The 82,391-nt window shown below is 48.6% G+C and carries 64 protein-coding genes and 2 pseudogenes (1 of these 66 only partly in view); 36 read left to right on the plus strand and 30 right to left on the minus strand.

The features are described from left to right. The 3 genes from DW096_RS14030 to DW096_RS14040 all read right to left on the minus strand — a co-directional run. Window positions 1-125, minus strand: partial view of a potassium channel family protein gene (locus DW096_RS14030; protein ID WP_005832258.1) — the 5' end (the start) only. The gene continues 619 nt to the left of window position 1, outside the view; the window shows 125 of its 744 coding nt (coding positions 1-125); it begins with the start codon at window positions 123-125; its stop codon lies beyond the left edge, outside the window. 109 nt (window positions 126-234) lie between these two features. Continuing rightward, the gene (gene glsA, locus DW096_RS14035) at window positions 235-1,200 is read right to left on the minus strand and encodes a glutaminase A (RefSeq protein ID WP_005831199.1); all 966 of its coding nucleotides are present in this window, start codon (window positions 1,198-1,200) and stop codon (window positions 235-237) included. Between the two features lie 122 nt (window positions 1,201-1,322). Beyond that, window positions 1,323-2,759 carry a glutamate decarboxylase gene (locus DW096_RS14040; RefSeq protein ID WP_005831197.1) on the minus strand — a complete coding sequence of 479 codons (1,437 nt, stop codon included), beginning with the start codon at window positions 2,757-2,759 and terminating at the stop codon, window positions 1,323-1,325. Window positions 2,760-2,961: 202 nt separating this feature from the next. On the opposite strand from DW096_RS14040, the gene DW096_RS14045 reads away from it, so the two are divergent. Next, window positions 2,962-4,179: an MFS transporter gene (locus DW096_RS14045; protein ID WP_117963152.1), complete on the plus strand. Its 1,218-nt coding sequence runs from the start codon at window positions 2,962-2,964 to the stop codon at window positions 4,177-4,179. A gap of 29 nt (window positions 4,180-4,208) precedes the next feature. On the opposite strand, the gene ald is transcribed toward DW096_RS14045, so the two are convergent. The 7 genes from ald to DW096_RS14075 form a co-directional block, all read right to left on the minus strand. Continuing rightward, on the minus strand, window positions 4,209-5,315 hold the full coding sequence (gene ald / locus DW096_RS14050) for an alanine dehydrogenase (RefSeq protein WP_117963150.1): 1,107 nt from the start codon (window positions 5,313-5,315) through the stop codon (window positions 4,209-4,211). A 132-nt stretch (window positions 5,316-5,447) separates the two neighbouring features. Then, complete coding sequence (locus DW096_RS14055) at window positions 5,448-6,449, minus strand: fimbrillin family protein (RefSeq protein WP_057089516.1); 1,002 nt, start codon at window positions 6,447-6,449, stop codon at window positions 5,448-5,450. A gap of 32 nt (window positions 6,450-6,481) precedes the next feature. After that, the gene (locus DW096_RS14060) at window positions 6,482-8,761 is read right to left on the minus strand and encodes a leucine-rich repeat domain-containing protein (protein WP_057282086.1); all 2,280 of its coding nucleotides are present in this window, start codon (window positions 8,759-8,761) and stop codon (window positions 6,482-6,484) included. A gap of 87 nt (window positions 8,762-8,848) precedes the next feature. Next, window positions 8,849-9,025, minus strand: coding sequence for a hypothetical protein (locus DW096_RS19300; RefSeq protein WP_153880862.1), 177 nt, complete (start codon window positions 9,023-9,025; stop codon window positions 8,849-8,851). A 60-nt stretch (window positions 9,026-9,085) separates the two neighbouring features. After that, on the minus strand, window positions 9,086-11,146 hold the full coding sequence (locus DW096_RS14065) for a leucine-rich repeat protein (protein WP_158589301.1): 2,061 nt from the start codon (window positions 11,144-11,146) through the stop codon (window positions 9,086-9,088). A gap of 225 nt (window positions 11,147-11,371) precedes the next feature. Further along, window positions 11,372-12,934 (minus strand): ATP-binding protein, encoded by a 1,563-nt coding sequence (locus DW096_RS14070; protein WP_118931191.1) that lies wholly within the window; start codon window positions 12,932-12,934, stop codon window positions 11,372-11,374. 119 nt (window positions 12,935-13,053) lie between these two features. Beyond that, the gene (locus DW096_RS14075) at window positions 13,054-14,850 is read right to left on the minus strand and encodes an AraC family transcriptional regulator (protein ID WP_022400816.1); all 1,797 of its coding nucleotides are present in this window, start codon (window positions 14,848-14,850) and stop codon (window positions 13,054-13,056) included. Between the two features lie 78 nt (window positions 14,851-14,928). Between DW096_RS14075 and DW096_RS14080 the strand changes: the two genes are divergently transcribed. The 3 genes from DW096_RS14080 (at window position 14,929) to DW096_RS14090 (ending at window position 20,282) form a co-directional block, all read left to right on the plus strand. Next, complete coding sequence (locus tag DW096_RS14080; protein ID WP_118931190.1) at window positions 14,929-16,647, plus strand: M23 family metallopeptidase; 1,719 nt, start codon at window positions 14,929-14,931, stop codon at window positions 16,645-16,647. A 167-nt stretch (window positions 16,648-16,814) separates the two neighbouring features. Continuing rightward, complete coding sequence (locus DW096_RS14085) at window positions 16,815-18,458, plus strand: C69 family dipeptidase (RefSeq protein ID WP_120028777.1); 1,644 nt, start codon at window positions 16,815-16,817, stop codon at window positions 18,456-18,458. Window positions 18,459-18,539: 81 nt separating this feature from the next. Beyond that, a complete protein-coding gene (locus tag DW096_RS14090; RefSeq protein ID WP_119993693.1) occupies window positions 18,540-20,282 on the plus strand; it encodes a phospho-sugar mutase in 1,743 nt (580 codons plus the stop codon). A gap of 290 nt (window positions 20,283-20,572) precedes the next feature. Here the strand turns inward: DW096_RS14090 and nudC are convergent, their stop codons facing one another. Together nudC and DW096_RS14100 are read right to left on the minus strand one after the other, a co-directional pair. Further along, window positions 20,573-21,379, minus strand: coding sequence for an NAD(+) diphosphatase (gene nudC / locus DW096_RS14095; protein ID WP_009038266.1), 807 nt, complete (start codon window positions 21,377-21,379; stop codon window positions 20,573-20,575). A gap of 97 nt (window positions 21,380-21,476) precedes the next feature. Then, the gene (locus DW096_RS14100) at window positions 21,477-22,115 is read right to left on the minus strand and encodes an HU family DNA-binding protein (RefSeq protein WP_005832241.1); all 639 of its coding nucleotides are present in this window, start codon (window positions 22,113-22,115) and stop codon (window positions 21,477-21,479) included. A 528-nt stretch (window positions 22,116-22,643) separates the two neighbouring features. On the opposite strand from DW096_RS14100, the gene DW096_RS14105 reads away from it, so the two are divergent. After that, window positions 22,644-24,197 carry an AAA family ATPase gene (locus DW096_RS14105; protein WP_118931189.1) on the plus strand — a complete coding sequence of 518 codons (1,554 nt, stop codon included), beginning with the start codon at window positions 22,644-22,646 and terminating at the stop codon, window positions 24,195-24,197. Between the two features lie 22 nt (window positions 24,198-24,219). Then, window positions 24,220-25,671, plus strand: coding sequence for a hypothetical protein (locus DW096_RS14110; protein WP_118931196.1), 1,452 nt, complete (start codon window positions 24,220-24,222; stop codon window positions 25,669-25,671). On the opposite strand, the gene DW096_RS14115 is transcribed toward DW096_RS14110, so the two are convergent. The 6 genes from DW096_RS14115 to cdd all read right to left on the minus strand — a co-directional run bounded on the left by DW096_RS14115 (window position 25,668) and on the right by cdd (window position 33,797). Further along, a complete protein-coding gene (locus DW096_RS14115; RefSeq protein ID WP_369904489.1) occupies window positions 25,668-27,539 on the minus strand; it encodes a TonB-dependent receptor in 1,872 nt (623 codons plus the stop codon). The two genes, DW096_RS14110 and DW096_RS14115, sit on opposite strands and share 4 nt — an antisense overlap. Window positions 27,540-27,692: 153 nt before the next feature. Beyond that, entirely contained in the window at window positions 27,693-29,096 is a 1,404-nt protein-coding gene (locus DW096_RS14120; RefSeq protein WP_009038271.1) for an aldo/keto reductase, read from the minus strand. Between the two features lie 48 nt (window positions 29,097-29,144). Further along, the gene (locus DW096_RS14125; protein ID WP_118264409.1) at window positions 29,145-30,641 is read right to left on the minus strand and encodes a 4Fe-4S binding protein; all 1,497 of its coding nucleotides are present in this window, start codon (window positions 30,639-30,641) and stop codon (window positions 29,145-29,147) included. Between the two features lie 32 nt (window positions 30,642-30,673). Then, the gene (locus tag DW096_RS14130) at window positions 30,674-31,213 is read right to left on the minus strand and encodes a flavodoxin family protein (RefSeq protein ID WP_022400806.1); all 540 of its coding nucleotides are present in this window, start codon (window positions 31,211-31,213) and stop codon (window positions 30,674-30,676) included. Window positions 31,214-31,318: 105 nt separating this feature from the next. Beyond that, entirely contained in the window at window positions 31,319-32,956 is a 1,638-nt protein-coding gene (locus tag DW096_RS14135; protein ID WP_118931187.1) for an ABC-F family ATP-binding cassette domain-containing protein, read from the minus strand. Window positions 32,957-33,314: 358 nt separating this feature from the next. Beyond that, window positions 33,315-33,797 carry a cytidine deaminase gene (gene cdd, locus DW096_RS14140; protein ID WP_005831168.1) on the minus strand — a complete coding sequence of 161 codons (483 nt, stop codon included), beginning with the start codon at window positions 33,795-33,797 and terminating at the stop codon, window positions 33,315-33,317. Window positions 33,798-33,898: 101 nt separating this feature from the next. Here cdd and DW096_RS14145 point away from each other — a divergent pair, with 101 nt between their 5' ends. From DW096_RS14145 to DW096_RS14205, 13 genes are all read left to right on the plus strand, one after another. Continuing rightward, complete coding sequence (locus DW096_RS14145) at window positions 33,899-34,822, plus strand: glucosaminidase domain-containing protein (RefSeq protein WP_035448747.1); 924 nt, start codon at window positions 33,899-33,901, stop codon at window positions 34,820-34,822. Window positions 34,823-34,965: 143 nt separating this feature from the next. After that, window positions 34,966-36,213 (plus strand): efflux RND transporter periplasmic adaptor subunit, encoded by a 1,248-nt coding sequence (locus tag DW096_RS14150; protein WP_016274396.1) that lies wholly within the window; start codon window positions 34,966-34,968, stop codon window positions 36,211-36,213. After that, complete coding sequence (locus DW096_RS14155) at window positions 36,210-37,529, plus strand: ABC transporter permease (protein WP_118264407.1); 1,320 nt, start codon at window positions 36,210-36,212, stop codon at window positions 37,527-37,529. The genes DW096_RS14150 and DW096_RS14155 overlap by 4 nt, the downstream gene beginning before the upstream one ends. Before the next feature lie 16 nt (window positions 37,530-37,545). Then, window positions 37,546-38,841, plus strand: a complete 1,296-nt coding sequence (locus DW096_RS14160; protein ID WP_118931195.1) for an ABC transporter permease — start codon at window positions 37,546-37,548, stop codon at window positions 38,839-38,841. A gap of 159 nt (window positions 38,842-39,000) precedes the next feature. Further along, complete coding sequence (locus tag DW096_RS14165; RefSeq protein ID WP_005831162.1) at window positions 39,001-39,666, plus strand: ABC transporter ATP-binding protein; 666 nt, start codon at window positions 39,001-39,003, stop codon at window positions 39,664-39,666. 51 nt (window positions 39,667-39,717) lie between these two features. Further along, window positions 39,718-40,992: an ABC transporter permease gene (locus DW096_RS14170; RefSeq protein ID WP_009038276.1), complete on the plus strand. Its 1,275-nt coding sequence runs from the start codon at window positions 39,718-39,720 to the stop codon at window positions 40,990-40,992. 15 nt (window positions 40,993-41,007) lie between these two features. Continuing rightward, the gene (locus DW096_RS14175; RefSeq protein WP_005831158.1) at window positions 41,008-42,267 is read left to right on the plus strand and encodes an FtsX-like permease family protein; all 1,260 of its coding nucleotides are present in this window, start codon (window positions 41,008-41,010) and stop codon (window positions 42,265-42,267) included. Window positions 42,268-42,308: 41 nt separating this feature from the next. Further along, window positions 42,309-42,932 carry a GIN domain-containing protein gene (locus DW096_RS14180; RefSeq protein WP_005837414.1) on the plus strand — a complete coding sequence of 208 codons (624 nt, stop codon included), beginning with the start codon at window positions 42,309-42,311 and terminating at the stop codon, window positions 42,930-42,932. A 52-nt stretch (window positions 42,933-42,984) separates the two neighbouring features. Then, the gene (locus DW096_RS14185) at window positions 42,985-44,283 is read left to right on the plus strand and encodes an ABC transporter permease (protein ID WP_005831154.1); all 1,299 of its coding nucleotides are present in this window, start codon (window positions 42,985-42,987) and stop codon (window positions 44,281-44,283) included. A 31-nt stretch (window positions 44,284-44,314) separates the two neighbouring features. Next, a complete protein-coding gene (locus tag DW096_RS14190; protein ID WP_005831152.1) occupies window positions 44,315-45,553 on the plus strand; it encodes an ABC transporter permease in 1,239 nt (412 codons plus the stop codon). 6 nt (window positions 45,554-45,559) lie between these two features. Further along, window positions 45,560-46,792, plus strand: a complete 1,233-nt coding sequence (locus tag DW096_RS14195) for an ABC transporter permease (RefSeq protein ID WP_118931186.1) — start codon at window positions 45,560-45,562, stop codon at window positions 46,790-46,792. A 36-nt stretch (window positions 46,793-46,828) separates the two neighbouring features. Then, window positions 46,829-48,076 (plus strand): ABC transporter permease, encoded by a 1,248-nt coding sequence (locus DW096_RS14200; protein WP_117681026.1) that lies wholly within the window; start codon window positions 46,829-46,831, stop codon window positions 48,074-48,076. Window positions 48,077-48,169: 93 nt separating this feature from the next. After that, window positions 48,170-50,773: a PAS domain-containing sensor histidine kinase gene (locus DW096_RS14205; RefSeq protein WP_117963137.1), complete on the plus strand. Its 2,604-nt coding sequence runs from the start codon at window positions 48,170-48,172 to the stop codon at window positions 50,771-50,773. Here DW096_RS14205 and DW096_RS14210 read toward each other — a convergent pair whose 3' ends face one another. Continuing rightward, a complete protein-coding gene (locus tag DW096_RS14210) occupies window positions 50,774-52,009 on the minus strand; it encodes a fucose isomerase (protein ID WP_005831144.1) in 1,236 nt (411 codons plus the stop codon). Between the two features lie 262 nt (window positions 52,010-52,271). On the opposite strand from DW096_RS14210, the gene DW096_RS14220 reads away from it, so the two are divergent. Together DW096_RS14220 and DW096_RS14225 are read left to right on the plus strand one after the other, a co-directional pair. Beyond that, a complete protein-coding gene (locus tag DW096_RS14220; RefSeq protein WP_008664735.1) occupies window positions 52,272-53,471 on the plus strand; it encodes a pyridoxal phosphate-dependent aminotransferase in 1,200 nt (399 codons plus the stop codon). A 108-nt stretch (window positions 53,472-53,579) separates the two neighbouring features. After that, window positions 53,580-54,824, plus strand: a complete 1,245-nt coding sequence (locus DW096_RS14225) for an ABC transporter permease (RefSeq protein ID WP_016274407.1) — start codon at window positions 53,580-53,582, stop codon at window positions 54,822-54,824. A gap of 5 nt (window positions 54,825-54,829) precedes the next feature. Here DW096_RS14225 and DW096_RS14230 read toward each other — a convergent pair whose 3' ends face one another. From DW096_RS14230 to DW096_RS14270, 8 genes are all read right to left on the minus strand, one after another. After that, entirely contained in the window at window positions 54,830-56,002 is a 1,173-nt protein-coding gene (locus tag DW096_RS14230) for a glycosyltransferase (protein WP_022400571.1), read from the minus strand. Window positions 56,003-56,031: 29 nt separating this feature from the next. Beyond that, entirely contained in the window at window positions 56,032-56,679 is a 648-nt protein-coding gene (bioD, locus tag DW096_RS14235) for a dethiobiotin synthase (protein ID WP_117963135.1), read from the minus strand. Beyond that, window positions 56,679-57,497: a malonyl-ACP O-methyltransferase BioC gene (gene bioC, locus DW096_RS14240; RefSeq protein ID WP_016274410.1), complete on the minus strand. Its 819-nt coding sequence runs from the start codon at window positions 57,495-57,497 to the stop codon at window positions 56,679-56,681. Before bioC ends, bioD begins: the two co-directional genes overlap by 1 nt. A 17-nt stretch (window positions 57,498-57,514) precedes the next feature. Then, window positions 57,515-58,300, minus strand: a complete 786-nt coding sequence (locus DW096_RS14245; RefSeq protein ID WP_016274411.1) for a pimeloyl-ACP methyl esterase BioG family protein — start codon at window positions 58,298-58,300, stop codon at window positions 57,515-57,517. A 28-nt stretch (window positions 58,301-58,328) separates the two neighbouring features. Further along, window positions 58,329-59,480 (minus strand): 8-amino-7-oxononanoate synthase, encoded by a 1,152-nt coding sequence (locus tag DW096_RS14250; protein WP_118931185.1) that lies wholly within the window; start codon window positions 59,478-59,480, stop codon window positions 58,329-58,331. 34 nt (window positions 59,481-59,514) lie between these two features. Continuing rightward, on the minus strand, window positions 59,515-61,749 hold the full coding sequence (bioA, locus tag DW096_RS14255; RefSeq protein ID WP_117963133.1) for an adenosylmethionine--8-amino-7-oxononanoate transaminase: 2,235 nt from the start codon (window positions 61,747-61,749) through the stop codon (window positions 59,515-59,517). Then, entirely contained in the window at window positions 61,746-62,225 is a 480-nt protein-coding gene (locus DW096_RS14260) for a hypothetical protein (protein WP_117963131.1), read from the minus strand. Before DW096_RS14260 ends, bioA begins: the two co-directional genes overlap by 4 nt. 146 nt (window positions 62,226-62,371) lie before the next feature. Further along, window positions 62,372-64,393 (minus strand): LruC domain-containing protein, encoded by a 2,022-nt coding sequence (locus tag DW096_RS14270; RefSeq protein ID WP_118931194.1) that lies wholly within the window; start codon window positions 64,391-64,393, stop codon window positions 62,372-62,374. A gap of 535 nt (window positions 64,394-64,928) precedes the next feature. Between DW096_RS14270 and DW096_RS14275 the strand changes: the two genes are divergently transcribed. The 7 genes and pseudogenes from DW096_RS14275 to DW096_RS14305 all read left to right on the plus strand — a co-directional run. After that, window positions 64,929-65,366 carry a hypothetical protein gene (locus tag DW096_RS14275; RefSeq protein WP_044469128.1) on the plus strand — a complete coding sequence of 146 codons (438 nt, stop codon included), beginning with the start codon at window positions 64,929-64,931 and terminating at the stop codon, window positions 65,364-65,366. A 320-nt stretch (window positions 65,367-65,686) separates the two neighbouring features. Continuing rightward, window positions 65,687-65,989, plus strand: coding sequence for a DUF4248 domain-containing protein (locus tag DW096_RS14285; RefSeq protein ID WP_005831107.1), 303 nt, complete (start codon window positions 65,687-65,689; stop codon window positions 65,987-65,989). A gap of 187 nt (window positions 65,990-66,176) precedes the next feature. After that, window positions 66,177-66,833 carry a hypothetical protein gene (locus tag DW096_RS14290; protein ID WP_118931184.1) on the plus strand — a complete coding sequence of 219 codons (657 nt, stop codon included), beginning with the start codon at window positions 66,177-66,179 and terminating at the stop codon, window positions 66,831-66,833. Next, window positions 66,823-68,202, plus strand: coding sequence for a replicative DNA helicase (gene dnaB, locus DW096_RS14295; protein WP_057256449.1), 1,380 nt, complete (start codon window positions 66,823-66,825; stop codon window positions 68,200-68,202). The genes DW096_RS14290 and dnaB overlap by 11 nt, the downstream gene beginning before the upstream one ends. A gap of 252 nt (window positions 68,203-68,454) precedes the next feature. Continuing rightward, entirely contained in the window at window positions 68,455-68,967 is a 513-nt protein-coding gene (locus tag DW096_RS14300) for an HU family DNA-binding protein (RefSeq protein ID WP_005837397.1), read from the plus strand. Between the two features lie 156 nt (window positions 68,968-69,123). Further along, complete coding sequence (locus tag DW096_RS19305; protein ID WP_005837396.1) at window positions 69,124-69,225, plus strand: smalltalk protein; 102 nt, start codon at window positions 69,124-69,126, stop codon at window positions 69,223-69,225. Window positions 69,226-69,271: 46 nt separating this feature from the next. Continuing rightward, a pseudogene (locus tag DW096_RS14305) lies at window positions 69,272-69,466 on the plus strand (N-acetylmuramoyl-L-alanine amidase); the annotation flags it as partial. Between the two features lie 101 nt (window positions 69,467-69,567). Here DW096_RS14305 and DW096_RS14310 read toward each other — a convergent pair. Next, on the minus strand, window positions 69,568-70,149 hold the full coding sequence (locus tag DW096_RS14310) for a hypothetical protein (protein ID WP_117963125.1): 582 nt from the start codon (window positions 70,147-70,149) through the stop codon (window positions 69,568-69,570). Between the two features lie 47 nt (window positions 70,150-70,196). After that, window positions 70,197-70,496: a hypothetical protein gene (locus DW096_RS14315; RefSeq protein WP_117963123.1), complete on the minus strand. Its 300-nt coding sequence runs from the start codon at window positions 70,494-70,496 to the stop codon at window positions 70,197-70,199. A gap of 735 nt (window positions 70,497-71,231) precedes the next feature. On the opposite strand from DW096_RS14315, the gene DW096_RS14320 reads away from it, so the two are divergent. From DW096_RS14320 to DW096_RS14360, 7 genes are all read left to right on the plus strand, one after another. Continuing rightward, window positions 71,232-71,414: a hypothetical protein gene (locus DW096_RS14320; protein ID WP_117963121.1), complete on the plus strand. Its 183-nt coding sequence runs from the start codon at window positions 71,232-71,234 to the stop codon at window positions 71,412-71,414. Between the two features lie 541 nt (window positions 71,415-71,955). Further along, window positions 71,956-72,765 carry a winged helix-turn-helix transcriptional regulator gene (locus tag DW096_RS14330; RefSeq protein WP_117963197.1) on the plus strand — a complete coding sequence of 270 codons (810 nt, stop codon included), beginning with the start codon at window positions 71,956-71,958 and terminating at the stop codon, window positions 72,763-72,765. Between the two features lie 201 nt (window positions 72,766-72,966). Beyond that, a complete protein-coding gene (locus DW096_RS14335; RefSeq protein ID WP_117963119.1) occupies window positions 72,967-73,980 on the plus strand; it encodes a DUF3871 family protein in 1,014 nt (337 codons plus the stop codon). 315 nt (window positions 73,981-74,295) lie between these two features. Beyond that, the gene (locus DW096_RS14340; protein WP_117963117.1) at window positions 74,296-74,883 is read left to right on the plus strand and encodes a tyrosine-type recombinase/integrase; all 588 of its coding nucleotides are present in this window, start codon (window positions 74,296-74,298) and stop codon (window positions 74,881-74,883) included. A gap of 859 nt (window positions 74,884-75,742) precedes the next feature. Continuing rightward, window positions 75,743-76,378, plus strand: coding sequence for a hypothetical protein (locus DW096_RS14350; RefSeq protein ID WP_117963115.1), 636 nt, complete (start codon window positions 75,743-75,745; stop codon window positions 76,376-76,378). A gap of 88 nt (window positions 76,379-76,466) precedes the next feature. After that, a complete protein-coding gene (locus tag DW096_RS14355; protein WP_117963113.1) occupies window positions 76,467-77,411 on the plus strand; it encodes a DUF4595 domain-containing protein in 945 nt (314 codons plus the stop codon). Between the two features lie 37 nt (window positions 77,412-77,448). Continuing rightward, the gene (locus DW096_RS14360) at window positions 77,449-79,440 is read left to right on the plus strand and encodes a PL29 family lyase N-terminal domain-containing protein (protein WP_220392992.1); all 1,992 of its coding nucleotides are present in this window, start codon (window positions 77,449-77,451) and stop codon (window positions 79,438-79,440) included. Window positions 79,441-79,929: 489 nt separating this feature from the next. Here the strand turns inward: DW096_RS14360 and DW096_RS14365 are convergent, their stop codons facing one another. Beyond that, a complete protein-coding gene (locus DW096_RS14365; protein ID WP_117963111.1) occupies window positions 79,930-81,588 on the minus strand; it encodes a recombinase family protein in 1,659 nt (552 codons plus the stop codon). Between the two features lie 72 nt (window positions 81,589-81,660). On the opposite strand from DW096_RS14365, the pseudogene DW096_RS14370 reads away from it, so the two are divergent. Further along, a pseudogene (locus tag DW096_RS14370) lies at window positions 81,661-81,939 on the plus strand (N-acetylmuramoyl-L-alanine amidase); the annotation flags it as partial. Window positions 81,940-82,391 lie beyond the last annotated feature (452 nt).

Consider the following 82,391-nt stretch of genomic DNA (forward strand, 5'->3'; position numbering starts at 1 on the left):
ATCCCCTTGAACGTGTCGACAGAGATGCTGATAACTAAAAATAGCGACAGTATCAATATAATGACATGCAGTATGCCATAGATACCTTTTTCCCGCAATACAAATTCTGATAGAGCCATTTTCATGATGAAGTCCATTATAAAGTCATAAGTTATGAGTTATAAGTCATTTGCTGATTACGGTGCCTACCAACAAATAACTCATAACCTATAACTCATAACTAAAAAGAGAAACTTATTCTGTAATCGTTACGTTATCACCGTTGAATACACCCAGGCCGAGCTTGTTCATGATGAACTTGATTGCCGATTGGGCCTTTACGGAGTTTCCCGCTTCGTCTAGGGGAGGAGCGAAGGCCGATACTCCCATGACACCGGGCAATACGGCCATTACACCACCGCCTACACCGCTTTTGGCCGGTATGCCGGCGGTGTACATCCAGTCGCCCGAATGCTCGTAGAAGCCTACGGTAGAAATCATCGACGTGATTTTCGGTGCCAGGCTGGCTTCGAACACCGTTTGTTTGGTGACGGGGTTCACACCGTTATTGGCGATGGTTCCTGCGGCAATGCCCAGTTGCTGGGCCGTGATGCCGAGAGAACACTGGCGAGTATAGAGGTCGAGAGCCATGTCCGGATCATCGTAGATGCGGTTGTAGTTTTTCAGCAGCCAGGCAATGGAGCGGTTGTTGAAGTTGGTAGCCGTTTCCGATTTGTACAGTTCGTCGATGAGTTGTGGGGCGGAGCCGCACAGCTCAGTGACATTCTGTACAATGGCATCCCATTTCTTGTCGGAGTTTCCCACTGGCTGTACCATGGAACAGGCGGAAATGGCACCGGCATTTACCAATGGAGTGGAAGGGTGGTCGTTTTCCAGCAAGATGGCGATGATGGAGTTGAACGGTAGTCCCGTGGCATCGGCACCTATCATGTCCAGCACTTTCTGCGCACCGTATTGGCGCAGGATAAGGATGGCTGTGTGTACCTTCGAGACGGACTCTATACCGAAACGATAGTCTGTGTCACCTATATTGATGGTCTGCCCGTTCATCAGGCAGATGCTGAGTCCGAATAGTTTGGAGTCTATGTTGGCAAGGTAGGGAATATAATCCGCATTCTTGCCTCCTGTGCTGCCCTTCACCTCATTGTAGGCTTCTTGGGCAACCTCCTTTATTTGTGAAATTGATATTTTCTTTTCCATAAACACGTTGTGATGTACGATTAGACGATGTACGATTTACGATTGAAATTACTCCTTTAAACGTAGTCCGTATCAAGAGAAACTCTAATCGTACATCGTAAATCGTTTAATCGTAAATTAATTTATTTTTTATGAGTACGGCATCCGTGGTTGAATATTTTGGTTTCCACCGGCAGGTTCTTTTCCTGTGCCATACGGGTAGGCGTCGGATAGTCCAGTTTCTCCAGTTCGGTGATGGCATTCTTGATGTCACCCAACAGCATGTCTGCCATGTCGCGGCTGAATCCCTGGCGGACAACGACACGCATAACGACGTAGTCTTCCAGTTTTGAAGGCAGTGTATAGGCGGGTACCATCCAGCCGTGCTGTGACAACTTGTCCTGCAGGTCATACAGAGTCCATTTGGCAGCTCTTGCATATTCCGGTTTCAAGTACCAGATGAACAGCGGGTTCACAACTTCGTCGGAATAGTTTACGAACGGAGCCATCTTGCCGATTTCGTCATGGATATACTTGGCGATGGTCAGAGAGTTGTACTGTACTTCCTTGTAACCCTGGAATCCCAAACGGATGAACTGGTAATATTGACCCAGAATCTGTGCGGCAGGACGGGAGAAGTTCAGGCCTACCTGAGTAATGTTGGCACCGAGGTAGTTTACGCTGAATGACATTTCTTCGGGCAGATATTCCTTGCCTTTCCAGCAAACCCAGCCCAGACCCGGATAAACCAGACCGAATTTGTGTCCGCTGACGCTGATGGAGAGTACCCACTTCAGACGGAAGTCCCATTTCTTTTCAGGATAGAGGAACGGGAGGATGAAACCGCCGCTGGCGGCATCTACGTGGATAGGAATGTCGTAGCCGGTCTTCGCATTGTAGGCATCGAGGGCTTTGTCGAGGGCTTCGACGTCATCGTTCAGTCCTGTCCATGTAACGCCTTGGATAGGCACGATACAGATGGTGTTCTCATCACACATCTTCAAGGCTTCTTCGGGGTCGAGCGTGGTCTTGTCCAGTGTCAAAGGCACTTCACGCATTTCAATCTGCCACAATTGGGCGAATTTTTCCCATACCACCTGGAAACCGGTTGAAATAACGAAGTTGGGTTTGTCGAACGGTTTGCCTTGTGCCTGACGTTTCTTGCGCCAGCGCAACCAGGCTGCCACACCACCCAGCATACATGCCTCCGAGGAACCGATGGCAAGTGCGCCGGTTTTCCAGGTTTCTTTTTCAGGAGAGTTCCAGAGGTTGGCCACGATGTTGATACATTTACCGTTCATTACGGCGATGCGCGGATATTCGGTCTCGTCAATGTAGTTGATGTTGATGGCTTCGTTCATCAGCTTGGTTGCATATTCGTCCATATAGGTAGTGACGAATGTAGCCAGATTCAAGCGAGGCTGCGTTTGGGCGAAGGTCTCGTCTTTCACCATCTGATAGGCGATTTCCGGGGTAGTAGGTCCGTCGGGAATCTTTTCTACGGGTGAGGGTTGTAACATACGGTTTGAACCGAATACTTCAGTTTTTGCATCTCCTTTTCTGAAATTCAAATCTTCCATATTAATAAGTTTTTTAAAGGTTTAGGCGGCGGGGCTTTTCCCCGTCGAATTTCCCACAACAACGGGGTTTGCGGATGAAAGTTCCGGGGTTTTGCATTATTTGGCGTTTATTAAAGGGCAGCGTAGTAAAATCTTAAAAAACGAACATTCTGAAGGTAGGTTTGTTGTTCCCACATTATTCATTTAATTAATATACTACTATATGAAAATCAATACCGGAAGGGGTACAATCCCCCTTATCACGCTTGTCGGCATTTGGTCAGTCTCTGCATTGACTTCCTTGCCGGGATTGGCCGTATCACCTATTTTGGGACAACTTACTACCATTTTTCCACATGCCACAGAACTGGATATACAGATGCTTACCTCCCTGCCTTCGCTGCTGATAATTCCTTTTGTGCTGTTGGCGGGCAAGCTGGCCGAGAAACGTGACTTTGTGCGTCTGCTGAAAGCGGGGCTTTGGATGTTTGCCACCAGTGGGGTACTTTATCTTTTTTCGGATAAAATGTGGCAGTTGATGGTGGTCAGCGCTTTGCTTGGCATCGGTTCGGGGGTGATTATTCCGTTGTCCACCGGTCTGGTTTCACGCTATTTCACGGGGGAATATCGGGTGAAGCAGTTTGGTTACAGTTCTGCCATTACCAATGTGACGCTGGTTGTGGCAACGGCGGTGACTGGGTATCTGGCAGAGGTAAACTGGCACTTGCCTTTCGTGGTATACCTGCTTCCGTTGGTTTCTCTGCTGCTTGTCGGATATTTGAAGGGGGATACCGGTCAGCCGCAGATAGCAGAAGATACAGCTGCCGTTGTTCCGGAGGAATCCAAGCGTGCGATTTCCGGTAAATACGGCATCCATGTCCGCCATCTGCTACAGTTGATGCTGTTTTATGGCGTCACTACGTATGTAGTGCTGGCGGTTACTTTTGACTTGCCTTTTTTGATGGAGGCACATCACTTCTCCAGCGGAAATTCCGGATTGATGATTTCCTTATTCTTCCTGGCCATTATGGCTCCGGGCTTCTTCCTGGGGCATATCGTGAAGTGGATGGGAAAAAATACGAAATTTTACAGTCTTTTGTCCATTGCAGCGGGTTTGCTCTTGATATGGATTTCGCCTAAAGAATGGCTGATAATACCGGGATGTATGTTGGTTGGTTTGGGATATGGTGTCATTCAACCGCTGATTTATGACGAGACAGTAGATACGGCCATACCGGAAAAAACAACCTTGGCACTGGCCTTTGTAATGGTGATGAATTATCTGGCGATTCTATTGTCCCCGTTCATTACAGACTTCTTTCAGACCTTGTTCCACACTAGTTCCAAGGAATTCCCGTTTATTTTCAATCTCTGCATCACACTGCTCGCCATGTGGTGGGAGTATGCGAGGAGGAAGGATTCTTTGTTGGGGAAGTTATGAGTTATAACTTATAACTCATAACTCATAACTTATAACTCAATCGCCTCATATTTCAGCCCGAAGACGTCGGCTACAGCTTTGTATGTTACCTTGCCTTCCACTACGTTCAATCCTAGCGCCAGAGCCGGATCGTCCTTGCAGGCTTGTCTCCAGCCTTTGCATGCCAGGGCTACGGTGTAGGGCAGGGTGGCATTTGTCAGTGCCATGGTGGAGGTGAAGGGTACGGCGCCGGGGATATTGGCAACGGCGTAGTGTACAATTCCGTCCACAATGTAGGTAGGGTCGCTGTGCGTGGTGGGGTGGGAGGTTTCGAAACATCCGCCTTGGTCGATGGCAACGTCTACGAGTACGGTGCCGGGCTTCATCATTTTCAGCATTTCTTTGGTGATGAGATGAGGCGCTTTGTCACCGGGGATAAGGACAGACCCTATTACGAGGTCTATTGTAGGTAATTCCATTTTGATATTGTGAAGGGAAGAATAGAGTGTTTTTACATTCTTGGGCATCACTTCACTGAGGTAGCGCAGGCGGGGAAGGTTGATGTCGGCAATCAGTACCTCGGCACCCATTCCGGCAGCTATTTGTGCGGCATTGGTGCCCACAATGCCGCCGCCCAGGATAAGTACGCGTGCGGGGCGTACACCCGTCACGCCACCCATCAGTTTCCCTTTGCCGCCTTGGGGTTTTTCGAGGAAGCGTGCTCCTACCTGGGTGGCCATGCGTCCCGCCACTTCGCTCATGGGGGTAAGCAGCGGAAGTGAGCGGTCTTCTTTCTCTACCGTTTCGTAGGCGATGCAGACGGCGCCGCTTGCTATCATGGCTTCGGTCAGCAATTTATCGGCAGCGAAGTGGAAATAGGTGAATACCACTTGTCCCTTTTTTATCAGTTTGTACTCCGGTGCGATGGGCTCCTTTACCTTGACAATCATGTCGGCTATGGCATACGTGTCTTCAATGGTTGGCAACATTTGTGCACCTACGGCGATGTAATCATCGTCAGAGAAACCGCTGTTTGCGCCTGCAGAGGCTTGTACATACACCGTATGACCGCGTTTCACCAACTCGGCTACTCCGGCAGGGGTCATTCCTACACGGTTCTCGTTGTTCTTGATTTCTTTAGGTACTCCGATAATCATAACCTTAAAGTTTTTATTGAGGGGTTAAACATGGCGCAAGATACAAAAATGGAGGGTACAGTGTCTCCGTACCCTCCATGTTTAAGAACAGTTTTCGTTCTCGGTTATTCATTCTTCATCGTTCATTGTCCATCAGTTTCCAATGTCCATGCCTGCATCCCCTTCTATTTCATCTGTGTCCCATGCGGCGATGGTAATCCCTTTCAGCGTCAGCCCGGCCTTGTTCAGGCTGAGGTCGAAGTTGTAGGTTTTGTTGGCCTCGGTAGTGAGGTTTTCGCTGGAACTCATAGCCAGATAGTAGGTGTAGGTGTTGCTGCCGGAGGTGACTTTTACGAATTGGGAGCTATTGGTGAATGCCTGACCCGGCAGCACGATGGCGCGGTAGGTGGTGGCACCTGCAACGCTGTGGGCGTAGGTGGTGATGGAGGTGGTAGATGCAGCTGCAGCGTCGGTGGCAGCGGCATCATTAGCCTTTGTTACTTTGCCGTCTGCCAGATTCCACGTGCCGCTGAGGGCGAAGCCTGCGGAGCAGAGCAGTTCTACCTTGTCGATGGCGGGCAGGGAGGAGTAGCCGTTTCCTGCGGAGAGGGTGACGGTGATTTGGCTCATGCAGTGCTTCATGCTGATGCTTGCGTTGTTCGTTGCCACGGTGGTGCATTTGCCCCACAGCAGGTCGGAGGCTTCGTAGTCGGCGGCGGCGGTGCTGCTGTTGTTCTGGTCGGGCTTGATGCTGACGTTGGGCACGGTGTAGGTGTCGGTGGCGGTGTTGGTATAGGGATAGTAGGCGTAGAGGGTGTGCTGGTCGGTGACGTTCTGCCAGTAGAGGGGTTCGTCGGTGAAGCTGCCGTTTACCCATTTGGTGTTCTTGGGGTCGAGGGAGGCGCTGATGGGGGATTCATCGTTGGCACCCGTTTTGTGGGCGATGTAGAGGCCCAGTGCGTCGTCATCATCGAACTCGGTGGCGCCGATGGCGGCGCGGCTGATGGGGATATTGGTGCCGGTGGTGGTGAGCGAGAGCTTCACGTTGATGGGCTTGGTGATGTCCACTGTCTGGTCTGAATCGTTGTTACAGGCGGTGACCAGCAGGCCGAGGGTGGCTGCGAGGAGCAGCGTTTGGATACTTCTTGTTTTCATATTTGGTCTATTTATTTGTTGTTAATAATAAGTTACTTATCGGTTACTTTTGTGTAATTCTCGGGGTTTGTCAGCTCCGTAATGGTGGCTTCGGCAAGTGAAGGGCTTCCCTTGTAGTTATAGTATATGTTCGCCCAAGTCATCTTTCCCCAGGTGCGGCACTGGGTGATTTGATCGTCCTCGAGTGCGGTAACTCCGGTGAGGAAGAGGTTCTCGGGGGAGAAATTATAATTTCCGAGACCGTTTTGGGTGTCGTAGGTGGGGAGAGCGAAGCTGTTTTCGGTACCGGTGCCGCTAAGGACGATGCTCTTCAGGCCGGTGCAACCAAAGAAAGCATCTTCTCTGATGTCGGTGACTTGTGGCAGGTAGATGCTTGCCAGTTTCCCGCATCCGACGAAAGCTCCGATTCCTATATTGGTGACTTTTGGCAGGTCAATGCTTGCCAGGGCGGTGCAATCCTGGAAGGCTCTTTCTCCGATTCCGATGGCTTGTGGCAGGTCGATACTTGTCAGGCCGGTGCAACTCCAAAAAGCACTGACTCCGATGTCGGTGACTTGTGGCAGGTCGATACTTGTCAGGGCGGTGCAATTCCAGAAAGCATTTTCTCCGATGTCGGTGGCTTGTGACAGGTCAATATTTGTCAGGCTGGTACAATTCACAAAAGTACCATTTCCTATTTTGGTGACTTGTGACAGGTCGATGCTTGTCAGGCCGGTACAACCCTGAAGAGTATTATATCCTATTTTGGTGACTTGTGGCAGGTTGATGCTTGTCAGGCCGGTGCATTTATTGAAAGCATTATATCCTATTTTGGTGGCTTGTGGCAGGTTGATGCTTTGCAGAGTACTATTGCCGTTGGTGAAGAGATACCAATTCGTAGGCACTTCCTTCACCGGCTCCATATAGAGGTTTTGTACGTAATTATGGCTGCTGCCCAGCAATCCTAACAGCTCGCTCTGGTCCATGCCTTCCGGTACAGAACCGCTGATGAAGAGTTTGGAGACGAGGGTAGGGGGAGAAGAGCTTCCGGCGGCATTTATCGCTTCCAGCCTGCTCTTTACGGCATTGTAGGACGCTTCCGTCCCATCCAGCAGGAGGATGTTTTCCGGTGCTGTGCCTTTTATGTCGGTACTTCCGTCCGACACTTGCAGGTACTTGCCGGGGAGATAGAATCGGTTGCCGGTGGTGCCGCCGGTGACGCTGCCGGTCTCGCTGCTGCTGCCGATTGAGCCTCCGGCGCTATATACCTTGTCCGTAAGAAAAGAGAGGGTACCGTTTCCTCCGGCTTCGCTGCAAGTAGGTCCATTAGGGGGGAGGTAGTCTGGGCTGTATTGGTGGTAAGTGGGTATCATCAACGCCCGATGCACCGCCGCACCGTCCCGGCTCAAGGTGGTGACGGAACGGGTGTCGGTGAGCTTGTCAACAAACAGATAGGAGTGTATCCCGTCAGTAGAATTGCTCACAATGGGTGCCTCTCTCAGCGCCGTCACTCCGCCTGTGTAGGCGCAGAATACGGCTTTGGCAGGTGCTTTCAGCAGGACGGCGGCGGATGCGGTGGAGAAGATGTCCACTTTCACCAGGGCGCGTTGCATCTGTAGGGGGATGGGGTCGGCGGTGGGCTGGGGTATGCGGACGGCGAGGCCGGAGGTGCGCAGCTGTTCCCAGTAGGCGTAGTTCTCGGGGGTGAAGGCTTGGGGCAGCTGGAAGGTGAAGGCTTCGCCCGTCTGCAGGGCGTAGCTGCCTCCGCTGTTGCCGTCGCTGCCGGTATATGTCAATGCCTCCAGTGGCTGCATCTCTATGGCGGGGGAGATGGCGGCGAAGTAGTAGGCGGCGGCGTCTTTCTCCCAGCGGAGGAGGTTGGCAGGGTCGGTGGGCTGCCAAGTGGCGGAGGTGACGGCTTGCGTGCCGCCGTCGGTGCTGACGGAGGTGCAGGTGTAGTTGGCGTGGCTGTAGCGGACTTCGGCAGACGAGCCGTCTGCTGCCGACGACGACCTTACGGGCACGGTCATGAATACGGTGATGGTGGTTCCTACTTTGGGGAAGCCGGTTTCCGTGGCGGGTGTGCCGGTGGTTCCGTCGGCGCGTGTCTGCCCTCCTCCTTCTCCGGCCATGGGCGACTGCTGTTCCACGCTTGTGGCGATGCAGCCTATCTGTATGGGTTGGCCTATGAGGGAGGCTGTGGCTTCACTGTCGGCACCGGGCAGGGGGGCGGTGTCGGGGCAGATGTCGTCTGTGCAGGCGCAGGGCGGCAGCAGGGCAAGCAGCAGGGTGGGGAGCAGTAGCGTCCGGCGGAGGTGGTTCCTTGTTTTCATTCGTTGGGTGTCTTTTTTAGGGTTTCGTATAAGTAGGGCCGTTCGGGGTGGGGGTGCGCACCCTTATGGGGGTAGGGCCGTGGGGTGTTATCCCAACGGGTTTTCGCCGTACTTGCCCAGTTGCCGGGCTGTTTCGCGGGCTATCTCGGTGATGTCCAGTGTGCGGGGTTGTGTCTTGGCACGGAGGTAGAAGTCGTCCGTGCGCTCGGTCAGGGCGTTGTCGTAGGCCACGAGACTGATGAGCTTTTCAAAGGTTGTTGCCATGGGGTTTTGAATTATGAGTTATGAATTTTGAGTTATGGGTTATGGGTTATGGGGTTGGGGTTATTGGGGGGAGTCCTTGAGCCAGTGGCCGCTATAGTTGGCGGTGTCTGTCAGGCTGGCAGGATTATCCGCAGTCAGGTTGTAGTGGATGGCTTTCCAGGTGACACTACCCCAGGATTGGCATGTGGCGGCATTTCCTTCTGCCTTGAACATCTCTTCGGTGACATCGGTGAGGAAGAGGAGGGTGGCGGAGGTGCCTGCGAATGCACCATCACCAACGGTGGGCAGGAAGAAGCCAAATTGGTCGTTGGTGCCGCTGAGGACGACTTCTTCGAGGGCGGAGCAGTCGTAGAATGCGCAGACTCCTATGCTTGTCACTGCTTTGGGTATGCTGATTTCTGTCAAGCTGCTACAATACTGGAATGCGTAGCTTCCTATGCTTGTCGCTGCTTTCGGTATGTTGATTTCCTTCAGACTTCCACAGTAGTTGAATGCGCTTTGGCCTATCTCTGTCACTGTCTCCGGCAGTTGGATGCTCGTCAGATTCGCGCAGCTTTGGAATGTCCTCTCTCCTATCTTCGTTACTCCCGTGGGGATGCTGATTTCTGTCAGGCTGCTACAGTCGACGAATGCGTATTCTCCTATTTCTGTCACTCCGTCCGGCAGTTGGATGTTTGTTAGCTGGCGGCAATTAATGAATGCGTACTTTCCTATCTTTGTCACTTTCTTTGGCAGTTGAATGCTCTTTAGTGTCGTGCAGCTTTGGAATGCGCGCTCTCCTATACTTGTTATCCCTTCGGGGAGTATCACCTCTTGAAGTGCGGTATTTGTGTTATCCCCCGTTTTGCAAAATCCCTCCGGTATGGTTGTCGCCCCGCTTGCGGTGATGTAGAGGTGGCTGACCTTGAAGTATTTATTACCATTACTACCACCGATCATCTGCTCTTTCAAATTCGCCAAGTCCTGGTCGCTAATCTCCCCCGTAATCATTACCTTGATGGGGCTGTCTTGGCCGGCGCTTGCCAGTGCAGTCTTCAGTGCAGACCCATCTGCCAGCAGGCTTCCCGCTGTTTCGTTCTCCACTGTTACGAAGCTTTCTGCTTCCGTCGCCTCCACCAGTGTCGGGCTTTGCCATCCGGTGGACGTTACGCTCAATGCGCTCACCCCTGCTTTGTTTACTTTCAGTTTCAGCTCGTGGCAGGTATTGGCTTGGGTGGTGATGTCGTTGGTGGGGAGGTACTTATAGATGTCGTTTCCGATGTGGATGCTTATCATCAGTCGGTCTGCGGCAAAGGTCTGCCCCGGCAGCATCAGGGCGTAGTATGCCGACGAGGTATTGCCGTTCTTCAGCAGGCGGACATCGGTAGGGGTGGAGGCTTCGCCGTCGTGATTATGGATGACGGGCTCTCCGTCGGTATTCATGGTGAAGTAGGCTTTCGCTTGCTTGAGGTGTACGGTGGCCTTCTGCAGCTGTTCGGCGGTGATGCCGTCGCCCGGCAGCAGGTTGACGCATAGCTGCGCCATGCTGTGCTTCAGCAGCAGATTGATGGAAGAGGATGTGGCGGAATGTGTACCGCTGTAGTGCAGCAGGTCGGTGATGTGCCATTTATCGGCGGCAGCGGTATATTGCTTGCCGTCCCAGGCATTCAGGGTGCTCCCTGCGGCGGTGTTGGTTTCGTAGTCGGAGGGCATGTCGTAAACGGCAGGGGAGGAGGAAGAATAAGCGGGTCCCCACCAGGCGGTGAGGGTGTGGTTGCCGCTCCCTTGCCAGTAGGCGCGCTCGGTCTTGGTGGAACTCCAGCTGCTGTTGTTGCCGTCGTATAGGTAGGTGCCGGCAGATTGGGCGCTTCCGGCGGTGAGGGCTACGTGCAGCTTTTCGTCGTCTCTGAAGCTATGGCCGGATGCCACGCCGGGCACGGCATTGGCGGCACGGGTGTTTCCTCCTTCTATGCTTACTGTTCCCAGCGTCAGCGCTTGTCCGTTTCCCCGGTTTTCGTCCTGCCCGGTCAGTTCGTTGGTGCATCCTGCCAGTATCAGCAGGCATATCATGGCACCTATGGCTGCCGTGATGGCGGTCAGTGTGCGCAGCGTTTCCCATCCCTGTGAGGTCAGTCGTTTCATGATGCAGTTCTCCATTTGGGTTGTTATAGGTTTTATTAATGTTCCTTTGCAAATGTGTCTGCAAAGTTGTTAATAATGGTATAAACTGCCTAATTTTACCCCTCGGTGCTTGTCCTGCATTGTCGCCTTGTTGTCCTGAATTGTCGCACCCCCTCTCAGAAGTGCTTCCGGAGGGGGTGCGAAGGGAAGTGCGGAGGATGAAAATCCGTCCTTATGGGGAGGAAGTCATGCTTTTATCAGCCACCTTTCTATGTTGCGCGTCCGGGCGCTGAAGTTCACGCCTATCCTGAACAGTGGGCGACCGTCGGCTTCGAAGGGTTGCGCGTAGTGCTTTTCGTCAATCTGCCGCAGCGCTTCTTCGGCAGTGCCTTCGAACTTGAACTCCATGATGTAGATGTAGCGGTCTGTCTTCAGCACGAGGTCCACACGTCCCTCGGAGGTGTGATATTCCACTTGGGTATAGAATCCCACCAGCTTGAAGACAATGAAAAGCACGTTCTGGTAGTGCAGTTCGCGGTCGCCGACAAGTTCGTAGGGGGTGTCGGCAAAGAAACTTTGCAGGCGGCGGAAGAAGGCATCGGGCTGTCCGGATTCTATCTCACGTACAAACTTCTGTATCTCGAACGGTGCCTCTATCTTGTTGAAGCGGGTGTAGAACGGCATCAGGAACTTGACGAACCCTTCTTCCACTTCCCGGTTGGGGAAGCCGAGGCGGTAGAGTCCGAACCTTGGGTCGTACTCCTTAATCGTGAGGTATCCGCTTTGGAAGATGACGGGCAGTGGGTCTTCGTCGCCATAGATGCTGTTCAGCACGTCGGCGTAGGTTTCTGCATGGGCCATCTCCTCCAGGTTGTAGTGGTTGCGTTTCAGCAGTTCCACCAGATAGGTGGGGGTGCCCGTCTCGAACCAATAGCTGCCGAACTCCTGCTTGTCGAAGGTGTTGAGCAGGCTGAAAGGGTTGTAGATTCCGATGGAGTTGTGTGTGAAGTGGTAACCGTCGTAATCTTTCTGCAAGCGTTGGCAGGTTTCCTCGTAGGTCATGTTTTGCGCCTGCGCCAGCAGCCGGATGCTTGGGGCGAATTCTTGGCGCAGCTCTTCGTCGGTGACACCGCAAAGGGCAAGGTATCGCCGGTCCATGGAGATGTCGTTCAGGTTGTTGAGGTCGCTGAACACGCTGACCTTGCCGAACTTGGTGCCCCCCGTCAGCAGGGCAAACTGGATGCATCCGTCCATGGTTTTCAGTACGCCGTAGAAGGGTTTCAAGGTGTTGCGGAACTCGTTCTGCAGCGCTTTGTTGCCGATGGCTTGCAGCATGGGCTTGTCGTATTCGTCGATGAGGATGGCCACACGTTGCCCCGTCTGCTCGCAGGCACGCCTGACCACTCCGGCGAAGCGAAGGGCAAGCGTGCTTTCCGCCATTCCCGTGCCATAAAGCTGTTCCCATTCTGTCACAGCTTTTTCCAGCTGTTTGTCCAAGCTGTCCGGGGTGTCATACTTCCCTATATTCAGGTCGATGTGCAGCACGGGGCGTTTTATCCAGTCTTTCTCCAGCTTCTCCATCGCCAGCCCTTCAAAGAGTTCCTTCTTTCCCTGGAAGTAGGCTTCGAGGGTGGAGATGAGCAGGCTCTTGCCGAAGCGCCGGGGGCGGCTTAGGAAGTAGTAGCTGCCCGTCTTTACCAGCCGGTAGACAAGGGCGGTCTTGTCGACGTAGAAATAGCCGCCTTTGCGCATCTTCTCGAAGTTCTGTATGCCGATGGGGTAGATTTTGTTGCTCTGTATGGGTTCCATATTTCCGGTTCTCCTTTCTTATATATCACTTTTCTTATATATTACCTGTAACTTTCTTATATATTACTTGCAACGCACAAATATACGAATAGTTCTTGTAACTGACGGCCTGCAATCTGTTAAACTATAGGCTCTGTGCATGGTTCTGCGGACTTGTCCGGCAAAGTCTCCCGGTACTGCACGGGTGTCATGCCAAGCAGTTTGTTGAACGCCACATAGTAGGTGTTGCGGCTCTTGAAGCCCGAAGCGGTGGCTATGGCATCTATGGAATACATTCTGTTGTCTTTCAGCATCGATATGGAGTGCTCCACGCGCAGGCGGTTGATGTAGTCGCTGAAGCCGTCGGCACCGGCATATTCGCGCAAGAACGGGTTGAGGCGGTTCTTGCTCAAGGCCGTTATCTTCATCAGGTCTTCGCGGTTGAAGTCGGGGTTTAGGAAGGGCAGGTCGGTGAGCAGGGCATCTTCCATCTGCATGAACCGGCGGCGGTTGTCTTCATCGTCGGCAGCGGAGGGGGAAGTGTTGGCTTGAGCGGCAGGCGGCTCTTCGTTAGGGGCATCTTCCGGGTGAAGCGGCTGCCGGCGGTATGCCTTGCGCAGTTCTTCTTTCTGTGCCAGAAGCTCTTCTATCTGGCGGGCGGCTATCTGGTTGCGTTCGCGGGTGCGGCGCAGGTGGAGGTGCTTTTCCCATAGCAGGATGGCGAGCAGGATGGCGATGAAGCTGGTGGTGATGAACAGTACGCGTTGCCGTGCCAGCTTGTGTTGGGCTTCGCGTATCTGCGCATCCTTTTCCTGGGTTTGGTAGATGATGGCGAATTCGTGTGCCTGGCCGGCCTTTTCGCGGGCATAGATGCTGTCGGTCAGCATGGTGATGCGCTGTTGGTAGCTGTCGGCCAGTTCCGGACGTTTCAGTCCGCGGTAGGTGCGGGCATAGCGGTCCAGCAGAATCAGGTGGCCGTAGTTGAAGGTATCGGCCGGTTCGGCCAGGGCGGAAGAGGCGTCAAGAAGTTGCAGCACTTTATGGTACTGACGCGTACCCAGCAGGTAGGGGACGATTTCTGTTTGTCCTGCCTGCGATTGTGCAAAGCCGGTGCTTTGGTATTTCCGGGCGGTTTCGGCGGCTTTTTCGCTTTGTCCGTTTTGCAGGTAGTACCAGGCAAGTTTGGAGTAGAGGTAACCGTATTGCTGGTCTATGTATCCGGGCGGCGGTCCGGGCAGCAGGCTCATGCGGCTGATAACGTCGAGACGCTTCTCGCAGAGGGCAATGGCTTCGTCCAAACGCTCGTTTTCGGCCAGATAGGCGGACAAGTCGCCGTAGGAGGTGGATAGTTGGGCCAGTTCGCGCACATTGTCCGTGCCTTGCAGCAGTTCGATGGAACGGTACATGTACCGGAACGCTTTGTCGTCGAGCTTCATGCCTTGATACATGCGGCCCAAAGTGAACAGCAGTTCGCTTTCTTTGGCCTTCTGTCCTTGCTCCTGTGCCAGCTCGATGGCTTCGGTACAGATGCGGATGCCTTCTTCGTATTTGTTCAGGCGGTCGAGGGCGGTGGCGAGCTGCGTGAGGACTTGCAGTTTCCGGAGAGGAGTGTGCTGCACGGAGTCGCTTTGCAGGGCGCGGCGGATGTACCGCTCCTTGAGGTGGTACATACCTTGACGTTCGTAGACTGTGCCGCGTAGCATGTCGATGCGGAATTGCGGCAGGTGGGGAAGACGGCGGGCTTCGGCTTCGTCCAGCAGTGACAGAGCGCTGTCGGGCAGGGTGTAATAGATGCTGCGGATATGCTGTTCGGTCAGCAGGCTGTCGGGCAGGGAAGCGGAGGTTTTGTATCGGTTAGGGGTGCTTGCGGTGGAAAATAGGCTTATGGTGAGTGCCAGAGCAAGATAGAGGGGACGGAAGTAATGTATTTTCTCCATTGTTTATTTTCTCTTTTGTATGGCAAAGATAGGGATTATTTTTATCTTTGCCTGCGTTTATCATAAGAAGTTACTGCAATGAATATATACATAAAATCTGTCATTTTGTCTTTTTTCTTTATATCTGTCGGGGCTCGGGCACAAGAGGCTTCCTTCACTCCGCCTTTTGATTTTCCCATCATTTTCTCCGGTAACTTTGGCGAGATACGTGCCAACCATTTTCATGGCGGACTGGATTTCAAGACCGGTGGCGCCATAGGCAAACCGGTACGTGCGCTGGCGGACGGATATATTTCGCGTATCCGTGTCACCCACGGCTCGGGCTATGTGCTCGATGTGGTGTATGATAACGGCTATACCGCCATCTACCGTCATCTTAGCGTCTTTGTGGGTGAAGTGGCAAAGCGAGTGAAGGCTCTTCAGTACGAAAAGGAAAGCTGGGAAGTAGAGATAATTCCCGAGCCTGCTCCCGTGTCAGATGAGGGAGACGATAGAGATAGAGGCAGTAATAATCTCGGGGTGCATATCTTGGGCGAATATCCCGTGAAAGCCGGTCAGATAATAGCTTTAAGCGGAAACACCGGATACTCTTTCGGTCCGCACCTGCATCTGGATATGATAGAGACGGCTACGGACGAATATATAGACCCACTGCCTTTCTTCATGGACAAAGTGAAGGACAAGACTGCCCCGCGTGCCGAAGGTATCATGTTGTTTCCTCAGCCGGGCAAAGGAGTGGTGGAAGGTAAGCAGACGCGACGGGCTTTTCCGGCACATCCTACGAAACCCATTACCGCCTGGGGATTGATTGGTGCAGGCATCCGTGCTTATGATTATATGGACGGAGTGCAGAATAAATATGGCGTGAAGACGGTGATTCTCGAAGTGGACGGCGAGGAAGTCTTCCGCAGTACGGTAGACCGCTTTGCGTACGAAGAAAACCGCTATATCAATTCGTGGACACACGGCCAGTATATGAAGTCTTTCATCGAGCCGGGAAACCACTTACGCATGCTGCATGCATCCAACGGTAACCGTGGACTGGTGGACATCAACGAAGAACGCCCTTACCGGTTTGTCTATACGCTGAGCGATGCGCTGGGAAATACCTCCAAGGTCTGCTTCACGGTGCAGGGGCAGAAGACGACAATTGCTCCGGTGGAACATCGTGAGAAATACGCCCTCAAGTGGGACAAGGTGAACTATCTGCAGGAACCGGGGTTAGAATTGGTCATTCCGAAAGGAATGCTCTACGATAACGTCCTGTTGAACTATTCCGTGCGGGCTGATAGCGGTGATATAGCTTTCACCTATCAGTTGAACGATACCCGCATTCCGATGCACGATGCCTGCGATTTGCGTATCGGCTTGCGCCGGCGTCCGGTAGAGGATATGACCAAATATTATGTGGCGGGCGTAACGGCGCGCGGTGGAAAATACCGCATCGGCGGTAAGTATGAGGATGGTGTCATGAAAGTGCGTATACGGGATTTGGGGACTTATACCGTGGCAGTGGATACGGTTCCGCCGGTGATAACTCCCGTGAACCAAGCTCAGTGGGGACGTACGGGAAAAATCATCTTCAAGGCCAAGGACAAGGAAACCGGCATCAACACCTATCGGGGTACGATTGACGGAAAATATGCCTTGTTTGGAAAGCCCAACTCCATCAGTGGTAACCTGGTGTGCGAGCTCGACCCGAAACATGTGGAGAAAGGCGGCAAGCATGTGGTGGAGATGACGGTGACGGATGGCTGTGGCAACTGTACCACCGAACAGTTTGAATTTGTATGGTAAAGCCTCTCCCCCGACCCCTCCCCCGTAGGGAGGGGAGGTCGGAAGTTACTTTTGCTATATATAGTGTAATAAATAAGTGTAATAAAAATATGTGTAACAAGCTATCATTTTCTTCTCCCCTCTCTTTCGGAGAGGGGACGGGGGTGAGGCCTTAATTTATTAGAAGTATGAAAAGTAAAAGACTGACTCTTTCCGTCTTGTTTGTTGTGGCAGCCGTGGCGAATGCACTGGCCTGCACCAATCTTATCGTGGGCAAGAACGCCTCCGCGGACGGTTCTACCATCGTTTCTTATTCTGCCGATTCCTATGGCTTGTTCGGCGAGCTATATCATTATCCTGCCGGCATGCATAAGAAAGGCACGCTGATTGACATACACGAGTGGGATACCGGCAAATACCTCGGGCAGATAGCGCAGGCCCGTCAGACGTACAATGTCATCGGCAATATGAACGAATTCCAGCTCACTATCGGTGAAACGACATTCGGCGGACGCCCCGAACTGGTAGACACTACCGGTATTATCGACTACGGTAGCTTGATTTATCTCGGACTGCAACGTTCACGTACTGCTCGCGAGGCTATCAAGGTGATGACGGAATTGGTGCAGGAATACGGCTATTACAGCGGTGGCGAGTCCTTTACCATTGCCGACCCCAACGAGATATGGATTATGGAGATGATTGGCAAGGGACCCGGTGTGCGCGGTGCCGTATGGGTGGCTGTCCGCGTGCCCGATGATTGTATCTCCGCTCATGCCAACCAGAGCCGCATTCATCAGTTCAACATGAACGACAAGGAGAACTGTATGTACTCCCCCGATGTCATCTCCTTTGCACGCGAGAAGGGCTATTTTGACGGTGTGAACAAGGATTTCAGCTTTGCCAATGCCTATGCTCCGCTCGATTTCGGTGCCCGTCGCTATTGCGAGGCACGCGTATGGAGCTATTTCAATATGTTTACCGACCGCGGCAACGAGTTCTTACCTTATATATTAGGTGAGACGAACACTCCGATGCCTCTGTTTGTGAAGCCCAACCGCAAGGTTTCCGTGCAGGATGTGAAGAACGCCATGCGCGACCATTATGAAGGTACTCCTCTCGACATCAGCAAAGATTTCGGCGCAGGCCCGTATCATACCCCGTACCGCCTTTCTCCACTCTCTTTCAAAGTGGGCGACCGGGAATATTTCAATGAGCGTCCCATCTCCACCCAGCAGAGTGGTTTCGTATTCGTGGCACAGATGCGTTCCGAGTTGTCCGACCCTATCGGTGGAGTACTGTGGTTTGGCACGGATGATGCCAACATGACGGTATTTACGCCCGTATATTGCTGTACGGACAAGGTTCCCGTATGCTATACCCGCGTGGATGGCGCCGATTACATCACTTTCTCCTGGAACTCCGCTTTCTGGATTTTCAATTGGGTGGCCAATATGGTATATCCCCGCTATGACTTGATGATAGACGACGTGCGTGCCACTCAGACAGAGTTGGAGACAACTTTCAATGAAGCGCAGGAGGGCGTTGAGGCTGCTGCTGCCAAACTTTTGGAAAAAGACCCTGCTAAAGCGAAGGCATTCCTAACCAACTATACGAACATGACCGCCCAAAGCACTTTCGATACCTGGAAACGTCTTGGCGAGTTTCTTGTCGTAAAGTACAATGACGGCGTTGTCAAGCGTATGAAAAACGGTCAGTTCGAACGTAATTCCATTGGCCAGCCGGCAGGCGTAATCCGCCCGGGATACCCGAAGGAGTTCCTTGAAGAGTATGTTAAGCAGACGGGAGACAGATATAAAATGCCTGAATAAAATTAGGATATTTGAACTTATTCTTCTACATTTGTGTCTTACAAAAAAGTTTATATTAACTCTTAAAATAATAACAGTCTTATGGAAAATCAGGAACTGATTAAGCAGGTGACTGAGAAAGCCGAAAAATGGCTTACCCCGGCATATGATGCCGAAACTCAGGCAGAAGTGAAACGCATGTTGGAAAACCCAGATAAAACCGAATTGATAGACAGTTTTTACAAAGACCTGGAGTTTGGAACGGGTGGTCTGCGTGGCATCATGGGTGCCGGTACAAACCGCATGAACATCTACACCGTAGGTGCCGCAACACAGGGCTTGTCCAACTATCTGAACAAATGTTTTGCCGGAAAGAAGGATATTTCCGTTGTTGTGGGGCACGACTGCCGCAACAATAGCGACAAGTTCGCAAAGATTTCTGCCGACATCTTCTCTGCAAACGGCATAAAGGTATATCTTTTTGATGACCTTCGTCCTACGCCCGAAGTTTCATTTGCCATTCGCCACTTCGGCTGCCAGAGCGGTATCAACATTACAGCCAGCCACAACCCCAGAGAATACAACGGCTACAAGGCTTATTGGGATGACGGTGCGCAGGTGCTCGCTCCGCACGATACAGCCATCATAGACGAGGTAAATAAGGTGACGGTGGCCGACATCAAGTTCAACGGCAACAAGGACTTGATTCAGATTATCGGCAAGGAAGTGGATAAGGTTTATCTGGACATGGTTCACTCCATCTCCATCGACCCCGAAGTCATCCGTCGCCAGAAAGACCTCAGCATTGTGTATACTCCGCTTCATGGCGCAGGCCGCGTGCTTATTCCGGACTCATTGAAGGAGTGGGGATTTGAGAATATCAACTGCGTGCCCGAACAGATGGTGAAGGACGGCAATTTCCCGACAGTGGTTTCTCCGAATCCCGAAAATGCCGAAGCCCTTTCCATGGCCATTGCGCTGGCTAAGAAGATTGACGCTGACATCGTGATGGCAAGTGACCCGGATGCCGACCGTGTCGGTATGGCCTGCAAGGACGATAAGGGCGAGTGGGTGCTTATTAATGGTAACCAGACTTGTCTCATTTTCTTGTACTACATCATCAAGAACCGTATTGCAATGGGCAAGATGCAGCCAAACGACTTCATCGTGAAGACCATCGTGACCACTGAACTCATCAAGGCTGTGGCAGACAAGAACAAGATTGAAATGCGCGACTGCTACACCGGCTTCAAGTGGATTGCTCGCGAAATCCGTCTGAGCGAAGGCAAGCAGCAGTATATCGGTGGTGGTGAAGAAAGCTATGGCTTCCTGGCCGAAGACTTTGTCCGTGATAAAGATGCGGTTTCTGCCTGCTCCTTGCTGGCCGAAATCTGTGCTTGGGCCAAAGACCAGGGTAAGACGCTCTATGACGTATTGATGGAAATCTATGTAGAATATGGATTCTCAAAGGAAACCACCGTGAATGTGGTGAAACCGGGTAAGAGCGGTGCCGAGGAAATCAAGGCGATGATGGATAACTTCCGTGCCAATCCTCCGAAGGAAATCGGCGGTTCGGCTGTCAGTCTGATTAAGGATTACAAGACGCTGGAACTTACTGATGTCCAGGGCAACGTAAGCAAGCTGGATATGCCCGAGACTTCCAATGTACTTCAATATTTCACTGTAGACGGCACGAAGATTTCTGTCCGTCCTTCCGGTACGGAACCGAAGATTAAGTTCTATATCGAGGTGAAGGGCGAGATGGGTTGTCCGAAATGCTATACCAGCGCCGATGCCGAAGCTGAGAAGAAAGTGGAGGCAGTGCGCAAGTCACTCGGCATTTGATAGGAAAGAGGAAAAAATGTGTATATAGTGTTCGGAGAGGCGTAACCCGTGAGGGCTGCGCCTCTTCCTTTTGCTTCTGTGTTGAAAGAAAACTTAAATAAAGACTTAAACCCGATGGTTGATGAACAAAACGTTTGCAGGGAAGTTAAGTATAGGCAGATTGCGGTTACACACCGATTGGTTGATGTGAATGAGAGTCGTTTCATTCGTAGTTGTTCGTTTGTGAGTGTGTGTTTTCCGCAATCTGCTTTTTAAAATTTCTTCCCCCCCTCTTTTTAATTCTTTAATTTTTAATTGTTCTCCATCCACCAGTCTATCAGCCTTCTTGCGATACTCAGTTTTCGTGGAATTTCGGGCAGGTTGTCTTTGGAATAGAAGGCGGCAGCGGTCAGCTCATCTTCCTGCAGTTTTATCTCCCCGCTTTCGTAGTCGGCAATGAAACCCACCATCAATCCGCTGGGGTAGGGCCAGGGCTGGTTGCTGAAGTAGGTGATGTTCTTTACCTTCAGCCCCGTTTCCTCAAAAACTTCCCGTTCCACACATTCTTCCAGTGTCTCGCCGGCTTCGAGGAAGCCTGCCACCAGTCCGTAGAAGGTTCCTCGGAAGTTCCGGGCATGCACCAGCAGGATTTCGTCTCCTTTGCGTATCAGTACGATGATGGCGGTGGAAACGGGAGGGTACATCTCATTGCCGCAGTTGGGACACTTCTTCATGATGGGGGTCTGGTGCTCCATGGCGGTACCACACACGGGGCAGAAGTGGCTGTGCTCGTCCCAATAGAGTATCTGGAAGGCCTTTCCTGCAGAACGGTACTCGTCCGGCGAGATGTAGTCGTACGATGCGCGCAGGCCTATCATGACCCATTCGTCGGTTTCGGCCACGGGCTGTTCCAAGGCGAATGCACGTACTTGCTTGCCGTTGGGGGGGAACACTTCGTGTATATTACTTCCGGCTTCCGGTGTCAGAGGAGGCTCTATACTGACGGGTACGCTGTATTTTATTTCTCCTTTGTCTGTATATCCTTTTTTCAGCAGCAGTTGGTCTTTGAAGAAGACGAACCACTGCGTGCAGGGTTGGGGTTCTGTTGATTTTTCCATTGTTTGTTGTTTTATTATTTTGGGGGGGATGAACACGAAAATACAAAGGCACAGAGATTCTTTTCAAATTAATTTCTATGTCTCTGTGCTTGCCCCCCTAAATTTCGTTTGCTGTGTCTTTTTCTTGTCGCACATAGACCGTTGACCTTCCCATTCCGCGGCGGCGCAGGAACCCTTGCCGGATGAAGTTGTTCAGTTCGTCTATGGCGGCATGTCTGGTTAGTCCGCTTAGCTGGATGTATTCGTTCTTGTTGATACATACATTCTGCTTGAGGAACAGTTCCAGTTCGGCTTTTCTTGTTTCTTCGGTGGTCTCTACTACTTTTTTCGATTTCTTGGTAGTGGAGTGTACACGTTCCAACGTCATTTTCTTCTTGATGTTGTTGCGGAACGTGCTGCTGATGCGCAGGTGTACGTTTTGGAATTGGACGGATTCGGAGCGGATTTTCTTTTTCTCGTCGTCGGTCTCGCGCAAACATTTCAGTGAAGTGCTGAAGAATCCGAGTTCTCCCAGCTCCACGATGTTTCCGTTGGCAAGGAGGTCGCACAACTCGTCAATGCAGGCATCCAATGCTGCCCCTATCACATTCTTGGGCAGATGTTGGAAAGTTGCAATATGTTCCACAAACTCCTTTTGGGTATAAGTCCTTTTCGGGCAGATACGTGCATGGAGTGATTTCTTGTCTTCTTTCCCGTCGGGCGAAGGCGTTTCGTAAAGGTCGTAATACGCGCTCATAAGATATTTATTTTTGTTTATAGCGATAAACAGTTCTCGTCGCTTCGGGGAATTATTTTTGTCGCTAAGCGGATTAATTTTCTTCTTCCTAAAAACTAATCGTCCGACAACTGTTGCATTATCGTCCAACAGTTGTTTAATTATCGTCCGACAGCTGTCGAACGAAACAGAAATGGGTATGGGACGATTATTTCTTAGTGAACAAAGGTATAAAATATTGTGATACGAAGGGTAGTGTTTGGGGAGGAAAGTTTTAGTTTTCGGCAAAAGAGGGGGGATTGTTAAATCCCCAATAATAGGGACTGACCCGATGAAGGACTGGTCACTTACCTGGGGACAATTTGTCTCCAGGTAGAAATGGTAATAGATATAGGAAATGAAAGCAAATCACAACGTGTGTGCGTGTCTGTGTGTATTTGTTTTCCAAAGATAGTGAATCTTAATAAGACTCTCTCTGATTTCCCTACTATTTTGTATCTTTACACACTTTTCTTTATACATGAGTACTGACTATAAATAAATCATATTGTGGAAATAACCCAACGCATTCGTCTCCTCCTTTCCGAAATGAACCGGGGAGTATACGAAAAAGAAACTGAAATAAACCTCTCCCTGCTGGCAGCTCTGGCAGGCGAGAGCATTCTGCTCCTGGGACCTCCGGGAGTAGCCAAGTCAATGGTAGCCAGGCGGCTAAAGTCGGCTTTTACAGATGCCCGTGCCTTTGAATACCTGATGTCCCGCTTCTCTACGCCCGACGAGATTTTCGGTCCTGTCAGCATTAGCCGACTGAAAGAATCCGACAAGTATGAACGTGCCATCGACGGCTATCTGCCCACAGCCGATGTCGTGTTTCTGGACGAAATATGGAAAGCAGGCCCTGCCATACAGAACACTCTGCTGACCGTCATCAACGAGAAACTTTTCCGCAACGGCGACAAGGAACTGCATCTCCCCCTCAAACTGCTCGTAGCTGCCAGTAACGAACTGCCCGCTCAAGGCGAGGGACTGGAAGCCCTATGGGACCGCTTCCTTATCCGCATTCTCTGCACCTGCGTCAAGCAGGAAGAGTCTTTCTACAAAATGCTGCTGGACGATTCTGCCGACCATCCGGAAACGACTGCCTGCGAATGGCAAATCTCCGACCGCGAGTATGCCGAATGGCAAGCTGAGATACGCCGCGTAACCTTGCCTCTCGATGTTCTTTCCTGCATCACAGCCATTCGCCACGGACTGACAAGCGTAGAGATGCAAAACTCCGACCTGCGCCGCAATGTCTACGTCAGCGACCGCCGCTGGAAGAACATCGTGAAGCTGCTCAAGACCTCCGCCTTCGTCCACGGCCGCACGGAAGTCTCCATGACCGACCTGCTTCCCGTCTACCACTGCCTATGGAGTGAGCCTGATGAGAGCGTTGCCATCCGTGACATCGTTATCCGTGCCTTATTCGTGTCCCACACAAAACAGATTGCCGGTATCGCCTCCTCGCTGAAATCCGATTTGAAAGTCAGCCGTGTGCGCGAAGCCCTCGACAAAGCCCGCCTTGCCGGCGACCGTAGGGACGATGACCTGCTGATAACGGAACACTTCTACTACCAGGTGGAGAAACATGGTACGGGCAACACCTACATCTTTATCGTGGACTACAAAAATCTGAAGGAGTACAGCGCCAAAGATGCCCCCACCTTGGGCGTAATGTATGCCGACCCCATCAATCCCAAGCGTACCATCATCCGCGCCTTTGCCGACACCGGCGCCGTGAAAGAGGAAGGCACCGAACGCGTCACCCTCTACCGCGACGACAAGCATCTCTACATCAACGGTGTGCGCTTCCCCATGCGGCGTCTGCAACGAGGTGAGGAGCAACAACTCTGGCTGGGAAACCTCTCCGTCACCGACCGTGACTACGAGACGGAACTGGACACCGCCGCCACCAGCATAGACCGCCTGGTAAGAGATTTGTCCGACAACCTTTTCGTCTCCGAAGAAGACAAAAAGAGCGTAGCTCAATACGTCTCCATCGTCCGCAAGGAAATAGCCTGGGCGCGTGTGGACATGCGCAAACTGAGATATGGAGACGAATAATCCTCCAGTAACCAAGAAGAAGATGAACACTACCGTCACCCGATATGACACCGCCTTCTATGTGCAGGCACTGGACCGTTTCGTTGCCACCGGAGAGTGCGCAGAGACGGATACCGAGCCCTTGTATGCCTATCTACTCTCTGTGATGAACGACTCCATGGTCAAGGTGCAGGTGCTGGGCGATGAGGTCTGTGCACGTATCTTTTACGACACCATGATTCAGTTCATCCAATTGAACTTGGAGAAGGAGCGGTACAACCTCCGGAAAAGCCAGTCGGAACGGACCGGGATGAAGCTCGTGCTGGAATGGTCCATGGCAAAGCGGAAAGACGGCTGGCAAGCCTTGCTCCAGCAGATTTCCGACAAATACCGGGAGTACGGCTTCGACTCCCGTTTCTACCGCAGCCACTTCGGCACAGAAGGAGGATATGCGGACGATGAAGTCTGGGAGAAAATGGTGGACGACTGGGAAGACGCCTTCCAACTGAAGATGCACGAAGAAAAGGAGAAAGAGATTGCTTTCCGCAAAGATGCCCTCGAGCTCAGGCTCCGTTCCAATCTGAAAGACATCCCCGAGTACATCCGCCAGAACCGGGTGGATAAGGACGAATTCTTCCAGACCTGGGGCATGATGAGCGGCTTGTGGAATACTGTCGACTTTGAGCGTATACGGAAAATCGTGCGCATCCAGCGCTCTTGCCCCGAGATAGTGAAAGTGGCCCGCAAGATGGGGCGTATGGCAGACGACGAAGGACGTGAGCAAATCCGCGTTGCCGAGGGAAACGTCTACAAAATGGAGCACTCCTCCAAATGTGACATCCTGGGTATCAGTACCGGCAACGACCTCAATGCCCTGCTTCCCATTGAGCTTGCCCATTCCGCTGACAGTGAACTGGAAGATTTGTTCGTCTACAAATACCTTACTCGCAAGCTCCAGACCTTCCGTTATAAATCGGAAATCATGCAGCCTGCCCGGCGCATCGAAACCAAGCCCGCCCGTCCCAAAGGTCCGATGATTGTCTGTCTGGACACCTCGGGAAGCATGGCTGGCAAGCCGGAGAAGATTGCCCACTCCCTGCTGATAAAGCTCCTGGAGATAGCCGACCGTCAACGGCGGAACTGCTTTCTGATAGCCTTTTCCGTCTCCATCCATCCGATTGACGTAAGGAAAGAGCGGGTAAGGCTGCTCGAATTCTTCTCAAAGACAGCTTGCGGGGATACAGATGCCACCCGTATGCTGGAAGCCACGTTCCGCCTGCTCAAAGAAGGCAAGGAGTATATGAATGCCGATGTGCTTTGGGTCAGCGACTTCAAGATTCCTCATTCTTCACCTGTCTTTATGGAGGAGATTCGCCGTTGTCGGGAAGCCGGTACACACTTCTACGGTCTGCAGATTGGCATCACGGACAATGAGTGGGCACCATTCTTCGACCATATCTATCGAGTAGAATATACTCCTTCGCAACAGTATTAAAAGTTGATATTTACGCCTCCCATCACCGTGGCTTTCGGCATGGGGAAGCCTGCATTGATTTCATAGCGTTGCGCCAGCAGGTTTTCGCCCTTGACAAAGACGTCGGCAAAACTGCACAGACGGTAGTTGGCACGCAGGTTCCAGAGTACGAAGCTTTCCTGCTTCTCCTTGCCCGGGGTGACTGAGGTATGAAGCCCCTTCACGTATTGTATACCGGTAGACAGACTCCAACGTCCTTGCGTAAAGTCCGCACCGGCATAGAGTTTGTGCTCGGGAGCCGCCAGTACCGGATTCTCCATGTGCAGCCAGCTATAATTGGCATTCATCTGCCAGTGGCGGTTGATGCGGTATCCGAGGTTGGTTTCCACACCCCAGTTCTCTATCTCGCCGGAGTTGACGTTCTTGCGCAGGGCAGGGTCCGTCATGATGATGTTGTCCCCGTTGATGTAGTAGAGGTTCACCCCATAGGACATGGGCCCTCCCAAAAGCTGCCCCGTAAAGGAGAGTTCATAGTTCATCAGGCTCTCCGCTTTCAAATCGGGGTTCTGTGGAGGGAACATGTACATCTCCCGGATGGTGGGGTTACGGAATCCTTTGCTCACCATTGCTTTCAGTTCTGCCTGCCGCGGCAGATGGAAAGCCAGTCCCCCTTGGGGAATCCATTCCGTGCCTACGTGCGAATGGTGGTCTATGCGGACACCGGCGTCCAGTGAAAGCCAACTGTTGATGTCCTGCCTGAAATCCACATAGCCTGCAAATTCATCCATCTGCTTGTCCACGCCGGGGATGCGGTCACCAATCTGCTGTCCGGGTTTTGCCTCGTCGATGGCGACAACCTTGTTCCAGGACTCTCCGCCGAAGTGCTGGTAATCGAAACCTACGGTCAGGCGGTTGCCGGTGAAGAGCGTGGCGCTTTGATACCACGATATGCCCAGCATCCGGTCCTTGGAGTTGAAGTGCGACTTCTGGGGCTCTCCTCCGGGATGGTAGCCGTCATTAATTCTGTGCCGGCCCCAGTTATAGAAGAAGCTCACGGCGCCGGAAGTACAGTCGTAACGATTTTCCAGTGCGAAGGAGGTCATGCCGCGTGTGATGCGCGAGTCGTTGTCTATATACGGATTGTCGGCTTCGCCGGGATTGGAGGCGTTGAAGCGGGTGATGTTCACGTCGCCCCACAGCTTCCAGGTGTCGCTGAAGTCGTATCCCAGTTTGGCATAGCCGCCATACTGCTCAAACTCCATGTCGTCACGGTGTCCGTCGGTACGGTTGTACGAGCCGGTCACCACGCTGCTGAAACGCCCTTTCCTCACGCGGTTGGAGACTTCCGTCTGCAGGGTATTGTAGGAACCGTATCCTATCTGCGCATTGGTTTTCACCCCGTCCTCCTGCATCTTGCGGGTGACGATGTTGATAACCCCGCCCATTGCATTGGACCCGTAGAGGACGGAGGCGGGACCGCGCAGCACTTCCACCCGTTCGGCCATCATGCTCTGGTAGGCGTCGGCGATGGGATGCCCCATCAAGCCCATGTATTGCGGGTGTCCGTCTATCAGCACCAGCAGGCTGGTCGTAGGTCCTCCGGCGGCATTCACCCCGGCGCCTATGCCGCGCAGGCTCATGCCTCCTGCGGCTCCCGTGGATACGCCGTAGCCCATGATGCCGCGGCTTGTGGTGAAAAGTCCGGGCACCTGCTCGGTCAGTGCAGGCAGGATGGAGGGCTGGTAGGTCTGTTCCAGTTGCTGGCGGCCCACTACGGAGATGGTCATTGGCAGGTGGCGGATGTCTGTTTCATCTCTTGTCCCGGTCACTACGACTTCATCAAGCTTGTAGCTTTTCAGCCGGAGGCTGTCGGCAGGTGCGGACAGCATACTACCCGGAAGGGCGATACTTATTAAAATTGCGGTTAAAATCTTTTTATTCATCGTTTATCTATGGTTCTTTTTGCAAAGTTATACAAAAAGAAGAATCTGTATATGATTGGTAATCCTTAAAATGGACAACCAGGGTTGAAGATAAGTCCGTTAAAGGGTTTCCTGCTTCAGCGCTTCCACAAATCGGTCTATCTCCTGCAGTTTCGCCGGGATGTCGATGCCTTGCGGACAGTGCGGGTTGCATTGACCGCAACCGGTGCAGCGGTTGGCTTGGCGGAGACGGGGAACACTGCGGTCATAGCCTATCAGGAAGGCGCGGCGTGCCTCGCGGTAATTCTCGTCTTGGCTGTTCTGCGGCACGTTGCCCTCGTTGATGCAGCGGTTGTAGTGCAGCAAGATGGCTGGAATATCCAGTCCATAGGGGCACGGCATACAGTATTTGCAGTCGTTGCACGGCACGGTGGGGTATTGCAGCATTCGCTGGGCGGTATCTTCCAGTAAGGTAAACTCCTCTTCCGTACATGGAACAAGCGGGGAGAAGGTACGCAGGTTGTCTTGCAGATGCTCCATGTACGTCATTCCGCTTAGTACGGTCAGCACATCGGGGAAAGTACCTGCGAATCGGAAGGCCCAGGAAGCTACGCTCTCCTGCGGACGGCGTTGTTTCAGACGTGCCATCAAGTGGTCGTTCAGGCGGGATAGGCGTCCGCCCAGCAACGGCTCCATGATAACGGCGGGAATGTTGCGCTTCACCAGCTCGGCATATAGGTATTCGGCATCCGTGTTGCGGGTATTCACTTCTTTGGCATGCCGCCAGTCTACGTAGTTCAGTTGGATTTGTACGAAGTCCCATTTCAGTTCGTCGTGGCGGGAGAGCAGGTAGTCAAAGACTTCGATGTCTCCATGATAGGAGAATCCGAGGTTGCGGATGCGTCCGGCTTCACGCTCTTTCAGCAGGAAGTCCAGCATGCCGTTGTCCAGATAGCGGGAGCGGAGGGCTTCCATGCCGCCCATGCCGATGCCGTGCAACAAGAGGTAGTCGATGTAGTCCACTTGCAGGTCGCGGAAGGAGCGGTGATACATGGCAAGGGACTCTTCGCGGCTGTGCGTGCTGGGACTGAAGTTGGACAGCTTTGTGGCAAGGAAGAATTTCTCCCGTGGGTGGCGTTTCAAGGCAATGCCCGTGGCGCGCTCCGACAGACCTTGCACATAGGCGGGGGAGGTGTCGAAATAGTTCACTCCGTGGGCAATGGCATAGTCTATCAGGTCGTTCACGGCTTCCTGGTCTATTTCGTCTCCATTCCCGTCGGCGCGTTTCCGGGTGGGCCATCGCATGCATCCGTATCCCAGCAGGGAAACCCGGTCGCCCGTGTTGGGATTGGTACGGTAGGTCATCTTGTCGGTTGGTATCTCGCCCAGCGCGGCCGATTCGCTCTCCCCGTTGTTCTTGTTGCCCGAACAGCCGTACAGGGCTGCTGCCGAGGCAAGCGTTCCTGCACCGGCGAGTTTGAAGAAATCGCGGCGGTTTATCTTGTTCTTATTGTCTTCTTTCATTGTGATAGGACTGAAATTATAAATGGATATTTGGATGATAAAGCTGCTTCAGACAGTTCTGTGCATCACATGGCCTTCCACATAAATGGCACTGAACGGACGCGACGGACAAAGGTTCTCGCATGCTCCGCATCCGATACAGCGTTCGGCGTTGACTACCGGTATCTTGATGGAGGCTTCGTCTTCCGGGTCTGAAGGAACCATCTGTATGGCACCGGCCGGACAATGGCGGGCACAGTTCCCGCATTCCATCTTGTCTGTGATGCAGATGCAATTCTCCTTAATCCATACGGCATGACCGATTTGGACGGCCGATTTCTCGGCGAGGCTCGTCAGATGGATGGCATCGGTAGGACACACCTCCGCACACTTGGCGCATTCGGGGCGGCAGTAACCGCGTTCGTAGGACATTTCCGGCTGCATCAGTTTTGTCAAGTCCGAAGAAGGACGGAGCACTTGGTTGGGGCATACCGATACGCAGAGCTGGCAGGCTGTGCAGTGTTGTGCAAAGTGGCGGGCGCTCAGTGAGCCCGGAGGAGTGATGGGAGTGGCGCGCTCGGGGATTTTTTTGTCCTCGATGACAGCCAGTCCACCGTCCACTTTCTTCTCCTGCGCCTTGAGGGCTGCCGTAGCAGCAAACACGGCAGTTGTAGAGAGAAATGCGCGGCGGGCGTCGTTTACCTGCTCCGGTGCCACGGAGGTTTCCTGGGAGACTGCAGCGGAGGTCGGCTTGCGGCGTGTGTAAGTGATGGCACCTTTCCTGCACTTGTTGATACAGTCCATACATGCCACGCAACGGCTGTAATCTATTTCGTGTGCCTTGATGTTGATGCACGATGCCTTGCAGTTGCGGGCACAAAGTCCGCAACTGTTGCACTTCTTTGTGTCAATTACCGGTTTCAGCAAGGAATACTTCGAGAGGAAGCCAAGCACTGTACCTACCGGACAGATAGTGTTGCAATAGGTACGTCCGCCCCGCCATGCCAGCACGATGAGGACTACCAGAGTGACCGTGGCAATCAGCAGGGTAGGGAGACTCTTCATCCATACATCCGTTTCATAGAAGGCATAGCTGTCAGCACGTTCGGCCAGGTAGGCCAGTCCGTTGTTTGCCCACTGGTAGAGTGGGGAGAAAAGGCTGGAAACGATGCGCCCGTATGAGCTGTAAGGGGCCAGCAGCACGACAAAAGAGTTCAGTCCGCCGATAATGGCAAGTACGAATACTCCCAGCACACCGTAGCGTAGCCATTTCAGTGCGGACGAGTAGCGGAAACGGTTTTTCTTCCGTTTGGCGGAGAGCCAGGAAACAATGTCCTGGAATACTCCCAACGGGCAGATGACGGAGCAGTAGATGCGTCCGAATACCAAGGTCAGCACTGCAAGAAACAGTACTACACCGATGTTCAGTGCCAGCACGGCCGGCAGGAATTGTATCTTCGCCATCCATCCGAACCAGGCATGCAGTGTTCCCGTGAAGTCGAGGAACAACAGCGTGATGAGTGCGAAGAAGATGACGGCAAGGGTCAGTCTGATGGTACGTAGCATAAATGTATTGTATAGCGATTAGTATTCGTTCTTTATACCTTTTTTCCCATCTCGTAGGCTTCGTGCATGGAAGGCTTGTCGTTTATCTCGCCCACCTTCCAGGCACCCACGCCATAAATGGTGCCGCATTCTTTGGGCTCTTCCAGGCAGTCGAGGAAGCCACGGAAACCATCGATGGTACGCTCCATCATGGGGACACTTTCTTCGGCGGCGGCGATGATGAAGTAGAACTCCTTGTCCTTTATTTCAAGGTAGCGTGCGCAACAACGGTCAATCAGTGTCTTCATCTGCGCGCTCATGGTGTAGAAGTAGACGGGGGTTGCCATGACGATGACGTCGGCGGCAATCATCTTTTCCACCACTTCGGCGGCATCGTCCTTTTGCGGGCAGGGTTTGCCGTACATGCTGCATACGCTGCATCCCGTGCAGTAGTTGATGTGCTTGTCTTTCAGGAAAATCTTTTCTACTTGATGTCCGGCCTCTGCGGCACCGCGCATGAATTCATTGCACAAGAGGTCGGAGTTTCCATTCCTGCGGGGACTGGAGGAGAGGATTAATACTTTTTTGCTCATATTCGTTGTTCGTTAGTTAGTAAATGATTACGTGCTGCAAAAATAGGCAGGTTTTATGAGAATGGCAGTATACAAATTACGGTTGTTGTTACCTAAATTACTGATTCATTCCAAAAGTATCTCCCGTTCGATGCCGGTGTCTTTCAGAAACTCCCGGTCGTGGCTGATGGCAATTACGGTGCCGGCGTAGTCGCGTATCGTTGCCGTTATTATTTCTATACTCTCGATGTCCAGATTGTTGGTGGGTTCGTCCAGAATGAACATATCCGGGGTATTGTCGGCAATCATCAGGCAGCAGAAGGAGAGGCGCATCTTTTCGCCGCCACTCAGTTTGCCGCACGGCTTGTTCCACACGTCGCGGGGAAAGAGGTAACGGTTGAGGATGGTTTTCACTTCATGTTCCGGCAGGTGGCGGTGGTTGAAAGCTTCTGCTTGTTGGAGTACGCTGCGCTCATTACGGACGAGGGAGTATTCTTGGTCCAGATAGACGGAGGTGAAGCCGGCACGCTCCATCACTCCGTCGGTGGGGTGCAATTCGCCCATGATGAGTTTCAGCAGGGTTGTTTTTCCACTGCCGTTTTTTCCTTTCAAGCTGAGGCGGTCGCCGCTTCTTAGCTGGAAGGTGAGAGGAGAAGCCCAGAGGTTCTTTGCAGCCGTCTCCGTATGGGGTGTTTCTGCGGGGGAGGCTGTATGGTTGGGATAATGGAAGTTGACGTCCCTTGCCGTAACCAGAATCTTGCCCGTATGCAGATGGGAGGCGTTGAAGTCTGTTTTCAGCTTGTCCGTCTGCGACAGTGAACTTTTGATGCCTGCCATTTCCGTCTGCAGCTTTTCCGCTTTCTCCGCATGTATGCTGCTGAGTCTGCTACTGCTGTTTTCCGCATTGTTTTTCAGTCCTCCCATTAGGATGCGGGGAATCCCTTTTTTGATGGAGGCTTTTTCTCCCCGCACATTCTGTTTGGCTTTGCGCTCTTCTACTTCGCGTGCCACTTTGCGGGCAAGGCGCAGGGCTTTCTGCTTCTCTTCCAGTTGTTGGGTAAGGGCTTTCTGTTGCAGGGCCTTCTGTTCTTTGTAGAAGTCGTAGTTTCCGCTGTAATACGTCAATCCCTGGGAAGAGAGTTCGCAGACGGCAGGCAACTGATTCAGTAGCGTGCGGTCGTGACTGATGACGAGCACGGTAGCCGACGTCCGTCGTATCAAGTTATACAGACGTTCCCGTCCATCCGCGTCCAGATGGTTGGTCGGTTCGTCCAGCAGGATGGCTGTCGGGTTGTGCAACTCCATGCCCGCCAGGAAGATGCGGGTTTTTTCGCCGCCGCTAAGTCTTTCCATCGGACGGGAGAGTGGGATACCGTCCAGTCCCCAGCTGTCGAGAGAAGTCTGGGCGCGTTCTTCCACGTTCCAGTCATCATTGAGCGTATTGAAGTGCTTTTCGGTAGCGTCACCGCTTAGGATGGCATGCAGGGCAGATAGCTTGTGGCTGATTCCCAAAGCTTGTGCTATTGTCTGCCGGTCGTATTGTCCGAAGTGCTGGGGCACGTAGTACAGATGTTCGGGGCGTAGCACCGTTCCCGAACTTGGTGACAAGTCTCCTGCCAAAATGCGCATGAGGGTAGACTTGCCGCAACCGTTATTTCCGGTCAGGGCTATTTTATCTCCGGAGTTGATACTCAAGTGGAGGTGTGAAAACAAGATTTCCTTATCTGCATGGATATAGCTAAGGTCTTTAATGATAAAGCTCATAAGTTTCTACTGTGTTTTTAGAAGTAAGAATGATAGGGGAGATGCAAGCATTCCCCGAAATTGAAATTCTCGAAGGGGAGGGGTACAGACAAACACAGTATTGGCTAAACATCTATATAGGTGATGCTCAGCGTTCAGTCTGAAAAAGCATGTTGATAGTGATGTTTACCGAAATGTGTTGTCTTTAGTCGGATATTCTCATCGGTGGAATTAATTGGTTAGTGGGCGCAAAGGTAATAATTTCCACTGAATAACAAAGGCTTTTTGCGATATTAATATCGTGTCGTCAAGAAGTTAATATCGTGTTTGCAAGAAATTAATTTCCTGCAGACACGATGTTAATACTTTATTGGTTCTGTTACTTCATGGCCGAAGCATCGAACGAGAGTGGCAGTAATTCTCCCACATTCTTCAGCTCGTAGATTCCCTTTTTGCCATATAGCAACACCCTCATGGGATGCTTGAAGCGCTTCTCCGTTTCGAGCATCACTTGCCGGCAGGCGCCGCAGGGAGGGATGGGAGACTCCAGGAACTCGTTGTGCTCGTTGCGTGCGGCAATGGCGAGGGTGGTTACCGCCTGGTCGGGATGTTGGGAGTTGGCATAGAATAGGGTGGTGCGTTCTGCACACAGCCCGGAAGGGTAGGCGGCGTTTTCCTGGTTGGTGCCGGTCACTACAATACCGTTTGCCAGTCTGGCTGCAGCTCCTACCGAGAAGTGGGAGTAAGGGGCATAGCTGCGGTTGGTAGCCTCGCGGGCGGCATCCATCAGTTCGCGGTCGGCGGCATCCAGTTCTTCATAGTCGTATATCTTGACGGCAATTTCGATATTTAATTCTTTCATAAGGCAAAGGGTTATATTGTAATTAATGTTACAAAGATAGAAAAGAGATTGGTTATTTCAATTCTTTTACGGACTTTTGTGCAGAACTCAACATTTTAAGCATGAAACGGATTTTCAGACTGACTGCTATCATAGCATTTCTTTTTATTTCCATAACAACAGTGCAGGCACAACGCCGGAATGCCCGCTACAATGAGTATATCAAACAGTATGCTCCCCTTGCCGTGGAGCAGATGCAACGTCATAAGATACCTGCCAGCATCACGCTGGCCCAAGGGCTGTTGGAGAGCGGTGCCGGATACAGTGAGCTGGCGCGCAAGAGCAACAATCACTTCGGCATCAAGTGTGGAGGCAACTGGCGCGGACGGACGGTGAGGCATGATGACGATGCCCGCAATGAATGTTTCCGCGCTTATCGCAATCCGAAAGACTCTTATGAAGACCATTCCGATTTCCTGAAACGGGGAGCACGTTATGCTTTTCTTTTCAAACTGAAGATTACGGACTATAAGGGTTGGGCGCGCGGCTTGAAGAAGGCCGGCTATGCTACCGACCCGTCGTATGCCAACCGCCTGATAACCATTATTGAGGACTATGAACTGTATAAGTACGACAGCCGTGGCATGAGCAAGCGCGATGTCCGCAGTTGGGAGAAGGAACTGAAAAAGAAACCTTGGCTGGCCAATCCGCATCAGGTGTACATTGCCAACGATATAGCTTATGTCGTGGCGCGCGACGGAGACACCTTCCAGGTGTTGGGCAAGGAGTTTGACATCAGCTGGAAGAAGCTGGTGAAATACAACGACCTCCATAAAGAATACACACTGGAGGCGGGAGACATTATTTACTTGAAAGAAAAGCGCAAGAAAGCCGCCAAACCCCATACCGTCTACATAGTGAAAGACGGTGATTCCATGCATACCATTTCCCAAAAGTACGGCATTCGTCTGAAGAACCTTTATAAGATGAATCGCAAGGATGCGGAATACGTGCCGGAGATTGGCGACAGATTGAGATTAAGATAAAGAAGCTATCCGAAAATGTACAGGGTGTCCGAAAACGGACACCCTTCTTTTTTCTCTTTTCGCTTACTTTCAGGGGTTTATGATTTTGGCATGGATTTAGTATATATTAAGCGTTATGTTCGCAAACAATAAAATTTAAAGATATGGATAGAGAAATTCCGAAAGAAGTGCGTAATAAAGAACGCAATAAGAAAATCATCCGCTACGGTGCTATCGGCGTGGCAGGTATCGTAGTGGTCAGTGTACTCATTTCATTGATGCGTACGGGAGTGAAGGAGAAAGACCTTGTTTTCTCCCAAGTGGGTAAAGGTACGATTGAAGTCAGCGTCAGCGCCTCCGGCAAGGTGGTCCCGGCATTCGAGGAAATCATCAACTCGCCCATCAATACCCGCATTTTGGAAGTGTACAGAAAAGGTGGCGACAGCGTGGATGTAGGTACCCCCATCCTGAAGCTGGACTTGCAGAGCGCCGAAACCGACTACAAGAAGATGCTGGACGAAGAGCAGATGCGCAGCTACAAGCTGAAACAACTGAAACTTGACAACCAGACCAAGCTGACCGACCTGCAGATGAAAATCAAAGTCTCCGCCATGAAGCTGGACCGCATGAAGGTGGAGCTGCGCAACGAGCAGTACCTCGACAGTCTCGGTTCGGGTACTACCGATAAGGTGCGCCAAGCCGAACTGAGCTACAACGTGGCACAACTGGAATACGAGCAATTGCAGCAGCAGTATGCCAACGAGAAGGAAGTGCTGGCTGCGGAATACCAAGTACAGGAACTGGATTTCAGCATGTTCCAGAAGACACTGGCCGAAACCAAACGTACGCTCGACGATGCGCAGGTGCGTTCGCCCCGGAAGGCTATCCTTACTTATATCAACAATCAGATTGGTGCCCAAGTGCCCGAAGGCTCACAGATTGCCGTCATCTCCGACTTGAGCCACTTCAAGGTGGAAGGCGAGATTGCCGATACTTACGGTGACCGTGTGGCTGCCGGCGGCAAGGCCATTGTGAAGATTGGCAGCGAAAAGCTGGAAGGTTCCGTAAGCAGTGTTACTCCGCTTTCAAAGAATGGCGTCATCTCCTTTACCGTGCAGTTGAATGAGGACAACAACCGCCGACTGCGTTCCGGTCTGAAAACCGACGTCTATGTGATGAATGCAGTGAAGGAAGACGTGATGCGCATAGCCAATGCCAGCTATTATGTGGGACGTGGGGAGTATGAACTTTTTGTACGCAATTCCGACAAGGAAATTGTAAAGCGCAAGGTGCAGCTGGGCGATTCCAACTTTGAGTTTGTAGAAGTGGTCAGTGGTTTGCAACCGGGTGATGAAGTAGTGGTGAGCGATATGAGTAACTATAAGAACAAGAATAAGTTGAAGCTAAAATGATAAAGGTTTACTTGAAACAAGCCTGGGAGCTGTTGAAGCAGAATAAACTGTTCAGCATGCTCTACATTGTGGGTACGGGGCTGGCCATTGCCATGACAATGATTATGGCGGTGGTGTATTATGTGAAGATTGCGCCCGTCTATCCAGAGGCAAACCGCATGAATACGCTTTACCTCAGCAATTCAAAATTCACGCAGGGAAGCGGCAACAATACTAGGACCATGCAATGGGCTGTTTCCTACAAGGCACTGCAAGACTGGTTCTATCCCGTAGAGAATGCTCTTGTCGTTTCGGCCGAGCTGCATAATGACTTGTCGGAAAACAGTTATATACAGCCTGCCGACCGTAGCGGTGATTTTCCGGTTATGGTAAAGTTGACAGACCCTGCTTTTTTCAAGATATATTCTTTCCAATTCCTGGAAGGCAGTCCATTCACGGCATCCGACCTGGCAAGTGGCATTTCCACTGCTGTCGTTACCGATGATTTGGCACGCCGCTTGTTCGGTACGACGGAAGAGGTAGTAGGACGCTCGTTCAGCCTGAACTATATCGACTACCGGGTTTGTGGAGTGGTGCGTAGCGCCAGTTACCTCACCTCCAAATCCTATGCACAGCTTTACGTACCTTATACGGTGTCGCCCGATTACAGCAGTCCTAAATACAACCTTCCCTATCTGGGAGCTTTCAGTGCTACCTTTCTGGTGCAGGACAGTAAGCAGGGAGATGCTCTGCGGGCTGAGATAAAGGAAATCTGCCGCAAGGAGAATCTTATGCATCCCGATGAATGGAAAGTAGATTTCTGGGAGCAGCCCACCTCCCATCTGTTGAGTGTCTTCAAGACTTATGCAAGTATGGAGTTTGACCTTTGGGCCACAGTGCGCCACTTTCTGCTTGTCCTGCTCGTATTGCTGTTGGTGCCTGCCCTGAATCTGAGCGGCATGATATCGAGCCGTATGGAGGGACGTCTGGCAGAGATGGGCGTGCGGAAATCGTTTGGAGCCGGACGTAAGATACTGCTTTCACAAGTGATGTGGGAAAACCTGCTGCTGACCGCACTGGGCGGAGCATTGGGCTTGCTGCTGGCATGGCTGGCACTTTACGTGGGACGCGAGTGGATATTTACGGTACTCGACAGCTGGCCGAATATGGTACCCGAAGGAGTGGAGGTCCGCGTATCGGGTGAAATGCTGTTTGCTCCGCTGGTTTTTCTCGCCGCATTGGCGCTGTGCGTCGTGCTGAATCTGTTGTCGGCCCTTATACCGGCGTGGTATTCCTTGCGGAAACCGATTGTGAACTCACTGAATGAAAAACGATAAGACACGGGAGGTTGGTATGTTTAAGTTAATATGGAAGAATCTTTGGGCGCGCCGCCGCAAGAACGGATGGTTGTTGGCCGAATTGATATTGGTGAGTATCATCAGTTGGGTTGTATTGGACCCGGTGATTGTGGTCACGCACGATCGTAATATCCCGTTGGGCTATGATGCGGAGCGGCTTTGCCTCATTTCATTGGGCGCATTGCAGCCCCAGGCACCGGGATACGATGCCGAAGCGCAGGACTCTGCTACGTTGGTGGACAACTATTATAATTTGGTGCGTTATGTCAAGGACTTTGACGGTGTGGAATCGGCCACTCCCGTGCTGGAATTCTGTTATCCCAATTCTTCGGGAAGTTCGAATAGTCAATTGTTTGCCGAAGGGGATACGATTCCCTTATCTATTATGATGATACAATTTCTGCCTCATACGAACTTTTTCGATACGTATGGTTTCCGTTCCGGTAAGGGGCGGACACCCGGACAGCTGTCCGACTACGCCTATGTCCCGAATGACATTGTACTGACGGAGAATGCTGCCGAACAGTTGTTCCATACCAAAGACGCGCATGGCAAACGCTGTATAAGCAGAGACCATGGAGATACCTTGTACATGCCGGTTGTCGGTACGATAGGAGCCATGAAGATGTATAGCGAGTGGCGTCCCGTCCCCGTTGCATTTATGCCGATGCTTACCATCGATACAAGTTATATCCCTGAAAGTGCCCATATCCTGGTACGTCTCAAAGAGGGTGTCAGCATGGAGCGTTTTCTGCACGATTTCCGTCCTTGGATGGTGAAGGAGATGAGGCGGGGCAATCTGTTTGCTCGCAGTGTCCGTTCCTATGAGCAGATTATAACGGAGAGCGAAGCCAGCAATTCCACACCGATTTACCGCCGTAATCTGGCGATGGCGGCTTTCTTCCTGGTGAATCTTTGTCTGGGTGTCATCGGTACCTTCTGGTTGCAGACACGTACGAGGCGCGAGGAAGTGGGAGTGATGCTGTCGTTCGGAGCTACACGCAGCGACATTGTCCGCCTGCTGATGGGCGAAGGCACGGTATTGACCGTGGTCGCTTCACTGACTGGTTTTCTGCTCTATTTGCAATATGCACTGAAAGAAGGGCTGGCCAAAGGGCAGAATTGGGTGGAGAGCACAGAGAGCTATTGGGTGTCGGATTTCACCTCGCATTATCTGCTCGTGTCGCTCGTCATCTTTCTGATACTGCTGGTGGTAGTGTTGGTGGGAATCTATATCCCGGCGCGCAACATCAGCCGCATTCCACCTACGGAAGCCCTGCGTGACGAATAGATGAAAACGGACAAGGTGTTCATTTTCGGACACCTTACTGCATGTATAAATAGCAGATAATCAATAATAAACGATTTTGGCACAACTTTTGACCTCTTGAAACAGAAATTGTGCGGAATAGAAACAGAACAGAATAATAACAATTAAATACTTACCATTATGATTAAGTTAACTGGCATCAACAAGATTTATCGTACAAACGAGATTGAAACCGTGGCATTGGAAAATGTAAACCTCGAAGTGAACAAGGGAGAATTTCTCAGTATCATGGGACCTTCCGGTTGTGGAAAATCTACGTTGCTGAACATTATGGGTTTACTGGATGCACCTACCAGCGGCACCATCGAAATAGCCGGTACAAAAGTGGACGGCATGAAGGACAAGGAGCTGGCTGCTTTCCGTAACCAGAAGCTGGGTTTTGTGTTCCAGTCTTTCCATCTGATTAATTCGCTGAATGTGCTGGATAATGTGGAGCTGCCTTTGCTGTATAGAAAGGTGTCTGCCAAGGAACGCCGTCATCTGGCGGAAGAGGTATTGAAGAAGGTCGGTTTGAGCCACCGCATGCGTCACATGCCTACACAGCTTTCCGGCGGTCAGTGCCAGCGTGTAGCCATTGCCCGTGCCATTATCGGCAACCCGGAGATAATCCTCGCCGATGAGCCCACCGGTAACCTGGACTCCAAGATGGGTGCCGAAGTCATGGAACTGTTGCATCAACTGAACAAGGAAGACGGACGTACCATCGTGATGGTGACCCACAATGAAGAGCAGGCCAAACAGACCTCACGCACCGTCCGCTTCTTCGACGGACGTCAGGTGGAATAATTACTGCTTAGTCAACTGTCAACTATTAATTATCAACTATCAATTAATGAAATGCAAACCGTAAGACAAGCTTTTACAATCTTGAAGCAGAATCCGCTGCTAAGTACGATTTCCATATTGGGTACGGCCTTTGCTATCACCATGATTATGGCTATTGTGATTACTTGGCAGACAAAATATGCTGACTTGGAACCGGAAGTGAACCGCAGTCGGTGTCTTTACTTTTCCGCTATGCACGTATACGACAAGGAAAAGGACGGCAATAATAATTGGAGTAATCCTTCGGCGGCATTTATGAAAGAATGCGTGCAGCCGGTGCCCGAAGTGGAATACTGTACGGCATTTTCCCCAGCCGGTTTGTCGTTGGCTTCGTTGACTGACGGTAACAATCGGGTGAAAGTGGATGCTATGCGGACAGATCCCGACTTCTGGAAAGTGTTCAGCATGCAGTTTCTTGCCGGACGCGGCTTCAGCGAAGCCGACCGTGCTGGAGAAAGCAAGGCTGTAGTAGTCTGTGCGTCTGTAGCGCGGAAACTGTATGGAAGTACAGATGTAGTGGGACAGGAATTCCTGCTGAACCGGGAACTTGCACGTATCGTGGGAGTGGTGAAAGATGTTTCCGTCACTGCTAAGGATGCATACGCACAAGTGTGGGGTATGTACAGTGCCGACGAACTGAAAATTACCGGAGTCCACAGTTATTTGGGAGGCATGCAGATTGCTGTATTGGCACGTACATCTGATGACTTTCCTGCCATCCGGGAGGGCATTGCCAAGCAGGTGGAACGTGTTAATGCCGGATTGGGCAACAAACAGATAGACATCATGGAACAGCCGGACAATATCGTGGCGCACGTCAACCACGTATGGGCTAATGTAGGGCCAGACTTGACAATGCTTTATCTTCAATATGCCGTAGCTTTATTTATCATTTTGTTGGTACCGTCACTCAATTTGTGTGGCTTGAGTAACAGCCGCATGCAGCAACGTATTACCGAATTAGGTGTACGTAAGGCTTTTGGAGGAACGAAAAGCGTGCTTGTGCGGCAGATACTGAACGAAAATCTGATGTTGACATTACTGGGTGGAGTAGTGGGACTGCTTTTCAGTTATTTGGCAGTATATGCCATGCGTATGTGGCTGTTCACCAATAATCAGAATGTGGGTACGTCGGGCGAGCTCAGCTTGAACATGGAGGCGCTGTTTAGTCCGTGGGTATTCCTGCTGGCATTTGTTTTCTGTGTGGTCATCAATCTGTTGAGTGCGGCACTGCCTGCATGGATAGCGGCACGGCACACTATTGTAGATTCTTTGAATGATAAATAGAAGGAGGTACTTGATATGAAATTTACGATACATAACTTACGTATGATAAAGGCACGCTTCAGCAGTAACGGCTGGGTATTGGCTGAATTGTTCTTGGTATTCATCGTGATGTGGTTCCTCTGTGACTCACTGGGATGCATGAAATATACTTTCTACCGTCCGCTGGGTTATAATATTGAACATGTCTATAAATTATCCACCGTTGTAGGTGGAGAAAGTCGGGATACGAGTCTGACTGATGCCGATAAATATCTGGGTATATTGGCGAAATTGGAACAAGAGCCTTCCGTAGAGGCAGCTGCCCTTTGTTATTGGAGCCTTCCGATGAGTGGCAGTAATAGTTACAATGCGTTGGTTGTGCAAGATACTTCCTGGGTGCAAGGACGCTGTATTTATACGACTGGAGGATATATGGATGTTTTCCGGATAAGTGAGGACCCGCGTCACCCGTTCCGGGACACTCCCGCAGGATGGAACAATGTGACACTGAGTAATGCCGCTTTTGAACGTTTTCGTAAGAAAATGCCGGAGTTTTCGCAGACTACGCCGTTAGGTAATGGTGATTCTGTTACAATCATCAAGCAGATGGGGAAGACCGGTGCTTTCCGTTCCTATCGTTATGGAGTTGAGGAACCTTGGTTCTTTTATCATTTGGGAGAGAATATGATTAAGGCAGAGTTTGCCGACAATTGGTCGCAGATTGTTTTCCGCGTGAAGCCTGCTGCCGACGGACCGGATTATCGGGAGAAGTTTCTGCGCGAAATAGCGCCTAAACTGGACACGGACAATGCGTTTGTGGCAGATGCCGCTCCCTATACTGAACAACAGTTGCAGTTCGAGGTGATGAATGGCGATACGGATAAGGTGAACAGTCAGGCTGTGGTGGTGCTCTTCCTGCTGGTGAATGTATTTTTGGGGTTAATAGGCACCTTTTGGTTCCGTACTCGCCGCCGCCGTTCGGAGATAGCTCTACGGATGGCGATGGGCAGTACGCGTGGCGGTGTGTTTCGTTTACTGATAGGTGAGGGGTTACTGTTATTGGCGTTAGTGACATTGCCTGCCATGGTTGTATGCTACAATGTGGGGATGGCGGAATTTACTATAGGACGTACCTCTCTCATATCCACTTGGCCGATAGAGTGGAGTGTGATACGCTTCCTTGCAGGTTCTCTAGGGGCTTGGTTACTGATAGCTCTGATGGTAGTGATTGGAATATGGTTTCCGGCACGGCAGGCTATGAAGATTGAGCCGGCAGAGGCGTTGCATGAAGAGTAGTATGAAAAACAATAGAGGATTAACAATAAAAAAGAAGAAAAATGAAAACTAATATAGTAGGTATTATCATTGCATTGATATTGACATTTGTAGGTATGCTGAGTGTTTATGCACAAGATACCAAAGTGAGTGAAGTGCGCAAAGTGGATGCCTTTTCGTCCATTGAGATAACGTCTGTGGGAACAATTTATTTTACACAGAGTGACACTTATTCTTTCAAGATTGAAGGTAAGGAGAAGCACGTGAAGAATACAGAAACCACAGTGAAGGACGGCTGTCTGCTGATAGGCTTCAAGGATAGGAAAAACAAGAGCATGAGAAATCAGAAAGATGGCGTGACCATTTGGATTTCGGCTCCTGATTTGAAGAAGGTGGAGTTTACCGGTGTAGGGGAGTTCAATTGTGAGAAGCCCTTGAAACTGGATGAGGTGTCATTTGAAGTAAAGGGAGTGGGTGAAGTGAATGTATCCGATTTGACGTGTGACGAGCTGAAAGTTGCTTTGCGCGGAGTAGGTAGCGCCGATATTCATGTAGTCTGCGATTATTTGACTGCCAGAATGAGTGGTGTGGGTGACGTCACTTTGAGCGGAACTGCCGGGCATGCTGACATTTCTAAAGGAGGCATAGGCGGAGTGAATACATGTAACCTGAAGGTGGGCCGTTGAGTAGCGGTAACACCAATCGTAAATAGTAAATCGTCTAATCGTAAATATCAATATGATAAAGCAATACTTCACACAAGCCTGGGCACAGTTGCGGCAGCAACCGATGATTAGTGCCGTCAGCATAGCCGGTACGGCACTTGCCATCTTCCTCATCATGCTGGTGGTGATGATGCAGCAGGTGAAGGTAGCTCCGTTTGCTCCGGAGAGCAACCGCGACCGCTTTCTACATGTGCATTATATGAGCATCACCAACAAAAGCTGGGGAGAGGGAAACAGTTCCAACGGACCGATGGGGATAAAGACTGCGCTTGAGTGCTTCAAATCGCTGAAGACCCCCGAAGCAGTAACGATTTATACCTGTATGGTCATTTCTACCCCCGTGAATCTGCCGGGACAACCTGCAACGGGTATCGACCTGTTGCAGACAGATGATACTTTCTGGCGTGTGTTTGATTTCTCTTTTGTTGCCGGGAAACCTTATGACCAGGCTACATTCGATGCCGGACTACCCGTAGCGGTAATTACGGAAAGTGTAGCGCGCAGGTTATTCCAGACAACGGAGGCTGTTGGTCGCGAATTCCTTTTGAACCATGCTCCTTATACAGTGTCCGGTGTAGTGAAGGATGTTTCTACTTTGGCCAACACTGCCTATGCGCAGGTATGGGTGCCCTATACTTCTACTGAGATAACGAAAAGCACATGGAGTGATGAGCATATGGGGATGATGAGCGTTACCATTCTGGCGAAAAGCCGTGATGATTTTCCTGCTATTCGTGAGGAGACGGAACGCCGCCGTCAGGAGTACGACACTGTAATTGGCGAGAATGGTTATTCGTTGATTTACCGTAACCGTCCTTATGACCAGGAGAAAAATGCCGCAGGAATGGCTGCCAACATCGAACCGGACGTGGACCAGGCACGCAGGCAGCGTCTCATTATCTTCATCATTCTACTGATTGTTCCTGCCATCAACCTCAGCTCGATGACGCAGAGCCGTCTGCGCCAGCGTGTGGCAGAGATTGGTGTGCGCCGGGCATTCGGTTCAACGAGACTGGAACTGATGGGGCAAATCATTGCAGAAAATCTGGTGGTGACATTGCTGGCAGGGGTGATGGGATTGTTGCTGAGTGTAGCATTCGCTTATTTGGGAAATACACTGCTGTTTGCGCAGGAATTCAGCCAGACGCTGAGTCCTCCGGCAGTGGATGCAAGCATATTGCTGCATGGCTCCACCTTTGGCTGGGCGTTGTTGTTCTGCTTTGTGCTGAACTTACTAAGTTCCGGTATTCCCGCATGGCGTGCATCAAGAATAGGGATTGTAAATGCATTGGGCGGACGTTTGCATAAATAACTCCATCACAAAACATTAATCATTGAAGAAAATGACTAAGAAACTTCTTACACAGATAAAGAATGAATGGCTCTCAAACCTATGGTTGGTGTTGGAGTTATTGGTAGTGAGTGTAGTGATGTGGTACGTGGTAGACTATCTCTACACGCGCGCCGCCACCTATCTGGAGCCGAGAGGCTTTAATATAGAGCACTGCTACCTTATAGAGTTGGGGGAACTGACACCCAAAAGTCCCGACTACATAGCCGGGCATACCTCTCAGCAGACCCACGATGACATAGCCGAGTTGTTGGAGCGTCTGCGTCGTCGGCCGGAGATAGAAGCGGTCAGCCTTTCGCAGAATTCATATCCTTACAACGGAAGCAATTCAGGCGCTGAAGTAAGCTATGACACTTTGCGTTCTCCCGGTTGGACCATCCGCAGGTTAGTGACACCGGACTTTCCCCGTGTATTCCGCTATCGGGGCACGCGTGGCGAGACACCCGAACAATTGGCTGAAATGTTGGAGCGCGGGGAGTTTATGGCTTCGGATAACCTCTACCGGAAATACGACCGCCGGATGACAGATCTCGTAGGCCAGCGGTTCTATCTTTTTGGTGATACTACGAAGACCTACCGGCTGGGTGCTGCACTGCAAAATGTACGCTATCACGATTATGACCAGGCGCGAAGCTCATATTCCATGATGGTGAAGCAGAGTTTCTACTATATCGGTCTCGAACTTTGTGTCCGCGTCCGTGAAGGGCAGGACAATGACTTCATTGAGAGGCTGAAGGCAGACAGTGAGAGCCAGTTCCGCATAGGCAATATCTTCATTTCGGAGATACGTTCTTTCAAGGATATTCGTCGCAACTACCAGCAGGCATGGACCAATGACATCCGTAACTATGTGATGGGTATGGGATTCCTACTGCTGAACATTTTCCTCGGCTTGCTCGGAACATTCTGGTTCCGTACGCAGCAACGCCGTTCGGAGATAGCACTGCACAAAGCGCATGGAGCGACAGACCGTGCCATCTTCAGCCGGCTGCTTAGTGAAGGGATATTGTTGTTGGCAATTGTCACCCCCGTTGCATTGCTCATCGATTATAATCTTGCACACCTGGAGTTGAATTCCTGGAGGAACGGTACGACGTTGGAGTGGGACCGCCTGCTGCTCTGTGCTGCCATCAGCTTTGTGCTGATTACCCTAATGATTGTCATCGGTATAGGTATTCCCGCCCGCAAGGCGATGAAGGTGCAGCCTGCCGAAGCATTGCACGATGAATAGAAAGCTATGGAACAAATTTTAGCTCTTATCCGCCAGAATCCCTTTTTCAGTGCTGTTTCCGTCATCGGTACGGCAGTGAGTATAACCTTTGTCATGGTCATTTACATGGTGTATGACATCCAGACGGCTGACTTGGCTCCCGAGTCGCACCGCAGTAGCATGCTATATTCTTCTTATGGATACTCTTACCGCAAGTCCGACCACAGCAATTCCAATACGGGCATGTCTTATCGGGCTGTCAACGCTATTTTTGCAGAACTTCCGGGTGCGGAACTTGTCACCTATCTGGGACCTACCTATCTTAGATACTGTGGGGATTCGCCCGTGCGGGGAATGCGCCGTACGGTTCGTCAGGTGGATTTGAACTATTGGCGTGTCTACGATATCCCTCTTGTGGCGGGCCGTCTTTTCAGTACCGAAGAGTTCGATGCTTGCCGGGATGTCGTGGTTATAGGCGAACAGCTTGCCCGCGAAGCTTTCGGGTCTGCCGAAGCAGCCATTGGCAAAAATTATTTTGTCAACTTTCGCCCTAAGCGCATTGTCGGGGTCACCAAGGATGTGAGCTCTCTGTTCACATTTGCCTATGGAGAGTTGTGGATGCCTTATTCCACCCGGGATTCCGGTCTGGGCAGTGAAGGGCTACGGGGAGATTTCGAGGCTGTGGCCCTTGTCAAGCCCGGTGTCGGCAGAGAGGAACTCAAGCGGCAGATAGAACAGTCGCTTGCCCGCTTCAACGAGATACTGGTCGAATATGAACTGGAGCTTCCCGACCTCAGCACTTATACGGAACGGCAGTTCTTCCGTAATGACACGATGAGTCCTGCCGTAACCTGCATCATCCTGGGTTTGATATTGCTTATTGTGCCCGCTATCAATGTCAGCGGACTTATATCTTCGCAAATGTCCCGTCGCATGGCTGAGCTTGCGGTAAGGAAAGCATACGGCGCCAGCCGTTCTACCTTGATGGTGCAGTTGCTCCGCGAGAACCTGGCCTTGGCATTTGCCGGCGCATTGCTCGGTTTTCTCTTTTCGTGCATATTCCTATGGCTGGGTAAGGACTGGATGCTTGGCGATGGTGCTCCCGGAACGAATTTTGATGTAAGCGTCTGGCTCTTCCTCCGTCCTGCGGTTTTCGTGGCTGTATTGGTGGTGTGTCTGTTGTTCAACCTGCTTTCTGTGTTTATTCCTGCCTGGCATGCCACCCGTCGCCCTATAGCCGAGGTTCTTGGCGGAGAATGAGCGGATAAACGAATCCCAATTAAAACAGTAACGAGTATGATACATTCTATTTTACACCAGATATGGAACCAGCGCCGCAGTAACGGTTGGCTGTTTGCCGAGCTGTTGATTGTATTTACATTGATGTGGTATTGTGTGGATGTACTCTATGGCTTTGCCCATGCAGAACGGCAGCCTAAGGGGTATGATTTGGAGCATGTCTATAAGATAAGGATTTCCTGCAATCCCACACAGATAGTGCCGTGCACGTCAGAAGACAGCCTGCAGACCTTCTGGTTCAAGCCGATGGAGGAAGTGCTCCGGCGTATCAGGCAATATCCTGCAGTGGAAAGTGCTGCCACGTGGCTGGGTACCGATACTTATACCCGCGGGCGTGTTTACCAGGGGTATACGACGGACAGCGTGCATGTTGTCGAGACTACAGTGCGCTATGTGTCTCCCGAATATTTCGACGTCATGCGCATTCCGCTGTTGCAGGGGAATGTCTCGGATTGGAATTCCACTGCCAGTCCTCTGCCTGCCGTGGTGACCCGTGATTTGGCAGACAGTCTTTTTCAGACAAGTGCCAGGGCGGTGGGCCGCGAGTTTCTGGATTATTACAGCGGAGGTCTCCGTTACCGTGTCTCTGCAGTCTGTGCTTTGCAGAAGACGGATGACTATGCCCGTTACGGACCTTTTGTCCTGACTCCTTTCCCCGGTTGGTTCTATGAGGACCAGTACCTCCCGTTCATCTCCCTACGGATACGTCCGGAGGCGGATACGGATAATTTTGCAGCCCGTTTTTATCAGGATATGATGTCGCAGCTGCAGGTCGCTCCATTCTATCTTTTCGACATACAGAGCTATAAGGACCAGAAGATAGAGCGGGATGCTGCCGAAGGAATCACCCCGTATATCCGCAGCGCAAGGCTCATTGTGATATTCTTTGTTTTCAATGTATTCATCGGGCTGATGGGAACTTTTTGGTTCCGTACCCGCCATCGCCGCAGCGAGATTGCTTTGCGCATGGCCATGGGCAGCAGCCGCGGAAGAATACGCTGGCAATTGCTGGGTGAAGGGTTGCTGCTGTTGGCACTTGCTTCCATCCCCGCTTTGATGATATGTATCAATATGGTTATGGCAGATGTCACTTTTACGGAAGCCACGGATGCCACTTGGGGGAGATTTGTCATATGCGTTTCTATTGTCTGGATATTGATGGCATTGATGGTGATTGCAGGAATCTGGTATCCGGCTTCACGGGCCATGAAGGTACAGCCTGCCGAAGCATTGCACGATGAGTGAGTTTTTTTTGAATAATCTGTGCTCATTCTCAATATAACTTGTATATTTGCGTGACGAATAAGAGTTTTGCGTTGAGTATACAAAATCTATATTATGATGAAACGCCTTTTCTTTCCATTGCTTGCAGGCTTGTTGTGGTTGATGTCGGGAACACTTTCGGCTACGGAACGTACGTACAATGTACTTTTCATACAGTCCTATACAAAAAATACTCCTTGGCACAGCCTTCTGACAGAAAATTTGGAGAACGGACTGGACAAGGGGGGAGTTAAAGCCAATATCACTACTGAATATCTGAATGCCGATTACTGGTCTTTCGCTTCCGAGTGCTTCATCATGCGCCGCATCTGCGAGCGTGCCAGGCAACGGAAAACGGACTTGATTGTGACCTCCAGCGATGAGGCTTTCTTCACATTGACCCATTGCGGTGATTCCCTGCCTTATCAGATACCGGTAGTGGTTTCGGGTATCAAATACCCGGATGAGAGGGTCTTTGAAAGAATGCCCAACGTCTCCGGCTATGTTTCGAAAACGGATTTCGATGTCTTGCTGGATGCGGCTGTCCGCATGTTTCCTTCCCGCAGGGAGTTGGTCTGTCTGTCCGACAGCAGTTTCCTGAGCCTTAAAGGGGTTAAGGCTGTGGAGGAATCCTGGGAACGCATAAAGAGCAACTATCCGGAGCATGAGTTGAAAGTGCTGAATGTGCAGGCCAAGTCCTTGAACTCTATCATCACTTCCATTTGCTATGACTACAATGCCTACAAGCATATTGTCATTGCTCCCAAATGGATTCCCTTTCTTTCCTTGAAGTTGAAGGCCCCCGTGTTTACCAGCCAGAACCTGGCTATGACGAACGGTGTTCTGTGTGTGTATGATGCCGTTCCCGGAGAGGATGCTTTTGCTGCCGGCCGGCAGGCTGCAAGTATTTTGAAGGGCAAGTCACCCGCCTCATTGGAAGTAAAGGACTTTGGGGGCAAGTTGCTGTTCGATTACAAACAGTTGCAGTTTTTCCGTGTGGACACGAACCGTGCGGAGAGCAAGGGCATCATTTTGAATATACCGTTGATGGAGCGTTACCGTGTCTGGTTCATTCTGTTCTATTCGCTGATTGTCGGGGCATTGGTGCTGCTGGTTGCCTGGCTTTTCCGTGCCAACCGCAGGGAGTCGCGTAAGCGCATACATGCCCAGACCCGCTTGTTGATACAGCACCGCCTGGTGGAGCAGCGCGACGAGTTCGACAATATCTTCTGTTCCATTCGCGACGGCTTGATTACGTATGATACCGACCTGCGCATCCATTTTGTCAACCGTCCGTTGTTACAGATGTTGGGACTTTCTTCCGAAACCTATACGTCCCGTTTCTATGAAGGGCAGATGGCCGGCTCCATTTTCAGGATTTACATGAATGGAGAAAACATCCTGCAGGACTTGTTGAAGAAAGTACGTACCGGAAAGAGACCTATTTCTATTCCGGAGAAAGCCTTCATGCAGGAAAACCATCAGGGAACGTATTTCCCCGTTTCCGGCGAGGTAGTACCTATCTTTGCCAATGAAAAGATGACGGGAATGGCGATTGTATGCCGCAATATCTCCGAAGAAGAGATGCAGAGACGCTTCTTCAATATGGCGGTGGAGGAAAGCTCCATTTATCCGTGGCAGTACAACATGCATATGAACCGTTTCCATTTCCCGGGTGGATTGCTGCGCCGTTTCGGGTATACCGATGATACGGACTTGCTGGCACGTGATGAGATGGACACCCTTATACATCCGGAAGACTTGCTGCATACGCGCAGGAATTTTGATGCCATTCTGTTGGGCAATGAAATCAATTCACGGATGAGTTTCCGGTTGAAGAGTGCGGATGGGAGCTATGAATGGTGGGAGTTCCGCAGTACCGCTTATGACGGACTGACGGTCGATACCCCATACATGGTATTGGGAGTATGCCAGAGCATCCAGCGTTACAAGGATACGGAAGAGGCCTTGATTGCCGCACGTGACCGTGCCTTGCAGGCCGACAAGCTCAAATCTGCGTTCCTTGCCAATATGAGCCATGAGATACGTACCCCTCTGAATGCCATTGTCGGTTTCTCGGATTTATTGAAGGACTTGGACGCTTTTTCTCCGGAAGAGGTAAAGCAGTTCGTCGAAACAATCAACATCAACTGTACGTTGCTGCTGGCGTTGATAAACGATATTCTGGACCTCTCGCGCATAGAATCGGGCACGATGGACTTTAAGTTCGGAGCATTCAACCTGGCGTTCATCATGCAGGAGGTCCATGAATCCCAGCGTCTGAGTATGCCTCGGGATGTAGAGCTGCGTATAGAGATTCCGGAAGGGGAAGACAAATTGGTCATCACCGATTCCGTCCGCTTGAAGCAGGTCGTGAACAACTTGATAAACAATGCCAAGAAATTCACGGTAACGGGCAGCATCACCTTCGGCTATGTCACGAACCGGGAAGGATATACCACCATCTTTGTCGAAGACACGGGAAGCGGTATCTCTGAAGACGCCCAGAAACATATCTTCGAACGCTTTTACAAAGAAGACAGCTTTACGCAGGGCGCCGGTTTGGGGCTGAGCATTTGCCAGACCATCGTAAACCGCCTGCATGGTTCTATCTCGGTCTCCTCAGAGTTGGGAAAAGGAACGCGTTTCGAGGTGGTGATACCGGATGCGAACGAGTAATCATTCAATCCGTTTGCAGGCATTGGCTTGCAGGAACTCTTCCAATATATCCTCGTAATTGCCATACAGCATGATGTGGTGGTTGCCCAGCGGTGTCTTGAGGAAATAGTCGGCAGGGGAGTTCATTTTTATCCGCACTTGGGTGCGGCACATATTGATGTAGTTTGTATTCTCAACAAGCGTGCCGGTGCTCAGGTAATATTCGTCCAGGCTTTCGCTTCCGCATTTTACGATGGTTACATCTCCCGTCGGCAGGATTCCCTGAATACCGATGCCGCTTTCCGTCTCAAAATGGTTGCGTATGATGAACTGCTCCGTTTGTGCGATGCCGATGGTGCAGTGTGCCAATATGATTTCATTGGTACGGGCATTTATCATGGAAGGATTGGCCATGAAGGAGTTTTTCCCCGTCAGCACTTTTACGGCCAGCATGGTGAAGACGGATTGCAAATCGCCTTCACATCCGGCAATGATTCCTTCGTCGTTCAGCAAGGCAAGGGCAAGGCAGCCGGTGGTTCCCGTTTGGTCTATCAGGCGGAAGCAGCTGAGGGTAATGGCGCTCAGTCGCTCTTCCTCTACAATCCTCTTGATGGCTCGATACAGCCGCATGGCTTTTATCATGTCTTCGGGGCTTGCCTCTCGGCAGGCAAGCGCTTTTCCTGCCAGTCCGGCGCATGCTTCGCCCACCTCGTCGTCCGTTATCTGTCCGTAGTATTCATAAATGCGGTCCAATGAGACGTCTGTGTACTCGATACCCCAGCGGCGTTTGGCAAGCAGATAATCCACATTGCTGGCAACGAGCCAGCTGGACGGAGTGCCCATTACGCCGATGCGCATGCCGAAAAGGCTGCGTTGTGCCACGAAATTGCTGTGCAGGACAAAAATACGCTTGATGGTCTCGGGGAGCTCTCCGTGAAGAATCTCGCTTTTCATTCCCCGGCCGCGCAGCCAGGAAGATATTTCGAGAGCGGCGGCCAGTGAGTTCTGCATGCCGTCTGCCAAGAGGATGGCGGGGCGGGGAAGGGATTCGAAATGCTGGATTACCAGCCGTTCCACACCTCCGGTGGCAATGAATATAATACTGAAGTCATCGGGTGATAACTTGTCTATGTCTTTGTAATCAATGAAGTTGACGGTAAAGTATTTTTCCAATTCAGTCAATATCACTTCGTGGGAGCTACGGACTGATGCTTGTTTATGCAGTATGGAAGCAAAAGTTATAAGGTTGATGACCATGGTGTTATTTACTATTTGACTATTTACTATTTACAATTGATTCTACTTGGCTCGTTTGCTTTTTCAAAGATACAAGTTTCTGTTTACATATCATAGAGTTTTTACGATAGATAAGTTTTTTAAAGTTTTTATGGTCTTGCCTTCCTTTTGGTTTCAAATAATTCGCTACATTTGCAACTTTAATGATAAAGTGATAGCAATATCACCTATAAATACTCTATTAAATAGTAAATCATAAATCGTCAAATAGTAAATAAACCTCATGCCAACAATATCTATTCGCGGAATGGAGATGCCCGCATCTCCTATCAGAAAACTGGCTCCTCTGGCAGATGCTGCCAAGCAGAGGGGTATACATGTATTTCACCTGAACATCGGTCAACCCGACCTGCCTACTCCGGAAGTCGCGATTGAAGCGATACGGAACATCGACCGGAAAGTTCTGGAATACAGTCCCAGTGCGGGATATCGCAGTTACCGCGAGAAGTTGGTGGGTTACTATGCAAAGTACAATATCAATCTGACTGCAGACGACATCATCATCACTTCCGGCGGCTCGGAGGCGGTGTTGTTCTCTTTCCTGGCTTGCCTCAATCCGGGGGATGAAATCATTGTTCCCGAGCCGGCCTATGCCAATTATATGGCGTTTGCCATCTCTGCCGGAGCCAAGATACGCACCATTGCCACGACCATCGAAGAGGGTTTCTCGTTGCCCAAGGTAGAGAAGTTCGAGGAGTTGATTAACGAGCGCACGCGTGCTATTTTGATTTGCAATCCCAACAATCCTACGGGTTACCTCTATACACGCCGTGAAATGAACCAGATTCGCGACCTTGTGAAGAAGTACGATTTGTTCCTCTTCTCGGACGAGGTGTACCGTGAATTTATTTATACGGGTTCTCCCTATATCTCTGCCTGCCATCTGGAGGGCATTGAGAACAATGTGGTGCTGATTGATTCCGTGTCCAAGCGCTATTCGGAGTGCGGCATCCGCATCGGTGCCCTGATAACGAAGAACAAGGAAATCCGGGATGCTGTCATGAAGTTCTGCCAGGCGCGTCTCAGTCCTCCGTTGATAGGCCAGATTGCCGCAGAAGCATCGCTGGATGCCGATGAGGATTATCTGCGCGACACATACGATGAATATGTAGAACGCCGTAAATGCTTGATTGACGGATTGAACCGTATACCGGGCGTATATTCGCCCATCCCGATGGGAGCATTCTATACGGTGGCAAAGCTTCCGGTAGATGATTCGGACAAGTTCTGTGCCTGGTGTCTGTCGGAGTTCGAATACGAGGGACAGACGGTATTCATGGCGCCTGCGTCCGGATTCTATACTACGCCGGGTTCCGGTCGCAACGAAGTGCGTATCGCATACGTACTGAAGAAAGACGACTTGAACCGCGCCTTGTTTGTTCTGCAAAAAGCATTGGAAGCCTATCCAGGACGAACCGAATAAAATGAAATAATTCATTAGGCGCGGATTACGCGGATTACACGGAAAACTTAAGATAAAGACGTTTGTTTCAAATCTTCCGTGTAATCTGCGCCTAAAAAATAATGACCCATGAACTTATCTCGCTTTATAGCGTTGCGCATTTATCGCAACTCGGAGCCGGGCAAGCAAGTTTCCCGTCCGGCTGTCCTTATTGCCATGGTGGGCATTGCTCTCGGACTGGCGGTGATGATTATTGCCGTGTCCGTCATTGTCGGCTTCAAGAGCGAGGTAAGGGATAAAATCGTAGGTTTCGGTGCCCATATCCAGATAGGCAACCTGGATGCTGCACGCTCTTATGAGACGCGCCCAGTGGTGGTGGGCGACAGCATGATGGCTGCGCTTTCCGATTATCCCGAAGTGAAGCATGTACAACGCTACTCCACCAAGCCGGGGATGATAAAGACCGCCGATGCTTTTCAGGGAATGGTGCTGAAAGGTGTGGGGCAGGAGTATGATAGCACCTTCTTCCACCGCCATCTGCTGGAGGGGGAGTTTCCGCAATTCAGCGATTCCGCTTCGTCCAACCGCGTAGTCATCTCAAAGTCTCTTGCCAACAAGCTGCAATTGAAACTCGGTGACAAGATAGACACCTACTTCATCCAGGACGATGTGCGTGCCCGCCGCCTAAAGATTGTAGGTATCTACCAAACCAACTTCTCCGAATACGACAACCTATTCCTGCTTACCGACCTCTACCTGGTGAATCGCCTGAACAACTGGGAGCCGGACCAGGTGAGCGGTGTGGAGCTGGAAATACGCGATTATGACAAGCTGGAAGAAACCACCTATGAGATAGCTGTCGATACGGACGAGAATCCCGACCGCTATGGTGCTGAGTATTGCGTCCGCAATGTAGAGCAGCTCAATCCCCAAATCTTTGCCTGGCTGGGCATCTTGGATGTCAACATCTGGGTCATTCTCATTCTGATGATTGGAGTGGCGGGGTTCACCATGGTATCCGGCCTGCTGATTATCATCATAGAGCGTACCTCCATGATAGGTGTGCTGAAGTCTTTGGGAGCCAATAACTTTACCATCCGTAAAGTCTTCCTTTGGTTTTCGGTCTTCCTCATCGGGAAAGGCATGCTTTGGGGGAACATAATCGGCCTTGCATTCTATTTCGTGCAGCGCTGGTTTGGCTTGTTCAAGCTCGACCCTGAAACCTATTACATGGCTACTGTTCCGGTATCTTTCAATATCTGGCTGTTCCTGCTGCTGAATGCCGGCACATTGCTGGCTTCGGTCCTGATGTTGCTGGCCCCTTCATTCTTGATTACACGCATCCATCCGGCAACTTCCATCCGTTACGAATAAGAGAGTCACTTTCTCAGAAAACCGCTTTTCTTGCGGAACAGACAGTACCATTTCCAACGCAAAGACTGTATCGGCTGCAATAGGTCGAAAGCCGGTAGTGTGAAGTAATATCTGCGCTGTTCTTCCAGGTCGCGGGCGGTCTTGTTCACGATGACGGCCTGCATGGTGAAACGGAGCAGGAACAAAAGGAAAGCGACGCCTGCTGCCAGCCAGTGGAAGTGCAGAATGCCGATGACCATCGCGGCTATCCAGGATGCGTGGAATGCCAGGCGGGTCAAGGTCTCAAAACCGGCCAGCCAGCGTTGCATTCCATGATACAGCCGTGCTGTGGAGGCGTAGCCTATTTTCTCTTCTTTCCAGTCCTTGGCACGCAGAAGCGGCTGCATGCGCACAATGGCATTGGCATCCGTTTCCACCCGCGTGTTCTCCGGGGTAGCCACGTGGTTGATGAACAAATCGTCGTCTCCCCGTTGCAGGTTGAGGTGTGCGGAGAATCCTTTCTGTTGGTAGAAGAGTTCCTTCCGGTAGGCCAGGTTACGCCCGATACCCATGTAGGGGCTGCCTGCCAGGGCAAATCCCAGATAGCGCATGGAAGTGAACAGATTGTCGAATGCCGCCCGTTTGTGCAGCCAGCCTTTGCCGCGTTCGTAGCCGCTGTATCCCAGCACCACTTGGGTACGTGATGTGAAGTTGCGTGCCATCAGTCGCAGCCATTGGTTGCTTTGGGGCATGCAGTTGGCATTGGTAAACACCAGCCATTCATATTTGCTGGCCTTGATTCCAAGCGTCACGGCCAGCTTCTTGCGGCTGATGTAGCGGGAGGAATCGGGCACGAAGCTGTGGTAGAGATGGGGATATTTCTCCTCGAGGATGGTCAGGTAATCCTCGCTCTCATCGGTGTTGCCGTCGTTAATGACGATGACTTCAAATTGGGGATAGTCCTGCTCCAGCACGGCGCCCAGGTTGCGGCGCAGATTCTCGGATTCCTCGCGGGCGCAGATGATGACGGATATGGGGGGCAGTTCCTGGGTGAAGTGCGTGTCTCCCTGCTTCACGGCACGGCTGCGCGCATGAATACGGTTGTAGAGACAGAGGTAGTAGATAATTTGAATAAGGAACAGACCACCCGCCGTAGCGAGTACGATAATTTCAGTTGAATCTAATGTAAATGCTTCCATGTGCAGTAGGACGTTTATGTGCTGCAAATTTACACAATTTCCGGCACTACCTCAAACTTTGTTCCGGGAAAGTGCTTGAACAAATACTGCTTGATGTATTTCATCGTGTCTTCCTGGATAGTCTTGTCCTCTACCGTGGGATAGAGGTTGTAGAGTACCGTATCGAGCGCGATGTCCCGGTTCTTGATGGCTTCGAAGCTCAGCAGGGTGTGGTTGATGCTGCCCAGCTTTCCGGAGGTGACAAAGATAAGCGGGTACTGCTTCTCCGCAATGTAGTCTATCGTCAGGAAATCTTCGGTAAGGGGAACCATCAGACCGCCGGCGCCTTCTACGAGCACGGTATCATAGCGATGGGAAAGTTCCCTGGTGGCACGCTCTATTTTTCCGAAGTCTATCGGGCGCTTGTCTATGCGGGCGGCGAGGTGGGGAGAGCAGGGATAGGAGAATATCTCGGGCATGGTCAGCCCCTCTTTGTCTTCCGGCAGGTAGCCGGTTCCGGTGAGGCGGCGGTGCAGGTCGATGTCCTCGGAATGACCGGTGTTGCCGGTCTGGATGAATTTTTGGGTGATGACGCGCAGGCCGCGTTGCATAAGCTCACGGGCGTACCAGGCGGTGCAATAGCTTTTTCCGGCATCTGTATCAATGCCGCTGATGAAGTAGATGTTTTTTGTTTCCATTATTTTGTTTTTTTTCGTGCGATGATATAAATGGGGTGATAGGTCAGGTTTACGTTGCCTGCGGCATCACTGAACCGGGTTGTGTATTCTTTGCAGAAGGATTGCAGGCGGCTGCGCGTCCATATCCTTTTTTCCGTTCCCGTCACTCCGGTTTGCTTCAGATGCTTCAGCACTGCCTGAGGGGTGGGGAAGGGCAGGGTTACTACCTCTTCCTCGGCATGGAGAATATCGAAGTGGGGAGACAGCAGGGCTTGCAGCTCCTCAACGGAGAGATAGTCCAGCCCATGCCCCGTCAGTTGGCGTATTTCGTGCATGTTTGTGGTGCCGAAGGTGCTGAAGGCAAGCAGGCCGTCTGCCACCAGTGCTTGGTGGCAGCGGGTGAGGAAAGCACCTGGGTCGTTGAACCATTGCAGGGTGGAGCACGAGGTTATCAGGTCGGTTTCTCTGGGGAAGTCGAGAGCTTCGGCATCACCCGGCAAGAAGCTGACGCGGGGAGTGCGCGTAGTGCATAGCTCCCTGACGCATTCCTCCATATCCCGGCAGAGGTCGTTCAGCAACAGCGTTTCCGGTTGCAAGGTGTTCAGCAACATGCGCGAGTAGCTGCCCGTTCCGCAACCAAGCTCTACGATGTGGCGGAAGTGTGTAGGAAGTTGCGGACGGGGTATGCCTGCGGAAAGCAGGGCATCGGTCAGTAGGCGCATCATTTTTTCGGCTACTTGCCGTTGCACGCTGGCTTCGCGGTCGTAGGTGCTTCGCGAGTAGGAGAAGCGTTTTGCTACAAGTTCTTTGTCTATGGGGTGTGTAGGGGTATCTGTCATTTTTTTCAATCCTTTTGTTATGTATCCAGTTCTCTCAGATGGCTTAGAAAATCGTCAATGGGCATCGACCACATGTCTTGCAGCAAGAAGCGGAACATTGGTTCGTCATAGTGGGCGCAGTCTGCAACAATCAGTTTGTCGTCATCGAACATGTAATCGAAATTTAGTTTCATATTTTCTAAAGGGAAGATGCGGTCGTTGACGCCTATGAAAGCGTAGTCATAATCGATGTATTGGTATTTATCGTTTACATAGGCATCCATCTCGTCATCATTGGAGTAGATATAATTGCCGTTTTCATCGATGGTTATCCCTCTCATTTGGGTGTATTTTTTCTCAATGAGTTCCAGCTCTTCCTTAATTTCGTTGAAGTCCCGGCGGGGAGTGATGGCAAGGAAGGCTTTGTAGGCATTGCTGTCTTTGCACATGCGGCGCATGAACTTCTGGAGCGAGGCGGGAGTCAGTCCGCTCAAGGTGTCTCGGAAGGTCTTTTCGGGAATTCCATCTGTGTCACCGATAGGGGTAATGGTACCATTGAAAGCTATAAGCAGCAGTTTCTCCTTGGGCACGGAAGCCAGTGCGATGGGAGCTGCCCATACGCCCATGGACCATGCCACTACGTTCACTTGCCGGTATTGCTCCAGGATGGAGGTATCGAAATCGAGCGTGCGGTAGTCATAGCAAATCATGTAGTCCATGCCTTGGGGGCAATATTGTTTAAAGGGTGTTTCGTCGGCTGCCCATCCTGCGAAGAACAGTAGCAGCTTGGGATTATTTTTTTTGATGATGTAAACTTGTTTCATAATAATATATGTGATGAATTTTCTTATACTATATATATTTAATTATTTCTTCTATCTCTTGTTCTGTAATGTCCGCTGTCAGCGAGAAGCGGATACGTGATGTCCCTTCGGGCACCGTGGGCGGGCGCACCGGCAGTGCATAGAACCCATGCCTCTGCAGCAGCTCTGCACACAGCACGGTGTCGGCACTGGGGCCGATAATCAGTGGGACGATATGGCTTGCGCTGGGGCATCCGTACCCCTTGGCTTGTAATGCTTCGCGCAGTGTCCGGCTGATTCTTGCCAGATGCTCGCGGTGGTCCTGCATTCTGGCAAGTTTCCGTACGATAAACAGTGTCCAGGCAATACTTGTCGGAGGCAATGCCGTGGTGAAGATGAGGGTTCGCATCCGGTTGACGAGATACTCGCGTATCGTCCGGCAGCAGGCGATGTATGCGCCGGCAGACGCCGCTGCCTTGCCGAAGGTGCCCACGAGGAAATCTATATCCCGGATGCATCCGGTTTCTTCGGCGCAGCCCAGACCGCGCGGTCCCCTTACGCCGAATGCATGGGCTTCGTCCACATAGAGCAGTACGTTGGAGTATCTTTTTTTCAAACGCACCAATGCCGTGAGGTCGGCTTGGTCACCGTCCATGCTGAAGATGCTTTCTGTGACGATAATCAATTGCCGGAATGTTGCATGGTGTTGTTCCAGCAGGCGTTCCAGTTGTACCAGGTCGTTGTGGCGGAAGCGGATGCAGCGTGCGGTGGATAGGCGGATGCCGTCGATGATGCTGGCATGCACCAGCTTGTCTGCCAGTATCAGGGTTTGTGCATCGCTCACGGCGGGTAGAATCCCCATATTGGCATGATAGCCGCTATTGAGCACCAGTGCTGTCTCTGTGCCGAAAAGTGTGGCGAGTTCCGTCTCCAGCTCTTCGTAAATTCCGAAGTTCCCCGTCAGCAGGCGGGAGGAGGAGGAAGTCGGCAGGAAGGTGTCCGGTGTCAGTGTCTGCAGGAATTCTTCCTTTAGCTGGCGGTCGGCAGCCAGACCCAGATAGTCGTTGGACGAAAGGTTCAGCATATGCCGGCCATCGGCTACAACCGTGCGTCCCTCGTGTGTCAGTTGCGGCAGGCAGCGCAGGTTGCTGTGTTCTTTCAATGTTTGCAGCTCTTGCTGCATATAGTTAGTTACGTTCATAAATTCTTGATATAATAATTTTCCCTTTATCCTCTCAATTCATTTCCTGTATAATTTTCATCAACCCTCCCGTCAGCTTCCTCAACTGTTCCGGCTCTATAATGAACGGAGGCATCAGGTATACCAATCTTCCGAACGGGCGTACCCAGATTCCCTCCTCAACGAAGCGTTTTTGCATCCACGCCATGTCTACGGGTTCTTTTGTCTCAATCACCCCGATGGCTCCCAGCACACGTACATCCGTCACTTGCGGTAATCGGCGTGCCGGTTCAAGCTCTTCTTGCAGTTGCCGGCTGATGCGAGTCACCTTGCCTTGCCAGTCGTATTCGGGCGAGGTCAGCAGCTTCACCGAAGCGCATGCCACGGCGCATGCCAGTGGATTCCCCATAAAGGTGGGTCCGTGCATAAACACCTCCGGTGTATGGTTGGAGATGGTATCCGCCACTTCATTCGTCGTCAGTACGGCAGACAACGTCATGTATCCGCCCGTTATGGCCTTTCCTATGCACATGATGTCCGGTTCTACACCCGCGTGCTCCCAGGCAAAGAGTTTTCCCGTCCGTCCGAAGCCCGTGGCTATCTCATCGAATATCAGCAGCAGGCCATGTTCCTTGCATATCTGTGCCGCTTCGCGCAGGTACTGGGGGTGGTAGAACCACATGCCGCCAGCGCCCTGCACCACAGGTTCGAGGATAAGCGCTGCCAGTTCCTCGTGATGCTCCTCTACCAGTTTCCGCAGTTCCACCGTATCCCGTTCATCCCATTCGCCGTGGAAGCGCGAGCGCGGCTGCGGCACGAAATAGCGCACCGGCAATGATGCCCCGAACAGCGAATGCATGCCCGTCACCGGGTCGCAGACAGACATGGCATTCCATGTATCCCCGTGATAGCCCGAACGGATAGTCACAAAATTGTTCTTCTTCGCCTTTCCCTTGCCATACCAGTACTGCACGGCCATTTTCAAGGCTACCTCTACTGCCACCGAGCCCGAGTCGGCATAGAATATCTTCTGCATGGACGGCGGGACAAGCGGTAGCAGCAACTGGCCCAGTTCAATGGCAGGGTCGTGTGTCAGCCCTCCGAACATCACATGCGACATCTTGCCCAGCTGTTTCTCTGCCGCCCGGTTCAGCGTAGGGTGGTTGTACCCGTGGACGGCGCACCACCACGACGACATTCCCTCTACGAGTGTTTCTCCGCTTTCCAGGGTGATGGTGGCGCCTTCGGCATGCTTCACCTTATACACCGGTAGCGGGTTGGTGGTGGAGGTATAGGGGTGCCATAGGTGCTCTCTGTCGAACTGCGAGCCGCAGAACCGGTATCCGGCATCTTCTATCAGTACCTTGTCTTCCGACACTTTCGAGCCGAGCGTTGTCAGCAGGTCGCCCACGATGGCGGAGTTGATGCCGATGTGTAGCGCTTGCTTTACGGCCTCCTTGCTCAGTTGCGAGCGTCCTCCGGCAAAGCGGAGGAAAGCTGTCGGGTTGATGAAGCGGAAGAGGGCGATGGTGGTCAGTATTTCCTCCTCGCTGAGTGGTGCCTGCCGTTCCAGCGGTGTGCCGGGGATGGGGCTCAGGAGGTTGATGGGGATGGACTGTACTTCCAGCTCGCGCAGTGTGAAGGCGAATTCGATGCGTTGCTCCATGCTCTCGCCCATGCCGATGATGCCGCCGCTGCAGATGTCCATGCCTACATTGCGGGCGGCTTGCAGGGTGCGCAGCTTCTCTTCCTGCGTGTGCGTGCTGCACAGTTGGGGAAAGTAGGAGGGGGCTGTCTCCAGGTTGCAGTGATAGCGGGTGATGCCTGCGTCGTGCAGTGCCCGCATTTCGTCTTCGTTGAGCAGTCCCAGTGATGCGCACAACTGGATGGACGAGTGCCGGCGCATGTGCCGGGCGGCTTCGCACAGTTTCTCCATGTTTCTGGAGGAGGGCTTCCGTCCACTGGTCACCAGCGAGAAACGTGCCACGCCCTGGGCTTCATTATGCCGGGCATGCCGCAGGCATTCTTCTTTGTCCACCAGGTCGTACACGTCTGCCTGGGTTTTGTAGTGCGACGACTGTGCACACCACTTGCAGTTTTCCGGGCATCGTCCGGACTTGGCATTAATGATGGAGCACATGTCAAACTCCTCCGAGGCCAGGCCCCGGGTTATCTCGTGGGCAGCTTCGTATAGCGCTTCCTTGTCGGGTTGCACAGCCAGCCATTCGGCTTCTTCCTTACTGATGTGGCTGCCGCGCAGCACTTGTTCCTTTAATTTCTGTAGGGTCATATCTTTCTTGGGTTATGTTCATGGATAAAGACAGAGGTACGGATTGCCGGGGCGGTGCAGCTCGTCATTCTGCTGCATGGCTTCCGGTAATCCGTACCTCTTGTTCTCTTTTGTTTCAGGCTATATGTGTCTTGTCCGCCCGTATTCCCGCAGGGGCGGATGAATTGTGTTTCAAAAAGAATGTGCCGGTTCGTTCCCGGCTCCGTGAGGATACTTGTCAGGGCGCTGCTGCTACCCAGCGGAATGCCGGTGTCGGTTTCCCTTCCTTCCGTTTCTCCTTTCCAGGTACTCTCTTCCCCGCATCCGGCATGTCCGGCGGTTCCCGCAGTCTTCTGTTTGGACAGAGAGCTGTCTGCCACGCTTTTGCGCAGGCAACCGATGGTGACACACCGTCCTATGCTGGCAAATGCAGCGTAGGCTTTTCTGCTCCAGCGGCGGAAGCGGATGGTAGGTGCGGCGGGTGATGTATTCCTCATGTTTTTTTTCAGCCTGATGCGGTTTTGTTTCCTTTTAGCGGATGCAAATGTAGAAAAAATAATTTCATAACGGTAATGGTCATGCATGAAAAAGCCGCGCAATAGTTGCATTTGCGCGGCTCTTCTTTAAGCAATGTCGTAGGATTTCACTCTTTGGACGACTGGTAGTAGAGATACCAGTCATTATTGGTGGCACCATTGGACTCTACCCATTTGGCGAAATCGGGATACTCCAGGTCGATGCGTACGGTTTCCTTTGCCGGAGTGAACCGGATGGGGCCTTCCGTGCCGGTTGTGGCCGGCAGCATGATGGCGAATGGATATTTGCCGTCCTTGTTGATGTAGTAGGCATCGTCTTCGGCTCCGATTTGCTCTGCGTTGGCTTTACCGGTCGCTTTCTTCTTGGGCAGATGCACTTCTGTCCGGTTGTCGGCTCCGGCTGTATACTGGGCAATGATGAACGGGTTCAAGTCGCTCTCCAGATTCTTCTTAGGCAATGTGTTGTCTGCAAATGTACGGGTTACGGTAAATTCGTTGCCCTGCACAGACTTTGCATCGGGGAATAGGATGACAGAAGAGGTCTCTGTTTCATCGACTGCTCCGGCAGGCAGTTCTATGCTGCCTCGCTGGCTGGCCACATATTGCACGGCAAATGCGTTGGAGTATGTGGCGGCACCACTTTGCTGTACGGGTACAAAGGTGTCTTCCACCTTCAGCACATAATTGTTGCTGTTGAATGAAATGGCCCGTTTGTGTTCGATAATCACGTCGTTCAAGTCATAGTCACCGCCATTGGGCCAGATGTCTTCGTAGGCATACGTGCGGTAGGTTGTTTCAGAGCTCGTCACCGTAGGCTCTTCCGGGTCTATGACCGGGCGGTCCGGGTCTTGAATGGCTTCATTGGGGTTAGCATCGATACAGAACAGTATGTCTTCGTAGCTGGTATCATTGCCATCTTCTACTCCATAGACTACCGTGCCGTTGCTGGCGGAGAGGGAGATAAAGCGGGCTTGTTGGTCTGCATATATCTTGTTCCATTCTTTATTGGAATATATATAATTTATAGAGTAGTCGATACCTTCATAGGGGGTATATCCATCGGGGATGATGAAATATCCTATGGTATATCCTGCCGGGAATTTGGTGGAGACGTTACCGTTTTCGTCTCGATACAGAAGTTGTATTTTTGTATTCTTTTCTATGGGAGCGTCATATAGGGAATATTTGTTACCACCTCCAAACCGTTTGGTATATGGGTCGTCCCCTGCAATGGATGCATTGGGAATGATAATGAATTTGTCTACCTTGTCAGGGCTGTTGGGAACTTCATTGGTCTTGTAGTAATAATAGCCGATGGAAGTCAGGTAACCGGCACGTTCGGTCAGGAAGGTCAGATACAGTTCTGCATCGGTAATCGTTACGTGTTGTCCCTGGTTGTTGATATATGCTTGGGCAATGGTGGTGTTCACGTGCTTTGTGTCTCTCACCAAATCTCTGTTGTCCAGATTGTTGGGTTTGCTGTCATGGCCTTTCCACAGCGTGCGTTGCAACTGCTTTAAAGTTCCGTCATTGAAATTTCCCGTAGTTACAATGTCATTATTATCAATAATCTCACCGTGAGATTGTCCCCATCCAACGATGGAGTATACCCGTTCCTTCCTATCCTTTAGGTCGATAGTCAGGTTGGATTTTGCACGTGTTATGGCAGTTGAGCGGGTGTTGGCATTATTTTCGGTCATATCTACCACCACTTTGCCATTTTCCACATCTGCTTCCACATACATGGGGGCTCCCCAACTTTGTGAGATGATATATACCTTTTCTGTCGCTTTGGGCAGTTCTACGTTGCCGGTGAAGCGTCCGTCTGCATCTGCAAAGATTTTAAAAACCGCTTCGCCGTTGATGGAGTAGAGGTTGTTTGTCTGATAGGTGATGGGGTCTTCTGTAAACACCTCTATTAATGCGCCTCCTGCGATTTTTCCATAATTCACGTCAAAAGCTACCTGGGCTGTTGTTGCAAAGTCAAAGTATTCGCTCTCCGGCTTTAGTTCTGTTTTTCCACGTTCGGGATTGTATAGGTCTTTTTCGGTACATCCCGTGAATATGCTGCAGGCAATTGCTGAAATGAGGGTTGCAGCACTAACTTTCGTCATAAGTCTAACTTTCATATTTTTATTGTTGTAGATTGCTTGCTTGTTTGTCTTATGAACGCTGTCTATATCACAACCGCCACCCACTTCACAGACGAGTTGTAGATACTACATTTTCTCGAGCGCTTTTTTCATGTTGCAAATATAAACATAGTATTTATAATCTACAACTTTTGGGGTTTAAAAACACTTTTGGTGGGTTAAAAAGTTGTATAAAGTGAATTGATACTAATTGGATGAATCGAATGGTGCGGGCATAAAAAAAGGCTATCTATCCCAGACAGCCAATCTTTTGTTAACCTTAAATCTAATACTATGAAAAACACATTGCAAAGGTACGTGTTTTCTGATAATCTCCAAATTTGCAGTAGATAATATCATGTTTTATAACAAGACTTAATGGTCATTAAGAACTTTATCTGCAATATTCATCGTACATTTGCTCCTGATATATCATCCGTTTGCCCTTTATGCATTATGCATTCGGTGCAGACGGATGATGTGTTTTCGTGAACTTATATACAGACAAACAACTATAAAACAGACGTTTATAATGAAATCAATCCAGAACAAAGGAATAAACCTCACCGCAGAAGACCTCAAAAACCGAATCGCTGACAGAAAAGAACGATATACCAAGCAGCAGGCACGACGCGAGAAATTGGAACAAACCATGGAGAACACCCGCAATGACATCGAGCAACTGGAGTATACCCTTGCACAGATGGAACGTACCGCCAAGCGCTCCCGTAATGCTGCCGCACAGCCTTCCCGTTTTGTCCCCCGCGAGCGTATCGCTAGCTTCTTTGCCCGTGTTTCCCGTTTTTTCGACCACCTTCAGCACCGCTTGCACCGTAGCTTGAACTATACTTGGTTCTGCCTTGTGCTATGCTCCCGATATACTTTTCAGAGCCGCCTGAAAAGCGTAGAACGCTGCTGTCTCACACCGGCCACGGTGCTGGGGTACTTCAAGAGGGAGAGGGAGACGTAACCAGTGACTTCGCTCTTATGGTAGAAGCAGCCTTAGGGATTAGTGCGGAACTCCTCGTTAATAGGCAGGCGAGATATAATATGGCTGTCTCTCTTAAAGAAAAATCGCTGACCGATAAGTTACATGAAATACGCAAAATGTGTGCTTCCCTATTATAGTATGAAAGTGTTGCTTTTATCAATAAGACAGTGAGGGTGTGTCATCAACCGTTTTGACACATTCATTTTTCTTGAGCAAGTTTTCTTATTGCCACTCGAACTTTCCCAGTTTTCCCTCCCATTCTAACTTTGCAACATGTTTTATTAATAAATATATGCAAAATGATAAAAGAACAAAGTTTTGAATGGCTGCTCGAGGGATGCCATCGCATTGCAGATGTGGCAGTGGCCTATTACCCAAACTACGCGTATGCCTGCTCGGCTGTAAAGGCCCTGCGCCGTTCCATTGCGGAACACGCTTGCCTGCTGAAGGACCTGACGGACCAGGGCTATACCGCCAGGACTGCCCACCTCACCCCCGTACAGATAGGCATCCTCCTGAGTTACTGGGGGATGCCCGACCACGTGAAGGATATGACCGTGAAAAATCCGTATCTTCTGGTCTCTAAAAAATATGCGAAATAGAGAATGTATTTCTAATACATTCTGATTATTTTAGTATATTATTATATAGGGTGGTGGAGGATGAGGTGAACCCCTCTCTCGCCACCTTATGTATTTCATTAATTTTTAGCCGATTCTAACTGCTTATTTGTATCCCCCTGGCTGGTCCCTTACCTTTGTCGCATTATCGAATTAAGAATAGACAAAAATGGAAAAAGAAATGAGACCCATGACAACGGAGATGCTGAAGAAAGGCTATCTCCTCTTCCCCAAAGCCTTGTTTGAGGAACAAATGAATATGAAAACCGGAGAGAAAGCCGCCGATGCCTTCGAAGCCTTTGTCTTTGTGCTGACACACGTCAACTACAGCACGGTGACCTGCAACGTCAGGGGACACCTTTTCGACTGTGTACGTGGCGAGTCCGTACTTTCCCTGGCCCGCTGGATGGAGATATTGGGGTGGCCCCGCAACCGTACGCGCTACTTCTTCAACAAGATGTTCGACGCCGGCATCGTGGAGCGGGTGGCCAACCCCTACGTGATGCACATCCGTATCCCCGATTATGATTTCCTTACTGGCAATGCCCGTCCTAAAGCAGCCCCGCGGAAGAAGAAGGCAGCGCCGGTGGCTGGGGTGGGAGAGGACTTCTGCATCTTCTGGGAAAAGTTTCATGACATCACCGAGCATCCCAAGGTAAACATCGGCCGGGCCCGTCGCGAATGGAAAAAATTGACGGCAGGCGAGAAACTGCGGGCACTGGACAACATCGACGAATATTACGACCATCTGAACAACCAAAAATATTGTAAACAAGCCGCCACCTATCTGGCGGACAAATCTTTTGAAAATGAATATGATGACTGAAACTACTTTTTCCCACGACAGTGACCTCGAAGAAGCTGTCATCGGTGCCTGCATGATAGAGCGCGCTGCCATGCCTCTGGTGGTGGACAAACTTCGTCCCGAGATGTTCTACGAGGAGAAGAATCTGGAAATTTTTGCCGCCCTGCAATCGATGTATCGCAGCGCGAAGTCCATAGATACCATCACGCTGAAGAACGAACTGGCAGCCCGTGGCAAACTCGATGCCGTGGGCGGGCCTTACGAACTGTTACGCATCAGCTCGAAGGTCAGCTCCAGTGCTCATCTGGAGTATCATGCGCTCATCCTTAGGCAATTGCACACGCGGCGTATCATGCGTACGGGATTCCAGCAACTGCTGGCGTTCAGTGCCGACGAGTCGATGGATATTGACGACATCCTGGTGGAAGCCCATCGACTGCTGGAGGGGCTGGAGGACGAGAGCGGCGTAGCCGACCACCTTCGCTCCATAGACCGGCTGATGGACGACACGCTGGCCGAGGTGGAGCAGCGTATGGAGCACGGATGCAACGGCATTACGGGTATCCCTACGGGTTTTGACGCTCTGGACCAGGTTACAGCGGGCTGGCAGCGCGGCGACTTGAACATCCTTGCTGCCCGTCCGTCGGTGGGGAAGACGGCCTTTGCCCTCCACCTGGCCCGTGCCGCTGCCATGGCGGGGCGTCATGTGGTAGTCTTCAGCCTCGAAATGCAAGGCGAGCGCCTGGGCGACCGCTGGCTGCTTGCAGCTACGGAGGGGGTAGACCCGCAACACCTGCGTAGCGGCCAGCTCACACCTGGCGAGGTGAGGCAGGTGCATGAGGCGTCTGCCGAGTTGTCGCGGTTGCCCATACTGATAGACGACCATCCGATGACGAGCATGGACCGCGTGCGTTCTTCCGCCCGCCTGCTGAAGAGCAAGAATCGCTGTGACATGGTGATTGTGGACTATCTGCAACTATGTGACATGAGGAGTGACCAGAAAAACCGTAACCGCGAGCAGGAAGTGGCGCAGGCAAGCCGCAAGGCAAAGCTGCTGGCCAAGGAGCTGGATATCCCCGTACTGCTGCTGAGCCAGCTGAACCGGGCGAGCGACGGTAGCATAGACCATCGCCCCACCCTGAGCAACCTGCGCGAGAGCGGCGCCATAGAGCAGGATGCGGATATGGTAATGCTGCTTTGCCGCCCTGCCCTCTACGGCAAGACCGTCGATAAGAAGAGTACTTATCCCACCGATGGCCTGGGTATCGTCATCATAGCCAAGCACCGTAATGGCAAAACCGGTGAAGTCTATTTCCATCATAACCAAAGCATGACAAAACTGGTGGACTACATACCACCATTGGAGTGGCTGACGAGGAATGCAAAGTGATGGATGGAAATTTATAGAATACAGAGACACAAAGACACGGAGATTTTTCTTATTGCTTGAAAAACTCTGTGTCTCCGTGTTTTTTGTAGTAAAAAAAATGGCAAAACACTTGACTTCCGCTTCTTAATGTTGTATCTTTGTAATGTGCTTAAGAAAAGGAATAATCATTGATTCGGGCGCCCTATCCCTTCCCTTACCCACTTCTCTCTTATAACTCATTTTTCTTAACTTAAACCTTAACTTTTCAAATTTATGGATGTAATTGTAGAGCGCTTCCAGCGCCGTAAAATCGTAAGCAACCCGGCTTCGCCCATGTTGTACTATCTCCGTCAGAAACCCAAGACCTGCGGCACCGTGGACATCGATGTCCTTGCCGCCTCCATTCAGAAAAACTGTGCCATGACGAAGGGCGACGTGAAGCACGTCATCGAAGCCCTGGTGGAGGAGATTCAAGGCAACCTTGCCAACGGCGACAAGGTGAAGCTGAACCAGCTGGGCACTTTCCACATGACGTTCCGCTGTCCCGGCATGGAGGCCTCGGACAAATGTACGGTGCGCAATATCTCGAAGGTGAATATCCGCTTTATCCCCGACAAGGAGCTGAAGCTGGTGAACGGCAGTACCGCCGTGACCCGCAGCCCGGCGAATGTGGGCTTTGTGCTCGACAAGCCCGAGGAGGGCGGCTCCGGCGGCGGCAATCAAGGCGGTGGTTCCGGAGGCGGCTCCGGCGACGACGGCGACCAGGGCGAAAATCCGCTGGGATAAAGAAGGAATGATTAAGGGTTAGTGATTAATGGTTAATGAACACAAGCAAATCGCTTATCGCTAATCAATCCCTAATGATTAACCATTAATCATTAACCCTTAATCCTTAATCACTAATCCTTAACCATTAATTCTTAACCATTAATCCTTAATTTTATGAGTACAAAATCATCTGTTTGGGATAAGATTCTGAAAGTGATAATCGCTGTAGCCTCCGCGCTTATTGGTGCCCTGAGCGCCCATGCCATGACAGTGTAGCGGGTTTCCTTCACTTTTAATTTTTAATTTCTAATTTTTAATTCTCATGAGATTCATCAATCTTATCGTCGTCCATTGTTCCGCCACCCGCTGCGACCGCTGCTATACGGAGCACGACTTGACGACAGACCACCTGCGCCGGGGCTTCTCCGGCGCAGGTTATCATTTTTATATCCGCAAGAACGGTGACATCAAGTCCCTGCGTCCCTTGTCCCTGCCTGGTGCCCATGTCCGGGGTTGGATATTATTAGTATTTATTTAACCATCTTGTTACTTAGTGTACAAAAGTACTATCTACTATACATTACATAATACGTGGGAAAATATGGCAGGATAAACTGGTTATTCTTTCAATAAGTTATGTTCTAGCAACTTGGAGTGAACACTATCCCATAACTCCTTTTGCTTCTCATTCAACATATCTACAGATATGAACGTAGTACCACAAAACACAATATCGCTATATCTTATTACTGGTATTAGTCCGAATTTAGTCCAAGCAAAATAATTATCGTTATATTTATCTGATATGCCAGTGTTACATAGATACATTTCTTCATTGATATTAATAAGTGTCTGTATGGAATGTTCCAGTATATCGAACATCCGACCTCTTAAATCATACTTCATACCATCCGCTACTACTCTTTTGCGGAATCTGGATAGCAAATGCTGCGATAGAATAAAGGCATTATTCAAATTGATATAAACAAAGTCAGTAGTATTATTACCTCTTCTCATATATCCTACTATAAAGAACTGACTAGTATTCTTATAGAATACAAAGAAGTAATATTCTCGTATGGCAGTAACTTTCATACGCCATTCATCACTACTAGTATCGCCTAGATTAGTAATGAAATCTATCATTTCTTGGCTATATGCCAGATTAAATAAATTCTCTGCGTATTCTGTTATATTCATGCCTTATAAATTAAAAAAGGCTACCACCGAAGTAGTAGCCTAAAACATTAGTCGCGGTATTTGGAAAGAAGGGCTTCTCTAGCTTCTGGTGTAGCCTCCTTCAATATGCTTTCAAATTTGGAAAAATTCAGTTCCATATCCAAATCTTTAGGATTCAGTTCTACAACTTTCTCCAAAAATTCAACATACTTTCTATAGGCATCCAGATACTGTTGCGCTTTTCGGATTAGCTGTTCACCAGTTTCTTTAGCAGAAAACCACTTTCCACACAAATCGGCTTGCTTTTGGCGACCTTCATTGATAACCTGTACAAATGTTTTAGCTGATACCTTTAAATTTTGATTCATAATAAATATGTATTAAAATATTATACGGCAAAATTACCGCTAAAGCAAATGCCGCCGTATCAGCGTTACAAAGGTATGTAATATATCTATATGTGTGGTAATTTTGCACCATTCGATTATCATATATTAACAAAAACGTCTTGTTAGGCATAATATGAACTACATACTAAAAAGTACTATAAGACATTTTTATTAACTAGTAGTAGTAATCTATTCCAATCCAGTACTAAAATCAATGTACTATTAAAACACTAGTAGTACTACTGTAACTACTTATCTAGCTAATGAATCTGATACTCTAGGGGATACAAAGGCAGCCGGATAACTGACTGCCTTTTTTTATTGCCGTTTTTTACCTACTAACCAAGTTATATAGCACCTACTTCGATACGTTAATTAATCGCTAATATACAGTTATTTAACTATCTATTCCGAATATCGCCTATCCGTCAATAGCCATAAATATAAACTATTGACAAAAGAAGTGCATAAAGTCACTATTCTTGTCTGCCAGCTTATTCAGAGAAAGGAATAACGGCAATATGGCGATATAGACAAGCTATCTATAGAAAGTGTTCCTTTGATTAGGTACACCGTCCAGAAATGAGTATAATCGTATAGAGATAAAAAGATAAAGAGTTACCACGAGCAGGGGTATATCCAGAACTGCCTAGAGTAATTCAAGCACTATAGATTTTACAGTATATAATGAAACTAACCTAAAACAATTCAATTATGGAGTATTACACGTTTGAACAATTAAAGGAAATGGCTTTCAAGGATGGCATTACCGGCAATAAGGTGGCTGTCGGTATATGGGCTAAAATGAACGGCTTTCTAAAGAAAAAGAAGCAGATAAACAAGCGTAGAATTACATTCTACTTTAAACTGGATAATTGGCAGTCTCGTAATTTATGACTACCGGAGCTTCTCTATAAAGCAGTATCAAGAATTGCATATAATACTTGTTCCGGCATACATAGCCAGCCAGATAACACAAGGAAGTAAATTACAGATGTTTTTTAAAGATAGTCTTAGTGAAGTGGTACTAAGGAAAAATGAACCGTAGTCTATGGGAAATTTGACACCAAGTATAGGGGAAAAATGATACTCTATACATTACTACAATACTAACATTACAACATAGATAATTCAGTGCTTCGCACTTCATTATCAGATTTTGAGCTTTCGTAGATAAGTAACTAATAACAAAAACGTAACATTATGATGATATACAACAACAGACTGTTCAATACCAGAAAGGAATTGAAGCGGTATCTAGGTGGAACACGTAAATACAACAAGGCTCTGAAAAACGGAGAAATTTATAACATATACCAAGAAGAATCAAATAACCAACCGTTTGCGCACAATGGAACAACAATATACGACACTGACAAAAGACATTAATAATATAGATAATAAGGATGCCATAGTATATGCCTATATAAAATCAAGGATGAACTATAAAACTTCCATTGCGGATAATATTACAGAAAAGGAGATTGCCGAAAAATTAGGCATATCATTAAGCACAGTTAAAAGAAGCGTTTCAAGGCTAAAGAATAATAAGAATCTTATTGATAAAGTAATAAGTAACAATGTGATAGCAGAGGGAAGCTATAAGACGTACAATAAATATCATGTGGAAAAATGCAATGAAAACTTCTTTTACATTTATAACAGTTTCTTTAATGATGATATGAACATAGCAAAAGCCAGTGAGAGAATCAACGTAAAGAACTTCTTGCTTAAAATAAAGGCAATATGTAAAAAGGAAACGAACAAGTATATAAGTGAAAATCCGTATCTGGATGGGCTTAACAAAACGGAACTTTCTAAAAAACTGGGCATTGATACAAAGACATTAGACAAATATCTGAAAATAGCAGTCAATGCAGGACAGATAAAATATATAACTAATGGTTTGCTGATACTGAACAAGTCCATTATTCCAGATTTTAAGAAAGATGATACAGATACAAGAATCTATCATATTATTTATGACTGGTGCATTGATAACGGTGTTGTTCCACCAGACAGAAACGATGAAATAACAGTAATGGAAGATGGCAGTGTCAGAAGAAGAAACAGCTTACTTATTGAAATAGCTGGAAAGCTAGACTATATGAAAGATGAAGAAATTAGGAGTTTGCTAACTAATAGAATAACTTCCGAAGAAATAACTTTGGAGTATATAGCTAAAGTGCTGAATATAAAAACTAAAAAGAAGAAAGAAGATATACAGTATTCCGTCATGCTTGACTAAACTAGCTAATCACCTACATTCAGTTTAGCTAAAAGTCAAGAAAACAGATATATAAAGTACTTCATATAAGAATCCCCCTCCCCATTCAGCCAGTAACCTTAAATATATAAGAGTGTCTGCCTTACGAGTTCACAACCCACTTAGTCCCCCTCTGTATATTGATATAAAAAAGAATTATTAATCATTTAAACTTTTATCAATATGAATAATTTAGTTATCATGCCAACAGAGAAAAGAACTTTGAATTTAGGAGAATATGCAGAAGAAGCTACTATAATTGTGGAAGAAACTGCAACGCCAAGCATTACTTTCTTGGAAGCAAATACAGATTCTATTACACTGGAAGAACTTGCAAACAAATGTGTTGTGCCTACTTGGGCTAACTTGGAATCAACCATTTCACACCAAGACTTTATTTCTTGTGTGCATGAGGCTGCAAGTTCATTCTATGCAGGTGAAAAGGTGAGCTTTCCGGAAATAAGAGTTTCGCATATAGTACGTGGCAGAATACCGTCCGCGCTTGGTAAGAAAGCAAATGAACTGTTAGAATGTGAAAAGACACAATTCTATCAAAGACTTGCGTTTGCTTTTACTGTTCCCACCATTTTTGAAACAATAAGAGGGCAAAAACTTGAACTGTGCATAGGTGGGGTAAGAAATTACAGTGACTTGAATCTGTACCGTTCTTCCAAAGGCTTAGAAAAGTTTTCCGTCTTTATTGGCTGGAGAATGAAAATTTGTTCCAATCAGATTCTTACTGGTGAGGGTGTGAGGTTCAACATGGAAGTAACCAATATCAATGAACTTTACAGAAATGTACTGGAATTGCTTAACAGCTTCAATGCTGCCAAAGAAATACATTTGATGCAGGCATTATCAGATACTTATCTATCTGAAACACAGTTTGCACAAGTGGTAGGCAGAATGAGAATGTACCAGGCACTTTCACCCACAAGACAGAAAGCAATACCAAGGCTACTAATCACTGACAGCCAAATAAATAGTGTGTGTCGTGATTATTACACAAATGAAGTATTTGGAGTGAAAGATAATGCTATATCTCTTTTTGATTTTCATAATTTACTCACACAGTCAAACAAGAACAGCTACATAGACAGCTATTTACAACGTGGGGTAAATGCTACAGAGGTAAGTGTTGGGCTGAACAATGTATTACAAGGACTGGATAATAAATATTCTTGGTTCTTGGGCTAAACTAATTAATGAGAGGACATCTATTTATTAGGTGTCCTTTCTTTTTTAATAACTTAAAAATACTACAGAATGAATGATAATGAAAAACTAGTACTATGGAGCATACTAGTAGTATTGCTACTAATAATAATTGGTGTTATCAATCCTTTTTTATTGATACTGATTATATCTATCTTTATTTATATACAATCATAGAATATTCACTAATATACAAAGTGAATGTTTTGCTATAAATCAATATATTAACTAATTGGCTAGTATGTTGGTAATGGTGAAACATTCACTTTTATTTATTTACATATAAAACAGAACATTATGAGTTTAAAATATTCAAGCACTACAGCAGATTATCTAGTTTGGTCTGATGCAATGAATTTAATAAGGAAATTGGCTAAAGATGGAAATTACAAAATTTCACTTCTTATAGCTTTGGGGTGTTTCACTGGTTTAAGAATATCAGATATTCTAGCTTTGAGATGGAAACAGATATTAAATACCAGTGAGTTTACAGTAATAGAGAAAAAGACAAATAAGGTGAGAACTATTAGGATAAATGCCCAACTTGGGCAGCACATTAAAGAATGCTATGAACAGATAAAGCCTATAGGAATTAATGCACCTATCTTAGTAAGTCAAAAAGGAACTGTTTTCACTGTTCAGAGAATCAATGTAATACTAAAAGAGATAAAGAAGAAATATCACTTAAAAGTGAAAAACTTTAGTTGTCATTCACTTAGAAAGACTTTTGGCAGACAAGTTTATAATATGAACAGTGACAATTCAGAACTTGCCCTAGTTAAACTTATGGAACTGTTTAATCATAGTTCTGTAACCATAACTAAAAGATACTTGGGACTAAGACAAGAAGAACTGTTAAATACTTATGATTGTTTGAGTTTCTAATTAGTGGGACAAAGTTTGAAATTTCTGTTGTTATCATGCCATTCTCAGAAATAAAGAACTTTGTCCCGTTCTCTAATATACAGTAACTTTCAAAAACTGCAATGTAAGAAGAACTGTAAATAATGGTTATATATAAATCTGATGGGACATGATTCCAAGCCAAACAGATAGCGATAATGTAATTAGTTCCGCATTGGTGCAAGCGTAAGAAAATTATCTTTTAAAAAAGGCATGATGCAGCTTGTAACCTATAGTATGTTGATTTTTCGGGAGTATTTATAAGTATCGAACAGCCGTACTAATCTGCAATATCAGAAAAACAGCTATAATGTTTATAACTGATAGTAGGTATGAGTTTTAAAAATTATCGTCTTATATGCCCACTTCTAATTTTTATACCGCTATGAAGTTACAACTAAAAGAAACTGATACTAGCTAATTACTTACTACAAATATGTTTTGGAACACTTGGGACTGCATTTATCAGCGTTTTATCTTTAGCTATTCAAAACCTTTCGCTAACTTTGCAGCAATTTCAGAGGTCTTAATGCGTTAAGACACTGAAAGGACATATTTAACGAAAGGTGTTATTGAAATTATCTTCGTAGTAAAATTCTCGCAAAATTTTATACGGCATGAAGATGATAGCAATAGCACCACACCATTTGATATATACCTACCTTATATGAACTTATAAGGGTTTTTAGATATTGTCAATATTGGTGTGGGTTGCTATTGTTTTATCCATGCCAAGGCAATGCGAGAAGCCATACTACGGATAAAGCAAATATAGTTCCCACACCTTATTTTTTATCCGCTTCTTCGGGGAATTGGGAGGCAACTATAAACAAAGTTTTATATGAGCGATGACAGACTAAAATTTGCTTCCTATAAATACAAGAGAGATAATATAGAGGTAACAGCCAAAATTTCATTGCATAAAAGAGAATTAGGACTAAGAGATTACCTTTTAGCACCTCGTTCACCTTTCTATATAAAAATAGAAAATGGCATTAGATATGATGAAAAGCCTTTGATAATTGAGGGTAAGGATATAAAAGACATGAATAAAAGATTTGAACGAATCACATTCTTTTATTATGTAAAGTCTTATTTATGTACTCATGACACAATTTTGGAGTTACCATTTCTTAATTTTATAGATGTGGGAAACCATGTAAAATTTGGTCCAGTTAATTTTTCTCCAGATAATAACACATACACATTTTTCATGTATTGTGATTGTTCTCTATATCCCCAATTAAGCAAACTGATTAAGTATGATATAAAAGAATCAGAACTATATAGTATTGTATGGATAGTAACAGAGCAATCTGTCACGTTAAACAAAGTACGAAAGGGAATAAGCAGTTTTGCCGAAGCATGTAAAATAGCCCAAGAATTATATAGACACCAAAATCATATAGAATTTAAAAATTTGGTGTTCGACCTCTTAGCACGACACTTATATTTATGCAACTTCCACTGGGGATAAAGTGGCGTATATGTGATTTCTACTTCAATAGAAGTGCTAGCGATAATATATTATCAGCAAACATTAACAACTTAAATATCAAACAAAGATGAAAACTTTTAGATTAATTAGAATGGCTTTATTAGCCGTAGTTATGAGCATTAACTTCACGTCTTGCAGTGATGATGATGAAGAACCTATCAAAAACGATGATGGTATTATTACCAATCAAAAACGACTAATGGAGATTAAAGAAACTAACGCAGAGGGTAGTATTGAAATATATACATTCTCATACGATAGCAAAGGGCGATTAATATCTGTTACTGACAGTTGGAACGATAAAGAATATTATACTACTCGTTTTACTTGGGGGAATAATACCATTATAGCAACTTCTGATGATGATGATGCAAATACATACACGCTTACTGACAATTTGGTAAGAAAACAACAAGGAGATGGAGAATATAGCAAAATATTCACTTATAATTCATCCAACCAATTAATTAAGGTAGATGAAATGGATGAAAGACATAGTAGTGACGATTGCAGCTATACTTATACTTGGGATAATGGGAAAATGACAAAATATATCTACAAAGAGAATAATAGTGAAAATTCTTATGTTTATGAATATACCTACAATGGAAAGACTTGTAAGGGATGGTTCCCAAACATAGAAGATGAAAGTTGGACTCCTTTAGATGATGATTATATTTTCTTCGCACATCCCGAACTGATAGGTATGCGTACTAACCAACTGCCCGAACAGATATTCAATAAGTACACTGATAAAAGCGAATATTACGATGAATATTATAAAGAGACTTGCAAATATGAATATACTGATGAAGAAACAACTAAATTTGACTATACTTTAAATAAAGACGGGTATTTGGAAAGTTGTACTGTAACATATACAAGCGTAGAAACTACCAAGCGTTCATTTACAGACAAGAATGGTGACGGTGTTATTACTGACGATGAAAGAAATGTAACAGAAACTCGTACCGAAACTGATATTACAATTTATTCTTTTAAGTGGGAATAAATACATTAAATAGATTCATATTAAAAATAAAACAACAATGAAAGCATTCAGATTAAATGGAATGGCAATTATTGCCATCCTCTTTAGTATAAGCTTTACGTCTTGCGGTGACAATTATGATGATTCTATTATTATAGACAGAGTAGACAATTTGGAGAATAGGGTTACGCAACTGGAAGAAATCTGCAAACAAATAAACACAAATATCTCCTCTCTGCAAAACATTGTGGCAGCGTTGGAAAACAACGATTATGTAACAAGCGTAACTCCTATTACCAAGGATGGTAAGGAAGTGGGTTATACTATTACATTTACTAAAAGCCAACCCATAACTATCTATCATGGAAAGGATGGGAAAGATGGTGCAGACGGAAAGGATGGAGTAAATGGTACTGATGGAAAAGATGGAGTCACGCCTATTATTGGGGTGTCAAAGGATTCTGATGGAATTTACTATTGGACACTCGATGGAAAATGGCTTTTGGATAGTGACGGAAATAAAATAAAGGCTATAGGCACTGATGGAAAAGACGGAGAAAGTGGTACGGATGGAAAGGACGGTATCACTCCACAATTAAAGATAGAAAATAATTTCTGGTATGTGTCTTATGATAAAGGGGCTAACTGGACTAAGTTAGGGGCTGCCGCTACAACTGTTGATGAAACATTTAAAGATGTGACAGTCAATGACAATACAGTAACCTTTACATTGGCAGACAATACAACTTTTACTCTTCCCCGATATAAAGCTGTAAGTATAACTTTTAATGTGCAAGAACAAGGCATTTCAGCAGGGCAGACTGTTCAGATTCCATATACACTGAAAAGGACTACAGATAAGACTATAGTATCAGCCTCGTCAGACGGAAATTATAAAGTAAGATTGGAAAATCAGACTACAGACGGTGGCATTATAACAGTGACCGCTCCCGATTCTTATGTTGATGGGTATGTCAATGTGTTGGTTTCTGACGGAAACGGATATACATCTCTGAACGTGATTAACTTCTACGAATGGGAAATGAATATCAGCAGTTCAGAAGAAGGACAGCCGCTTACCTACAGCATACCTACAGACGGAGGAAAAGTAACCATACCATTAGACGTAAACTTCGATTACGAAGTGCTCATTCCCGAAGATGCAGCCGATTGGGTGAGTGCGACAATAAAAAGTCGTGCAGTGATACGCAATGAAAAAATATCATTGGATATAGAGCCTAATATGACGCCCAATGCCCGCGGTTGTGTCATTTCTCTTTTGCCAAAGAATGGGACGAAAGCATTGGCTAAAATCAGAATCCAGCAGCGTTCACAAGCCCAGACCCAAGCGGAAAAGGTATTCAAGAACAAGTTTCCACAACAAGTGGATGATATGAAATTCACTTATTCAAATGGTTTTCTTACTAAAATGGAGGATGACTATGGAACGGCTACATTTACCTACAATTATCCTGCAAAGACTAAAGCTGTTGGCGTACCTGATGTTATAGTAGAGTATGATGGTAGTAATAAAGCCCCAAACTATACGATTGAGGTATGGGTGAACTCACAAGGATTTGCAGAAGAAATCCATCAGACGATTACTGAATCCAGTGGTTATACTTATTCCAATACAAAAACATGTAAATATGATTCCGAAGGACATCTCATCTTTATGAAAGACAGTAGAGAGAATAGAGAATACACTATCACATGGGAAGATGGAAATATTATTAAAGTTCAAACAAAACGTTTCTTTGACAATGATAACAAATTGGAATGGGAAAGACTTCACGACTTCGATTACTATACTACTCCCAATAGTAAATACATGTTGTTCTACTATGACATTTATAGTATAGACATTGACGAGGTGGATTGTCTTTATTGGGCTGGCTATTTAGGTATCGCTCCTAAAAACCAGACAAAATCATTGAATGGTAGTACTATAGACTATAATGGTTTTAGTCAAACCGAGAATTACAATTATACATGGAGCAGCAATGGAGTAACAATTGATGGTGGTAGAGAGATTTATTTTATACCCTAATTTGTTTATAGCCAAACAACACTATTAAGCCCAAAAGCCAACCTACCCATTATAAACAAATGGATAAGTTGGCTTTTTCAGTTCTGAACAAATAACATATTATTAACTTTTTCTCCTTTTGAACTTCATGGATGGGGTAAGTCCGTACACGCACTCTGGAAAATAAGTGCGGAGAAATGCTTTATTCGCTAAACTATAAGTGGTAATAGTGTGCGTTTCCATATAATCGGGGATAAGATATACCCCTGCATCTTTTCTTATCTAATTTTTCATAGCTATAAAATTTTGAGTTTCACATATACAAGCATATTTAGCTTCTAGAACATTACCAAGTCATAAATACGAAACTTTCAATGAACTACAAATAGGAGTACTTTTATAACTAATACTAGCAATGAGATAATAACAAGAATACAATATGAACTATTATATACTACCATTTAAATATACTACCCACCTAGGTAGTATAGTACCGTATATAGTAGTAGGCTACAATCCATTTTCTTTCAATGCTTTCTTTCTGGCTCTATACTCCCTTTGTCTTCTGGCATTTTCTTCCTTGTGTTCCTGACAATATCTTTTATTATACTCCGAACTTTTTTCCACGTTTCTAGGAGTTATAAACCGCCTTTCATAGCATTTTATTTCTTCCCCTTTGGAATATCCGTCTATCAGTGAAAACACTTTGTTGGCTTTAGTATGCAGTTCAAATCTAAGCGGTTCATTATTATATGGTATATAGATAGAAATATTACACTTGATAGTATTAATTCTATCAATAAATGCGTATTCTATAGTTTCGTGTATAATCTCAAATCTCAATTTATCATCCGTAATATTAGAAACGTCCAGTTCTTTAGGTTCGTCCACTTTAATCAGCAGACCTTGAATCTGTTCCCTTTCCATATAATACTGTGACAGCATTTTTCTTTCATCAGCCAATTTGCCACCTAGTTGCTTGATAATCCCTTTGGCTCTGTCAATACTCATAGTTCCGTCCAGATAAGCACTGTCTTCCACCTTGGTTATTCTGTTCTCAATATCTTTCAAGTTTTTTTCGGAAGTGGCAATCTTATTATCGTATTCTTTCAGTTTCTTCTGGTAGGTAATTCTATCTTTAGTATTACCAGTGATTAGCTTACTAAGGTAAAGTCCCGAAGCGACACGCCACAATATACTATCCACAATATTTATTTGCACCCATATCCCTTTATCGCAATTCTGGCAGTGATAGGTGTTGTTATTTTTCTTGGCTACCATAATACTGCCACAATAAGGACATCTAAGCAAACCTTTACCAAAGTAATAATTATCATATTTCTTTTTGGGAAGCAATATATTGCCCTTGGCAATCTCCTTACACTTGTTTATCATTTCTATGGTAACTATCGGAGGATAAACATTACCTTCTGTTTTTAATTTGTTCAAACCGCTAAAACTGGAGGGTTCACCTGCATAGGCTATATTTCTAAGCGTCAAACTAACAAACTTACAAGCATAGGTTCTACTGCCTTTTCTAATGATACCTTGTTCTGTCAATTCTTTAGCCAATGAATTATAGCTGTAATTACCAGTAAGATACATATTAAATATTTTACGTACCACACTGGCTTCTTTCTCGTCTTCCACTATCTTACCATTATCCACCTTATAGCCATATAGCAACCATCCACCAGTATAGATAGACTGTTTACGGTTAGCATCCTTGGTACGTTTCCATCTGGCTAGCTTGGTTCTCATTTCACTTTCTGCCATCTGGCTGAACAAGGTAAACACCATATCTGCCGCCTCATCTACAGTTCCATCATCTTTTAACAGTCTGATTGATGGGTTCTTTACTATAAGCTGTACCTTTCTTTCTACCAGATAATCCAAGACACTAAAATTTATCTTCTTCTTTCTGGCGATACGTGATACTTCCCAACAATAGACACAATTTATAGTATTGTCTGATTCTATCAGTTCTTTCATTCTGTTAAGTCCGGCACGCTCTTCTTCTGGCAGTTTAATACCAGATTCTTTCTCGCAAATAGAAATAATATCTTCTGGCTTGTAACCGTCCTTGACAGCCATCCGATAAATCTCCTTTTCTTGTTCGTCAAAGTCCTGCACCTTGGTAGATACTCTTACTAATAATATTGCTTTCATACTATCATTTACTAATCAGATGCAAATATAGTAATATAAGTAACAAGATGTTTAAATATAGGTAAAGAATAGAATGCAGGTAGCATCGGTGTCTGCTACGAAGGCGGTCTTGACGAGTGCGGTCGCCCTGCCGATACACGCACCCTTTTTCAAAAGCACTCCCTGCGTGTGCTTGTGTTGCTGCTGCTGAAGGATTATCCCGGTTCCCGGCTTTGCGGTCACCGCGACCTGAGCCCCGACCTGAACCATAACGGGGAGATAGAGCCGGAAGAGTGGGTGAAACAATGTCCCTGCTTTGATGCGGCGACTATACTGACAGAACCGCCACCACCCAATCCGGCATGCTTATAAAATGTTTTTATTCTCTTTCTTCGTGCTCTTCGCGCGCACGTATATATATAATGTATAGTTATTTTCTCTCTTTTTCCTTTCTTCAAAATTGTTCATGCGAAATGCATTTATGAATCAGTAAGTTACAAAAAAGTTTCATTTTTATTAAAAAAAATGATAGATATGTTTGGCTTGTATTGTTAAATCCTATACCTTTGCACCCGCTTTCCAAGAGAAGGAAAGTGGTAAGATTGAAATACTGAAACAGAAGTGTGGAAGGTGACACAGAGAAATAAAAAGAGATAAAAATATTTTTCGAAAAACATTTGGAACTTATTAATAATTCTCCTTATTTTTGCAGTCCGACTCGCAAAGAAAAAGAACTTTTCTTGTTTTGCTTTTCTTATCCTTGTTTAAAGGATTTGAAAATACAGAAAAGAGAAAAAATAAAAAAAAACTTCCGAAAATATTTG

Source organism: Bacteroides sp. AM07-18, assembly GCF_003602695.1.
Classification (GTDB): domain Bacteria; phylum Bacteroidota; class Bacteroidia; order Bacteroidales; family Bacteroidaceae; genus Bacteroides; species Bacteroides uniformis.

Coding starts and splice junctions, on each gene's coding strand:
- glsA (WP_005831199.1), bottom strand. CDS start 1,200: ATGGAAAAGAAAATATCAATTTCACAAATAAAGGAGGTTGCCCAAGAA.
- DW096_RS14040 (WP_005831197.1), bottom strand. CDS start 2,759: ATGGAAGATTTGAATTTCAGAAAAGGAGATGCAAAAACTGAAGTATTC.
- DW096_RS14045 (WP_117963152.1), top strand. CDS start 2,962: ATGAAAATCAATACCGGAAGGGGTACAATCCCCCTTATCACGCTTGTC.
- ald (WP_117963150.1), bottom strand. CDS start 5,315: ATGATTATCGGAGTACCTAAAGAAATCAAGAACAACGAGAACCGTGTA.
- DW096_RS14055 (WP_057089516.1), bottom strand. CDS start 6,449: ATGAAAACAAGAAGTATCCAAACGCTGCTCCTCGCAGCCACCCTCGGC.
- DW096_RS14060 (WP_057282086.1), bottom strand. CDS start 8,761: ATGAAAACAAGGAACCACCTCCGCCGGACGCTACTGCTCCCCACCCTG.
- DW096_RS19300 (WP_153880862.1), bottom strand. CDS start 9,025: ATGGCAACAACCTTTGAAAAGCTCATCAGTCTCGTGGCCTACGACAAC.
- DW096_RS14065 (WP_158589301.1), bottom strand. CDS start 11,146: ATGAAACGACTGACCTCACAGGGATGGGAAACGCTGCGCACACTGACC.
- DW096_RS14070 (WP_118931191.1), bottom strand. CDS start 12,934: ATGGAACCCATACAGAGCAACAAAATCTACCCCATCGGCATACAGAAC.
- DW096_RS14075 (WP_022400816.1), bottom strand. CDS start 14,850: ATGGAGAAAATACATTACTTCCGTCCCCTCTATCTTGCTCTGGCACTC.
- DW096_RS14080 (WP_118931190.1), top strand. CDS start 14,929: ATGAATATATACATAAAATCTGTCATTTTGTCTTTTTTCTTTATATCT.
- DW096_RS14085 (WP_120028777.1), top strand. CDS start 16,815: ATGAAAAGTAAAAGACTGACTCTTTCCGTCTTGTTTGTTGTGGCAGCC.
- DW096_RS14090 (WP_119993693.1), top strand. CDS start 18,540: ATGGAAAATCAGGAACTGATTAAGCAGGTGACTGAGAAAGCCGAAAAA.
- nudC (WP_009038266.1), bottom strand. CDS start 21,379: ATGGAAAAATCAACAGAACCCCAACCCTGCACGCAGTGGTTCGTCTTC.
- DW096_RS14100 (WP_005832241.1), bottom strand. CDS start 22,115: ATGAGCGCGTATTACGACCTTTACGAAACGCCTTCGCCCGACGGGAAA.
- DW096_RS14110 (WP_118931196.1), top strand. CDS start 24,220: ATGAACACTACCGTCACCCGATATGACACCGCCTTCTATGTGCAGGCA.
- DW096_RS14115 (WP_369904489.1), bottom strand. CDS start 27,539: ATGCTGTCCGCACCTGCCGACAGCCTCCGGCTGAAAAGCTACAAGCTT.
- DW096_RS14120 (WP_009038271.1), bottom strand. CDS start 29,096: ATGAAAGAAGACAATAAGAACAAGATAAACCGCCGCGATTTCTTCAAA.
- DW096_RS14125 (WP_118264409.1), bottom strand. CDS start 30,641: ATGCTACGTACCATCAGACTGACCCTTGCCGTCATCTTCTTCGCACTC.
- DW096_RS14130 (WP_022400806.1), bottom strand. CDS start 31,213: ATGAGCAAAAAAGTATTAATCCTCTCCTCCAGTCCCCGCAGGAATGGA.
- DW096_RS14135 (WP_118931187.1), bottom strand. CDS start 32,956: ATGAGCTTTATCATTAAAGACCTTAGCTATATCCATGCAGATAAGGAA.
- cdd (WP_005831168.1), bottom strand. CDS start 33,797: ATGAAAGAATTAAATATCGAAATTGCCGTCAAGATATACGACTATGAA.
- DW096_RS14145 (WP_035448747.1), top strand. CDS start 33,899: ATGAAACGGATTTTCAGACTGACTGCTATCATAGCATTTCTTTTTATT.
- DW096_RS14150 (WP_016274396.1), top strand. CDS start 34,966: ATGGATAGAGAAATTCCGAAAGAAGTGCGTAATAAAGAACGCAATAAG.
- DW096_RS14155 (WP_118264407.1), top strand. CDS start 36,210: ATGATAAAGGTTTACTTGAAACAAGCCTGGGAGCTGTTGAAGCAGAAT.
- DW096_RS14160 (WP_118931195.1), top strand. CDS start 37,546: ATGTTTAAGTTAATATGGAAGAATCTTTGGGCGCGCCGCCGCAAGAAC.
- DW096_RS14165 (WP_005831162.1), top strand. CDS start 39,001: ATGATTAAGTTAACTGGCATCAACAAGATTTATCGTACAAACGAGATT.
- DW096_RS14170 (WP_009038276.1), top strand. CDS start 39,718: ATGCAAACCGTAAGACAAGCTTTTACAATCTTGAAGCAGAATCCGCTG.
- DW096_RS14175 (WP_005831158.1), top strand. CDS start 41,008: ATGAAATTTACGATACATAACTTACGTATGATAAAGGCACGCTTCAGC.
- DW096_RS14180 (WP_005837414.1), top strand. CDS start 42,309: ATGAAAACTAATATAGTAGGTATTATCATTGCATTGATATTGACATTT.
- DW096_RS14185 (WP_005831154.1), top strand. CDS start 42,985: ATGATAAAGCAATACTTCACACAAGCCTGGGCACAGTTGCGGCAGCAA.
- DW096_RS14190 (WP_005831152.1), top strand. CDS start 44,315: ATGACTAAGAAACTTCTTACACAGATAAAGAATGAATGGCTCTCAAAC.
- DW096_RS14195 (WP_118931186.1), top strand. CDS start 45,560: ATGGAACAAATTTTAGCTCTTATCCGCCAGAATCCCTTTTTCAGTGCT.
- DW096_RS14200 (WP_117681026.1), top strand. CDS start 46,829: ATGATACATTCTATTTTACACCAGATATGGAACCAGCGCCGCAGTAAC.
- DW096_RS14205 (WP_117963137.1), top strand. CDS start 48,170: ATGATGAAACGCCTTTTCTTTCCATTGCTTGCAGGCTTGTTGTGGTTG.
- DW096_RS14210 (WP_005831144.1), bottom strand. CDS start 52,009: ATGGTCATCAACCTTATAACTTTTGCTTCCATACTGCATAAACAAGCA.
- DW096_RS14220 (WP_008664735.1), top strand. CDS start 52,272: ATGCCAACAATATCTATTCGCGGAATGGAGATGCCCGCATCTCCTATC.
- DW096_RS14225 (WP_016274407.1), top strand. CDS start 53,580: ATGAACTTATCTCGCTTTATAGCGTTGCGCATTTATCGCAACTCGGAG.
- DW096_RS14230 (WP_022400571.1), bottom strand. CDS start 56,002: ATGGAAGCATTTACATTAGATTCAACTGAAATTATCGTACTCGCTACG.
- bioD (WP_117963135.1), bottom strand. CDS start 56,679: ATGGAAACAAAAAACATCTACTTCATCAGCGGCATTGATACAGATGCC.
- bioC (WP_016274410.1), bottom strand. CDS start 57,497: ATGACAGATACCCCTACACACCCCATAGACAAAGAACTTGTAGCAAAA.
- DW096_RS14245 (WP_016274411.1), bottom strand. CDS start 58,300: ATGAAACAAGTTTACATCATCAAAAAAAATAATCCCAAGCTGCTACTG.
- DW096_RS14250 (WP_118931185.1), bottom strand. CDS start 59,480: ATGAACGTAACTAACTATATGCAGCAAGAGCTGCAAACATTGAAAGAA.
- bioA (WP_117963133.1), bottom strand. CDS start 61,749: ATGACCCTACAGAAATTAAAGGAACAAGTGCTGCGCGGCAGCCACATC.
- DW096_RS14260 (WP_117963131.1), bottom strand. CDS start 62,225: ATGAGGAATACATCACCCGCCGCACCTACCATCCGCTTCCGCCGCTGG.
- DW096_RS14270 (WP_118931194.1), bottom strand. CDS start 64,393: ATGAAAGTTAGACTTATGACGAAAGTTAGTGCTGCAACCCTCATTTCA.
- DW096_RS14275 (WP_044469128.1), top strand. CDS start 64,929: ATGAAATCAATCCAGAACAAAGGAATAAACCTCACCGCAGAAGACCTC.
- DW096_RS14285 (WP_005831107.1), top strand. CDS start 65,687: ATGATAAAAGAACAAAGTTTTGAATGGCTGCTCGAGGGATGCCATCGC.
- DW096_RS14290 (WP_118931184.1), top strand. CDS start 66,177: ATGGAAAAAGAAATGAGACCCATGACAACGGAGATGCTGAAGAAAGGC.
- dnaB (WP_057256449.1), top strand. CDS start 66,823: ATGATGACTGAAACTACTTTTTCCCACGACAGTGACCTCGAAGAAGCT.
- DW096_RS14300 (WP_005837397.1), top strand. CDS start 68,455: ATGGATGTAATTGTAGAGCGCTTCCAGCGCCGTAAAATCGTAAGCAAC.
- DW096_RS19305 (WP_005837396.1), top strand. CDS start 69,124: ATGAGTACAAAATCATCTGTTTGGGATAAGATTCTGAAAGTGATAATC.
- DW096_RS14310 (WP_117963125.1), bottom strand. CDS start 70,149: ATGAATATAACAGAATACGCAGAGAATTTATTTAATCTGGCATATAGC.
- DW096_RS14315 (WP_117963123.1), bottom strand. CDS start 70,496: ATGAATCAAAATTTAAAGGTATCAGCTAAAACATTTGTACAGGTTATC.
- DW096_RS14320 (WP_117963121.1), top strand. CDS start 71,232: ATGGAGTATTACACGTTTGAACAATTAAAGGAAATGGCTTTCAAGGAT.
- DW096_RS14330 (WP_117963197.1), top strand. CDS start 71,956: ATGAACTATAAAACTTCCATTGCGGATAATATTACAGAAAAGGAGATT.
- DW096_RS14335 (WP_117963119.1), top strand. CDS start 72,967: ATGAATAATTTAGTTATCATGCCAACAGAGAAAAGAACTTTGAATTTA.
- DW096_RS14340 (WP_117963117.1), top strand. CDS start 74,296: ATGAGTTTAAAATATTCAAGCACTACAGCAGATTATCTAGTTTGGTCT.
- DW096_RS14350 (WP_117963115.1), top strand. CDS start 75,743: ATGAGCGATGACAGACTAAAATTTGCTTCCTATAAATACAAGAGAGAT.
- DW096_RS14355 (WP_117963113.1), top strand. CDS start 76,467: ATGAAAACTTTTAGATTAATTAGAATGGCTTTATTAGCCGTAGTTATG.
- DW096_RS14360 (WP_220392992.1), top strand. CDS start 77,449: ATGAAAGCATTCAGATTAAATGGAATGGCAATTATTGCCATCCTCTTT.
- DW096_RS14365 (WP_117963111.1), bottom strand. CDS start 81,588: ATGAAAGCAATATTATTAGTAAGAGTATCTACCAAGGTGCAGGACTTT.